Here is a 115,343-nt window from a genome sequence, read left to right as displayed (position 1 = left end):
GCGATGTGTCGATCCGCGAGAACGTCGAGGAACTGGCCCTGCGTGCCGGCATCGAGTTCGACGGACCCACCACGGTGCTCATCAACAACGCAGGCGTCGGAATCGGCGGAAAGCCCGTCGGCGACATCGGTTTCGAGGACTGGAACTGGGCCTTGGGAATCAACCTCTGGGGCGTGATCCACGGCTGCGAGGTGTTCACGCCTGGGCTTCGGGCCGCGGGTGAGGGCGGGATCATCAACGTCGCGTCCGCCGCCGGCTTTGCCGCTGCGCCGCTGATGGGTCCGTACAACGTCGGCAAGGCCGCAGTGATGAGCCTGTCGGAAACGATGGCGGCGGAATTCTCGGGTACCGGTGTGCGGGTGTCGGTTCTGTGTCCCACGTTCGTCAAGACCAACGTTGCCGTCGACGGCCGGATCACCGCGAGTTCGTCCCGGCTGGCCGAGTTTGCGATGCGCTGGACCGGACGGTCTCCCGACAAGATCGCTGCCCGAACGCTCGATGCATTCGACCGGGGCCGGCTCTACGTCGTGCCCCAGTTCGACGCCAAAGCCGTCTGGCGGTTCAAGAGATTGCTGCCCGCCGTGTACGTGCGTTTTCTCGGCTTGCTCAATCGTGTGCTGCCCGCCGAGCAGCAGCCGGCGAAGAACGAATCCCTCACCTCGACAACCACAGGAGCCTGACATGGCAATGGATTTCGATGACATGTTGACCAAGATCAAGGACCGTCAGTGGGCATTGGCGGACATCGACTGGGACGGCCCGGGAGCCGAGACCATCAGCCCCGAACTACACGCCAAACTGAAGCCCTTCATGTCCGATCTGATGTGGATCGAGAACGTGGGCGCTCGCGGCTTCGCGGCGATGGCGCTCAAGGCACCGAACGAGACTCTCGCAGAGATCTATCGCTACTTCCACGCGGAAGAGCAGAAGCACGCCAACGCCGAGCTCGCTCTCATGCGTCGGTGGGGCATGCTCGACGGTGACCGGATGCCCGAGCCGAACGTCAACGTCAAGCTCGTCATCGACTGGCTCGACAAGCATTCCGACGGGCTGTCTCTGACCGTGCTGGGCACCGTCATACCGATGCTCGAGGTGGCGCTGGACGGCGCGCTGGTGAAGTTCATCATGGACGAGATCGACGATCCGGTGTGTCAAGCCGTGTTCAAGAAGATCAACTCCGACGAATCTCGGCATCTGGCGGTCGATTTCGCGGTCATCGAATTGCTCGGGCATTCCCGGATGCGCAAGCTGGTGGTCGAGACCATCGGTGCTTGGATGAACCCGGCCCTCATCGTCGGATTGCTGCGCTACATCCCACTGCTGAACAAGATGCGCGACAACATCGTCGAGATGGGTGTCGACGAGGAGCGGCTCTACACCGCGATGAAGCGATTCCGCAGTGTGGGGGAGCGTAGCCCCGAGGCGCTCCGCGTGCCGATGTATCGATTTGTGCAGTGGCACAGCAGCATCGTCATCAACCGCAAGCATCCATACCACCGCGTTGCGGACGGACTGGTGAAGCTCACTCGCCGGTACCCGACCAAGACTCTCAATTCCGAGCCCACCTGGGCCAAGGAACTGACCTACGAGCCCGTCGCATGAGCGATTTCGATGTGCGCGAAGGTGTACTCGATGCCGTGATCGTCGGTGCGGGATTCGCCGGAATCGGTACCGCTATCCGACTGCGCAACAGTGGAATCGAGAATGTCGCGATCCTCGAACGCGGCAGCGCCGTCGGTGGAACCTGGCGCGACAACACTTACCCGGGCGCAGCCTGCGACATACCGTCGAGGCTGTATTCGTACAGTTTCGCGCCCAATCCCAACTGGTCGCACACCTATTCCGGTAGTGGTGAGATTCTCGATTACATCCACACAATGGTGCGTGAGTTCGACATCGGATCGCGTATTCGATTCGGACACAACGTAGTCGACATCATCTGGAACGAGGCGGCCGGGCATTGGCACGTGAGCATCGACGGGCACCCCGATGTTCGGGCGCGCACGGTGGTGATGGCGTCGGGGCCGCTCGCCAATGCCAGCCTGCCGAACATTCGAGGCATCGATACCTACGAGGGACACAAGATCCACAGTGCACGGTGGGATCACGACTACGACTTCGAGGGTAAGAAGGTCGCGGTCGTGGGAACCGGGGCGAGCGCGGTGCAGATCGTGCCCGAACTGGTGAAGATCGCCGATACGGTCAAGGTGTTCCAACGCACCCCGGGTTGGACGCTGCCCAGGATCAATCGAAAGGTGCAGGCAGGCACCAAGCGTCGATACGCCCGGTACCCGCAGACGCAGACCCTGGCGCGGTCGCTGTGGTTCTGGGGGCACGAGTCCGTTGCCGTCGGTGTCGTGTGGAAGACCCCGTTGACGCGTATCGTCGAACTGGTCGGGCGCGCGCATCTGCGTCAGCAGGTTCGCGATCCGTGGCTGCGGCGACAGCTGACACCTCGGTTCCGGGCCGGGTGCAAGCGATTGCTGATGACCAGCGACTACTACCCGGCCCTGCAGAAGCCGAACTGCACGTTGGTGACCTGGCCGATCGCGACGCTCTCACCCAAGGGCATTCGAACCGTGGAAGGCGTCGAGCATCAGTTCGACGCCATCGTCTTCGCTACCGGGTTCGACGTGTCCAACACCGGAACACCCATTCCGATCACCGGACGCGACAGCCGCGTGCTGGCCGACGAATGGAGCGCGGGAGCCAAGGCGTACAAGAGCATTGCGGTATCGGGGTACCCGAACATGTTCTTCACCTTCGGCCCGAACTCAGGCCCAGGACACAGCTCGGCATTGGTGTACATGGAGGCGCAGATCGACTACATCGTCGAGGCGATCTCTCTGGTACTCGAAGGAGATCTGCACAGCGCCGATGTACGCCAGGACGTCCAGGATGCCTACAACGAGGACCTGCAGCGCAAACTGGCGAAGACGACCTGGAATTCCGGTTGCAGCAGTTGGTATCTCACCGAGGACGGCTTCAACGCGACCATGTTCCCGGGTTTCGCCACCCAGTACGTCAACCAACTCAGAGGTGTCGAACAGGGCGATTTCACCACGGTTCCGCGCCGCGTCGACCTGCCGCAGGAACCGGCACAGGTCGTCGCCCACTCCTGAATCGCTCGAGAGCACGCTTGTCGTTTCGATGACGGTCGGATTCGGCTCTTCCTTCCGCTCCTTCCGCCGCGTGGTCGACGTATATCCTGAGGGTCGACGCGCGGCGGAGGTAGGGAGCTCGGTGGAGTATCGAATCGACGACTTGGCCCGAGAGGCCAAGACGACCACTCGCAACGTGCGGGCGTACCAGGAACGCGGGCTGCTGCCGCCGCCCACGCTCCGAGGACGAGTAGGTATTTACAACGACGATCACCTGACTCGATTGAAGGTGATCGACTCGCTGCTTCAGCGGGGGTTCACCTCGGCGCACATAGCCGATTTCCTGTCGGGCTGGGAGCAAGGCAAGGACCTGGAAGAAATCCTGGGCCTGCAGGAAATCGTGACTCGAAAGTGGTCGTCGGCCGAGACCACGGTCATCCCCGTCGAATTGATCGCTCAATTTCTCGGTGAGGACAACGATGCGATCGTGGCGCGCCTCATCGAGGCGAAACTGATCAGGATCGACGGGGATCAGGCCGAGATCCTCGACCCCACCTTGCTCGAGGTGTTCGTCGACCTGAGCCAGTACGGGTTCACCCTGGAACGACTGCTCGACCAGCACGAGCGGACCGCGTCGAAAATGAACGAAATCGCCGAGTCGATGGTCGGGAGCGTGACCGACCATCTGGCCGCGAAACACGGTCCAGGTTGGTTGCCCAAGTCCGGAGAGGTAGCCGAGACCACCGAGATGTTCGAGAAGATGCGCAGCCTTGCCATGAAATCGGCACAAGCAGAACTGGCCCGCGCCCTGGACCGGGTACAGGAACGCGCCCTCAACGATTATCTGTCGGAGACTCTGTCGAAGCGCACGTGACGTGGTTTGAAGCCTGCCACAATCGGACATACCTGCCCTTCGACAGCCGAACGGCGGCTGACCGCCTAAGGGGGCACCAATGAGGTTCGTAACGTTGATCGTTCTGGTTTGGCTGATCATCGGCGCATTCGCGTCGTACCAGCGCGGAGACTTCGAGAACGCGCCCGAGAACTGTGCAGGTGCGGGCACCATCGCCCTGACCGTCGTCGCAGGTCCGCTCAACTACTTCGGAATCAACCCCGAGGTCACGGACTGCAACGTCACCGTGCCGCAGCCCAGCGAGTGATATGAGTCGCTGACCGCGCGCTCGCGGAGCGCCTTCCCTAACCTGGTGAGGTGTTCCGCGGACGCTGGTTGCTGTTTCTCGCCCTGGCGATCCCAGTTGTCCTGGTGTCGTCGGTAGGTGTCGGCGGCTACCTCGCGTTCACGAAAGCTCGGGTGGATCCGCTCGTTGCCGCCGACGCCATCGTGGTGCTCGGCGGCGAACACGACGGACGTGAGGCCTACGGCATTTCGCTCGCCCAACAAGGCCTGGCCACGACAGTGGTGCTGTCCGATCCCTACGGATCCAGCGATCCGACGATGAGGAAGGCCTGCGCGGCGTCCACGTCGCAGTTCGAGGTGTTGTGCATTCCGCCGTCGCCCTCGACCACCCGTGGCGAAGCCATGTTCACCGAAACCCTTGCCCGCGAACGCGGCTGGAACCACGTCATCGTCGTGACGTGGCGATACCACCTCCCGCGGGCTCGCTACATCTTCGATCAGTGCTTCGACGGAACCGTCACGATGCGTCCGACGCCTCGCGCGTACGACTTCTCACTCGTCGAATGGGAGTTCACGTACCTGTACCAAATCGCAGGGTTCGTCAAGGCCGGAGTGCAGGGCTCCTGCCAGGATTCGGAAAGCGACTGACCGGATCCGGTCACAGAATCTTGTGATAGAGCGTCACACCGGACTTCCACGCCAGGAACCCGAACATCACCGCGGCAATTCCACCCACCACGTTCGCGCCGAAGAACAGTGCTGCCGAGCGATAGCGACGATCTCGCGCAAGCCCGATCGTCGCCAGCGTCGTCCCCGCCAACGGAGCCACCGACGCCAGAAACCCGACCGCGACCACGGAACGAACAGCGGCCGGCGGATCGAGAGCGAACACCAACCCCAGCGCGGCACACGCCACCAGATTCAGTGCCGTCGCCCGTCGCCGCGACCGCAGGGCGAACGAGAACACGAACTGGCCCAGAGCCGCGAGTCCGCCGCCGACCGCCACCAGAATCAGCGTCGTCACAGCGCCGGGCTCGTTCGTGCCGGTCTCGTGATCGCTGCCCCGACCGCCATCGCGATCAACGCGAGCACCGGCGTCGCCACCAGATAGATCACCGAATTCCACGCCCCGCGATGGGTGACCGCCTGAAACGCATACAGACCGAACGTCGTCAGACCGCACGCAAGACCGAACAGCCCGGCCCGAGTCACCGGAGCCCGACGACCGGACAGATACCCCAACGCAGCACCGACGAGCAGACAGCCGAACACATTCACACCGAACGTGGACAACAACTGCCACCGCGGCGTCGCCCGCCACGTCCACACCTCGTACCGAAACGCCGCACCGACCGCGCCGCCCACAACGACCGCGACGTACTGCCCGAGCGAGCGACGACGCAGACCGCGACCGTCCATGGAATGCAGGCCCTCGATCACCTGGACAAGCCTAATGCGATCGATACCCCTCGGCTGAGTGAGCCGACGGCGGCAAACCAACCCGAAGGCCACCCCCCGGGGGGGACTCAATGTCACGTTCGGTGGACTTTTCGGGGGTCAATGTCACGTTGAGTGGACCTGCGGGGGGGTCGATGTCACGTCGAGTGGACTTCGGCGGCGGTGGCGGGGCGGGGGAGCGAGGTAAAGTCTTCGTGTGACTGCGGACGAATCGGGGCTCGGACCCCAGCATTTCGATGTGATTGTTGAATGGCGTGATCAGGATGTCGTTCTGTCGGTGTCGGGTGAGTTGGATTTGGTGACGGCTCCTGATCTGTCCGAGTCCGTGGCTCTGGTGCTCGAGAAGTCGCCGTCGGCTGTGGTCATCGATCTCAGCGATGTGGGTTTCCTCGCATCGGCAGGCATGTCGCTGCTGGCTTCGACGCATCAGCAACTGGGCGGTAGTGCCGGGTTTGCCGTGGTGGCGGACGGTCCGGCGACGGGGCGTCCGTTGACTTTGGTCGGGCTCGACGAGGTGTTCGGCATCTATGCGACGGTCGACGAGGCGCTCGTTGCGATTCATGCGGGTAGATCCTGAAGTTTTGGGTAGACGGGATTCATGATGGCGACTCTCTTCGGAGGTGACGACTCACGTACCGACAGTTCGATCTCGACGGCAGGTGCGCGAATGGAAGAACTGCTGTTCACCGACGAGCCTGCCGATGCGGATCGAGCGTCGGAGCTTCGGCGTGAACTCGGTGACTGGTTGAACGAGTTGGGCGTCGACCCGGATCGCGCGTACGACGTCGTGTTGGCGACGTACGAGGCGATAGCGAACAGTGTCGAACATGCGTATCGCGATCACACCGACCGAGGAACCCTCGATATTCGAGTGTTGTGCGGTGCGCAGGGCCGGATCGATGTGAAGGTGACCGACCGCGGCGATTGGGCGACCCGCAATTCCGATCCCAACCGAGGTCGAGGCGTCCCACTGATGCGGGCTCTGGCCGATACGGCGGCGGTGACGTCGGACCAGAACGGCACCACGGTCCACATGATCTGGGACGCGATCGGTACCAGCTGATCGTTGCTGCACACTGACTACATGGTCGATGTGCAGATCGCGACAGCCGAGAAGAAGAAAATAACGGTACCCAACCTACGGGTGTTGTGGCAGTTCGTGCGGCCTCATCGGCGCACCCTGATCCTGGGCATGACGCTCGGCCTGATCGGTACCGGAACGGCGTTGGCTACGCCGATGGTCGCCAAGGGTGTGCTCGACGGACTCGGCACCGACGCGTCGCTGATCGTTCCCGTCGTCGTTCTGGTGGCCCTGTTGGTCGTCGGCTCGGCCGTTCTGTATCTGCAGTGGATCGTGCTCGGGGTGTTGGCCGAGCGGATCGTGCTCGACGCACGCAAGTCGATCGTGCGGAAGTATTTCGGTGCCACGGTCGGCAGCCTGAACACTCGGCCCACCGGTGAGTTGGTCACCCGCGTCACCTCGGACACCGTGCTGCTGCGTGAGGCGACATCGAATGCGCTGGTGGCCATAGTCAACAGCGTCGTGGGTCTGGTGGGCGCATTGATCCTGATGGCGGTTCTGGATCTGGTGTTGCTGGGCGCGATCGCGGTGGCCATCGTGGCGATTGCAGTGTTGTTCGCCAGGCTGATGCCTCCGATCGCCATCGCGCAGAGGCAATCACAGGAAGCGATCGGACGACTCGGCGGCATTCTCGACGGCACCCTGCGGGCCATCCGAACGGTCAAGTCCAGCAGAGCCGAGACTCGCGAATCCGAACGCGTCATCGCCGAGGCGCGGACCTCCGCTCGGCACAGCGTGCACGCCGTCAAGATCTCGGCACTGGCGTGGACCTTCGCGGGCGGCGGCGTCCAATTGGCCATCATCGGCATTCTCGGCCTCGGGGGCTACCGCGTCAGCACCGGGGATCTGGCGGTATCCAGCTTGATCGCGTTTCTGCTCTACGCATTTCAGGTCATGAGCCCGGTCTCCACCCTCGCCACCAACATCACCGCGCTGCAGGCGGGTATGGCTGCGGCGGCGCGGATACGTCAGATCGACGACCTCGTCGTCGAAGTGGGAGAGGAAGGTACCCCCGCGCCGACCCGATCCGTTTTCGACGCTGCTCCGGCGCTCGAATTCCGAAGTGTGACAGCACGTTACGGTCCGGGACGAGAGCCGGCCGTGCGAGGAATCGACCTGGACGTCCCCGCGCGTGGCCACACAGCGATCGTCGGTCCCTCCGGTGCAGGCAAGACCAGCGTGTTCTCTCTGATCCTGCGGTTCCTGACGCCCGAGAGCGGCGAGATACGGCTCGGCGGAACGCCGTACAGCGAGCTCACGATCGGCGAGGTGCGCTCTCGACTGTCCTACGTGGAGCAGGAGACGCCGGTGATCCCCGGTTCTGTGCGGGAGAACCTGTTGTTCAGTCACCCTGACGCCAGTGAGGGTGACATCTGGGCGGCGCTCGAGTCGGTGCACCTGGACTCGACCATCCGCGCTCTGGACGAGGGATTGGACACCGACCTGATCGGCTCGACGGTGTCCGGTGGGCAGCGGCAACGAATCGCGTTGGCGCGAGCCATCGTTCGACGCCCACAGATCCTGCTGCTCGACGAGGCGACGGCTCAGGTCGACGGACGCACCGAGGCGGCGATCCACGAGGTCATCCGTTCCATCGCCGAGGACGCTGCCGTCGTCACCATCGCGCATCGGTTGTCCACCGTGCTCGACGCCGACACAATCCTGGTGATGGACGATGGGGTGGTGCGCGCACGCGGAACGCATGCGGAGCTCATGGCGTCGGACGCGCTGTATCGAGAACTGGTGGCCGCGTTGAGAATCGGAGACAGCGCGCCCGATCTGACAGCGGGCCGTCCCTGAGATCTACCGGCCCGACTCGGTGGTCGTGGGCTCGTCGGTCGAGTCCTCGTCGGTGGTGGTCGTGGTAGTTCGGTCCGACCGCTTGGTGGTTGTTCGGGGCGTCCGCGTCGTCGTCTGAGGCCGCTCCGGCGTCGTTGTCGGCGGCTTGGCGGTGGTGGGCACCGCGACCTGCCAGGTGGGCGACGGCGGAACCACGACGATCGCGGACGTCAGTGACGCCTGGACCGAACTGAGGGAGTCCGACTTCAGCGCAGGCGGCCTGACATCCTGGCTCGAATCGTCGAACGCGCCGCCGAGGGCACCGATGACCAGACCCACGGTGACGGCTACTCCGGCACTCGCCACTGCTGCCAACGCGATGACCTTGTCGCGCATGAACAGACCCTAACGCCGTGGCCGCACCCGGGTGGTCGGCAATGATGCGAGAACGTTACCGCAGCGTGCGAATTCGTGGTGGGTCGAAGTTTACGGCTGCGCCAGTCGGAGAACATTCGGCAACGATGCCGCGATCAGCTCGCCGGCTTCCTCGTACACGGACGGGTCGCGGCGGTACGGGTCGCCGATATCCAGCGTCTCGACGCTGTGGACGGCCCGCGCGTCGGCGAGGGCGGCAACCGATCGTGCGCCCGACGCCGCGGCCAGGCTCGACGCCTCGAGCAAGGTGAAGGTGCGACGCATGTGCCTCGGCGACAGCGCGAGCACGGCGTCGCGATGCGACGCGGTCATCGTCAGAACGAGTTCGGCGTCGGCGGTGATCGCCGGAGTGAGGCGTCGAGCCACGAAGCCCTCGGGATCGCCGCCGAGTTGCGACAACACCAACGCTGCCGTCGGGTCCATCGCGTGCCCGGTCAGTCCCTGTGTCCCGGCACTGCTGGCGGTCAGCTCGAATCCGCCCTCACGGGCGAAGGCGACCGCAAGGCGCTCGGCAGTCGGAGATCGGCAGATGTTGCCGGTGCAGACGAACAGAACTCGCATGCCGCAACTGTAGTGGTGTGGCTGGGTGCCCCAGGGGGCACCTGAACGCACCACTGCGGCGCAGCCGCACCGACGCGCTACAGTGATCAATTGGGGGGATCGAGACTGGTTCGTGACATGAAGTCTCGGCGTGTGTTGACGGGGAAATCGACAAGAGGCAGGTAATGACCGAAGTTCTCGGTGTGTCGGTGGGGGCCAGCGCGGTGCGCATGGCTCGACCCGACCTGCGCCCTCAGGATTCGGGACGCCTCGACTTCCACCACGACACCGTCGACGCCTACTGGGACCGGGCCGAGGAACTGGCCGCTGAGTCCATCGGCGTGGTGCTCTCGCAACCGGGCAACGGCGGCCCAGTGCAGGCAACCGGCGTGGCGTATCGCGACCAGCAGCAGTTCGGTGAGATCCAGCAGGCCATGGCCGGTCAGCGGCTGTACAACTATCGACTGGTTCCCGAGGCTCGGGCTGCGCTGCAGTACCTCGAAGCGTCGGGCGAGCTGGGGCATCTCGGCACCATCGCGTTGTACGACCTGGGCAGTTCGGGTCTGACGATCAGCGTGATCGACCGCGGTACAGGCCAAGTTCTGCTGGCAGAACGCACCATCGACATCAGCGGCGACGACTTCGATCGCCTGATCGCCGACAACCAGTTGGCCAAGCAGGGCGTCGACATTGCCGACAACCAAGAACTGAGCGCGTTCACCGCGCGGTGCCGGGTCGCCAAGGAACAATTGTCGACCAGCGGCGCTGTGTGTCTTCCGGGCGACGGCGGCGTCATCCTGATCTCCCGCGAGGCCTTCGAATCACTGGTGACCGTCCCGATCGAGTACTCCGCTCGCCTGGTTCGAGACGTCATCGGGCGTTCTCCCAAGCATGTCGACGCGCTGTTCCTGATCGGCGGCGGCGCCCGAATACCGCTGGTCGGAGCCATACTCGATGCCTGGGTCGGGTTACCCGTCGTCACTCCGGCAGACCCCGAATCGGTTGCGGCCCGTGGAGCGGCACTGCTCGCCACACCGGTCGTCGAGGCACCGCACCAGCCGGTTCCCCAACCGAATGCGCAGTCCAACCCCCAGTCGAATCCGCAGTCGGGCGGGCGACAGCCCGCAGCCGACCCGGCGTCGCTGACCGGTGCACCCGATTGGTTGACTCCGGAACCCCACTCCGACAAGCCTGCGGATTCGAAGCGCAAGGTGCGCGGTGCCGTGCTGGTCGCGGGTGGTCTCGTCGCGGTCGCCGCCCTCGGCCTGTCCCTCGGATACGGGGGTGGGTCGCCGGCCCCGACCAGTGCACCGGCAGATTCACCGGTGCCGATCACCGCAGGTCCCACGACGACCCGGGTCACCCCGACGCCGACGACGCCACCGCCGACCACAACACCGCCGCCTACGTCCGAGCCCGTTCAGGCTCCGGCTCAGACGTATTCCGAGCCCGAGTACGTGCCGCCCGCGGCACCGGCTCCTGTGCCTGCCCCGGCACCGCTGATTCCCGGTCTGCCGCAGATCCAGCTCCCACAGATTCAGCTGCCGCCGCCTCCGGTCATTCAGCTTCCGCGCTTCTAGCCGGGGACGGTCACGGCAACTGCACCGTTGCGAGCACCGCCAGATGATCGCTCTCCGGGATCGGTAACGGCTGCACCGACCGCGCGCGGACGCTGTCACTGGTCACGACATGGTCCAACCGCGCCAACGGACGTTCGGACGGGAAGGTGCGGAACAGTCCTGCCCCCGCAGCGTCGGCCGCATCGGAGAACGGAGCCGATGCCAACATGCGGAATTGCCGGTGATCGTTGGTGGCATTGAAGTCGCCCGCGACGATGGCAGTGTTGTCGTAGGTATCCATGATGGCCCGCATCCTCGCCAGGTCTGCGTCCCACTGGGTGGTGTGGCGCGGCGTCGCGGGAGACATCGAATGGAACGAAACGAGGGTCAGCGTCGTGCCGTCGACGACGGTGTTCGCCTGCACCGGTACGAAGCCGAAGTCGTTCAGCCGGGTGCCGTCGGTCAAGGGTGTTCGGCTCCACAATCCGGTGCCGTCGGCCACAGGCAGTGCGGCGGTGAAGGAGAACGGCAGCAGGTCGTCCAGACCGGCACCCCTCAGGTCGGTCACTTCCTCGGGCGTGAGTTCCTGGACGGCGAGCACGTCGACGTCGTGATCACGGACCGCGTCGACGATTGCGCCGGCATCGGCGTCCCCGTGCGCCACGTTGACCGTCAACACGGACAGGTCCGGTCCGGAGTTGTCCGGTCCGTCGGCCAGGAACATCGGCACCTGGACGCCCACGACGGCGACGGTGACGACGGCTGCGACCGCCGATCCGATACGTGAGCGGGCGGCGGCGAAGAGCAGGAGCGCCGCGACGGTGGCGACTCCGAGGTACGGAGTTCCGACCACCAAAGCAACGAAAGTGATCTCGGTCACGCCGACCTGTCGGACGGCAAACATTCCGAGAGCTACGGCGACGAGACACCACCCCACGACCAGCGCTGCGCTGCGAACGAAACGGCGCATCGCGCTCGTGCCTCCTCGTGTCCGCCCGAGATGGGCATGAATGTTGCAGGTGTTGTCTACACTCGGCATGTGCCCAGCTCAGAGCGGATATGCAAGTGTCGACACGAACAAGCTGCGCATCAGCATTACCGCCGCGGAACCGACTGTTCGTTGTGTGATTGCCCGCGTTTTCGGGTTCCTGTCGTTCAGACGCTCAAACGGTGGATCAGTAAGTAGTAAGTGCGTCGAAAACAATCCTACCGCCGGATCGGAAGCGTAGAACAAACCGATTCGCTACGATGAGTGGCCTGGATGCAGGCAATATGGACAAATGCGGCTCGGGGACCGTCCGACATTGTTCCGGTAGGAGAGGCGCGTCATGTCGAACGATGCAGTGCTGGAGAGGCTCGGTACCGGCCTCCGGGTTCTCGAACTCGACCCCATCAGCTACCGGCCTCATCCCATCCACAACCACGACCGCATCTGGACCGAGACCAACTGCTACGTCGATCTGTGGATCGAGGTACTGCACTCACTCGGTGCCGATCCCACCCCGGCGCTCGCGTTCGTGCTCAGCGCCGGATGTGACGGACGGCAGTGGGACTTCGTGAAAATTCTGCCCGAGGATCTGCGCGCGCTCTACGGCATCGGCGTGGCCGAGATGAACGTATGGCGACCCGTTCTCGAGCACGTCGTCGAAGGGCTGCTCGACGGCACCCACGTCACGGTGGAGGTCGACGGCTTCTGGCTTCCCGACACCGCAGGCACCAGCTACCGGAATCAGCACACCAAGACCACCATCGTGCCGAATCTCGTCAACCGAGACGACAAGGTGATGGGCTACTTCCACAACCGGGGTTACTTCGAGCTGACCGGGGCGGACTTCGACGGGGTGTTCAATCTCGCGCCCGAGCCTCACGCCGAGGTGTTGCTGCCGTACGTCGAACAGGTTCGAGTCGACGCGGCAGTGCTCGACGCGCGGGTCGGTGACCGCGACCTCGACGTCGCCCGGGCACATCTGTCCAGAAGGGCACCGGGCAATCCCGTCGATGCCCTCGCTCGGCGCATCGTGGCCGACATCCCGCTCGTCCAGACGTCCGGGCCCGACGCCTTTCATCTGTGGTCGTTCGGATTGCTCCGGCAATTCGGTGCCACCGCGGAGCTTGCCGCCAACTACGTGCAGTACCTCGAGAGCCGCGGGATACGTGGAGCCGGCGACGCGGCGCAGCATTTCCTCGACGCAGCGTCCGGCGCGAAGGCCGTTCAGTTCCGGATGGCGCGAGCAGCGCGTGGCCGCGCCGTGGTGCTCGACGAACCGCTGAACGACATGAGCAAGAACTGGGCGACAGCGATGGATATCGTCGTGGGTGCATTGAGCGCGTGATCGATCTGCTCGACGGCGTGCCGTGGCGGCTGGCCCGAACCGACGCCGGATCCATCCTCGACCCTGCTGACCTGCCTGCCGACCTCGAGTGGCTCGACGCCGTCGTGCCCGGCACGGTGGCGAGCGCGCTCGGTGACACCGATTGTGCTCCGGACGAACACGATTGGTGGTACGCGACCACCGTCCCGACCGGCGATCACCCCGAGATGCGGCTGACCTTCGGCGGAATCGCGACTCGGGCCCAGATCTGGGTGGACGGTGTTCATCGGCGAACCGTCACGTCCATGTTCGTGCCCGAGACTGTCGATCTGACCGGTTGCGGACCGACCGTCACCATTGCAGTCCACGTCGAATCTCTTGCCGCACATCTGAAGACTCGACGGCCACGTGGTCGGTGGCGGTCCTCGATGATCGCTGCACAGGGTTTGCGGCACGAGCGTACGACGATGCTTGGCCGGGCACCGGTGTACGGGCCCGTGCCTGTTCCGGTGGGTCCGTGGCGGCCGGTGTCGATGGTGCCGATGTCGAGCCCTCGTGGCGTCGGTCTGTCGACGACGGTCCGCGGCACCGACGGTATCGTCACGGTGCACGCCGAGCTGGATTCCGCGTCGTCGACGCGAATCCTGATCGGGGACAGCGTGTTCGAGATCGGAACGGTCGATCGTATCGATACGACTCTGACGCTGCCGGACGTCGAGCTGTGGTGGCCGCACACGCACGGACAGCCCAGGACCTACCGCGTGGCGTTGGATGTGAACGGGGTGGAATACCCGGTGGGCGACATCGGCTTTCGCGCCGTCGTACTCGATCGCTCCGGAGGCGGCGCGCAGTTGGTGGTCAACGGTAGCCCGATCTTCTGTCGCGGTGGTACGTGGACTCCACTCGATCCGGTGCGACTGTGGTCGTCGGAGCAGGACCTGCACGTAGCGTTGGTGCAGCTGCAGTCGGCGGGCGTGAACATGGTGCGCGTGGTCGGCGCGCTGGTGTACGAGCAGGCCGAATTCTGGTCTCTGTGCGCGGAACTCGGCATCATGGTGTGGCAGGACGTCATGTTGGGAACCGTCGACCCGCCCACCGACGAGGTGTACACGGCGGCGGTCGCCCGAGAGCTGCACGCGTTCGCGGACCTCGTCTGCGCCAATCCGGCCCTGATGGTCGTCAGCGGCGGAAGCGAAACGCAGCAGCAACCGACGATGCTGGGTCTCGCGGCCGAGGATCAGCGAATGGACATGCTGGACAACATCGTTCCTGATTTCCTCGCCGATCGTCTGCCGGACGTCGCCTACGTGACGTCGTCTCCGTCCAGCTCGACCGGCGAATTGCACACCCACGTGGGCGACGGTATAGCCCATTACTTCGGGGTGGGTGGTTACCTGCGGCCACTGTCCGATATTCGTACCGCGGGTGTGCGATTCGCTGCGGAATGCCTGGCCTTCTCCGTTCCTCCCGAACGTGCGCAGGTCGACAGGTTCTTCGGATCTGCTGCGGTGGCCGGGCATCACCCCGAGTGGAAATCCGCGGTCCCTCGCGATCGCGGTTCGTCGTGGGATTTCGAGGACGTCCGCGATCACTACGTACGCACTGTCTTCGGTGTCGACCCGCACCTTATTCGGCGGGACGACGCCGAGCTCTACCTGGACTACGGCAGGGCGGTGCTCGTCGAGGCTTTCGAGGAAGCGTTCGGTCGGTGGCGGCGGGCGTCTTCCGGATGTGCGGGCGCGCTCGTGTTGACGTTACGAGACACCGTGCCCGGTGCCGGGTGGGGTATCACCGACGCCACCGGTGCACCGAAGGCACCGTTCTACGCGCTCGCGAGGGCCGGCGCACCGACCGCAGTGCTGTTGTGCGACAACGGTCTCGACGGCTATTCGGTGGAGCTCGTCAACGACGGTCCGGCCCGATCGGGCACACTGCGCGTGGCGCTGCACACCGCGCGCGGCGTGCAACAGTTCGAGCGGGCGGTATCGGTCGACTCGAACGGCTCGACCGAACTGACGGTGGACTCCATCGTGGGGTCGTTCACCGATGCCAATCACGCCTACCGTTTCGGGAGTCGGACGTACTCGGCGATCACAGTGGTGTTCGCGGGCGACGACGGAGTCGAGATAGCCCGGAACACCGCGCTCGTCGGCGCGCAGAGTCGGCAGAACACCGTGGGCCTGAGCGCGAGTGTCGTCGATACCGGAGCCGGGACGTGGGAGCTCACAGTGTCCTCGGAGTGGGCAGCGCAGTACGTCTGTGTCGATGTCGACGGCTTCGACGCGTCCGATTCGTGGTTCCATCTCGCGCCGAACGAACCGCGCACCATCGCACTCGTCAACCGAGGCACCGGTAAACCCAGGGGACACGTTCGGGCCCTGAATTCCGTGGAACGGGCGTCGGTGGCACCGAGGGTCGTGAGTGGAAGTTCGTAGTGGGCTACGAAGTTCCGTGCACGTGCCGCTAGCGGCTCACGCTGAATTTGCCTCGGACATAACCGACTCCCGCGGCCCCGACGCTGGCCACCACAGCCATCGCGCCCCACGCCCGCGCCGGGTTGCCGCGAGCAGCCGCGCTCGTCTCACGGCCGACAGCACGCGGCAGAACCTTGGCGGTGTACGCGCGCTCGGACGACAGTGCGTCGCCCGCACCGATCAGTCGGGCGATCGCTGCCTTGGACACGCCCTCGGCGTAGCTGCGGGTGATGAGGTAGCGGGGTCGCGTCCGATCGGCACTGACGGTGTGATCGACGACGATCGAGGGATCGAACACGATCTGCGCGTCGGGATGCGTCTGGCGCAGGCGAATACATAGTTCCGTCTCCTCGCACCCGAGCGGAACGCGTCCGATTCGGCCGATTCCGGAGACGAAGCCGCCGAGTTCGACGACCGGCGCGCGGCGGAAAGACATGTTCGCGCCCATGAGATTACGGACCTGAGCGGTTTCCGTCGGCTGCCCGCGGTAGGTGCACCCGACGACCCAATCGAGTTCGCCGGGTTCACCCACTACCTCGGCCGGTAAGAAGGCCGGACGCTTGTCCGGCCATACCGGGTATGCAGAGCCCCCAACGGCGTACACGGCATCATCCGAGTAATGGGACAGAATGGCGTCGAGCCATTCGGTCGTGCGTGGGGACGCGTCGTCGTCCAGGAAGACGACGATGTCACCTCTGGCGAGGTCGAGGGAGGTGTTCCGTGCCCCCGACAGTCCTCGTGGGTGGCTGTTCTCGACCACGTTCACGGTGTCGCTCAGCGGTAGGAATTCCGCTCGAGCGCGCTCGGCCAGCTGCTGATTGTGGTCGACGACGAGAATCAGCTCGTCGGCAGCGACGCTCTGATCGAGAACTGCACGCACGGCAGTGCACAGTTCGGACCATCGAGCCAACGTGTACGCGCAGATGACGACCGAGGAAGTCGGCAGACTCACGCCGTTCTCTCGCGGAGCTCGATGACCTCGCCGAACGACTCCATGACCTCGAACTCGAGGTCCATGTCGGTGCGGGCATCGATCGACTCACGCGACGGACGAGCGATGTGCTTGCGGGAGATTCTGCGGGCGCGCATGCGCTCGGTCATCAAGGTGCGCAGCACCCGGAAGCCGTCGGAGAAGGTGCGTAGGTTGCTCTGGCCGTAGATGCGCGCCAGCTCGACACTCGGCACTTCTTCGATCCGTACGGACGCCTCGGCGAAGCGGCAGTTGATGATGGTCTCGATCTCGAATCCGTCACCCCACAGCATCATTCCCTCGCTGCCCGGCTGATCGACCACGGGCAGATCCAGGACCGGCACCAGGTCTCGCCAGAAGGCGTTGTAGCCGTAGCACAGATCCGAGAAACGGGTGCCGAAGAGCGTGTTGGCCACCAGGTGCAGACCACCGTTGCCGGCGCGGCGCAGCGGCGTGATGTCGTGGCTGCCGCCGCCCTCGCAGAACCGGCTGCCCTTGGCGAAGTCGGCACCGGCGATCAGGGCATCGACGAACCGGGGGATCTCGGCCGCGTCGGCAGAGCCGTCCGCGTCGAACATGACGATGATGTCGCCGGTGGCAGCTTCGAAGCCGCAGGCGAGCGCGTTGCCCTTACCCTTACGGGTCTGTTGAATGACGCGGATGTCGCTGCGAATCTCGCGTGCGGCTTCGATGGTTCCGTCGGTGGATCCGCCGTCGACCAGTACGAGCTCGAATTCGTGGGACAGCAAGGGGAGGACATGGCGAAGGTTCGCGGCCTCGTTGAGAGTCGGGATGACGACACTGACGCGGGGATTCTGACGATTCAACATATCCATTCCAGATGTTCGAGTTCGGTGGGCACTAGCTGATCGAGCTACTGCAGCTGTATCTGACCGATGCGACACGACCCCCGCCGAGTTCGCACGTAGGTTTCGGCGGGATTGATCTACCCGTCGAACCCACTGTCTTTTCCTGACTAGAAGCTTAAAAGAAGCCATGAGATTGTCAAGCTGCGTATAAACGTACTCGAAGAATGTTTGCGGGGCCAGTTAACGAGAGTGATGTCGGTTACGCTCGTACGCTGTGCTCACGACCCGTCGCCTGCGACGTCGATTCGTCGCGCGGATCGAGAGCCGGCGCGGCATGCTCGGCACCAGCGCCGCCGGACAGGTCGCCGATCCACCTGATCAGGGGCACCAACAGAACCACGGCGCCGAAGGCTTCGGCCGCCAGATAAGACCAGCCGATGCCCGCGATGCCCAAGCTCGGTGACAACGTCAACGACCCGGTGACGATGATGATGGTGGCCGCGATCTGGACGAGCACTGCAAGCCGCATACGACGTCGGACCCTGGCCAGACCGTCATACAGGGCCCCGACGACGGACAGCGGGATGGTCACGGCAGCGAGATGGACGATGATGGTCCCGTTCTCGCGGTAGTCGGGGCCGACGATGCCCAGTCCGAACGGTGCGACGACCGCCAGAAAGAACGATCCGCCCACGGCGACGATGCACAGCAGGCCGATGAAGCGTTTGGCGAGCTTGGAGAATTGTTCGGGATGTGCAGCCGCCTCCGCCACGAAGGGGCCGACCAGTACCCCGATCAACACGTAGATGGCGCTCACGATGGACCAGGTGAGCGAGAAGTAGGCATTCTGTTCGGCACCGAGCGTGCTCACCACGATGATCGGGATCATCAGGGGTGCCAAGGTTCCCAAGGCAGTGATGCCGTACGCCGACCCGAAGTACGACCACAGCTCTTTACGGGGCGGCAGGTTCGGTGTGAGCTGGTATCGCGGATCGGTGCCGAGCTTCTTCCCGAACGCGCGGAACAGCACTATCGCCGCGATGGCCGCTGGTACCGCCCACGCCGCGATGATGGTGAAACTACGGCCGGTTTCGTACGTGACGGCCAGCACCGCCAACTTCACGACCGCGTGGAAGACATTCTTGGCCGCCGCCCACCGCGCGAAGCCCAGCCCGGACGACGTCTGATCCTGCAGCGCGAACACGGCCAGTACGCCGACGAAAATCGGGAACGTCGCGATCTCGGTCGTGGTGGTGAACAACTCGTCCACCGGTGCCACGACCAAGAACGCGCATCCCAGGACCAGCGCCAGCGACAGCACGGCAGCGTAGCCGCGAAGCACATAGGACTTGGCCTTCACGCCCGCAGTCGGCAGGAACCGCTCGTACATCGAGCCGAGACTCAGGTTGGACAGCGTCGCGATCATCACCGCCGACGCGATCACCGCCGATGCACTGCCGACTTCTTCGACGGGGAACAGCCGGCCCGCCACGGCCCAGAAGGCCAGACCGAGCGCGCCGGTGGCAATGGTGGAGAACATCATCGCGAACGAGTTCAGTGCGAGATTGCGGCCGGCGGGCTTGGAGCCTGCAACCGCCGTGCCCGACGCCTCGGCCGCGGTGAACATCGGGTCCCCGTCGGGGATCGAATCGGCCGCAGACAGCTGTCCGGGGGTTTGCGACGGCGCGACCGCGAACTCGGGCGGCACCGCGTGAAAAGGCACGGTGCGGCTGTTGAAGCCCATGTCCCATCGAACCTGCTCGACGGGGTAGTAGGTGATCCTGTCGAGTCGGCCGTGATCGGGCGGGGGTACCCGGCGAGCGCGATGTTTCACAACGGAGTCCAGTTCACCTTCACAGGTGGGTCCTGCGGTTCGATGTGGACTCCGAGCGCAGCACCGATCGTCTGCAGCATCTCGGCCCTGACCGTGTCGCGAACATCGCGTCCGAAGAGGGTGTGATCTCCGTCCGTGAACGCCTTCACCACGGGTGGGTGCTCGGGCTCGGCCCGGCGGCGCAACCGATGCAGGCTCTCGGGGCCGCGGTTGTCGAGGAACCACTGCTTGTCGTCCGGGACGAGCAGCACGGACGCGTCGACTCCTTTGCGCTGCAGTTCTCCCAACGAGATTTCGGGAACCTGGATCCAGCCACGACGGCCGAGCGCGAGCCACAGTCGGTACGGCATCCGGGGTTGCGACCAGTTCTTGAAGCGAACGGCGGCCGTGTGTGCGCGGTCGAGTGCGATCGCGGTCAATCCCTGCTTCTGGGCGATCGTGGATCTCTTGGTGAAATCGACACGCCGCGTTGTCCATTCGCGCATATTGATCAGGATTGCGGTGTTCAGGCCCTCGCGGTGGGCGGCGTAACCGGCGTACCACGCACCCGAGCACAGACCTGCCGAGACGATCTTGTCGGGCGCTGTTCCCACGGATCGAACGGCGCACAGTGCGTCGTCGTCGCCGAGTTCGCTGTAGAGCGTGGGTGCGTCGTCGGCACCGACGTCTCCACTCTCTCCGGTACCGCGACGGTCGAAACGGACCGAGGTGATGCCCGCCGTCGCGAGGGTGCGGGCCAACTCGACCCACAGCCGTACCGGTCCGACCCGGTGCTCGTACGCGGTGCCGTACATGACCACAGCAGGACCGCCGGCCGTCGTGGCCACCGCGGTGGTGCGGATGGAGAACAGCTCGTCGTCACCGAGCCGCTCGATGGTTTCGACGACGTCGCCCCGGGGAGTCGAGACCACGGCGGAACGTCGAATCGGAACGGTGACCGGCGTGGTCGTCGACGCGAACGTGGCCTGTACCCAGCGCGCGATCACGTCGATGTCCGGACGCGGAATGACCACGTCCCAGGCGGGTGGTTCGAGGAATGCGTCGTGATTGCGGAGGGTGTGCTCGTCCGCCTGCTGCGCGGACACGAGTCTGCGAACAGGCGTGGCGTCGGCACGTTCACTGCGGGTGGCAACCAGTACCGGGCAGTCGAGCCGTTCCAGCTTCGAGGAATCCAGGGTCGAGAATTCGGCGGCCACTCCGGCATGCAGGACTGCGCCGACGATGGACACTCGCGGGTCCGACTCGTCGTCTCGCGCAACGGTCATCGAATACAGGGCGCGCTGTTCCCGAAGATACGAGCGGCCACTGACGACCGGATCCCAGAACACCATTCCCGTCAGAGGGCCGCACCGATCCGCCACGGATGCGGCGAGCAGCGAGCCGGCTCGCAGACCCACGACCGCAACATCGCGAACACCGCACTGCCGAACGAAATCGACCGCCGTGACGACGCTGCGTTGCCACTGCTCGACGATGCCGTCGTCGTCCTGTGCACCGGACGAGTCGCCCGTTCCCGGATAGTCGAAGCGCAGTACGAGCAGGCCTCGAGCGCAGAGGCGCTGAGCCAGGAGGACCAGACCGCGGTACGAGTCGACCTGCTCCTTGCCGAGCGGCGGTGCCAGTACGACGGCACCGCGGGCAACCGATCCCTCGGGAACGTGCACGGCACCGAGAAGCGGCGATGTTGCCGACCCGAACCAGGTGGACTGTCTGCCCGGTACGCCTGCCTCGGTGATCAGTAGCTGTTCCAGCTCGTCGGTACGGTTGTCGGCGGACTCGGATGTCGCCGTATTCGTGGTGTTCACAGCGCGCTCCGATCGCTGGTAGGGATATCGACGTCGGCTACCGACGTCACGAACGAAGCGACCTCGGCCACTTGTTGCGGTCGATACCGTGGGTCCGCAACAGCGCCAGCGCAATACGCTCCATGCCGAAGCCGACGCACGCACTGTGTGCAGGTTCGCCGTCGGCGGTGCTGATGTCGAAGGTGTGGCCGAAGTGATCGCGATGGCAGTTGCACGAGACCACGGCCGTGCCGTCGTCCAGGTCTCCGTACAGCCGCACGACCAACTCGGTCTTGAGGTTCTCGTTGCGTTGATTGGCCGCGAGCATGCGACCTGCCCGACCGAAGAACGGATCGTTGGCGATCACCGCTTCTGCCTCGAGACCCAGATCGGCCAGCACCTCCAGGCCGCGCTGCACCCACCTCTCCCGGTGGGCGACGGCGTCGTCCGGAGTGCCGACCCGCACGATCTCGTGCATGCGGAAGGCCTGCATGCGAGCAGGGTCGACGGCAGGCTCGTGCCGAAAGCAGTACCCGTAGATGTCGTACGTCGTCCCGCCGGACGGGAGTACGGACGGCAACATCGAGTACGACGGGTGACATGCCGCGGACACCAGCATCGTCCCGGCCGACTCGAGGTGGTGATCCCAGTCCTTGCCCTCGGACCGATCGGCGAGCAGCGCGGCATGGGCCTTGTTGTCGCCGTCGAACGTGTTGATGGCACCGGTGAGATTGGGGAACGACGCGATGTAGTCGGTCTTCTCGAATGCTTCCCGCGGGAAGACCGGTGGGAATCGGAACCTGGGCACAGCCGTTCCGTGTTCCGACGCGCTCGCGGCCACGACCCGACGGTCGATCGATTCGATGATGTCCTCGAACTCGCCGGACCGGCCGTACAGACCGAGCACCGACGACGGGATCAGCAAGCCGGCGTCGACGAGCTCGTGCCTGAATTCGCTTCGCGCCGAATCCAGTTGCGAGGTCTTGTCCTGTGTCTGGGTCATCATTTGCCTTTGTAGAGAAGCGCGAGTTGAGAGTTGTGCGCGAGGATGCGTTCGTTGCTGACCATGATCGCCGAGCCGTGCGCGTCGCGGAGGTGCCGACCGATGCTGAAGTCGCCGTCTTCTCGATACCCGGAGATGCCGCAGATCTGCATCGCCTTGCCGACGATGTCGATGACGAGAGTCGACGCTGTCACCTTGACGTTGTTGATCTTGACGGCGAAACCGATGGAACCGAGCTCCTCGGGGGAATCTGCGATGGCCTCGAACTTCGCCGCTGCGCCGAACACGGTATCGACGAGTTGTTCGTGGGCCACGAACAATTCGGCCAGCCGCAGGGCGGAGGGAGGAGTGACGCCGGGGCTCTTGCTCGCCGCCTTGCGGACGAACTTGCGTGACTTGGACACGGCTGCGTCGGCGATACCGAGCCAGGCCGAAGCCCACAGCACGTGGGCCACGGGAAGCATTGTCTGCGAGGAAATCTCGCCGTAGTTGTCGCGCAGAATGCTCGAGCGGTCGGCAACGGCGTCGAGCTGGAAACCCGGGCTGCAGGTGCCACGAAACCCGAGAGTGTCCCAGTTGCTGGTGCGTTCGAGGGTGACGTCGGGTTTCTGGCACACCACCAGAACCTGATCGCTCGGCGGGCTGTCCACCGTGCGCCGCGCCGTCGCGAGAACGATCTCGGCGTATTCGCCGTACGAGATCACCGGTGCGGTCTTGGCCAGGTGGATGCGGTCTCCGTCGTACTCGACCGCGCAGCTGCTCGAACGCACGTCGCCGCCGATGTTGATCTCCGTCGTCGCCGACGCGACGAGCGGTTGGTCGGCTGCGATCCGGCGCAGCAACGCGTCGGATGTGGGGGTGCCGCCGTGCCTGACGATGCTCAGGATCTGAGACTGGTGCATGACGAAAATCATTGCCGTCGAGGCACATTCGGCACCGAGATCGCGTGCGACCCGCGCGAGCTCGGTGAGGGACAGGCCACCGCCGCCGAGCGCCGTCGGTATCGCGGCGGCGAACAGATTTGCCGAGCGCAGAGCGTCGACGGACTCGGCGGGAAACCTGCCCTCGCGGTCGACCTCGGCCGCGAACGTGCGGAGGGTCTTGAGGACGTCGGTGAGGGGCAGTTGCGCGGGGCGACTGTCGGACGAGACCGTCATGGTCGTCAGCCTGCGAGTTGTGCGACAGCAGCTGCGATCGCGTCGATGCTCGCGAACGTGGACTTCTGCAGCATCGAGTCCGGAAATTCGATGTCGAATTCGTCCTCGAGGCCGATCATGACGTTGACACTCGCGTGCGAGGTCAACCCACTGTCGTAGAGGTCGGAAGCAGAGTCGATGTCCGACGCGGCGACCGGCATCTTGCCGAGCTTGTCCAGCACGTCCCGAATGCGTGCGTCGAACTGCGTACTGAGTGTTTCCATCGTGACGGACCTCCACCGATCGCTTGGGTGCGAGACCGGGCGGCCTCGCAAGTCGTACGGGCCGACGGAAAATATTTCGACCCGCAGTCTCCCCAGACCCGGGTAAACAATATCTCAGATTGTTTGAAGCCGATACCGCATACCGAGTGCAAGTTTCGTGACCTACGTCCCGCATGTCGGTTTTCGGCCCGTTTGCTCGTTTCGGCCACACCGAGCGTGCGTACGATAGGTTCCGATCGTCTGTTCATACGGCAAGCAATCGAAGGACAACACTCGATGGGACCAGTCTGCGGCGTGGCCGTGGAGTCGGACGCCCTGCGCATCGCCTACACCGATGGTGACCGCCGCGTCGTCGAGTCCGTCGATCTCGAGCTCACCGATCCGGACCGCGCGATGCACGACCTGTCCGACCGAATCGGAGCGCGCGGCCCCTTCGACTCCGTCGTCATCACCGGGCGCGAGGCTCGCACCCTGCGCTACACGGATTTCTCGACGTCGGCAGGCCTGGCTGCATCCGTCGAGACGGTCGACGAGCACTACGCGCTGCTCGCGTTCGTGCGTTCGCTCGACACCCTCGCCGACGCGACGACCGTGCTGGTGCTCGACCTGGGGAGACGCGGAACGTCGGCCTTGGTTCTGAACACCGCCGAAGAAACCGTCGAATGGCACGACCGAACGGAGTCGTTCGGCGGCGAACGCCTCGACGACGTGGTGCAGGGCCTGGTGATGACCAAGGGGATCCTGCCGGAACCGGAAGGGCCCGAGGGTGTCGCGTCCTATCGCACGTTCTTCCGAGAGCTTCGGGAGCTACTGACCACGTCGGCCGGTGTGCGCGCACCCAACAACGGCCCGATGATCCTCGAACGCGACGAGTTCGAGGCGGTCGCCACCCCACTGATCGACGACATGATCGAGTGGGTCGGTCCCCGGACCCCCGACGCGATCGTGTTGCTGGGAGGAGTGGCCAACAGCCCCCTCGTCCAGCGGCGGGTTCGCGCCACCTGGCCGGTGCCGCTCACCGTCCACGACTCGGTGTCGCCGGTTGCCGAGGGCGCGCTGATCCGGGCTGAAATCGGGTCGAAACAGGTCCCCGATCCGGTAGTGGAACCGTCGCCGGCAGTGGAGGTAGTGGAATCGGAGTCGTCGTCCGAGGTCGAGTCGACGACGCAACCCGAAGCGGAACCGGAACTCGCTCGGGAAGACCCATCGCCACACAAAGCCCGTGGTGTCGGTCGCCGCTGGGTCGCTGCGATTCCGTTGTCGTACCTGTCGACTCTGTCGGACCGCCAGTGGACTCGGCAGGCGGTACTCAAGATCGGCGCCGTGGCGGTGTCGGTGGGAGTGGTGGTTGTCGCGCTGATGTTCGCGGTCTTCGCCGATTTCGACAATGCGCCCAGATCCGTGATCAATACCGACCCCGGTTTCGAGGCGACTCTCGCCGAGATCGCACCCCCGGTCACCGACACACCTCCACCCGACCAACCGGCTGCGGCGGGACCGACCACTCTGACGTACGAGCAGCTCTACGTCGAGCAATATTCGTACACCGGTGAGATGTACCAGCCTCCCGGCGAGGCGTCCGACATCGGTTTCGGCTTCACCGACACCGAAGCCGAACAAGCAGGCCCCTAGGCACCCTTTAGTGCAGCTCGCCGCGAGACGGTACCGTGTGCGGGTGGACTCCCGATGGGGCGTTCACCGAAACCGCCGAACGAAGTGAGGCCGACGATCGTGACTGTGCTGCTTGGGGTGTCCATGGGGACCCGAGCCGTGCGCACGGCGCAGCCCAGAGCAGACCAGTTCGGAGCCTCCGGCGACACCTCGTCCGCCCTGGTCACCGACGCCGAGAGGCCACTGTTCTTTCGCAACGAACTGATCGACAGTGCCACCGGGGACCTCCCGCACCTGGCCGCCGAATCGATCGGTGCCGCTGCCGAGGTCGAACCCGAACTGTCCACCGGCATCGCCTACCGGGATGCGCGTCAGGCCGATGCGCTGCGCGCCGCCTTCGCCGGTGCTCACCTGAACAACTACCACCTGGTCCCCGAGGTCGAGGCCGTCATCGAATACCTCGCCGTCACCGGTGAGGCGCGAGGTGCCGGCTCTGTCGCCCTGTTCGACCTCGGTAGTTCGGGATTGACGGTCAGCGTCGTCGACCTGATAGCGCGCACGGTGACTGCATCCCAGCGCTCCGGCTCCTACAGCGGTGATCTGATCGACGCCTACGTGCGCAACAATCAGCTCCAGCGCCTCGGCAAGCCGGCGACCGACCCCGACATTGCGCTGTTCGAGAAGCGCTGCCGCATCGCCAAGGAACGCCTGTCCAGCCAGGACGCCGTGTGCCTGCCCGACGCGAGCGGGATGATCCTGCTGTCTCGGGAGAATTTCGAACTGCTGATCACAGACCTGCTCGACGAGGCGATCGAGTTCGCCCGCGAGGTCATGATCGGTGCCAACGTGCCGATCGACGCGGTCGTGTTGATCGGTGGTGGTGCCCGCATGCCCATCGTCCAGCAGCGCGTGGGCCCACTGCTCGAACTGCCCTCGATTGTCCCGACCGAGCCCGAGACGGTGGCCGCACGCGGAGCAGCATTGGCCGCGCGGCCGAATTCGCGCACCAGAACCGCTCCCGACCGTACTGCGCGCGACGTGCAGGCAAGCGTGCCGAGACGTCGACACACGGACAGCGCCGCTGTTGTCCCGCCGGCTCCGGTGGCACCGCCTGTGCCTGTGGTGCCACCTGCGCCCGAGCCGATGATGCCCGCGCGTTCGGAGTCGCAGCATGCCGCACCGCCGGTGGCGACGCCGAGCTCGACTCGTCCCGTGCCCGCACGTCCGTGGATCGCTGCCGCATCGATTACCGAATCTGCTTCTGCAGCAACCGGTTTCGAATCCTCGAAGTTCGCCGACGCGCCCGCCGATATTCCTGAGTCGTCCACCGTGGATGCTCAGCCTTCGCCGGAATCGACTGCGGTGCACGAGATTCCCGAGAACGGCGTGGCTGAAGTCTCTGCTGTCGCCGTGGAAGCGCCTGCAGTACAGCCGGTGTTGCATACGTCCGCCACAGATGCCGCCGCGGACACCGTCGAGGACGGGAAGCCCGTTCCGTTCCAGCTGAAGAACATTTACTGGCTCGACGCCGATTACGACGACGACGACGGTGAAGACGATCGCACTCGCGCACGGCGCAGGCTGCGGACCGGCGGAGTGCTCGCGTTCTGCGCGGCAGCGGTGGTCGCCGTGTCCGGCTTCATGTTCACCCACCAGAACTCTCCGCAGGTAGTGGACACCTCGGTCAGTCGCGACCAAACCGATACTCCGGTGGTCACGACGGTGCCGACGACGACGCCTGCTCCCGTTCTGTTGCCGCCACCGCCTGCGCCGGAACCGACCACCACTGTGGAGCCAACGACCGAGCAGCCGGAAACCACGTGGGAACAGCCGGTCACGACCACCGAGACCACGACGGTCGAGCCGCCGCCGGCACCGGTCGAGTCCGTTCCGCCCGTCACGACGCAGCAGCCGCCGCCGCTGATTCCGGGCTTCCCGGACTTCACGTTGCCGGGCTTCCCCCCGATCGTGCCGCCGGCACCCTGATCGGTTCTATTTGTCCGCGTTCGTGTTTCGCGGCCTGATGTGCTCGAAGATCAAGATGGTCTCGGTCGCTGCGACGGCAGGGTCGGCACTGAGATTCTCGACGACGAAATCGCGCAGGGTGGCCGTGTCGACCGTCGCCACATGCACCAGGAAGTCGTCGGCCCCGGCAATGAAGTAGATGTTCAGCGTCTCCTTTCGGGACGCGATCTTCGAACCGAATTCGCTGATCCGCCGTCGAGCATCCGCTTGCAGCCGAACCGAGATCATGGCCTGAATGCCCTGCCCGAGGGCCTCGGGGTCGATGTCGGCGTGGAAGCCGCGGATGACGCCGCGTTCGACGAGCGCCCGAACTCGGGTGAGGGCAGTGGACGGCGCGATCCCTGCTGCGGCCGCCAGCGCATTGTTCGGTGTGCGTGCGTCTCCACGCAGTTCGTCGAGCAGAATGTGGTCGATTCGGTCCAGGGCGACGGACCGAACATCATTCGATCGAGCCCCCTCATCGACCGGCTGAAATGAACTATCTGCATCCATGGCCCGACGATACAGAATTTCGTTCACATCCATTGCAGCAATTCCGCACATAATTCATAGTTGGCGTACCCACGGAGCGTCGCTTCGTTCACCGCCACTGCAGGAGGACGTCATGAAAATCGGAATTCCACGCGAGATCAAGAACCACGAATACCGGGTGGCCATCACCCCGGCAGGCGTGCACGAACTTGTCTCGCGAGGACACGAAGTGATCATCGAAACCGAAGCCGGCGCCGGTTCGTCGTTCACCGATACCGATTACAAAGCCGCAGGCGCGCAAATTTTCACCGACGCGGTTGCCGTCTGGGACGCGGCCGATCTCCTGCTCAAGGTCAAAGAACCCATCGCCGAGGAGTATTCACGCCTGCGCAAGGGTCAGGTGCTGTTCACCTACCTGCATCTTGCGGCGTCAAAGGCCTGCACCGACGCGTTGCTGGCGTCGGGCACCACGTCCATTGCCTACGAAACCGTCACGGCCGCAGACGGATCGCTGCCCCTGCTCGCGCCGATGAGCGAAGTTGCCGGCCGTTTGGCACCGCAGGCCGGTGCCTACCACCTGATGTCGAGTGAAGGTGGCCGCGGCGTACTGATGGGTGGCGTACCGGGAGTGCGTCCCGCCAACGTCGTCGTGATCGGAGCCGGCGTCTCCGGAAAGAACGCCACCGCAATCGCTTTCGGTATGCACGCCGACGTCACCGTACTGGATCTCGATGTCCGAGCGCTGCGCGCGATCGACGATCAGTACCGCGGTGCCGTCAAGACAGTGGTGTCGAACGCATACGAACTCGAACAGGCCGTGCTGGCTGCCGATCTGGTCATCGGAGCCGTACTCGTCCCCGGAGCGAAAGCGCCGAAGCTGGTGTCGAACAGCCTGGTTCAGCGCATGAAGCCGGGATCGGTTCTGGTCGACATCGCCATCGATCAGGGCGGCTGCTTCGAGGACTCGGTGGCCACCACCCACGCCGATCCCACCTACAAGGTGCACGAATCCGTTTTCTACTGCGTGGCCAACATGCCCGGAGCCGTGCCCCGTACCTCGACGTACGCGCTAACCAACGCCACCCTGCCCTACGTGGTTGCCCTGGCCGACAAGGGTTGGGAAGCCGCCTGCGCCGCGGACCCCGGTCTGAAAGCGGGCCTGAGCACCCATGAGGGTGAGCTGCTGTCCGCGACCGTTGCGGCTGCGTTCGCCTGACCGAGCGGCTTCGCCGCACGTGCACGAAAGATCGGTGTCTGCTACGAGTTTCCACTCACATGCGGCGAAGCCGCTCTACGCGCTGTGGCGGCCCGAGCCCCGCGATCGTGTGGGCTTGGCCTGCCGCGGCGACGAGCTCGTCCGCGACGAGGTGAGCGGCCGAGCCAGCAGGACGGCAATGGCAGTGGTGAGCGGTACCGACAGGGCCAGCGCGACGCCACCGACGGACGACCGCACGATTTCGATCGCCACCGCGTCGCCGGTCAACACGTCCTGGATCGACCGGTCGGCGACGCTGAAGAGCAGGAGCAGCGGCAGCGCACCACCGGCGTACGCGAGTACCAGGGTGTAGACGGTACTGGCGATGTGATCGCGCCCCACCCGCATCGCGGCGGTGAAGATCTCGCGACGCGACGCCGTCTCGTCCACCGATGCCAACTCGAAGGCCGCCGAGGCCTGGGTGATCGTCACGTCGTTGAGCACACCGAGCGAGCCGATGATGAAGCCGGCCAACAGCAGACCGGTGACGCTGACATTGCCGATGTACGTCTGCACCGCGGTGTTCTGTTCCTCCGACAACCCGGTGAGGTGCGTCATCCGAATCGCGACGTAGGACAGCACTGCGGCAACGCCCATCGAGGTCAGTGTGCCCAGGAGCGCCGAGCTGGTCCGGAGGTTGACGCCGTGCGCCAGATACAGCACGGCGTAGAGAATGATCGCGCCGGCGACCAGCGCGACCGGAATGGCCGGAGCGCCGTCGAGCAGAGCCGGCAGCATGAACACCACCAGCACGGCGAACGCGATGAGCAGGCCGACCAGCGCGCGGAATCCCCGCCAGCGGGCCACGACACAAATGACCACGGCGAACACACCGACGATCAACCCGAGCGGAAGCCCGCGGGAATAGTCGTTGAAGGAGTATCGGACTCCACCGGAGGGGTCTGTCTGCACAACCAGCCGGATGTCCTCACCGGCGCTCAGAGTCGGTTGGCCGGGACCCGGCGCGATCTCGAGTACCGTCCTTTTGCCTGCGTCCTCACCGGTGGTGATGTCGACGATGCTGCGCTGACATTCGTACGAGTCGTTGACCGCAGGGGTCGGGTTGCCGGTGAATGCTCGACCTGCGTCGGGACTCCCGCAGGGCCCGATGCTCTGCGAGGTGATGGTGCCCGCCTCGGTGGACACTGCACCGCCACCCGAGGTCTGGAACGGCAGCGGGATGTCGATGCTCTGTTTGCTGGGCCAGAGCGCGAAGGCCCCGGCGATGACGGCGATGGCAATAGCGATCAGCAATCCGACGACGACCTTGGCTGCCACCGGTCCCAACGGCACGGGGGAGTCGCTGTGGCCGTGACCGTGACCCACATGAGAAGAGGAGCCCGGCGAGATGCCGTCCGAGGGTTGCGTGCCGTGTGGTTCCACGGTGCAAGGCTAGTACGGGGCCGGATCGGTACCGGCCGGGTACTCGGCCGAGGCGAGGAGCTCGGTGGCGGGGAGCAGGGGGGCGTCCCCCGCCACCACCTGATCGACCCGGGGGGATGGGTACGAACAGGGCTCGCGGGCACCGAAGTGCCGTCCGCCAATGTACAGATGATTCGCGGCGGAGGCGGGATCACCCCGGTGTTTTGTCCATCACTTTCAACTACTTGTCGGTAACTTCGAGCCTCACTGTTTGTACGAGGACAGGAAGTTGCCGAACCTCTCGATCGCAACGGCCAGATCGCGCGCCCACGGGAGTGTCACGATCCGTACGTGGTCATGCCCGGGCCAGTTGAATCCGGTGCCCTGCACCACCAGGATCTTCTCCTGCAGCAGCAGGTCCTGTACGAGCTTCTCGTCGTCGTAGATCTCGTGCACCTCGGGATCGAGTCGCGGGAATGCGTACAGCGCACCGCGCGGCTTGACGCACGAGACCCCATGAATGGCGTTGAGCTTCTCCCACGCGACATCGCGCTGTTCGAGCAGCCGCCCGCCGGGCAGGATCAGATCCTCGATGCTCTGATATCCGCCCAGAGCAACCTGAATGGCGTGTTGGGCAGGCACATTGGGACACAGACGCGTCGACGCGAGCAGGTCGATACCCTCGATGAACCCCGCGGCGTGCTTCTTCGGGCCGGTGATCGCGAGCCATCCGGCACGGTAGCCGGCCACGCGATACGCCTTGGACAGACCGTTGTACGTCAGGCAAAGCAGATCCGGAGCCAGGCTCGCCAGCGAGGTGTGCTCGGCGTCGTCGTAGAGAATCCGGTCGTAGATCTCGTCGGCGAGCAACAGCAGCTGATGCTTGCGCGCCAGATCGACGATGCCCTGCAGGACCTCCTTGGAGTACACCGCACCCGTTGGATTGTTGGGATTGATCACCAGCAGCGCGACGGTCTTCGGAGTGATCTTCGACTCGATGTCGGCGAGATCGGGATTCCACCCGTTCTCCTCGTCGCACATGTAGTGCACCGCCTTGCCGCCGGACAGCGTCGTCATCGCCGTCCACAACGGGTAGTCCGGGGCCGGAATCAAGACCTCGTCGCCGTCGTCCAGCAGCGCCTGCATCGTCATCGTGATGAGCTCGGAGACGCCGTTACCGAGGTAGATGTCGTCGACGTCCAGATCGGGGAAGCCCGGTTCGAGTTCGTAGCGCGTCACGATGGCACGTCGAGCCGACAGGATGCCCTTCGACTCCGAGTAGCCCTGGGCCACCGGTAGCGCCGCGATCATGTCTCGCACGATCACGTCCGGAGCCTCGAAGCCGAACGGGGCCGGATTACCGATGTTCAGCTTCAGGATGCGATGGCCCTCTGCCTCGAGCCGGGCCGCATGCGCGTGTACCGGTCCGCGGATCTCGTACAGCACGTTCTGCAGCTTGGTCGACTGCTGCAACGTGCGATAACGCGGCTGTGGGTGGATCTGCGGAGTGCTCACCCGTCACATCGTGCCAGGTGAGTGCCGTGGGAATCCACGAGGTTGTTCAGTGCGCGAACGCGCGTCAACCGTGAGCCGGTTCGGGTCGGCCGGACCACCACGACGCGGCGGCGCAGGGATCGAGGCCGACCAGGCCGTTCAGCTCGTCGAACATCTCGAGTTCTCGCGCTTCGTCGTAGGACTCGTCCGAGGAGGCAGTTCGACGGTCGATCTCGACGTAGTCTCCGCGCGGTGCTGCCGCCCGCGCGAGGTCGGCCAAGTGTCGGCCCGAGACCTCGGGGGTGGAAATTCCGGGAAGCGGTCGCAGGGCCGGCATCACTCGTTTCCACACCAATTGGGCGACGGTTCCGCGATCCCTTGCGAGTTCGGTCCCCGGCATCATCCCGGGATCGAAGCAGATGGGGACCACTGATTTCGGTGCGCGTCGCGCAAGCTCGTGGGTGTGGTGAAGCAGCGCTAGCTTGCTGGTCGAATATGCGGTGCCTCCGCTGATCCCGCGAGTGGTCGCCAACTGCCGAGCCGATGCCCATCGCGGCGCAGGCACCATTGCGTAGGAGCGTCGAAATTGTCCGTAGTGAGTGCCGGATCCGACGTGCACGACGGTCGTGTCGTCCAACTGTTGCGACAGCAGCGCCAGAAGAAGATGTGGCGCAAGCACGTTGACGGCGAACGTGAGCTCGTAGCCATCCGAACTTCGAGCCGAGGTGTCCACGGTCTGGACGCCAGCAGCCAGGACGACCGCCTGTAGTGGCTCACTGATCTGCGTGGCCGCTGCGCGTACCGAGTTCAGGCTCGACTGGTCGCAGACGACGTACTTCTGCCCCGGGATCGTGTTTCTGAGTTCGGCCAGCCGTCGGTCCGAACGCGCTGTGAGAAGGAGGGGGTGGCGTTCGGCGAGGCGCAGTGCCGCCTGCATGCCGAGGCCTGAGGTTGCGCCGGTGACCAGAACTAGCTTGTCAGTGTCTGCCATATTGGCACTCTATGACAGAATTGCGCACAGTGTCGAGAGGTGTTGTACTCGAGCGGTGTCAGCGCCTGCATCCCGACGTCAACTCCGGACGCGAGATCGGCTGGCGTCCGTAGCGTTGCGGCTGTTTGCAGAGCAGGGCTACGACAACACCACCGTCGCGCAGATCGCAGACGGGGCGGACCTGTCCGCGCGTTCGTTCTTTCGATACTTCGCAGACAAAGATGCGGTGCTGTTCTCCGGAGAAACGGCCTTGCTCGATGCTGTGGCGGGGGTCGTCGAAGGTTACGCCGACGATCTTGGCGCACTGATGCACGATGCGCTACACGCCGCTGCCGACGCGCTCGACCTCGATAGGGACGGCTTCGCGGTGCGCCACCGAGTCATCTCTGCGAGCGACCGACTCAGGGGCCGTGAACAAGTGATTCAACTCGACATGCTGGTGGCGCTGACTGCTGGACTCGTCGCGGCCGGTGTCGAGCGCAACAAAGCCTCGCTGACGTCGAGAATGACGATGGCCCTGTGGAACGAGGCATGCGAGCGATGGGTTGAGTCGGGAATGCGTCTGGACGATCACCTCGACGCCGTCCTGGCAGAGTTCCGCAACCTGTAGTCCGTAGAGGTTGTCAGTGGTTGGTGGGACAATCTCGTTCCATGTGCGGACGGTATGCCAGTACCCGGAGTGACAGCGACCTGCAGGCGGTCTTCGACATCGCCGAGACAGTGGGCGACGAGGTGCCGCCGTCGTACAACGTCGCCCCGACCCAGACCATCAGAACGGTGCTCGAACGCGCGCCCAAGGACGAACCCGAGTCCGACGCCGTGCGCCAATTGCGTTCGGTGCGATGGGGATTGATTCCGTCGTGGGCGAAGGACGCGAAGATCGGGTCCCGGCTCATCAACGCCAGGTCCGAGACGATCACCGAGAAGCCGTCGTTCAAGAAGGCCGCAAGTCGTCGGCGCTGCATCATTCCGGCTGACGGGTACTACGAGTGGGAGAAGCGCGACGGTGCCAAAGTGCCGTACTTCCTGCACGAGCAGGGCGTGCTGGCGATGGCGGGTCTGTACGAACTGTGGCGAGACCCCACCAAGGCCGACGACGACGAGGACCGCTGGGTGTGGTCGGCCACCGTGCTCACCTCGCCTGCTGCGGATGCCCTCGGGCACATCCACGATCGCTCACCGGTTGTGCTGCCCCCGGAGCTGCGGGCGAGTTGGCTCGATCCGACGCTGACGGACCTGAACGAGGTGTCCGAGCTGCTGGCCGCGATACCGGAGCCACGGCTCGAGCCCTACGAGGTGAGTACCGCGGTGAACAGTGTGAAGAACAACAGCCCCGAGCTGTTGACTCCGGTCTAGCCCTGACCGTCGGTGCGGTGCCGGCAGATATCGAGCATCGCGGCTCGCTCGCTCGCAGTCAGGTCGTCGGCCACCGGGGATTCGAGGATGCGCTCGGGTCGCCGGAAGTAGGTGGACGCATCGACCCCGAACGCCACATAGATGTCCTCGGCACTGCCGCCGCCGTACCCATGCCAGGTACGACCGAACGTCAGAATCTCGTGGTCGACGGAGTGGGTGGTGGTCCGGCGCATGATCTCTCCCTCGTGCTGCGTCCCACCATCATCTGTGTCGCGGTTGAAGGTGCGATGAACAGCGCGTTACGTGCGTGTGGAGTTCACTAGGGTGGAGCAGGTGACCGCTCTCGCGTACGGATCCTGGCCCTCGCCCATCACCGCAGCCGACCTGTCGTCGGCCGGCCACCCCGTCGAAGGTGGACGATTCGTCGGACACGAGATCTGGTGGTCCGAGGTGCGGCCCACCGAACAGGGCCGAACCGCGATCTGCCGCCACGTCGACGGACAGGTCGAGGCAATCCTGCCGGCACCGTTCAATGCCCGCACCCGCGTTCACGAATACGGCGGCGGCGCATGGACGGCAACGCCGAACGGCGATCTGGTATTCGCCGAATTCTCCGATCAACGCATCTACCGACTCACCCCCGGCGACGCACCACTACCGCTCACCCCGGCCCCGGCTGTGGCGTCGAGCATTCGGTACGGGGAGCTGTCGGTGGTCGGTACCGACGTGATCGCCGTCCGCGAGACGCACGACGCCGGAGCTGTCACCCGAGACATCGTCGCGATCGACCTCGGCGGCGGCGGAGTGCGCTCACTGGTCTCGGGATCGAATTTCCTTGCCTACCCCAGGCTTTCACCCGACGGCAGCCGCATCGCGTGGATCGCCTGGAACCATCCGCAGATGCCCTGGGACGGAACAGAACTGCGGGTCGCATCGCTGGCGGATCCGTCGTCGTGGACTGTGTTGGCGGGTTCGACCGAGGAATCGGTGTTGCAGCCGGAATGGATCGACGACGAGTCACTGTACGTCATCAGCGACCGAAGTGGTTGGTGGAACCTGTATTCGGTCACGCTGGACGGCGCAGCGACGCCGGTGTCTACCCTCGATGCAGACTTCGGTGCCCCGCTCTGGCAACTCGGAGCCCGCTGGTACGACGTTCTCGACGACGGCACGCTGCTGACCGTTCGCACCGTCGGGACCGATACGCTCGCCGTTCTCGACCCCGCCACCGGCACCCTCGAAGACATCGAACTCGACGGAGTGACATCGGTGGGGCTCGGGGGACGGCTCGGATCGACGGTTCTGCTCCGGGGCGGCGGTGCGCAGGTGCCGTCGGGACTGTTCGCAGTCGACCTGGCCACCCGCGAATTACGCAGTGTGCGTTCGAGTTTCGAGTCGATACCGGATGTCGAATACCTGCCCCCGGGGCGTCAGGTCACTTTCCAGGGACCGGATCGCGAAGTGCATGCCATCGCGTACGCACCACGTAACCCGTCCTACGAGGGGCTCGACGGCGAACTACCGCCGTATGTCGCGTTCGTGCACGGCGGTCCTACGGCACACGTGGCGCCGGCGTTGAACCCGGTGTTCGCATACTTCACCAGCCGCGGCATCGGCGTCGTCGATGTGAACTACGGCGGATCCAGTGGGTACGGGCGCGAATACCGTAACCGGTTGCGTGGGCAGTGGGGCGTGGTCGACGTCGAAGACACCATCGCCGCGGTCCGTGGATTGGCTGACGCCGGCCTCGCCGACCCGAACCGGCTGGCCATCGAAGGTGGTTCGGCAGGTGGCTGGACGGTATTGGCCGCGCTCACATCGTCCGACGTATTCGCTTGCGGTGCTTCGTACTTCGGCGTCGCCGAACTGGAGATGTTCGTCGCCGAGACGCACGATTTCGAGTCCCGCTACATCGACGGGCTCATCGGGCCGCTGCCCGAGGCCATCGACCTGTATCGCACTCGCGCGCCGGTGAACAACGTCGACGGACTCTCGTGCCCGGTACTGCTGCTGCAGGGTCTCGACGATCCCATCGTGCCGCCCTCGCAGGCCGAGCGATTCCGAGACGCCATGGTGGAGAAGGGAATACCGCACGCCTACCTCACGTACGCCGGTGAGTCCCACGGATTCCGCAAACTCGAAACACAGGTGAACGCCCGAGAATCGGAGCTGTCGTTCTACGGTCAGGTCATGGGATTCACCCCACCAGGAATCCCCGAACTGGAGCTGTGGCGACCGTCTAGCTGAGTGGTGGGTGTGCGCGCTTCGCCTCGAGAAATTCGAGCAGCGCGCTGGGGATCGCGCAGTACTTGCTGTTGCCGACGGACAGTTTGCTGCCCGCCTCGAACGCCGCCTTCGACGGGCCGTTGTGCTCGATCACCAATGCACAGAGGCGCTCGTCGGTGCGGCCGGACTCGCAGCACTTCTCGACATGCGCTCGATCGTCGGGCGACAGCGCCGTCCACCACTCGTCGTAGCGGCGAAAGAGCTTGTCCGCGTCGTCGGTCATGCCTGCTCCTACTTCTTCGGGTATGCAGTTCGGTTCCGACCATACTCACGATGTCCGATTCGTCCACCGCCGCGGGGGTCCAGCAGGGACTTCACACCCCTACCGACGACTGCGCGCCCCTGCTCTGAAGTGAGCAGGGGCGCGCAGTCGGTAAAAGGGGTGTGAGGTTACTTCCGGCGACCCGGAACCTTTGCACCCGGAGCGAATCCGAGTCCACCGGCCTTCGGCTTGGGCGGGGTGCGATCACCCGAACCGTTGGATGTGGTCTCGGCCGCAGTGTCCGACGCTTCTGCCTTCGGAGCCTCTGTTTCCGGTACCTCGGCCTCTGGCGCTTCGGTGACCGGTGCTTCGGTGATCGGTGCCTCAGCTTCCGGTGTCGGCTCGGCCTTTTCGGGCTCTGCTGCAGCCGGCTCGGCTGGTGTCGCCGCAGGTGCAGCGGCGGCCGCACCCGGTGTCCGCGCGCCCGGCTTCTTGAATCCGGACTTCACGGCCAGACCCTTGGGCTGGACGGTCGGCTTGGATTCTGCTGCTACGGATTCGGTTGCAGCAGGCTCCGTTGCAGCAGCCTCGGTGGCGGATGCCTCGGACGCCGTGGCCTCGGTAGCCGGTGCCTCAGCAGTAGGAGCCTCGGACGCAGGGGCTTCGGTAGCAGGCTTGCCCGGTGCCTTGGCTCCCGGCTTCTTGAATCCGGACTTCACGGCCAGACCCTTGGGCTGAACGGTCGGCTTGGATTCTGTGGCTACGGATTCAGTTGCAGCAGAGGGTGATTCCGCTGCATCATCGGCCGCTTCCGGGGCGGGTGTCGACGCCCCAGGAGCAGCGTCGGCGGGCTTGCCGGGTGCCTTCGCGCCGGGCTTCTTGAATCCGGACTTCACGGCCAGGCCCTTGGGCTTGACGGTCGGAGTCGACTCGGAGGCCTCTGCGGGAGCAGGTGCTTCGGTTGCCGCGGGAGCGTCGGCCGGTGCCGGGGCAGCCGCCTTCGCGCCGGGTGCCTTGCCCTTCATCTGCAGACCCTTGCCGCCGGGTGCCTTGCCACCGGCCAAACCGAGGCCCTTGGGCTTCGATGCGTCCGCGGCGGTATCGGCCGAGTGCCCCGACGTCTTGTCGGCTTCGGCGTTGGTGGGCGCAGAACTGGGTGCCTTGGCTCCGGGAGCTTTCGCAAGTCCCTTCATCTTCAGGCCACCAGCAGCCTTGGTCGGCTGCGCCTTCTTCGTCTCGGCTTCGGGATCGCCGCCTTCGGCTGCGACCTCGATCTCTTCGACGCGCCCCTTCTCCTCGACGGCTGCGACCTTTTCGGTGGCCAGCCTCTCTTCGGGAGTCTGCTCGCGGGGGATGACCTTGATGTTCTCGGCCAGTACCGAGGACTCGACGCGGGTGATCGATTCGAGCATCAGCTGCGCGACGTCGACAACCTCGACGCCCTCGTGTGCGCCGCCTTCCTGCCGTGCGGTGACACCGTCGGTGAGCATGACGCGGCAGAACGGGCAGCCCGTGGCGATCTTCTTCGGGTTGGTCGCTAGCGCCTCGTCGACCCGGTCGATGTTGATGCGCTTGCCGATGTTCTCTTCCATCCACATACGAGCGCCACCGGCACCACAGCACATGGACCGCTCACCGTGACGCGGCATCTCCTTGAGGTTGGAGCCCGACGCAGCCATGAGCTCACGCGGGGCGTCGTACACCTTGTTGTGACGGCCGAGGTAGCACGGATCGTGGTAGGTGATGTCCTGGCTGACCGAGGCCACCGGGATCAGCTTCTTCTGCCGCACGAGTCGGTTGAGCAGCTGCGTGTGGTGGACCACCTCGTAGTCACCGCCGACCTGCGGGTATTCGTTGCCGAGCGCGTTGAAGCAGTGGGCGCAGGTGACGACGATCTTGCGCTTGCTCTGCTCGACGCCGTCGAACACGTTGTTCAGTGTTTCGATGTTCTGCATCGCGAGCTGCTGGAACAGGAACTCGTTGCCTGCGCGGCGAGCGGAGTCGCCGGTGCAGGTCTCGTCCGCGCCCAGCACCATGAACTTCACGCCTGCGGTGGCGAGCAGTTCGGCGACGGCCTTGGTGGTCTTCTTGGCGCGGTCCTCGTAGGCTCCGGCGCAGCCGACCCAGAAGAGGTACTCGTAGTCCTGGAACGAATCGGCGTCCTGGCCGAAGACCGGGATGTCGAAGTCCATCTCGTTGATCCAGTTGAGGCGGTCCTTGGAGTTCTGGCCCCACGGGTTGCCCTTGTTCTCCAGGTTCTTGAACAAGCCGGCGAGCTCGGACGGGAACTCGGACTCGATCAGTACCTGGTAGCGACGCATGTCGATGATGTGGTCGACGTGTTCGATGTCCACCGGGCACTGCTCGACGCACGCACCGCAGGTGGTGCAGCTCCACAGCACCTCGGGATCGATGATGCCGCCTTCGATGGCGTCGGCGACGAGCTTGCGATCGGCTTCGTCGCGAGCATTCTGCGGAATGGCGTCGAGCGCCTTCTGGTCGACGTTGCCCTCGGCATCGACGAGTCCGACCTCGTCGCCCGCCATGTCCTTCTTGCCGCCGGCCAGCAGGTACGGGGCCTTGGCGTGGCTGTGATCGCGCAGCGACATGATCAGCAGCTTGGGGGAGAGGGGCTTGCCGGTGTTCCAGGCAGGGCACTGCGACTGGCAGCGGCCGCACTCGGTGCACGTGGTGAAGTCGAGCCAGCCCTTCCAGCTGAAGTCTTCGATCTTGCCTGCACCGAACGCGTCGACGTCGGGATCGGCCTCTTCCATCTCGAGGACCTTGCCGCCGGACATCATCGGCTTGGCGGCACCGAGGGCGACGGTGCCGTCGTCCATACGCTTGAAGTAGATGTTCGGGAACGCGGTGAAGCGGTGCCACGCGACGCCCCAGTTGATGCGGGTGCCCACGATGTAGAGCCAGATCATGCCGGACATCAGCTTGATCAGAGCAAAGATCGACACCATGTTGGAGTTGGCGGGCAACAGCTCGGCGAGGCGCATCGTGAAGAAGTCGGTGTAGGGGTTCGCGTGTCCGTAGGTGGCGATCTTGCCCGCCTTGACGAACACCATGCCCAGGCCCTCGATGAGGACAACGGCCTCGACGAAGTAGGCGGCCTTGAACCCGGAGCCGGCGAAGCGTGACTGACGCTCGGGCTTACGCGGGTGGTTGAGCTGGCGAATGATGATCAGCGTGGTGATGCCGATGACGGTGCCGAGCCCGAGAATCTCGTCCATCAGGTGGTAGACGGCGGTGTCGCCGACGATGGGCCAGTGGAACTCGGGGTTGAACGTCTGTCCGTAGGCCTCGAACCAGAACACGGACCCGACCATGAAGCCGATCATTACCAGCCAGTGCGCCCAGCCGACGGTGCGGAACTTGACCATCTTGGTGTGCGCGGCGAACTCGATGATCATCTGCTTGAAGCGGGGGACGATCGGTCGCCAACGGTCGGGTGCCGGCTGACCCAGCCTCACGATGTTGAACATGCGCAGGGCGCCACGAATGAAGGCGTACCAACACACGAGGCTGAGCAGAGCACCGACTGTGCCCAACGTGATCGTCAGGGCGTTCATGTCGCGGCCTTTCGTTCAGTGGCAGCTGGAGCAGCTACCGCGGGTCCAGCCCGTCGAGAGGAATACAGCGATGTTACCTGCCAGTAGATCGCGAAATCTACCGACGGGTAACTTAGGTCAGAATCGCCTGGAGCGACGCTGGTGGTTGCGCGCACGGGACCGTCCGACGGGTGGGCTGAACTCGTCAGTAGGTTGTCGCCCGCATCACGTTAGGCGTACGGGCTTGTGACTCCTGCGAGAAGGCAGACCTAACCCGGCCGAATCGGCCCGATGTCCGAGGTTTACCGACGGCTGCGGCGTGGAAGAAAAAGGCCGGTTAAACCGAACGAAAGTGCGATCTTTCTGTCCGATTCGGGCGTTGTGATTGTTCATAACTTTTCGGACACGGTAAAGGGTCGGTAGCACAACGACCGGTCTGATTGATGGTTTACACTGCCTGTGGACCAGAGGTGCGAGGACGTCATTCGGGGTGATGTCGCGTTCGACGGTTTGCCGCCAAAAGCACTGCAGCACATGCACAGAAACGGAACACAACACCACATGAAACTCAGCAAACTGGTCGTCACCTCGGCTCTCGTAGCAGTTGCTACGGGTCTGGCCAGCGGAACCGCCTACGCGCAGCCCGACACCAGCGCCACGACCCCCGACACGAACTACTCCGTCGAGCTCGAAGACCGCACCATCGTCACCACCATCGATGCGGGCGTCTTCAAGGTTGCCGACGACGGCAAGACCGTCGACGTCCTCGACGCCGCCGACAACACACTCGTCACCCTCCCGCTGTCGTTCAACCTCGGCGGACTGAACTTCCCGTACGAGCAGAACGTCGACGAGAACGGCAAGACCCTGCGTCTGGTGCCGCAGCTCGACTTGACGAAGGCCTCGGCCAACTCGCGCAGCATCGGCGCGACGACGGTCGCCTCGCCCGAAGAGAACTACAAGGCCCAGCAGAACTTCTCGTCGCAGCTCGGAATCGCGACCGCAGTCGGCGGATTGACCGGAACCATCATTGGTGCGGGCGTCGGCTTCTTGCTTGGTCTCCCGTTGGCTGGCGTCGGCGGGGTCGTCACTGTTCCCATCGCTGCTGCTGTCGGAGGCTTGGTCGGCACCATCTCCGCCGGCGGTCCGACCCTCGTCGTTGCCGGCATGGATCTGCTCAACACGTTGAACGCTGCTCCCGGAACGTCGGTCTGGGCCAAGTAGTCACAGCGCATTCTTCGAAAGAACCCACGATCTCGTCGAGGTCGTGGGTTCTTTTGTGTTGTCAGGCAGCAGGATTCGTGGCGACGGCTGCGGTCGATGCGTCGGCTTCGAGGAATGCGATGGGCGTCGAGCAGGCGGCGCGTAGTGCCCGTCGGATGGTGTCGGCATCGACGACGTGCGAGTGGAACGACGCGGCGACGCGAATGGAGTCGTGTAGTCGCGCGGTCGTCAGGGTGATGTGTCCGTGGCTCGCGGGTGCCACCATGACTCGGTACGAGCCCTGTGTCTCGCCGACGAAGGCGATGTCGTTCAATCGGGCATGCCGGCCCATGTCGGACAAGGCCAGACGGATGGTGTCGGGTGCGGTGGGCGGCAGGGTGTCGGTCGCGCGGGCGGAGCGCAACCTGGCCAGTTTCGAGCGAAGTGCGACCAGCATCAGGTTTGCGATCGGGTGCCCGCAGTCGATGATTCGTCGCCATTGGCGGGACAGGAGAACGGTGTCGGTCGTGTCGGGGAGGTAGACGTCGATACCGGCTGACAGGTTCGCAAGGGTGGTCAGCTCGGGTGGTAGGTACCGGCGGACGTCGAACAGTACTTTGGCGACATCGTCGACGGCCAGTCCTTCGGCGCGCAGTGCGGCATCGAGGGCGGCGAAGAACAGGATCGAGATCGACTGTCCGGGTCGGTGATCGTCTCGCCACCTCGCGAGTTCTCGGGTGCACTCGATCGTGGCGGCCGCGGCCACCACCTCGACGGGTGAGCCTGCGGCGGTCGACGCCGCCTGTGTAGATGCCGTCTGTGTGGACCCGTGACCGGCCGACCCGCCACCTGCATGCTTGCGGCCGCACACGCCGATGCCCGGCCGAACGCGCGAGCGCAGTAGCTGCGCAACTCGCCTGGGATCGGTTCCGAAACAGCGCATCGCTGCTACGGCGAGCGGGTGACGCGTGCGCGCTGCCGTTGCCCAGCGGGGCACGATGCCGTTGCGAGCGTCGGCATCAGCGAGTGTGTGGGAGAGGTTGATGATCATCTGGCCGTCGCCGAGCCCGTGATCCATGTAGAACACCACGTGGTCGCCGCGCACCGTGATGGACAGTGGCTCGGCGGGGTCGTGCGTGGCCAGTAGCTGCGACATCGCGGTGTCGTAGTCGTCCTCGGTGATCGCGGAGTCTTCCCGGACGGCGTGCAGTGGGGCGCCGGGATCGTATCGCCAGCGACGGGTGCCGGAATCTGGACGCAGGCCCACTCGCGCGGCCGGGCCGACGCTCATTGTCGTGCGTAGCGCCCGGCGGATCCCGTCGACGCCACCATGATCGACAGGACCGAAAGCCACCACGGTCCAGTTACCCGCAAGCGCGACATCGGTCTCGTGAACCGTGACGTGCGAGGGAAAGACCACGTTCATCGCGTAGGTCCCTTCCGATAGACGGCTTTACTTCTTGTTTATGAAAGCCTCAGAAGCAGTATGAACTCAAATGGGCATTCCAGCCAACTCTGAGTACGATGTAATGGAGTCAAACAAACTATTGGACAGGAAACCGGAGTCGTGGACGGAGTCAGCGAAGTGCAAGTACTCGCGGTCTCGCTGTCGACATCGGTGGGCGGAACCGATCACAGTCTGCGAAACGTGGCGCTGGCATTGCGTCCCCTGGGCGTGACCGTCACTCTGGGTGCGCCCGGTGGCAGCGACACCGAACAGTGGTGGCGAGCCGCCGGCCTGCCGTTCTTGCCGCTGGACCTGCCGCAACGCATCGGAATCCATCGTCAGGGCGAGAATTCTCTGCATCCCATCGGCGGGCTCGCGGCGCAGGTACCGAAGAGCGCACGCACGGTGTCGAAACTTCGGCGAGCTGCCCGCGACTTCGACGTCGTACATTCCAACCATCTGCTGCTGCATCCCGACGCGGTGCTCGCGTCCCGACTCGCACGCACCCCGGTCGTCGTCGAATTTCACGACATCGTCCCCGCCGGACCGGGGCGCACACTGCTCGCCGCGATCGCGGCGACGGCAACCCACACGGTGGCCGTCAGCACAGCTGCAGCACAGCAACTCCCGACGCGTGCGCGTGGACGGGTGAGCGTGGTGCACCAGGGAATCGACACCACGGCCTTCGCGCCGGGTGCCGGTGACCCGGCTCTGCGGGCCGACATGACCGCCGACCCCGATGCTCCACTGATCGCAGCCGTCGGCCGGATCGATCGCGAGAAGAAGCTCGACGTACTGATCGACGCCGTGGCGCGGGTGCGTCGGTCCGGAGTCGACGCGCATCTGGCGATCGTCGGCGCGCCCAGCGAGGACGACGGTGGCTACCTCGTCGAGTTGCAGCAGGCCGCGGAACGGTTGCTGCCCGGTGCGCATCGTTTCCTCGGCCGCACAGACGCGGTGGCGTCGACGTTGCGTGCCGTGGATGTGTTGGCCTGCCCGTCACAGGACGAGCCCTTCGGGCTCATCGCCCTCGAGGCACAGGCCTGTGCGGTGCCGGTCGTGGTGAGCGACACCGGGGGCCTGGTCGACTTCGTCTCGCACGAGCACACCGGCCTCGTTGCCCGAACCGGCGACGTCGACTCGCTGGCCACGCAGTTGTGCAGGATGCTGACCGATCGCGGCCTGGCCGCCACCCTCGCCGAGGCCGCGCGAGGGCAAGCAGTCGCGCGATTCGATTCCCAACATCGCGCGAAGCATTTCGCCGACATCTACAGTTCAGCAATCGGGAAGAAGCGCATCACATGACGTGACGCATCGGCTCTGCAGCGGAGCCGACGACGCAACCCAGCCGTGCGGATGTCGGGGCATCCGCACGCACACGCTCGTACCGAATCGGAGTTCTTGATGCTCGACCACATGGCCCCCGGCGTCCCGCGCCGCCGCACCCCGCAGCGGGTCGGCGTTGCCGTTCTGGCCGCGACTGCGACCGCGACCCTGGCCGGGGCCGGCTGGGTCCTCGCACCCAGACGGTCGCCGGAACCCCTGCGCGCGGCAGAGCCGTTCGTCGACGGCGACCTCATCACCGTCGTCGTGGGAACCGTGGGCAGGCTGTCGCTGTCGGGCACGGTCGAGGCCGTGCTCGCGCAGTCCTACCCGGCCGTGGAGATCGTGGTGGTGGACAACGCACCCACGTCGGGACGGGTGGACGACGCGTTGAGGTCGATCGACGATCCCCGCTGCATCGTCGTCCGTGAGCCGCGCCGCGGGGTCTCGCGAGCCAGAAACACCGGTGCCCGGCACGCGTCGGGCCGCGTGATCGCCTTCACCGACGACGACGCCGAACCGGATTCTCAGTGGCTCGCCGCCGTGGCGCAGGTGTACGCGGCAGACCGAGACGGTGTGGTGGCCGGGGTGACCGGGCGGGTCGTCGGACTGGCTGTCGAGACCGATCAGCAGCGGTGGTTCGAGGAATCGGGGCTGTTCGAGAAGGGATCGACGCGCACGGTCTGGACCCTCGCGCCGACCGGGTCGATCGACGAAGAACTGGGTGCACGCGGCACCGCAGCGCTGTTCCCCTATACGGCCGGGGAGATGGGCAGCGGCAACAACATGTCGTTCCGAAAGACTGCCTTCGACTCGCTCGCGGGATTCGACGAGAGGATCGGCCCGGGCACGCCCACCAAAGGCGGTGAGGACCTCGAGCTGTTCCGACGTGCAGTGCTGCGCGGGGGAACGATCGTCTACGACCCGACGGCCGTCGTCGGCCATCATCATCGAGCCGATCACGAAGCGTTGCGCGAGCAGATGTTCGGGTACGGAAGCGGAATGGCCGCCATCGTCACCAAACTCTTCCTCGACGGCGGAGCTCCGGCCCGCGCACTGCTCGGCCGGCTCCCGACCGCATTCCGCATGCTTCTCGCACCCGAGGAGAACCGCTTCGCGGACGGGGCTCCGCCGATGCCTCGCGACCTCAAGCTCACCGAGCTCTACGGCTACCTGTGCGGGCCGTTCCTGTACGTCAAGGCCATCACGGTCCGCGGCTCCGGGATCAATTCATGACGGTCACCGACACCGCCGACGCACCCGAGGACACGGTAGGTCGAGCCGATCCGACGCGCCCCGACTCGAGCTATCGCGGGGCACAAGCGCTGCTGTTCGCTGCCGCAGCGGTCGCCATCGCGTCGACGCTGCTGGCCATCCTTGCCGGATCCGATCACGCGGGTGCGGTACCCAACGGGCTCCGAGTCGCCGTGGTCGTCGCCGCCGTGACGCTGTTGCCCGGGGCACCCATCGCGGTGCTGCTGCGCCTCCGACAGCCGGCACTGGTCGGTTCGGTGACTGTCTCGATTTCGTTCGCGACGATGCTGATCATCGCGCAGGCCGAGGTCGTCACCGGGAATCTGCGTCCGGTGACGGTGCAGCTTTACATCTGTGCGGTGTCCGCCGCGCTCATTCTGTGGGCGTCGCGAACGTTGGTGCCGGCGGTGCCTCGACCGCGCCCGGACCGGACTGCGGTGGTGACCCGGTACGCACTGCTCGGCGCGGTGGCCGTCGCCGTCGTGCTGTTCGCTCACGCGACGAAGGTGCTCAGGCCGCAGGCGTCCGGGGCGTTGGGCGTCATCACCCACATCGGCTTCAGCTACCTCGTCGCGCTGGCGATCGTGGCGGCCGTGATCGCCGTGGCGCTCTCGCGGGCCCGACTCGACCCGGTGGTACTCGGCGCGGCCGGTCTCGCTCTGATCATGTTCACCACGATGTACGTGTCGTTGGCCGACGGCGTCACGTCGATCCCGACGGCGTACACCCATCGCGGGCTGATCGACATCATCGCGTCTCTGCAAGGTCTGCCACCACCGTCGGACGCGCGATTCAGTTGGGCCGGATTCTTCTCTGCCGGAGCTCATATGTCGGGTGCCGGCGCGTTGTCGGACCTGTCTCCGATGCTGCTGTGGGCTCCGCTCTTCTACGGCGGCGTGACCATGTTGCCGCTGTACTCGATCGCGCTGTCGCTGACCGGGCGCAGGCGCGTCGCGTGGATCGCGGTGATCCTCTACCTGTCGTTCAACTGGTACCAGCAGGACTACTTCGCGCCGCAGCCGACGGCGACCATGCTGTACCTGACCATCTGCGCCTTGCTGCTGTGGCAGTTACGCAGTGCGCCCCTGCCGTCGGCCCCGCGGTCGTGGCGTCGGTGGATCGTCACGGTGCCGCGGCGAACTCTGGGCACGGTCCCCGGTGTCGGTGCCGGCCGCACCCTTGCGATCGAGGCGCTGATGATCGTCCTGATCGCGGCGATCGTCATCACTCACCAGCTCACGCCCATCGTGTTGATCGCGGCGCTGTTCCTGTTCTCGCTCACCGGAACCACGCGGTACCGACTGCTGTGGCTGTTCGCGGTCGCGCTGTTCGTGGCCTGGTTCAGTTACGGAGCCGTCGACTACTGGAAGGGCCACCTCGCGTACGTGCTCGGCGATGTGGGACAGGTGTCGGGCGCGGTACAGGGCGGCGTCAGCGACCGGATCGGTGCCGATCCGCTCTACCAGAAGATGCAGTATCTGCGGTTGGCGGCGTCGGGCGCGCTGCTGATGTTCGCGTTCGCCGGTTGGCTGACCTACCGCCGACGCAAGACGTGGCTCATCGGCGGATTGCTCTGCATGGTGCCCTTCGGTTTGGTGCTGGTGCAGAGCTACGGCGGTGAGGTGGTGATCCGGTGCTTCGTGCTGGCGTCGCCGTTCATCGCGCCCTACGCCGCGGACGCGTTGGTGCGCACCTTCGCGGTCATTCGACGGTTCACGGGTCGATCGGCCCAGCCTCGGCACTGGTCGCGCACCGTCGCCGCGACCGCGGCAATCCTCGGAATTGCCTTGATACTGACGGCAACTCGTGGGTTGAACACCTCGTTCGAGCACACCGACGAGGATCAGATCCGATACGGAGACGCATTGATGCGGTCGGTTCCGCAGGGCTCGGAAATCATGGTCATCGGAACGGCGGCCGGGCTGGTGTCCGCACGCTACTTCGACGACGTCAGAGTGGCGACCATGGAATCGTTCGAGTGCCTCGACGATCTCAGCGGGTGCGTTCGAAAGGAGAACCCCGACTTCGTGTTCACCACTCGACAATCGTCGGCGCAGATCTACCTGCAGTACGGATATTCGCAATCGGTCGTCGACCAACAGCTGGGCATGTTGGTCGGATCCGACGAGTATCGCGTGGTTGTCGAAACCGCCGACCTGACCATTCTGCAGAATGCGTCCACCCCACCGGTGGTGCTCAAATGACCGATCTGTGGCTCGGCTTCCTCGCATTCGGTGCCCTGTTCGCGGCGCTGATCGTCGCGTCGGTACTACGCGAACGCGAGGTGCCCTCCGACGGTGCGATCGGGCGCGGCGGCAGCGGACGCATCAACCGCGCAGTGGTGCTCTCCGCGACACTGATCGTGCTGTTGCTCCTGGCCGCAGTCGTCGTGATCGTGCGGTTCCAACAGATCGCGATCTGGGAGTGAGAATCTTTCGCGGCCTGTCGGTGGCCCTGCTGGTCGTGGCGACGACGGTGTCCTGTGCGCAGTCGACCGGACCCCAACCCGAGTTGGTCAGCAGCGAACGGTGCGACCCCATGGCGGACGACGTCATGTCGGGTGAAGCTGTGCCCCGGGAGGACCTACCGGGGTGGCGGCAGACCTTCGTCGACGATTTCGACCGGTGCGATCTCGGTGACGACTGGGGTGCGTACTACGGCCAACCCGGAGGCGACCCGGCCAGTTGGTGGGAGTACGAACAGGCCTCGGTCACCGGTGGCGCACTCCGGCTGCGCGCCGAGCAGAAGGACGGCCGCTGGGTGACCGGCGGCGTCTCGAATTCGCCTGTGTCGCAGAGGTACGGCAAGTGGGACGTACGGCTGCGTGCGGACCGCTCCGACGAGATCAGCTACCACATTCTGCTGTGGCCCGCCGACGAGGTGTGGCCGCCGGAGATCGACATCGCCGAGAGCGCCGACGGGACCAGACAGACGATGTCGTCGTTCCTGCACTGGAGCGGTGCAGAAGGAGACCGTCACTTCTCACAGGCGAATCTGCAGTTGGACACCAACGACTGGCAGACCGTCGGAGTGGAATGGGACCCCGAGCAGATCAGGTATCTGGTCAACGGAAAGGTCTGGGCGCGAACACCACTGGGAGCATCCATCCCGGACAAGCCGATGTGGTTGGGCATCCAGGCCCAAGCGGGTGCCTGCACCAAGCTCGAATCCTGGGGTGTCGGAGAATGCGGCCGGGCGGGAACACCCGACGTCGCGAACGTGGATGTGGACTGGGTGTCGGTGTACGAATCGGACGGGACACCGTCCGCCGTGGAGGACACGGCGTCGGGATCGGTTCTGCTGGAACAACAGAACTGACCCGGAGCCGACCTACGACGTACGAACCGTCAGGCCCGGGTTCTCGGCGAGAATGTCGTTGATCGGCGTCGCGAACAGTTCCGGGCGCTGACCCTGCAGCATGCTGACGACGGTCGCGATCTCGCACGAGGGTTGATCGCCCACGTTCGACGCGTTCGCGATGCCCACGGCGAGCGTGCCACTGACGATGGGGCCACCGCTGTCGCCGCGCAGCGCGCAGATCGACGTGGAGAAGCTGCGGTCCAGGACATTGCCGCCCATGGTGACGTGCTGGCCCGTCGACAGGATTGTGCCGCAACTGAATCCGGTGGTGGCTCCGGATTTGCAGACCGGCGCGCCGACGACCGGATCCACCGTGCCGGTGATCAACAATGGGCCGGATCCGGGAACTCGCATCGCGTTGCTCTCGAATTCCCCGGTGTTGCCGTCGTCGATGTCGATGAGCGCATAGTCGTTGTGCGCCCGGCTGGTTCGATAGAACGAGCCGAACTTGGAGCCGACGAGGCTGCCGTACATGGGGTACGCGCCCGTCGTGACGGCGGACCCTGTGCTCGACTCGCCCGGATCGCAGTGTCCTGCAGTGATGTTGACGGCACCACGCGTCCGGTCGACGGCATTGAAGCCCAACGAGCAACGCAGACCGGCCCCGGCTGGGGTGCCGGCGAGAAAGCTGTCGCCGCCGAGGTACGAACTGGCGCGAATGGGCCCTGCGGTGAGCGAGGGATCGAACGGCACCCGGTCGAGGAGCGGACCGAAGGCATCGAGGACGGGGGCCGGGATGTCGAATACAGCCCGGTCGATCACGAATCCGGCGGCCGTCGCCGCGTCGACCACATCCGCGTGGAACGGTCCGTCGGCGACCGCGACGACCGGCAGCCCGGCCGCGTCGAGATGCCCACGGACCGCCGGGCCGACGGCGGCGGTGAACTCGGCCAACCGGCGCGCTGTGTCGGCGCGGTCGAGAAACTGCTGAGGGCTGAGCCCGAGATCGCGTGCCACAGCGTCGGCCAGTGACGCCGGTTCGGGCGGTGCCGCAACGGCAGTGGGTGTGGACACCACCGTCATGAAGAGCAACGAGACAGCAGTAACCGATAGTGCACACGCGCGGCGACGCATAACGACCTTCCCCCCCGGGCATCGAACGATGTGATGCCGTTCACTTCGCACACGAACTATAGGGGGTCGGCGGCCTCGGGCGTGCCGGTTTACCCGGTTCGGACGGTAGCTCCGGTCGCGCTCGTGACCTGATCGATGGGAATGCCCAGGCTGGCGGTGCCGCCGAACTGCGCCAGCGCGAGGTTCGCCTCGGTGCAGTCGGGTGCTCCGCCGCTGTTGGATCCGCTGGTGATGCCGAGTGCCAGCGTGCCGGTGACGATGGCCCCGCCGCTGTCTCCGGCCAATGTGCATGCGGTGCTGGCGAAGCCGCGCACGGTGCGCGACGTGCCGTCCTCCATGAAGAGCTGCGTCTCGACGCGGTCGGCGGCCACCACTCCGCACGTGAACGACGACGACTGCCCGGATTTGCAGACGGGTGCGCCGATGACGGGGGATGCCGTTCCGGTGACGGTGACGGTGCTGCCGTTGGCCCCGCGAACGGTGGGACGGTCCAGCCCGGCCTTCTGTCCGGCGGCGTCGAGGCCGATGACCGACCAGTCGAGGCCGTCCGGTGCTCCCAGGCTCGAGCGATCGAACGAGCCGATCTGGGAGCTGCGCGCGATGTCGGCCGGATCGGGCAGGTACACCGGTGCTCCGCCGGCGCCCGTGGCCTTGTTCGGATTGCAGTGTCCCGCAGTCAGATTGACGGCGCTGCCGTCGGCGTCGACGGCATTGAAGCCGAACGAGCAGATGCTGATCTCGGTCGGCGGTGCGTCGGCGATCGGCCCGGCGGTGGTGACGTACGTGTCGCCGCCCATCGGTGCCGGGTCGGCCGGCTTGTTGCCGCCGGGGGAGAGCATCACCTTGATGTTGGCCAGCAGGGTCGGCAGGTTCAGGGCCTTGCCGATCGGACTGTTCGCCACATTCAGCACGATCTGGTTGTCGATGAAGTCGATGGCTGTGCCGTTGATCTGCTCGGAGATCTCACGCGGGAGGCCGGCGATCCACGTGTTCAGATCTGCCAGCGACTTCTCCAGCCCGTCCGCGGACACCGGCGACTGCGCGGTGGCATAGCCGTCCTTGGCGACGGCCTGCGCGGCTGCGGGAGAGGTGACGGCGACGACGGCATTACCGTCGGGCCCGATCCAGGCACCGGCGAAATCGACGGGTCGGCTCGCCCGGAAGTCCGAGGCGTAGGCCGACAGCTCCTGTGCACGCGCCGCACGATCGAGGTATTCCTGCGGGGAGATCTTCAGATCTCGCTGCACGGCTTCGACGAGCTCTCGTGGAAGCTGATCGGCGGGCGACTGAACCACAGGTTCGGCTGCCGCTGTTCCGGAGAACGAAGCAAGAAGTACGAAAGCCGTCGAGCACAGCACTGCAGTACGCAGAGCCCCGGTGTTACGCATGAAATCCCTTCATCGGGTGCTTGGCATCAGCGCCCCACCCTAGGGCATGCGCTACCGGACCAATGTTTTCCCTGCTCAGGGCTCCGGGTTCGTTGCTGAGGTGGTCGTCGTGGTCGTCGTAGTGACCGGAGTCGTCGTTTCCGCCGGCGTCGTGGTTTCCGGAGGGGTGGTCACCGCGACGGGCGGTGTCGTGACCACCGGAGGCGGTGCCGGTGTCGGTTCCGGAGCAGGCGGCGGCGCAGGCAGGGGCGCGGGCTGAGGCGGGGTGTACTCCTCGGCCGTCGGCTCCTGCACCACCTCGGGAGCAGCCGCGGGCACCGTCGTCGTGGTCGGTGCGGTAGACGGCACCCGCGCGGAGGTGGTGACCGGTGATCCGGCGTCGGTGACGGTGGGCGGTGTCGTGGCGGGTCCGCTGCTGAACACCCCACTCAGGGCTGCGATGACGAGAACGATGACCACGCCCGCACCAGCACCGGCGATGATCGTGGTGACGGTGCGCGAGCGCTCGCTGCGTTCCTTCTTGTTCTCGGTCGCCGCACCGGCGAACGCGGTTGCGGCGTACTGCTGGGTCGCCGTGTCGGGACCGTCGGGATCTCCGGCCGGAACGATGGGCTCCGAGCGCAGCTGGGACGGGCCGAACACCGGTGCCACCGCCGGTATCGCCTCGGAGAACGCGAGGGGCGGCGGCGGAGCGACCACCGGGATCGCGTCGGTGTCGAGCGAGTCCGTGCCGTCGTTGCGAGTGACCACCGGCGCTGCGCCGGTCACCAACGAGTTGCCGTCGACGTCCTCGATCTCGGCGATGTTCAGTGCGCCGCGAGCCGCAGCGAGCGGCTCGACGAGCAGCGCGCCTGCGGTGCGCTCGCCGATGTCGGCGACCACCGAAGGTAGGGCGGCACTGCCGCCGGTGAGCACGACCGTGCCGGTCGACGGCACGTCGAGCAAGCCCAACGTCGGCGCGATCAGGTCTGCGAACTCGGCGCGGGTGACCGTCGTCGTATCCGAGACGCCGGGCAGCTCCACCGCGATCGTGGCCACGTCCGCGGTGCTCAACGTGTGTTTCGCCTGCTCGCAGGACGCGACGACACCGGTGAGAGAAGCCAGAACTGCGGAGTCGGACAGGTCGAGGTGTTCGCGATCGGTCACGACGTGATCGAACAGGGCATCGGTGAACACGTCGCCGCCGACAGCGGTGCTGCGCTCGGTGCCGCCGCCCGGATACGTCGAGATGTCGGTGCCGGTGGCCCCGATGTCGATCACCGTGACGGCAGCCCCCGGGCTCGGCTGAGCGAACGCGCTCGCGGCCTTGGCCTCGGGAACCAGCGCGACGTCGGTGAGGCCGGTGTGGTCGAGGGCGTCGCGCAGTAGAGCGATGTTCTCGCGGGGCCATCGCGTCGGATACGTCATCGTCGTGACGGGCGTGGACGCCGATTCGGACGTCTCGGAGAACATGCTCACGAGGCAGTTCGCGGCGTTGGCCATCAGATCCTCGGCGCGATACGCGTCGGCATCGGGTTCGAGATCTTCTTGCTTGCCGACCAGATCGACGAAGCGAGTGAACGGCGCGGTGTCGACGGACTCTCCGAGATGGGCTCGGCCGTCATCGTCGAACCGCAGTGTCGTCGGTAGTACGACGACGGTGGGTTCGAACGCGGTCGAGTCGCGATACACCGCAACGGACCTGGTGTTGCCGATCGTGATTCCGAGATGCCCGGCACCGCTCATGGAGTGCCGCCCGTCGTGGCTCCGGCCGGAGCTCGGTCCTGCGGAGCGAGACGTCCGGCCTGGGTGTTGTCGTCGGCGTTCTCGTCGGGGGTGGGCTTCGGCGGGTCCTCGGCGGGTTCGTCGTCGGGCAGCTCGGGTTCGACTGGTTCGTCGTCGGTCGGCGGCGTCGTGGTGGGGTCCTCGGTCTCGGTGGCCTCCGGAAGGTCGACGGCGGGTCGCGTGTCGACCTCGGCCGCGTCGCGTTCGGAGCGTCGCTCTCGGGTCGGATCCGTAGCCGTGGTGGTGGTCTCCGGCGTGATGATCGGTGCGGGCGAGACGGCGGGGACGAGTTCGGCTGCCGGTTCGACGACGGCAGTGGGGAAGTCGATCGGCCCACCCGGCCGGATTCCCGACGTCGTCGTCGGGGGTGCGACCTGAGCGTTCTCGATGGTGGGCACCGGGGTGTCGGCCGACGTGCCGAGCTGCAATGCGATCACACCGGCACCGACCGTCAGCGCCGCTGCGAACGCCGCGGCGGCGAACAGTGGGGCGGTGAACAGGGGACGACGGTCGGCGCGGGTCGGTGCGCCGACGACGGCGAGGCGTTCGGTGACGGCGTCGACCGGGTACCGGGCAGCCAGAAGCGCTGCACCACGAGCCGCGGCGACGGCGGTGTCCTTCTTCTCCATGGTTGCTCGCATCGACGAGTTCCAGGCGTCCAGCGCCTCCTCTTCCGATACGAGCGCAACGTGCGCCAACCCGTGCCCGTTCATGGCCGCACGCAGGGCGAACACCTGCTCGGCGGTCCAGCGGGCCGGGTAGGTGGCGGCCGCAGCGAGATCGCCGGGGCGCAGATCGATCGACGACGCCACCTCGGTGAGCAGGCACAGCAGTGCCATCGACGTCAGCTGTTCGGCGGGGAAGACGGTGCCCCGGCTACCGGTGACACCGCCACCGAGCGCGTCGAGGAAGTGCGTGTACGCCTCGGAGTCGTTGTCTGTGGCGTCACCGAGTGAGACGGTGCCGTCGGGGTGAGTGTTGAGCACGGTCGAGTGCAGGGACGCCAGATGCAGGGAGGGGCCGGGCGCGATGGGGTGCGACACGGCCGCGACGGCCTGCTCGTCGTCCAGATAGAGGCCGACGTCCGGTGCGCCGATACTCGCCCCGCCGGGCTGCTCGGTCATGCGGGCTGCTCGGTCATGGGGATATCTACCTGTCCTGGGCTCGGAGTCGATGTTCGGTCGTTATGTCGCTTCGGATCCTCACACAGTTACACCCGCAGTAGGGGGCATCAGCGTGCCGAGGTCAGGTGGTCGATGTTCCGTAGCCCATCGCCCGCAGCATCGAGATCAGTTCCGAGCGCGACCCGGCTCCGAGCCTGCGGCGAATGCGAGCCACATGATGTTCGACGGTTTTCGGGGAGATGTAGAGCCGGCTGCCCACCTCGCGGTACGTGACGCCGAGAACCAGTAGTTCGGCCACCTCGGCCTCGCGTTCGCTCAGAGATCCCGACGGCTGCGGCGTCGTCCCGTCGGTCTCCCGCTGATGCGAGCTGGGCTGACGCAACGACCGGGCGATGTGCAGTAACGAGGTGGCCGTAGCGGTGTCGGCGACGGTCAGTGCGGCTTCGCTCGCCAACCGGGCACCGTCCCACGGCAGGCCGAACGCGGTGAGGGTGCGCGCCGAGAGTTCCACCTCGGCGGCGTCGGGCCTGCCCTGTAGAACACCGAGCCACGCCCGCCCCGCCGCAGCGAGTGCGGAGCTGTACGGGTGCGTCGGAGCGGCGGACGCGAGGGCCTTCGCGTGCGGCACCAGGGCTTCGGGCGTCTGCGCCACGATGGCGGCCTGCACCTGATACCAATGCAGCGCCGAGGCCCAGACCGGCGGATCGCCCAACGCGGCGAGCAGCGTCGTGGCCTGCGACACGAGGTGCTCGACGCGATCGAACTGGCCCACTCGTGTTGCGGCCAGCACCAATTCGCCGAGGGGCAAGAGCGAGAACAGGTCGATCGAGTACGCGGCGACGACGTTCTGCGCCTGGGTCCACGCCGTGACGAGAGATCCGGCGTCCCCGGACCTGCGGGCCAACCCCACTCGAATGCCGTGCAGGAACAGGTGATTGCGCACGTGCGAGTCGGGGATCTCGAGCGGGTCGACCAGGTGGCAGGCCTGCGCGGCGTCTCCTCGCAGCATGGCCGCCCAGCCGCCGATGAGCACGAGCCGCGTGTGGGCCTCGGATCCCGGCCGCAGCTCGGGTAGTGCACGAGCGATGACGGAGTCGACGCGGGCGAGATCACCGCAGTGCACCGCGTGCAGGGCGGCCACCGCGGCTGCCGAATCCGGAGCGCACCAACGATCGGACGGTGCGGCCGTCAACGTGACCGCGCGCATCAGCGCGTTCGTCGCCGCACTCGACGCGGCAGCGCTGCGTGAGTCGATCGAACCGAGGACCCCGTCGACGAGCAACGCGCCCGACGCCGTGCTCGACGTCGGTGCCAGCGACGCCACGACACTCAGTGCGCGGTCGGCAGCCGGGCGGTCGCCTGCGGCAGCGGCCGACAAGGCAGCCCACACCGCATCGGTCCCGAGTCGATCCGTCCCGAGCCAGGCGAACAATTGCGCACTGCGCGAGACCATTCCGCGCTGCGCGGCGACCGACGCCGAGACCCTGACCGCAGTGCGTAGATCGACCTGCGTGTGATCGGTGGCCGCATCGAGAATCTCGTCGGCACGACGGCCTGCCTCGTCGAGGTGTCCGGTCGCGGCGGCCACCTCTGCCCGCCGGGCCGCGAGCGCAGATGGGTCGAATCCCGCCGCTGCTGCCGCGTCGTACAGCTGGCCAGCGGACTCTATGGAAGTCGAATCACCTTGTCCAGCAAGGAAATCAGCGAGGTCTGCGCGTACGACCCCGTGCGCCGCCAACGCTCGCGCGGCCGAGGCGTCGAGCAGACCGGATTTCGCCGCAACCTCGGTGATGCGGTCGAGCAGCACCCGGCATCGACGCTCCCCGATCATCTCGGTCAGGGGACCTTCGGCGGACGGAATCAACGCGCCCGTGGCGTCGAGAAGACCGGAGCTGCAGGCGATATCGACGACTGTCTCCGCGTCGGCCGGCCGCGTCACGAGCTGCGCCGCCGTAGCCGGGTCCGGGACGACGCCGAAGCGAGCGGCGAGCAGCACGGCGCGGGTGTCGTCGGTGGTGTCGACGAGGATTCGGCGATGCTGCTCGGCAACGGATTCGGTGACCGCACGTAGCGGAGTCGGATCGGACCGTTCGCCCCCGAGCGCGGCCAGTGCCGCGTCGACGGCGACGAGAAGCCCTCCGGTGGACTTTGCGATCGCGCTCGCCAGTGACGCGGAGATCGGCCGAGCGACTGCGGCTGCCCGCGTTGCGATCGACGTCTTGTCCAGCGGTACCAGCGTCAGGCGAGCGGCACCTGCGGACGCAACGAGCTTCTCGATCCGGGAATCGTATCGGCGCGGGGCCGTGGCGAGAACCAGCGTGATGTCCGAACGGGTTGCCGCAGCGGCGATCTCGTCCACGCGGTGATCCGGCAACAGATGGGCGTCGTCGACCAGAACCGTCGCACCCGACGGCGCGTCGGTGACACTGCCCGCATGCACCGTCGTCGCGGCGGCCGCGACCGCACCGAGCACCGCGGATCGACCGGAGCCGTTCACCCCGACGACAACATGCACACCGGTGCTCGACGACGCGTCACGAACGAATCGATCGGCGCGCTCGACGCCGACGAGAGCGGATGGGCTGTTGGCCACGGTCGGTCTATCGACCGGTCAGGCCGCCGACGACCCCGCCGAGTCCGTCACCCAGGCCCTGACCCACACCTCCGACGACACCGCCGAGGCCCTGCCCGACGTCGCCGAGCGTCGGACCCTGGTACGTCGGTAGCGGTTGTGGCGTGAACTGCGGTGCTTGCGGGACCTGCACGGCCGGGGGCTGGTATTTGGGCACCGTCGGTGCGGCGATCGACGGGATGGTCGGCACGGTGGCGGCCCCGTTCTGGCCGGGGACCGCGGCCGGCGCTCCGGCGACGGGTGCCCCGGCAACAGGAGCCCCGGTGGCCGGATCGATCTGGGTGACACTGCCGTCGGCGTTGACCACCGTCGTGGGTGCACCCGTGGAACCGACTGCTGCAGAACCGGTCGGCCCGGTCGTGGTCCCGACTTCTGCCACGGCGGCCGTGCTGCCGGGAGTCTCGGTGCTCGAGATCTCGGCGTTGGATTCGGCCGGAGTGGTGTTGTCCGAGGTGAGGGCCGTTCCGACCGACAGTCCGCCGCCCGCGAGAAGGGCGAGCACGACGACGGATCCGGCGACCAGGCCTGCCTTCTTGCGTCCGGACATTCCCGATTCCGACGCCACTGCCGTCGGGGTCGGGGCGGGACGCGGGGTGGGACGGGGCATCGGCGCGGCAACGGCGGTCGCGGCGGGAACCGCAGCCAATGCTGCTGCGTCGTCCGCGGCGGTGGCGTCGGCGATGTCGCTGCCGAGGATTGCGGCTCCGATCGCGACGGTCAGTTCGGGGCGCGGCCCGGCCACGACCGGTACTCGCAGCTCGGTCGAGACGAGCTCGGCGACGAGCGGGATGGCCGAGCTGCCGCCGGTCAGCACCACCTGATCGATGTCGGTGACCTCGAGGCCCGCGGCCGCGACCGCGTCACGCACGACGCCGATGGAGGCCAGCAGCGATGCGCGAACGAGGTCTTCGATCTCCGAGCGCACCAGTCGTACTTCGGTGTGCAGCCCCGGCAGGTCCACCGTCAGCGACGTGGAGGTGTCGTAGGACAACTGTTCTTTGGCCTCGCCGCAGCGGGCGCGCAATTCGACCAAAGCACCGACGGTGTCGGGATCGAAGGGATCGAACTCGAACGACTGACTGCCCGAGACGGTGTCGAGTACGTACTGCATGATCTCGTGGTCGAACTGAGCGCCACCGAACTCCTGCGAATGAACGCCGGTTCCGACGACGCCTGCGTCGGACCCGGTCCGCATCAACGTGACGTCGAGAGCCGTCGCGCCGAGGTCGTAGACGACCGCGAGACCGTCGGACTGGGTTCCACGGGTGACTTCGAGCCAGCGCATCGTGGCGACCGACTCGGGAACGAGCGTGACGTCGGTCAGGCCTGCGCGATCGAGCGCTTCGCCGAGCACCTCGACGGTGTAGGCGGTCCAGCGTGTGGGGTGGGTGACCACCACGGAGGGGGAGGAGTCGACACCGGCGGAGACGTCGGCGACGAGGGCACGAGTGGCGGTGGCGTACAGGTCCTCGGCGCGGTGACTGCGGCCGTCGTCGTCGATCAGTTCGACGGGGTCACCGACGCGATCGGCGAACCCACTGATGAGATGGCGCGTCGAGCGGTCCCACAGGTCGGCGAGACCGGGGGCCGCACCGGGACGAAGATCGAGGGCCGAACGCTTGACCACCGAGGTCACCGGGTCGGTATCCAGGGCGGCGACAGCCGTCACAGTTCCGATCCGTATGCCGAGCCCTGCGTTCATCTGCCGCCACCTTCTTGTCGCACTGCCCTGGTTCCCACCGCCGTTACCCGCACTGTCGGCTCGGTGCCCCGATTCGTTACGTCTCACAGCAGGTTAGAGCGTGCAACGAGGTAAATCCCCTAAAGCGCTCAGATCCCCTAATGCAAGTCCCCTGGCGACCCCCGGGGGAGTAGGGGGATCGTCCCCGTTGGGCGGGGGCTCTGCGGACCATAGCTTTGTGATCAACCACGAAGCATCACTCGTCAAGGAGACTCACATGGCTACCAACGCCGTACTCGATTTCATTCTCGGCCTGCTGCGCGACGACAACGCCGCTGCTGCCTACTGCGCCAACCCCGAGACGACGTTGGCCGCTGCCGGCCTCGGCGGCGTCACCCACGCAGACATCGTCGCGGTGGCCCCGTTGGTCGCCGAGTCGGGACTGTTCGCCGGTGCGGGCAGCCAGCTCTCCGCCATCCTGGGTGCAGGCGGATCCGCAGGCCTCGACGGCGCACTCGCCGGAGGCGCGAGCCTCGGCGGCGGACTGTCGGCCGGACTCGGCATTGCCGCAGGAGCGGTAGCCGGCGGCGGGCTCGCCGCAGGTGGCGCGCTGACCGGTGGAATCGACGTGGCGGGCGAGATCGAAGCGTCGCTCCAGGCAGCTCTCGCTGCAGCTCTGGCCGTGGGTGGCCAGATCGGCCTCGAACTCGGCACCGCATTCGGTGGCGCTCTCGACGCACTCATCGGTGCCGGTGCGGGCATCGGCGGCGGACTCGGTGGCGGAATCGATCTGGACCTCGACGGCCTTCTCGGCGGCACGGTCGGACTCGGCGCTGCGCTCACCGGACTCATCGGAGCAGGCGCAGACATCGGCGGCGAGATCAGCGCCGACCTGGCAGCGCAGCTGCAGGCAGCCCTCGACGCCGCGATCGGTGCCACCGGCGCAGTCGACCTCGCCGCGCTGGCCGACATCCAGGGCGGACTGTCCGGCGCGCTCGGTGCCCTCTTCGCAGTCGGCGGAACCGTCGGAGCCGAACTGGGCGCTGCCGTCGGTGGCGTCTTCGAATCCGTGCTCGACGCCGGAGCCGGACTGGACATCGTCGGCGGCCTCGGCACCGCGCTGACCGCAGGCATCGGCGGCGCTCTCGCCGGACTCGGAACGGTCGGTGCCGACCTCACCGCAGACATCTCGTCAGCCCTGAGCGGATCCGCCGAAGCCGGAGCCGCGCTCGTCGGCGACATCGCCGGTGGCATCGGTGGCAGCCTCGGCGGACTCTTCGCCGTCGACGGCGCCATCGCAGGATCCATCGGAACAGCACTCGGTGCAGTACTCGACGCCGGTGCCCTCGCTGACGTCGACGTCGACGCACTCCTCGCAGCCGGCGGCAACATCGGCACGGTCGTCAGCGGCGCCCTGGGCGGCGTCCTCGATCTCGACGCCGGAGTCGTCGGAAACCTGGCCACGGCCATCGACACCGCCATCGAGGGAACCCTCGGCGCCGGTCTGGGCATCGGTGGCAGCATCACCGGCGAACTGGCGGGCGAGCTGACGGGTGAGCTGACCGGCGGAATCACCGGCGCGCTGACCGGCGGAGTCACGGGCAGCCTCGAAGGAATTCTCGGAACCGCGTTCGGTGTCGGCGGCGCTGCAGGCGCACAGCTCGGCACGGCCGTCGAAGCAATCGTCGACGCCGGAGCCACACTCGACCTCGGAGCAGCACTCGGCGCGAGTGCAGATCTCAGCGCTCAGCTGGCCGGTGCGGTCGACACGGCCGTGTCCGCAGGTGCCGATCTCACCGGCACCGTGGAAGGCACCCTCTCCGGACTCGGTGGCCTCGGCGGCGGCCTGACCGGCGGCCTCGCCGGACTCGGCAACGTCGGCGGAGACCTCACCGGCGGCCTGGCCGGACTCGGTAGCCTCGGCGGCGGCCTGACGGGCGGCCTCGCCGGAGTCGGCAGCGTCGGCGCAGGTATCACCGGTGGCCTCGCGGCCGTCGGCAGCGCAGGAGCAGATGTGACCGGCGGCCTCGCGGCGGTCGGCAACGTCGGCGGCGACGTGGCCGGTGGACTGAACGGGCTCGTCGACGCGGGCACGAGCCTGACCGGCGGACTGGCCGGACTCGGCAGCCTCGGCGGCGGAATCGCAGGCGGTGTCGCAGGTGGAGTCGAAGGCGGTGTCTCGACCGGCATCGACGCAGCCGCGCAGGCCGGTGCAGGACTGGAAGGCACCGTCACCGGTGCCGTCGACGGCGGAATCGACGCGGCAGCACAGGCCGGTGCAGGACTGGAAGGCACTCTGACCGGCGCTGTGAACGGCGGAATCGACGCGGCAGCGCAGGCCGGCGCAGGACTGGAAGGCACTCTGACCGGCGCTGTGAACGGCGGAATCGACGCCGGTACGCAGGTCGGTGCAGGACTCGAATCGGCAGGTGACCTCGCCGGTTCCGCCGCGGGTGACCTGGCCGGAAACGTCACCGGAGGACTCGAGGGCACCGTGGGCGGCGTCGTCGACGCGGGAACCTCGGTGGGCGGCGAGATCGCGTCGAACATCGGCGGCGGACTGGATGCCGGCGGCTCGATCGGCGGCGGACTGGCCTCCACGGTGAGCGGGGGTTTGGATGCTGGTGCGGACGCTGCGGGTTCCGTGGCCGGCGGGTTTGACTCTGCCGCGCAGCTCGGTGGCCAGGTCACCGGTGCAGTGCAGTCCGGAGCCGAGGGATCTTTCGAGTCCGCGAGCTCCTTCGATTCCAGCGCGAACGCATCGGGCACGGGCTGGTCGAGCGTCGACTCCGACGTCTTCGGACAGAGCGAGAGCAGCACGGACCTGTTCGGCGAGACCGGCGGCAACCTGCACGGATCGGTCGATTCGGCAGCAGATTCACTGGGCCACTCGCTGACCGTCGACCACGACATCGACCCGCTGAACCCCTGATCGAGTTGCCTGTGATCAGGTGACGAAGTGACGAGTCGGCCCCGAGTGTTCAACGACACTCGGGGCCGAGTCGTCGCTAGAGTTTGGGAATGCGGCCTGCGGGACGAGTGGGGTTCGCGGGAGTCGACGAGATGGGTTGTGGAGACACAGGTATGGACGGGCAATCTACGGAACTGGCCGAGCTGCTCGATCGCACCGCGGAGGTAGCGACATCGGCGGGACGATCCGATCTGGTCGATCGAGTCGAGGCAGCGAAGTCGCGTGTGCTCGACCCTCGTCGTCGCATCATCGTGGTCGGACCCCTCAAACAGGGCAAGAGCCAGTTCGTGAATTCGCTGCTGAATCTGACGGTGTGCTCGGTGGGCGACGACGAGACCACCGCGATTCCGACGGTGGTGTCCAACGCGGACAGCTTCTCCGCGCAGCTCGTGCTCGCGAATCCCGGTGACGAACCGATTCGGGTCGACGTACCGCTCGAAGAGATCACCACGGTGACTCCGGCGAGTCCCCAGGCTCAGGGCCGGGAGGTGCTGCGGCTGGACATCGCGGTACCGAGCCCACTGCTCGCCGACGGCCTGGTGCTGGTCGACACGCCGGGAGTCGGTGGCCACGGAAACCCGCATGCGGCAGGGACATTGGGTCTGATTCCGTCGGCCGATGCCGTGCTCGTCGTGTCCGATGCCTCTCGTGAATTCACCGAGCCGGAATTGGCGTTCCTGCGGCAGGTGCAGGGTCTGTGCCCGGCTGTGGCGGTGCTGATCACCAAGATCGATCTGTATCCCCATTGGCGGCAGATCGTCGAGGCCAACCGTGCGCACCTGGACCGTGCAGGCATCACCGTGCAGATGCTGCCGGTGTCGTCGTTGTTGCGTTCGCACGCAGTGCGTTTGAACGACGAGGAACTCAATGCCGAATCCGGCTTCCAGCAGCTGTACGCGTTTCTGCGCGACGACGTGGTGGCACGGGCCGACGTGCTGGCTCGCGCATCGGTATCCCTCGATGTCCGCTCGGTGACCGAGCACCTGACACTGTCGTTCGGCAGTGAGCTTGCGGCGCTGAAGGATCCGGAGCGCGCGGCCGCCGCAGTCGCCGGGCTCCAGCGCGCCAAGTCCGCCGCCGAGGAACTGCACAAGCGGTCCTCGCAGTGGCAACAGACGCTCGGTGACGGAATCGCAGATCTCGCGTCGGACATCGATCACGACCTGCGCGACCGACTGCGACGCGTCACCCGGGAGGCCGAGGAAACCGTCGACGAGGGGGATCCGGGGAAGGACTGGCCGCAACTGGGCGAATGGCTCGAAGAGCAGATCGCTGCGTCGGTGGGCGACAATTTCGTGTGGGCGCACGAGCGGGCTCTGTGGTTGTCGGAGTTGGTGGCCGAGCACTTCGCGTCGTCCGGCGCGGCGGCCCTGCCCGATCTCGATCTCGGCGATCTCGACAATGTGCTCGAGCCCGTGACGTCCCTGGCCGATCTGGAGTCGGGTCGGGTGGGTATCACGCAGAAAGTGCTCGTGGGAATGCGTGGATCCTACGGCGGCGTATTGATGTTCGGTCTGATCACCACGTTCGTCGGTCTGAGTCTGCTCAATCCGATCTCGATCGGAGCGGGCGTACTGCTCGGCACCAAGGCGTACAAGGAAGACAAGGAGAATCGCGTCAAGGCGCGTCGTTCCGAGGCCAAGATGGCGATTCGCCGCTTCACCGACGACGTCAGCTTCCAGGTGGGCAAGGAGTCGAAGGATCGGCTGCGTCAGATTCAGCGGGTGCTGCGAGATCACTTCACCTCGATCGCCGAGCAGACATTGCGTTCGCTCAACGAGTCGTTGCGCTCGGCGCAGGAAGCCGCTGCCGCCGACAACACCGATCGCACCGCCCGGATCGCGAGGCTGGAGAACGACATGCGGCTTGTCTCTGAATTGAATGCTCGCGCAACGCGTCTGGTGAAGGACGTCGCGGTATGAGCGTGACGGCACTGGCCCGAGCGCGCGATCTGATCTCGGCAGCGCGGTCGACGTACGCCGGCGACGCGGAGGCGTCCTGGATGCTCGACGAATGTCTCTACCGTTTGGACGAGCCGCTCCGGGTCGCGCTTGCGGGATCGCTCAAGGCCGGCAAGTCCACTCTGCTCAATTCGCTTGTTGGGCAAGATATTGCGCCGACCGACGCCACCGAATGCACCAAGGTCGTCACGTGGTATCGCAACGGCGTCTCACCCAGTGTGACGGCCTGGTACGACGGCGATCGCGCGGCGAACGTTCCGGTGCAACGACGTGACGGGCGGCTGACGTTCGATCTCGGTGCGTTGACGGCGGCGCAGGTCGATCGCCTCGACGTCGAATGGCCGGCAAGTACTTTGGCGCAGACGACGATCATCGACACACCCGGCACCTCGTCGCTCTCTCGCGATGTCTCGGCGCGCACGTTGGCGATGCTGACCCCCGAGAATTCGTCGTCGGGGGCCGACGCGGTGGTCTACCTGCTGCGCACCCTCAATGCCACGGACGTCTCGTTTCTTGGGCAGATCGGGGCACACGTCGGAGGTGATTCCGGGCCACTGGGGGTAATCGGGGTGGTCTCCCGGGCGGACGAGGTCGGCTCGGGCCGCATGGACGCGATGATGTCGGCCAAGGAGGTCGCGGCCCGGTTCGCGTCCGAGCTCGAAGCCACCGGACTGTGCCAGGCCGTCGTCCCGGTGGCAGGGCTGTTGGCGTTGGGAGCAGAGACGTTGCGGCAGAGCGAGTTCGCCGCATTCCAGATGCTCGCGACGGTACCGACCGAGGATCTGCAGCTGGCGATGCTTTCGGCCGATCGGTTCGTGCGGGCGGAGAGCACTCTGCCCGTCGATGCCGCCCTGCGCGCCAGCATTGTCGACCGCTTCGGCTTGTTCGGGATTCGGATGGCCGTGACGCTGATTCGGCTCGGTGTGCGTGATTCGCCGACACTGGCGGCCGACCTGGTCGAGCGCAGTGGACTGTCCGAACTTCGCTCGGTCATCGACGTGCAATTCGGCCAGCGTGCGGATCAGCTGAAGCTGCACTCGGCTCTGGTTGCGCTACAACGAATTCTGGAGTTCCGGCCGGAGTCGCATGCGCTGCGTACCGAAGCCGGCAGGATGCTCGCCGACGTACACGGGTTTGCCGAACTACGGTTGCTCGGCCGATTGCGTTCGGTCACACCGACATTGCCCGACGGAGGACTGCTCGATCTGCAGCGAATCATCGGCGGCTTCGGTATCGCCGCCACCGAGCGTCTCGATCTGCCGCCCGATGCGGGGCACACTCAGCAGCGCGACACGGCACTGGCTGCGGTGCGTAAGTGGCGATCCCTCTCGGAGCATCCGCTTCTGGACCGGTTCACGTCGAATTCGTGTGCCCTCGCCGCGCGCAGTGCCGAAGGGATTCTCGCCTCACTGACGTGAGGGGCGTCGAGGTAGCAGCGCGACGACCGTGGCGGCTGCGGCAGCGCCTGCCACGACGAACGGACCCCATTGCAGCACGCCGCCGAGCAGGGCCGAGGCGTCGGAGACGAAGGTCGAGAACGTGACGGCCGCCCCGATGGTCAGAATTCCTACCGCGCCCATCAATATTTTGGACGACGTGGCTGCGCCGCGGAGCAGGTTCAACGAGACGAACCCGAGTAGTACCAGCACGGCGGCGGCAGCACCGCTCGAGATGAGGGTGGCCGACGCCGTGTTCCGGACGTCTGCGGCGCTTGCCGTCGAATCCTGCTGAGCCACGGCGGTTTCGACGCCCGACAGAACGACGTTCCAGTTCAGCGCAATGACGGCGGCCAGCGCCAGGATCAGTGCGGCGGTCGCCGCCCACAGCCCGGTCGCGATCTTCGGCAGACGGGAGTCTGCGGTGGATTCATGTCGTGGCCGAAGAGGTTCGACGGACAGCTCCGGCCGCGGTGGTTGCGGTCGGGCAGGCCGAGGCCTGTGCGCTGTCGGATCGTTCGGTTCTTCGGCCACGGTGCAGGAGTCTATCCGTCAGCGGTGCTGCGACGTCTCTTTCACCGCAGCACCACCGCGACGCCCTCGTACGGACCGAGGTTCATCGGGAAACTGTGCAGTTCGTCGACCGTCGCGATCTCGTTGTCGTCGAACACATCGATGGCGCAGGTGCCGGGCACCAGGTGCTTGGACTGAATGGTTGCGCTGATCTCGTCGGACGAGAAGTTCAGCACCGTGGCCTGGATGGTGCCCTGGCCGAGTTCGTGCACCATCACCAACAGGCTCTTGTGCGAGACCGTCGGAATGTCGATCTGCTGCGCCGTGGCAATTCCGTACTTGTTGCGCAGCTCGATGATTCGAGCCAGCTGCCGAGCGAACGACTGCGGGTCGGCCAACTGTTCCGGTAGTGACCCGTACAGGCTGCGTCCACGGGGAATGCCCGATTCCGAGCGCACGGCGTCGGGGAAATACCCCATCAGGTCGTGTGCGCCGCGGTTGAGCCAGCGAGTGTCGCCCTCCTTGATGAGATCCTCGACCTCGTCGGCGGCGATCGGAAGAATGCCCAGCAAGTCCCAGCCGGACAGCGCGAACACGCCGGGCTGCAGTGCGTTGTACATGGCGAGCAGCAGGTGCGCTCGTTTGACGGTCTCGATGTCCTGCTCGTCCATCCGATCGAGATCGCGGATGCCGAGCGACGCGGTGATCACACTGGCTGTGGTGCAGGCGATTCCGTTGGTGGTGAACGTTCGGTTGTACGGTGCCCAGCGGCCGGTGAGGCGATCGGTGAGTTCACCGCGAATGCGATCGCCCAGATCGCAGCCCTTGACCGACTCGCCGCCGTATGCGAACTCGTCTTCTGCGTGCAGTGTCGCGAAGTGGATGAGCTCGAACGTCATCTCGTCGTGGTTCTGCAGCGCGTGCACCAACGATGCCGTGTCGACGCCATGATCACGCGCCAAAGTCATGGTGAGTCTGAGGAATTCGGTGTTCCCCATGACCAACGCATGCTGGTAGGCCGGACGGTTGATGAAGTCGTACGACAGGTCGGCACCGTTGGTGCCCATGGCCTTGATGTCGTCGATCGTCAGGTTCAACTCCTGGAAGGTGAACCCGCCCATCTTGCGCACCACACTGGCGATCAGGTGATTCGCGGCCTCCGAGAGTGGGTGTCCCTCGGACCAACCCGGACCCTCTGCACGACGTTCGACGCCGAGGAAACCGTTGGCGTCCAGGCGCAACGCGCCGGCACCGAGATCGGCGATGGAATGACAGGCGTCGCCGATGACGAGACGCATTCCCGCGAACGATGGGTCGAGCCAGTTGATGGACGGCTGACCGGCCTTGAAGTAGTGCAGGTACACCCAACGCCGCTCGACGCCGTCGATGCCGACGACGGGAGGTGTTGCGCTCCAGTTGGTTTCCTTGACGCCGAGCTCGTAGAAGATCACTCGCTGCAGCTGACCGATGATGTAGCCGGCGCGAGCGAGATTGGCCTCGGCCTCGGCGTCGATGTTCTGCGAGTCGGCACCGGCGCGCACACGCGGCAGCAGGTGCCAGTCCTGCGGCTCGATCTCGACCATGTGGTAAATGCCGGGGTAATCGGCGACGGCCATCTCGGCCAGCCGGAAATCCGCACCCTTACCGGTGTGGCCGGGAACGATGTCGTCGATGACGATGCCGTCGTACGCGGCGGCCACGACGCACAGGCGTCGGAACTCTTCTTCCGAGCCGAAGGCGGGGTCTATCTGCATACCGATGCGGTCGAAGTGGCCGTCGACGGACGGGGTGGGACGCCACCCGTGGATGCCGCCCGCCACCTTCACCGGTCCGGTGTGCACGGCGGTGACGCCGATTTCGGAGAACGCCTGCCACAACTTCTCGTCACCGAGGGTGCTCAGGAAGCTGGTCTGCGGAGCGTTGATCACCGAGATGGGGTAGGCGGTGAACCAGACGGGTGCTCGCTCGACGGCAGCACGCGGGTCGGGATCGGCATACGGGTTCTGCCACATGCTGCCCTTGCCCGACAGCTGTTCGGCAATGAGCTTGGCATCTCGCAGCATCGACTGTTCGGTGAGCCAGTCCACGTACTCGGGATTGGACGCGACCGGCTCGCTGTCCGGTGTGGGACCACTACTTCGGTTCGCACGGCGCACGGACGGACGAAGCGGTTTCGGCCGAGCCGGGTAGAACTTCTCGTCGTAGGTGATCTCGCTCGGTTCGTGCTGCACTTCGGGATCCATGTGCCTCCGTAGCCTCGCTTTTCCTCAACCCTACGTAGGGCGCGGCCGATCCGCAGGGTTGTGGTTCCCCTCTTCTTCGGCCAGCGAAACCTAGCGTGTGGGCGCGCCGGGCCCGGCCGGTCGATCGGTGAGAGTCGGCCGAATCACACGAATGTCATTCGGCCCGACCGGTTTTGTTCGATATGCGAACGTCATCGAATCGAGACCGCCTGGTGTGGAATGTCTGAATCGGATAGGCCATAGTGAGGAAGTACCAACTGTCCCTTCAGTCACATCAGACTCACGGGTCACATCCCCTCAGCCACAGGAGTTGTCCATGCGACGTCTTGCCCGCACATCGATCCTGGCCTCGACGGCCGCCCTGGCCGCCGGCATCGGTGCGGTCGTCCTCGTACCCATGGCCTCGGCCGAGCCCGAGACCGAGCCCGCAATGCCACTCGGCTCCGCAGTTCTGGAAAGCCCCGACCTGGTGGTCTCGATGGCCACTGTCTGCGACACCGGAGTCGAGAAGGCCCCCGAGGGCGGCGTCGTCGCACTGCAGGTCAAGGTCGAGAACAAGGGTGCCGACGACGCGTCGAACGTCAACGTCAACTACGGCGCACTGCCGGGTCTGCAGGGTCAGAACACCGAGAAGACCATCAAGGCAGGCGAGGCAATGACGTACACCGTGCCGTCGGCCGATCGCGAATGGGTCGCTCGCCCCGCCGGCGCAGCTGCCTTCGCCAGCGCACTCGATGCCGACTTCATGAACAACATCACCGGTGGACTGCTCAGCTACAGCTGCATCCCCGCACCCGCCGAGGACCCTGCCGAGTAATTCTCGTTCTGCACTTCTCTCCCGCTGCGCCGCGACGATCCCCGCTGATCGTCGCGGCGTACTGCTGTGGAGGGGCTTCGCCCCATGTGCGCGGAACTTCGTAGCAGGGGTCGAGTTTCCACTCACCTGGGTCGTTCCGCAGGCTCCACTCCTACTCACATGCGGCGCAGCCGCTCCCTCGGGAACAAATTCGCCACACCCTCCGTTGTGCAGGTCAGCAGCCTTGAGTGGATGAGGCTCAAGTTGGAAGTTGACGCGATAGATCGCGTTGTGCAAACTTGAGCGGAGTTCGCTCACCCAGGGACTGGAACCCACGCAACAACAGGAGGAAACATTATGGCTCGTGCGGTCGGTATCGACCTCGGGACCACCAACTCGGTCGTGTCCGTCCTCGAGGGCGGCGAACCGGTTGTCGTCGCCAACTCCGAGGGATCACGCACCACCCCGTCGATCGTCGCTTTCGCCAAGAACGGTGAAGTGCTGGTCGGCCAGCCCGCGAAGAACCAGGCGGTCACCAACGTCGACCGCACGATTCGTTCCGTGAAGCGCCACGTCGGCACGGACTGGACTGTGGAGATCGACGGCAAGAAGTACACCCCTCAGGAAATCTCCGCGCGCACGCTGCAGAAGCTCAAGCGCGACGCCGAGGCCTACCTGGGTGAGGAAATCACCGACGCGGTCATCACCGTTCCCGCGTACTTCGAGGACGCACAGCGTCAGGCCACGAAGGAAGCCGGCCAGATCGCCGGCCTCAACGTCCTGCGCATCGTCAACGAGCCCACCGCGGCAGCTCTCGCATACGGCCTGGACAAGGGCGACAGCGAGCAGACCATTCTCGTGTTCGACCTCGGTGGCGGCACGTTCGACGTCTCGCTGCTCGAAATCGGCGACGGCGTCGTCGAGGTGCGCGCGACGTCCGGCGACAACCACCTCGGTGGCGACGACTGGGACGAGCGCATCGTGACCTGGCTCGTCGACAAGTTCAAGGCTCAGAACGGCATCGATCTGACCAAGGACAAGATGGCCCTGCAGCGTCTGCGTGAGGCTGCCGAGAAGGCGAAGATCGAGCTGTCCTCCGGGCAGAGCACCTCGATCAACCTTCCGTACATCACGGTCGACGCGGACAAGAACCCGCTCTTCCTCGACGAGCAGCTCAGCCGCTCGGAGTTCCAGAAGATCACCTCCGACCTGCTCGACCGCACTCGTGCGCCGTTCCAGGCAGTGGTCAAGGACTCCGGCATCGCCGTCAAGGACATCGACCACGTCGTGCTCGTCGGTGGTTCGACGCGTATGCCCGCGGTCTCCGAGCTGGTCAAGGAACTCTCCGGTGGACGCGAGCCCAACAAGGGCGTCAACCCGGACGAGGTCGTGGCCGTCGGTGCTGCACTGCAGGCCGGTGTGCTCAAGGGTGAGGTCAAGGACGTTCTGCTCCTCGACGTCACGCCGCTGTCCCTCGGTATCGAAACCAAGGGTGGCGTCATGACCAAGCTCATCGAGCGCAACACCACCATCCCGACGAAGCGATCCGAGACCTTCACCACCGCTGACGACAATCAGCCCTCGGTGCAGATCCAGGTCTTCCAGGGTGAGCGCGAGATCGCCTCGCACAACAAGCTCCTCGGCTCGTTCGAGTTGACGGATCTGCCCCCGGCTCCGCGCGGCGTCCCCCAGATCGAGGTCACCTTCGACATCGACGCCAACGGCATCGTGCACGTCACGGCCAAGGACAAGGGCACCGGCAAGGAGAACACGATCAAGATCCAGGACGGCTCCGGTCTGTCCAAGGAAGAGATCGACCGCATGGTCGCCGACGCCGAAGCTCACGCAGACGAGGACAAGGCTCGTCGCGAAGAGGCCGAGGTCCGCAACCAGGCCGAGTCCCTCGTCCACCAGACGGAGAAGTTCGTCAAGGACAACGAGGACAAGGTCGACGCCGAGCTCAAGGGCCGCGTCGAAACCGCCATCGCCGACGCCAAGACGGCACTCGCGGGCAGCGACATCTCGGCAGTGAAGACCGCCGTGGAGAAGCTGTCGAGCGAGTCGCAGGCTCTCGGCACCGCCATCTACGAGGCTCAGGCCAAGGAGCAGGGCGGCGCAGAGGGTGGCGCGCAGGCCGCTGACGACGGTGTAGTCGACGCAGAGGTTGTCGACGAGCCCGCCGACGACACGGACAAGAAGTGACGTCGGGTAACTCCGAGCAAGAACCGGTCACTTTCGTGGACAAGCGGAAGATCGATCCCGAGACCGGTGAAGTACGGGAAGGTGACGCAGTTCCGGAGCCCCTCGCGGGCACCGGTACTGCGCCCCAGCCCGGCTCGGTGGACGAAGGGACAGGCGAGATCGTGGTCGAGGCGGAGGACACAGAAGATCCGCGCGACACTCAGGTCGCCGAACTCACTGCCGATTTGCAGCGCGTGTCGGCCGAGTACGCCAACTACCGTCGCCGCACGGATCGGGAGAAGCAGACGGGAGCGGAGAACGCGAAAGCGTCCGTCGTGTCCCAGCTGCTCCCCGTCCTCGACGATCTGGAGCGAGCTCGCCAGCACGGCGATCTCGAAACCGGACCGCTCAAGTCCGTGGCGGACAAGTTGGCGGGGGTGTTCTCGAACATCGGTCTGAGCACCTTCGGGGCCGAGGGCGACGCCTTCGACCCGGCCATCCACGAGGCCGTCTCCCATGAGGGCGACGGCAGCAATCCGGTCGTTGGCACGCTGATGCGTCCGGGCTACAAGCTCGGCGAGCGCGTGCTGCGTACCGCGATGGTCGGTGTGGTCGACAGTGCTTCCGAGGGCATGGCAACAGAAGAATCGGACGCACCCGCGTCCGACGAGCAGTAAAAAGAAATAGCGCGAGAGGAGGAAACGCCCGGTGAGCCAGCGGGAGTGGATCGAGAAGGACTTCTACAAGGAGCTGGGCGTTTCCTCCAGCGCTACTGCAGAAGAGATCAAGAAGGCGTACCGAAAGTTGGCGCGGGACAACCATCCCGACGCCAATCCCGGCAACGCCGCGGCCGAGAACAAGTTCAAGGCGGTCAGCGAGGCGCATGCCGTACTCGCCGACCCGGCCAAACGCAAGGAATACGACGAGGCCAGGCGGCTGTTCGCGTCCGGTGGCTTCGGTAGCCGCGGTGGAGGCGGATTCTCGCCCGGTGCAGGCGGATTCGGTGGCGGTGGCCAGACCTTCGACGTGGGCGACATCTTCGGCCAGGGCGGTGGCGGCGACGGCGGCATCGGCGATCTGTTCGGAGGTCTGTTCAATCGCGGCGCAGCCCAGCGCCCGCAGAGCAACCGTCCCCGACGCGGCAGCGATGTCGAGACCGAGACCTCGCTGCAATTCCGTGAAGCAGCGCAGGGTGTGACGGTCCCGTTGCGGTTGACCAGTCCGTCCTCGTGCACCACGTGTCACGGCAGCGGTGCGAAGCCCGGAACGAGCCCGCGGGTCTGCCCCAAGTGCAACGGCCAGGGCGTCGTCAATCGAAACCAAGGCGCGTTCGGCTTCAGTGAGCCCTGTGACGACTGCCGCGGTACCGGATCCATCATCGACGACCCGTGCGTCGATTGCCGCGGCACCGGAGTGCAGAACCGCACCCGCACCATCACTGTGCGAGTACCCGCAGGCATCAGCGACGGCCAGAAAGTACGACTCGCAGGCCAGGGCGAGGCCGGACTTCGTGGAGCACCGTCCGGCGACCTGTTCGTCACCGTTCGAGTGAAGCCCGACAAGGTCTTCGGCCGCACCGGCGACGACCTCACGGTGACCGTGCCGGTCAGCTACGGCGAACTGGTCCTCGGCACCACACTGTCGGTGCCCACCCTCGAAGGACGTGTCGGCGTCAAGGTGCCACCGGGCACCGTCGACGGCCGGGTGCTGCGGGTGCGTGGACGCGGCATCCCGAAGAAGTCCGGTGCAGGCGACCTGATGGTGACCGTCAAAGTTGCCGTCCCGCAGAAACTCGACGATGCTGCTACCGACGCTCTGAAGACCTATCTGGAAGCCGAAAAGGCCAGCGGATTCGACCCGCGGGCCGGGTGGGCAGGTGTGTGATGTCGGTCCCTCCCGAGGGCGGTTCCGCGAAAGCCGGTGGGGCACAAGGTGATCCCGACGCGCAGATCTTCGTGATCTCCGTCGCGGCTCAGCTGGCCGGCATGCATGCGCAGACGCTGCGCACCTACGACCGACTGGGCCTGGTCATCCCCCACCGCACCACCGGCGGAGGTCGACGCTACACACCGCGCGACGTCGCACTGCTCCGTGAGGTGCAGCGACTCTCGCAGGACGAGGGCGTCAACCTCGCCGGTATCAAGCGCATCATCGAGCTCACCAACCAGGTCGAGGCCCTGCAGGCCCGGGTCTCGGAACTGGCGCAGGAGGTAGCGAACGTGCACGCGAGCTATCGCCGCGACCTGGTGCCGATCCAACGCAACGCCCTGGTGGTCTGGAAGCCGAAGCACCAGCGCTAGGTTCGCCGCCTTCCCCGCAAACGCGCGCGCATTTGTCAGGTGCGCGCAGATTCGCCAGTGATTCGGTCACTATTCCGCGCGCCTTCCCCGCAAACGCGCGCGCGTTTGTCAGGTGCGCGCAGACTTGCCAGTGATTCGGTCACTATTCCGCGCGCGTTCAGCAAACGCGCGCGCGTTTGCGGCATCGGCAGTGGCGAACCCCGCGCGCGTTTGCGAGACACCCGGCATCGACCCCTATCCTGGTCCGCATGCAGGCGTGGAATTCGACAGTCGTTCAGTACCATCGCCTTCGGAACGACCTCGCGGTCATCAGGCTCGAGGGCGACGCCATTCCCTTCAGAGCCGGGCAGTCCGTGTCCGTGACAGTTCCTCAGAACACTGCTCTGACTCGGCGATATTCGCCCGCCCTGCCGCCGTCGCTGGACGGCAAGCTCGAATTCCATGTGCGCGCGGTACCCGCGGGGTGGGTGAGCGGGTCGATCGTCAACGAGACGCGGCCCGGTCATGTCTGGCAGATCAGTGATCCGCAGGGCGGTCTGCACGTCGACGATTCCGGGCGTGACGTCGTCATGATCGCGGGCGGTACCGGTCTCGCTCCGTTGCGCGCGATTCTGCTCGATCTCACCCGCTGGGAGCGGCCGCCGAATGTGACGCTGTTCTTCGGCGGCAAGTCGCCGCGCGATCTCTATGCAAGCGACATGCTGTGGTTGATGGCGGCCGAGTTGCCGTGGCTGACCGTCGTTCCCGTCGTCGATCAGCTGCACGAGCCGTGGGCCTCGGACCGCTGGAACGATCGCATTCACGAGGAAATAGGTTCCACCACATCGTTTTTCGAGCCGGAGCACTGCTGGGAGGGTGCTATCGCCGACGTCGTCGCGGTGCAGGGGCCGTTCCCCGACCGTCAGATCCTGGTGTGTGGTTCACCCGGCATGGAGGCCGCCACCGTGCGCGCCCTCGTCGAGATCGGAACCCCGCTCGCAGACATTCGCCGCTGAAGCCGAAGCAGAAGACGAAGCAGAAGCGCCGCCCCACCACATCAGGGCAGTCGCAGTATTCGACGCAGATGCGCCAGGTCCTCCGGCGGTAGTGCCGTGAATTCCGGCGGCGGGGCGTCGGCGATCGTGCGGGCTTTCTCGGCGAGGCGGCGTCCGGTATCGGTGAGTCCGATGATGCGTCGTCGACGATCGTGGGGGTCTTCTGTGCGCACCACCAGGTCTCGCTGTTCGAGTTCGCGCACGTTCAGAGATACGTAGGGCACGTCGGAGGCGAGCAGATCGGCGAGTTCGGTGACCGACCGATCGCCGCTCAACAGCTTGATCAGCAGTTTCGCTCGCAGGAAGCTCATCCCGGTGGCCTCGGCGACGGCCCGTCGAGTGTCGTGTACCTCGAGCATCAGCGCTCGCATCTCGCGCCAGATCTGCGCTGCTTCGCTCGTCATACGAGCACCGGCTGGTCGATACGTTCGGCGGTCGATCGTGCCCACCGGCCGGTGGTGACCAGCGCGAGCACGGTCACGACCACGCCTGCACCGGCGATGACGAACCAGGCGGGCACGGCGGCGGCAGTGAAGCCGTCGGAGATTTCTCCGACGATGCTCGCGGTGACGATCGATCCCATGACGGCCACACCGAGCGACTGACCCACCTGCCTGCTGGTCGACGCGATAGCCGAGGCCACGCCGGCTTGGCTGCGCGGCATCCCGGACACTGCGGTGTTGGTGATCGGGGCGTTGACCATGCCGAAGGAGATTCCGAAGATCACGTATGCCGTCGCCAACCAGGTGAAGGATGTCGTCGGCGTCGTTCTGGTGAGCATCAGCGCCGAGACCACGAAGCCGAGGCCGGCCACGAGCAGGGGGATGCGAGCCCCGAAGCTGCCGACGATGCGTCCCGATATCGGCGCGAAAATCAGCGTCATCAGTGCCATCGGCAGAGTGTAGAGACCAGCGTGCAGAGGTGAGTAGCCGCGAACGTCCTGCAGGTACAGCGTGTTGAGGAACAGGAACCCGCCGAGGGACGCGAACGCACACACGGCGATCACCGTAGCGCCACTGAACGGTGCGCTGCGGAAGAACTTCAGCTGGATCAGCGGTTCCTCGATTCGCGATTCGACCACCAGCAGCCCGAGGAGAGAGCCGATCGCGACGGCACCGGTGAACACGATCAGCGGTGATCCCCAGCCCTTCGCGGGACCTTCGATGATGGTGAAGACCAGGGACGCGAGGAACGCGAAGATGAGGAACTGACCTACCGGATCGAACTTCCTCGCGTGCTCGGCCTTGGATTCCGGGACGAACTTCAGTGTCATCGCCAAAGCGAAGATCCCGACGGGGACGTTGATCCAGAAGATGGACTGCCAGCCGGCGCTGGTGACGAGCACGCCGCCGAGTGCCGGTCCCGCGGACATCGAGATTCCGACGACGGCACCCCACATGCCGATCGCGCCGGCGCGCTCTTTGGGGTCGGTGAAGGTGTTGGTGATGATCGACATCGCGACGGGATTCATCATCGAGCCGCCGATGGCCTGCAGCATCCGGAAGGCGATGAGCCAGCCCAGCGACGGTGCGACGCTGCACAGCAGCGAGCCGAGCACGAACGTTCCGGTGCCGATCAGGAAGAAGCGTTTGCGGCCGTACTTGTCGGCCATCGAGCCACCGAGCATCAGCAGAGATGCCACGACCAGCGTGTAGGCATCGATGATCCATTGCAGACCCGATACCGATGCATTCAGATCTGCGCGCATCGACGGCAGCGCGACGTTGACGATCGTGTTGTCGGTGCTGACGAGAAACAGGCTGAGGCAGCAGATCCCGAGCACGAGATATCGGTGTCGTCGAGTCAGCTCGGCCACGTGCACCTCCGCATATTTGCTTGTACATCTACAACTATTACATGAGTACTCCTAACTTGTTCGACGAGCAAGTGGCGTCGGGCTGGTCGGCGCCCGATAGGGTGTGTGTCACAGACTTGCTCGACCCCCGTTACCTGCTCGGTGAATGGAGAACAACAGTGGCTTCCGAGATCGCACCAGGCGACCTGGTTCAGGCGTCCGGGCATGCAGGCCCGTGGAAGGTGCTCGAGATTCGTCAAGGGTTGGCGTTGCTCGAGCATCACGACGGGCATCGGCTGTCGGTCCGTACGACGACGGTCGAGGTGGTGCGCAAGGCGTCGCCGCGCGAGGGCTCGGCTCCGCTGGAAGAGGCGGAGTCCGAGAGCCCCTCGCTGTTCGACGAGAGCTGACCTAGCGCCGCCCACCGTCGGCTGCGTACTTCTGCCGTAGCGACTTGGTCATCTGCTTGTATTCCCTCAACTTCTCGCTGCGCGCCCGCGCGTCGTAGCGTGACGTGGTCCAGGCGTTCTCCCGCACCAGCTTTCGGTAGTTACTCAGCCGGCGTTCGGTGAGTTCGCCTGCCTCGACGGCGGCGAGAACGGCGCAACCGGGCTCGTGTGCGTGCGCGCAGTCGCCGAAACGGCACAGTGCGGCCAGCTCGTCGATATCCGAAAAAGCGTTCGCCACTGCGTCTTCCGATCCTTGTACGCCCACCGACCTCAATCCGGGAGTATCGAGCAGGGTCAGTCCCAGCCGTGGTACCGGAATCAATTCCCGACGCACCGTCGTGTGTCTGCCCTTGGCGTCCGCCTCGCGAGTGGTGCCGGTGGTGAACGCGGTGCTCCCGATCAGAGCGTTGCCGAGAGTCGATTTACCCGATCCCGACGGCCCGATGAGCGCGACCGTGCCGTGCAGATGCGCTGTCAGCGAGTCGATTCCATCGGCCGACACCGCGCTGGTGCTACAGACGGTGACACCCGGCGCGGCGGCCAGTACCGACTCTTCGGTGACGCATCCGCTGTCGGTCTTCGTGATCGCGACGACGGGTACGCCGCCGCTGCCCCACGCCAGCGTGAGGTAGCGCTCGACGCGGCCGAGGTCGAGGGCCGTGTCCGACGCGACAGTGACCACGACGGTATCGACGTTGGCTCCGAGAACCTGTGCGGCCGAGGTCGATCCGGCACTGGCTCGAACTATGGCCGTTCGGCGGGGCAGGATGTGGATCAGCCGGAACGATTCCGCGGCCAGTGCCACCCAATCCCCGGTGCAGAGGCCGCCAGGAGTGGAGCCTGCGGAACGACCGCTGACACTGCCGGTGCCGCGCGCGATTCCGTGCTCGGTGATCGCGTCGAATTCACCGCGGTCGACGCGAACCACGCGGGCGAGAACTGCGCTGTGAGAATGCTGTTCGAACTCGTCACGCCAGTGCTGGTCGAGTCCGTATTCGAGTAGAGAAGACATGCGAGAAGTCCTTCGTGGAGGAGGTATGAGGGCTCGGGTGTGTTCTCGTCCAGGTGGCCACGATGCCCACCTCCTCACTTCTCGCATGCACAAAACCGACGACGGCAAACTAACAGCCGTCGACGGTGGGGGTAAAGCGATTTATCGACCGAGGTTGGTGCCCTCGGCCGGTTGTGCCAGAGCGGACAGGAACGAGCGAGCCCAGCGGTCGACATCATGGGCGAGAACCTGCCGGCGCATGGCTCGCATGTGACGCTTGCCTGCCTCGGGTTCCTGTTCGAGCGCTCCGGTGATGGCGTCCTTCACACTGTCCAGATCATGGGGGTTGCACAGGTACGCCTGGCGCAATTCTGCAGCAGCACCGGTGAATTCGCTGAGAACCAGCGCGCCACCGAGGTCGCTGCGGCAGGCCACGTACTCCTTGGCGACGAGGTTCATGCCGTCGCGTAGGGGAGTGACCAGCATGACGTCGGCAGCGACGAAGTAGGCGAGCAGGTCCTCGCGGGGAATGGGACGGTGCAGATAGTGGACCACCGGGTGGCCCACCTGGCCGTACTCACCGTTGATGCGTCCCACCTGCTGCTCGATCTCGCCGCGCATGGCGACATAGCTCTCGACGCGTTCACGGCTGGGCGTCGCCAATTGCACGATGACGTTCTCGGCCGGATCGACTCGGCCTTCTTCGAGCAACTCTCGAAATGCGTTGAGCCGAACGTCGATTCCCTTGGTGTAATCCAGTCGGTCGACGCCGAGCATGATCCGTTTCGGATTGCCCAGGTCCTTGCGCAGTTGCTTGGCGCGGTCCCGGACGGCCTTCGTGCGCGACTTGGTGTCGAGGTCACCGGAGTCGATGGAGATCGGGAACGCTCCGACGCGTACGGTCCGGAACCCCACCTGGACGACGCCGAGCTTGGACCGCACACCGACGGTTCCGCGTGAGGTGGTTCCCCCGGCGAGGCGTCGGGCAAGGTAGAGGAAGTTCTGCGCACCGCCGGACAGATGGAAACCGATCAGGTCGGCTCCGAGCAGTCCTTCGACGATCTCGGTGCGCCACGGCATCTGCATGAACAGCTCGATCGGCGGGAACGGGATGTGCAGAAAGAAGCCGATGGTGAGATCGGGCCGCAGCATCCGCAGCATCTTGGGCACCAGCTGAAGCTGATAGTCCTGAATCCACACCGTCGCACCCTGCGCGGCTGCCTCGGACGTCTTCTCCGCGAAGCGGCGGTTGACTTCGACGTAGGCGTTCCACCAGTCACGGTCGTACTCGGGCTTGACGATGACATCGTGGTACAGCGGCCACAGCGTGGCGTTGGAGAAGCCCTCGTAGTACTGGGTGTATTCCTTCTCGCTGATCGGCACCGGACGCAGGTGCAGGTCGTCCTCGACGAACGGCTCCACGTCGACGTCGGATACGCCGACCCATCCCACCCAGGCACCCTTGTTGGCGCGCAGGATGGGCTCGAGCGCAGTGACCAGCCCGCCGGGGCTGCGCTTCCATCGTGTGCTGCCGTCGGGAAGTGTCTCCAGATCGACCGGCAACCTGTTGGCTACGACGACGAAATCCGAACCCTGCGAGGCGTCAGCCACAACTGTCCAATCCGCTTGTTGATCCCTGGGTAATCAGCCCTGCGAAAACCTGTCAGTCGGTCTTCGCTACGGGGTCTATACCCAGCATCGACAACAACATGCGGCACTCGTCTGCATCGGTCGCATAGGCGGCGACGACGCGCTGGGCCTGACTGGCGGTCTCGTACTCGAGTGGGACGATGTCTTCGTCGGCGATGTCGTTGTCGGTCGATGTCTTGGCAGGCATGGTGATCTCCGTACTCTCTGCTGGACTTACTCGGTGTTCGCTGGTGCCAACTCTATGTAAATGTGACACCCCATCGCCACTTCCCGATGCCATAGGCTGCAGCGAATGACCGATTCTGTCTCGCTTCACCATGCTCGAAACGTGGTGGAGGCACCTTTCCCGACCACCGGTGGCGCGATTCTGCGCCGCACCGTACGACGTCGTCGCACCCGCTTGATCGTCTCGTCCCTGCTGTTCGGGGTGCATCAACTGTGCGAAACGATGGTTCCGGTCGCGATCGGTCTGATCGTGTCGCGGGCGATCGACACCGGCGACGTGACGGCGATGATCGTCTCACTGGTCGGTCTCGCGGCTCTGTTCGTCACACTGTCCTACGCCTGGCGCATCGGTGCCCGCATCATCGTCGTCGCCATCGAGCGTGAGGCCCACGATGTGCGGGTGGAGGTCGCCGGCCGCGTTCTCGACCCACGCGGACTGCGCACCGATCTATCGGCCGGGGAATTGCTGACGGTCTCGACGTCCGATGCCGAGAAGGAATCGTGGATTCTCGACCTGATCGCGCGAGTCTTCGCGTCTGCAGTGGCGGTGGTCGCGTCCGCGGTGGCATTGCTGATCATCGACATTCCTCTCGGCCTGGCCGTCGTGATCGGCACTCCGGTGATTTTGATCGCGCTCCAGCGTCTCGCCCCGTTGCTCACCCGCGCGGCCACCGCACAGCAGGCCGAGATCGCCGGGGTCTCGGGAATGGCCACCGATCTGGTCAGTGGAGTGCGTCCGCTGCGCGGAATCGGAGCCGAGGACGCCGCGACCCAGCGGTTCGTGACGTCGAGCCGAACGGCACTGGCGGCCACGCTGAGGTTGACCCGCGCCAACAACGTCTATCAGGGCCTGGCGGCGGCGGTCAACGCGTTGCTCGCCGTCGGAATCGCCGGTACCGCAGGCTGGTTCGCGTTGCAGGGTCGCATCTCGGTCGGCGAGCTGATCACCGTCATCGGGCTCTCGCAATTCGTCATCGAACCGCTGACCGGGTTGTCCAAGGTCCCCGGCGTGGTGGCGATGGTGCGTGGCTCTGCCGATCGGCTCGCACTCGTACTCGGTGCCGACCACGTTCTGCCGAAATCGGATTCCGCTGTGCCCTCGGGTACCGAACTCGCCGTCGACGAGGTCGGGTTCCGTTCGCTCGACGGCCTCACCTTCTCGGCCGCACCCGGCGAGATGCTCGGAATCGTCGCCTACCGGCCGCAGGACGGGGAGGCACTCGCCCAGGTGCTCTCCGGTCAGATCTCCGAGTCCGACTACACCGGAACGGTACGGATCGGCGGCATCGCAACAGGGGACATCGATCTCCGACGCGCCCGCGAGACCGTGCTCGTCGAGCCGCACATCACCGACCTGTTCGCCGGTACCGTCCGCAGCAACGTCACCGCAGGTCGCGCGCAGCCCGACGCCGAACTCGACCGCGTGCTCGAGGCCTCCGCGGCCACCGACGTCGTCGAACTGCACGAAGCCGGACTCGACCACGCCGTCACCGACCGCGGTGCCAGCCTCTCCGGCGGCCAACGTCAACGGGTCGCGTTGGCGCGGGCCCTGTCGGTCGACGCCCCGGTGCTGGTGCTGCACGACCCCACCACCGCGGTCGACGCCGTCACCGAGCACACGATCGCGCGCGGCATCGCCGAGCTGCGACACACCGGCAGCGCTGCGCAGACCACGATCCTGATCACCACCAGCCCTGCGCTGCTGTCGGTGACGCATCGCGTACTCGTGGTCGACGACGGCCGCGTCGTCGCCGAAGGAACCCACCACGATCTCGCGTCCTCGGACGCGCAGTACAAGGAGACGGTGCTGCGATGACCGCCCCCGAACTTCTTCCCATCGCCACCGGTGCCCGGTCGGGCCGATGGCTGTTGGAACAGCTGCGCCTGCGCAAACTCCGTACCGCGGTGACGCTGCTCCTCGGCGCGGTGGCCGCGGCGATGTCACTTGTGCCGGTCTACGTGCTCGGCGTCTTGGTCGACCGCGTCCGCGACGGGGCCGACTCGTCGACCATCGTGGGGGTCGTCGTCGTGATTGCGGTGGCGGCGGTCATCGGCGGTGTCGTCACCGGTTTCAGCGGCTACCTGATCAGTACCCTCGGTGAGGGCATCCTGGCGTCCTTACGGGAGGCCGTCGTCCGACGCGCTCTCCGCCTGCCGGTGGCCACGCTGGAGCGAGTGGGCAAGGGCGACTTGCTCTCCCGCGTCGGCGACGACGTCGCAGTGATGGCCAAGTCGATCGGCGAAGTGATTCCCCAGCTCGTCGGAGCATTCCTGCTGGTGTGCCTGAGCATGATCACGATGCTCGGAATCGACTGGCGTCTGGGGCTTGCCGGTCTGGTGGCATTGCCGATGTACGTGCTCGCGCTGCGCTGGTATCTGCCCCGATCGGCTCCGCTGTACGCGGCCGAACGAGTCGCTATGGGCGAGCGAGCCCAGTCCTTCGTCAGCAGCATGCAGGGCGCAAAGACGGTGCGGGCCTACGGACTCGAAGCCGAGCACCTCGGTGAGGTGGATCGAGCGTCGGCGAAAGCCCGCGACATCGGCGTCGACGTCTTCCGACTGTTCACCCGTTTCGGCTCACGCAGTAACCGCGCCGAATGTGTCGGTCTGTCGGTGATCCTGCTGGCCGGATTCCTGCTCGTACGAGGCGATTACGTGACCGTCGGTGAGACCACGGCCGCGGCGCTGCTGTTCCATCGCCTGTTCAATCCGATCGGCACCCTGCTCTTCACGTTCGACGACATCCAGTCTGCCGGAGCTTCTCTGGCCCGACTGGTCGGTGTCGTCGACATTGCCGACGAGCGGCCGGTGGGCGACGGTTCCGTGCCTGCCGACGCCACCCTCGATGTCGTCGACCTGCGCCACTCGTACGACGGGGGTCACGAAGTACTGCACGGGGTCGACCTGCGTGTCGACGCAGGTGAGACGGTCGCGCTCGTGGGATCCACCGGTGCCGGGAAGTCGACGATCGCGGCCATTGCGGCCGGGTCCATGGCGTCGACGTCGGGCACGGTCCGTGTCGGCGGCGCGTCCCTGGACTCGTTGGGCCACCAGGGTTTACGCCGGCATGTCGCGATCGTCAGCCAGGAAGTGCACGTCTTCGCCGGCCCTTTGATCGACGACGTGTTGCTCGCGGCACCGGACGCCGGCCGCGACGACGTGGAAGCCGCACTGCGGACCGTCGGTGCCTGGGGATGGGTCGAGGCGCTCGAGAACGGCCTCGACACCGCCGTCGGCGAGGGCGGTCACCAGTTGACCGCGGCGCAATCGCAGCAATTGGCTCTGGCGCGGCTGGTTCTCGCCGATCCGGCTGTCGCGGTGTTGGACGAGGCCACCGCCGAGGCCGGCAGCTCCGGTGCCCGTGAGCTCGAACTGGCTGCGGAGGCGGCGACGAGAGGCCGCAGCACATTGGTCGTGGCGCATCGCCTCACCCAGGCCGCTGCAGCGGACCGCGTCGTTGTGCTCGAGCACGGGAAAATCGTGGAGCAAGGTCCGCACGACGAGTTGGTCGCTGCCGGTGGGCGTTACGCAGAGCTGTGGGAGGCGTGGCAGGGTCGCTGATTGCTGTAGCAATTTGCCTATAGCTATTAGTTTTGGCTACGGTGTCCTCGGAAGATGGAGGAGGCCGACATGGCACGCGCAGGATTGACCGCGCAGCGCATCGTGGCAGCAGGAGCGGATCTGGCCGACGAGGTCGGCTTCGATCGCGTGACTGCCAGTGAGTTGGCGCGACGCTTCGACGTCAAAGTGGCGAGTCTGTATTCGCATCTGAAGAGCGCGCATCAGCTCAATGTCGGCATCGCTCTGCTGGCGTTGGAAGAACTGGCCGACCGGGTGGCAGAAGCGTTGGCGGGCAGGGCAGGCAAGGACGCGTTGGTCGCAGTGGCCGACGCGTACCTGGTCTATTCGCGCGAACATCCCGGCCGGTACGCGGCCACTCAATTTCCTCTCGACCACGAGACGGCGATCAACAGTGCCGGGGTGCGGCACTCGGCGATGATGAAGGCAATTCTTCGTGGGTATCACCTGAACGAGGCCGATCAGGTGCACGCTGTTCGATTGTTGGGCAGTGTCTTTCACGGTTTCGCCAGCCTCGAAGCGGCCGGCTCGTTCGCTCACAGTGCACCCGACTCACAAGAGTCGTGGGCCCGAATCCTCGACGGAATCGACACACTCCTACGGCAATGGAGGCAGGAACCATGAAGCCGATCTCCGAACGCGACATCAGATCGTCGTTCGTCAACTCGTCCAAGGGTGACGCCACTCGGCTTTCCCTCCCCGATATGTTCGACGAAACGCCGTGGGAGGATCTCGATTTCCTCGGTTGGGGCGACCCGAAGCTGGCTGGACGAAGCTACATCGTCGTACCGCAGGAAGATCGACTCCGTGCAATTGCGTTGCGATACAGGGCAGGTGGACCGCGGACTGCGCAGATGTGCAGCATCTGTCTCACCACCCACGCCAACGGCGGTGTGTCGCTGATGGCCGCTGCGAAGGCAGGGGAGTCCGGGCGACGCGGCAACACCGTCGGCACCTACATCTGCTCGGATCTCGCATGTTCTCTGTACGCACGCAAGAAGAAAACACCGGCCCTGGGACGACAGTTCAAGGAGGACTTCGACGTCGACACCCGCACGGCAACAGTCAAAGACAATATCGACGCATTCCTCGCTCGCATCGTCAGCTGATCGTCGCTCCGCTCCCGTCGTGCGCGTTGTGCGCCCTCAGAGGTACGCACAACGCGCACGACCTAGCTCTTTTTGCTGGACCGCTGTGGCCGCAAAGCTGTGAAAAGCCAGGCCGCTGCCGCGACAATTGCAAGTCCCCAGCCCGCAATGCCGGCCCCGGGGAAGTCCAGTCTTGGGACGGCGAGAACGCCGAAGATCACCAGAGTGGCGAACAGCGGCGAGAGTCTGCGCCGGGCGCGGTTAGGTGGATTGGACTCGGGTCCCGTTTGTCGCATGCGCATCTACCCGCCTCGTCGATGTGTTCGGCGAACCTAGAGTAAACCGGGCAGTCGGGCTTCGCTGGTGCGCCCCGGTCGATGCTCTCAGAGTGTGGCACCCAACGGTTGCAGCGCGCACCAGCCCCGCACCGAGAACACGGTGCGGGGCTGGAAGAGGTTGTTGCTGAGCTCGATTCGAGAGAATCGGGCTGTCAATCCTTGTTCTTCTCCGCGATGAACAGCTTCTCGATGCGCTCTGCCTCGTCCTTCTTGGCGTCGGCTTCCTCGGATCGCTTTGCGGCCTCGGCCAATTCGGCCTCGGACGGTGCTGCAGCCAACTTCTCCTGCTTGTCGACCTGAGCCTGCTGAGTCTTCTTGCGGTCCTCGGCTGCCTTGGCCGCCGCGGCAGCTTGCTCGTCGGCCTTTTTCTTCTTTGCAGCCGCTTCGCGTTCGGCTTCCTGGGCGGCCTCGCGCTTGCGCTGCTCGGCTTCCTGTCGCGCGTCGCGGGCGGCTTCCTGGGCTGCGGCGTCGGCGGCCCGCCGGTCCTGCTCGGCGGTCTCACGAGCCGTCTTCAGGTCGGCGTCCGCAGCAGTCTTCTTCGCACGTGCCTCGGCGTCCAGGCGTGCTGCTTCGGCGCGGTTCTCGGTGCTGTCGACCAGCGTCTCGCCGCGATCGGCAAGACTCCTGTCTCCCAACAGGTTTCCGACAGCACGATCGAGGGATCCGAGCGTGTGCTCGTAGGCGAGCCGCGCCGGTGATTCCGCATCCATCTTCACGACGACGTTGGTCTCGATGAGCTGCAACGGAATTCGTGCGATCTTGTACTGAATTCTCAGGATGGTCAGTGGTAGGGCCAAAACACTCATATAGTCGAACTCCTAGATCAGCAGTGGTGGGTCAAGCCTGGTTGCGAAGCTCTTCGGCTTTCTTGCGGTCGGCCTCGGCCTGCAGCAACGCTTCCTGGTGCTTTTGCGCAGCCACCATTTCGTCCGCATCTGCCGCGGCCTGCTCGGCTTTGCGCTCCTCGGTCGCTTCGATCTGTTCGGCCGTGGCGTCGACCTCGGCTGCCGCTCGTTCCTGCGCCACGGTCTCACGCTTGTTCTGCTCGGCCGCGGCCACCTGGGTCTGTCGAACGCGATCTGCGTTCGCCTCGGCAACTGCTGCGTTCTCCTCCGCGGCCTCGCGTCGACTGTCTGCCGCAGTCCGCACGTCGGCCAGCTCCTCGGCGGCGTCGGTGGCCTGTGCATCGGCGACGCGTTCGGTGGCCTGCGCCTCCTTGCGTTCGCGAGCCTGAGCGGCCTGCAACTGGCCCTCGGCCGTCAACGAGTCGTTGCCGGTGACAGCGCCGACGACCTCTTTGGCTTTGCCCTTGATCTCGTCGAGCATTCCTTTGCGTGCTTCGCCCGCTACGTTCTCGTCAGTCATGTAACTGCAGGTACCCACTGGCTGTTCGAGTAACCCCACGTCGACCTCGGACGATACGATCGCCGACGAAAGCATCAGCAGTGAGGAGACGTATGCCTATCGCGAAGATCAACGGCATCGACGTGAACTACCAGGTCAAGGGCAGTGGAGACCTGGTAGTTCTGATAATGGGCACCGGCAGTCCCGGCCGAGTGTGGGAACTGCATCAGGTACCGGCCCTCCTGGCGGCCGGCTACCGGGTGTGCACCTTCGACAACCGCGGTATCGCGCCGTCGTCGGAAAGTGCGACCGGTATCACCATCGACGCCATGGTCGCCGACACCGAGGGCTTGATCGAACTGATCCGCGACGGTGCCGAGAAGGCCTTCGTCGTCGGAACGTCGATGGGCTCTCGCGTCGCACAGGAGTTGGCTCTGAAGCGTCCCGATCTGGTTCGCAAGGCTGCGTTCCTCGCCGGGCACGCGCGGGTCGACGAGTTCCAGAAGACGCTCGCCCAGGGTGAACGGGCGCTGTACGACAAGCGCGTCGAGCTGCCGGGCACGTACTCGGCCGCGGTGACGGCGGTGATGAACCTGTCGCCCGCCACGTTGCGCGATGCGCGAACGGCTCGCGATTGGCTCGACCTGTTCGAGTTCTCGGCATCCTCACCATCCGCCGGGGTGCGCGCGCAGCTGGGTATGGACGACGATTTCGACCGCACCAACGCCTACCGGGCAGTGTCGGTGCCCTGTCTGTCGGTCGGGTTCGCCGACGATCGGATGATCCCTGCCTACCTGGGCAAGGAGCTCGCCGACGCGATTCCGGGGGCTCGATACGTGGAGATCGCGGACGCCGGCCACTACGGATATCTCGAGCGTCCCGAGGCCGTCAATGCGCACTTGCTCGACTTCTTCAAGGCCTGACGCCACCTGAGCACGACCTGCGTTGCTAGGGTCGTGTGGCACCTCACGGTGCAGACTTACCAATCAAACGTTCGCGACGAGTGAGGCGAGATGAGTACCAACCCGTTCGATGACGAAGACGGACGCTTCTTCGTGCTGGTCAACGACGAAGATCAGCATTCGCTGTGGCCGACGTTCTCCGAGGTCCCTCAGGGGTGGCGTGTCGTCTTCGGTGAAGACACCCGCGCTGCGTGCCTGGAGTACGTCGAGAAGAACTGGACCGACATGCGTCCGCGCAGCCTGCGTGAGGCCATGGAGGCCGACGCAGCTGCCCGCGCAGGTGCTGAGGGAACCCCCAGCACCGAGGCCTGAGTTCCGCCTTCTACGAAGGACTCGTACCGCGCCGCCGACGAACCGTCGGTCGGCGCGGTTCTTCTCTGCGGCGAAGCGTCGGGCGCAGTAGTTCCTCGGTGCGTGCCAGGATCCGGGGTCGACGCAATGTTCGCGCACCCCACTCACCCAATGTGACGCCCGCAGCCAGGCCACAGCCGATGCCGAACGCCGCGAAGAGCGAGCTGATACCGAGCAGCAGTTGGTCGTTGAGAATCGCGTACAGACCCCGGTAGAGCGAGAGACCGGGCAGCAACGGAGTGATGCCGGCGACTGCAACGATGAGCGGCGGAATGAGCGCTCGACGTGCGAGGAGACCACCGGCGAATCCGACGACCGTGGCCGCGATGGCAGACGCGATGATCGGACCCACAGCCAACGTCTGCGACATCAAGTAGACGAGTGCGCCCGCGAAGCCGCCCATGAACGCTGCCGTCAGTGCGCGCCGCTCGGCGTAGCAGGCGAGCGCGTAGAACAGAGACGCGGCCGCGCCGGCCAGGACCTTGGTGGGCACCTGTGTGATGTCCGGGGGAGGCAGGTTGCTGATCTGCGGCAGATCACTCCCGATCAAGGCCGCCAACCGCAGCGACGTGGCGACGCCGGCAATGATGCCGCCCGTCATCATCAACACCTCGAAGAATCTGGCCGACGCGGTGATCGGTGCCCCGGTGATCGCGTCCTGTACCGAGCCGACGAGCGAAAGCCCCGACAACAGCACCGTGACCCCGGCACCGATGATCACCGACGGGGATATGTCGATATTGAGCTGATCCTGAAAGTTGTACAGAGTGATCGCCGGGGTGGCAGCGACGAATCCGCCGACCACCTGCTGAAAGAAGAAGGGCAGTCCGGCGCGGTTGAGGATGCGGCCGATTCGGTCGATCACCATCGTCGTCAGGAAGCTGACGACCGCCACCAACGCGCCGCCGCCGAGCAACACACCGATCGCCGCCGCCATGCCCGCCCACGCGAAGGTCGCGATCCACCGGTTGTACGGGTGAGGGGCCGAGGTGATCTCGTCGAGGCGATCACGCGCGATGCTCGCCGGGACCACCTTGACGCGCACCGAGCGAATAAGTCGGTCGACCGCGGCCAGCCGTGTGAAGTCCATCGAGCGGTAGTGAACGATGCGCATCGTCGACGCCGGCGGCCGCGTCGGACCGCGATGTGCGCTCAGCGTGATCGAGTTGTACGTGACGTCGACATCGCATCGCGCGAGGCCGTACGTCGCGGCGATGAACTGAACCTGCGTCGCCGTATCCACAGCAGACGTGCCCGACGCCAACAACACCTCGCCGACACGAACGGCCAGCTCGAGGACCTCGGCGACCGTCGCGTCGTCCGTCAGATCGATAGGGCGAAGAGGTGACGGCGCGGCGGTCGGTGTATCGATGGTGGCCCGACGCTCACCGGTGAGACGGCTCAGCGAAGCCGTCAGGTCTTGCAGGAAAGTCATGACCGTCTTTACGTTGCTGGGGTGATCCACCGACAAGGTACCTGTTGTCGCTGAGCGTCCGTTGAACGGTATGCTTGGCTCGCTTCACTGCCTCCTTAGCTCAGCGGTAGAGCACTCGCCTTGTAAGCGAGCGGTCAACGGTTCAATCCCGTTAGGAGGCTCTCTTGGCTCCGATTCCGTCCCTGGGATCGGAGTTTTTGCGTTTTCGTCTCGGATCGGCTCCTCGGTTTCGGATACCCGACGCCGATCGGAGTCGGATATCCGAAACGGGGGAGCTGATTGAGTCGACGGGGCGGATCGACGCCCCTAGCTGGAATCTACGCCCGGTGTGCGGGGTGTAGATTCCGACGAGGGGCGTGGATTCGAGGCTCCAGCGTCACAGCCACGGCCGATATCGGGGCAGCGGCACGGCGGCGATGACGTCGTGGCGACGGGTGTCATCGAGTACCGGCCGCACTGGTGCTACCGCGGGCCTCGGTGTCGGCTGTGCCGAAGCGGCACGATCCACTTCGGTCGGCAGATCGTCAGCCGGTCATTCGAGCGCAAGGTGGCACCTCTTAGATCGGAGCGCGTATACGCCCAAGGGGGTCCGGTGTTGATCGGAACCGTGGCGCAGACGGTCGAGCGTCCGGTCGTCGGTGACGCCGCCGACGGTCCGCCCCGCAGTGCTCGGTCTTCGAGCCGATCACGGCGCCGAATGGCGGGGGGCGAAACCAGCGTCACCGGGCGTTCGCTTCCCGGGTGAACGTGGTCCTACGACCAACCCGTGACTGGACAGCGGTTCGCGATCCGTCGAGGTAGTGCCGCAGATACCTGACCCGCGTACAGCGGTCAGGTATCAGTGCGGTTGGGTAGTTCAGTCCGCTTCTTCGCCGATCCACTTCGCCAACAAGTGGTGGATGTGACGAATTTTCACTTCTTGATAGCGAGCCAACGGCAACGTCTTCGACTGCGCAGACTTGAGGCCCTTGTGCACCTTGGGCATGTTGTAAGCGTCTTGGTCGAACACCCGCGCCGAGCTACCGAGAACCGTTGCTTCCAACCAGGATTGCTCGGGACGGAGCCACTGGGTCTTGGCCGGTTTCGGCCGTTCGCCCTTGAACGGCGCGAGCAGGTAGACGTCCATGATCGAGGTTTCGTGGTTGTCACCGTTCGGGCGGAACCGGTAGACGATGCGCTGGTATGCACCCCACGGATGAAAATTCGGGAAAACGGTGTAGTACACGCTGTCGAGCGACTCAGCGTCGGACATGTTGTCGGCCTTGACATCTCCGATGATGTCGCGCAGTCCTTCACGAGCCAGCATGCCCGACATCTCCCGGGCGGACACGCCTTCGGGCAGCGTCACCATCGGGTCCTCGTCGATACGGGCGTCGACCATGGAGTCGAACATCTCCTGCTCGGTCGGTACGAAGTTGATGTGCGGGCTGGGTACGCCGTTGGCGGTGATGCCGCGGTTGAAGTTGCCCCAACTGTCGTACTGACTGTTGGAGTCGCCGGTGCCGACGACGCGTTGCGGATGCGTGGTGATGACGTGGAACGCCTCGGAGAACGCTTCCTGCGCAATCTTCCAGTTCGCCTGGATCACCTGTGCGACGTGGGCCTGGATGTAGCGATCCTCCAATGGCCATGCCTCGAAGTGTTTTCCGAGGTCACCGAGAAAGCTGTCCAGCGACTCGGACGTGGGATCCATGTTGATGAAGACGAAGCCGCCCCAGGTATCCACCTTGACCTGCGGAAGGTCCATCTTGCCTTTGTCCACCTGCGGGAAATCCCAGGCACACGTCATCGACTTCAGTGATCCATCGAAGTTCCACGCGAAACCGTGGAAGGGGCAACGTAATTCGTTGCCCGCCGGGCCGTCCTCCTCACGGAGGGTGCGTCCGCGGTGCAGGCAGGAGTTGTAGAAGGCACGAATTCCCATGTCCTTGCCGCGCACGAGAAGAATGGACTTCTCGCAGATCTCGTAGACCAGTGTGTCGCCCGGCTCGGGGATCTCCTCCTCGCGGCACGCCATCTGCCATACCTTGTACCAGACTCGGTCCCGCTCGAGTTCGTGATACTTGCGGCTGATGTAGCGCGAGATCGGGATGAAGTTCTGGTCCTCGTACATCTCGTGCGACTCGATGCGCAGAATGTCGGGTACGGGATGGGTGTCGGTGTCTAGGAGTCGTTGGTAGCCAACGCCGTTCTCGATGAACCCGGCGTCCCCGGCGGGCCGTTCTTCGGTGTTGGTCACAGTTTGCCTCCCTGTTCGAGCGTGATGGCGCGGGCCTCTTCAGCCAATCTGTCGGACTGCATCTTCTCGAGCAGTTTCGCCGCACCCATGAATCGCCGGTTCTGTGTGATCGGCACTGGCTCGCGGGGGCCGAGTCCGACCCACCGGGCCAGCTCGGGGTCGACCGCTTTCACCTCGCCGTGGAGGTAGCGGCCCTCCGGGTCGAACGTTCCGGTCTTGCCGTGGCGGTCCGTGACCAGAACGTTGAAGTCGTCATCGAATTCGTAGATAGCGTGGCTCATCGGATGCTTGATCTGTCGCATCGCAATCTCCTTGGAACGGGGCAACGCCCTTACTTGGTGCCGAATGCACTAACTGTAACAGCGAAGAGTGATAGCGGGCACACTTTTCTTTAGGCTGACTCCAAAAACTCCGGTCATGAGCGCGCTGCCCACCGTAGAGCCCCCGAAACGAGTCGGCGGTAGACGGGATCGGAAAGGGTGGGCGACTTGTCGCCGGGCTGCAGATACGCCAGCCGACTGCGGCCGTTGGTTTTCGTCCACCCGACCAGCTGCGAGCCCGGTCGGTGGCTCCAGCCCTCGCGTTCGTCGCGGCGGCCCGCCATGGCCAGTGCCGTCGACCAGTGCACGGCGTCGGTCATCTCCGCGTCGGTGCGCAGCAGGGGAGTGACGTCGTCCTCGAAGACTTGGCACAGGTAGGTCTCGTCGACGAGGTCGAACGAGTCGGGGATGCCGAGGGTGATGGGGTGCGAACGATCGGTGACGGTGATGGTCTGCGGAACTGCATGTCGGTAGCCGGAGTCCGGGCAGTCGACGCCGCGCACGACGCTCGGCCGGTAAAGGTATCGGCCACCCACGAACTCGGCCCACTCGTCCCAGTTCGCCCACGAGGCGATGGCGTGATGCAGCACTACGTACCCGTGTCCGCTGATCGGAGCCGCGGCTACTGCTGCGCGCACGGCCTCCGGTGGATCGGCCGGTGTGGGCAGTGTGCCGGGCATGTCGTAGTGCAACGAGACGTCGAACCGGGCCAGGTCGTCCGGGCCGAGATCCGCGTCAGGGTGCTCGTGCCACGAGACGTCACCGTGCAACGAGTCCAGGAAGTCGGCGAAGGCATCGCGATCGAACGAATGCCCACCGGTGAATGCCGCAATACGCATGAGCGGGTGTCCCATCGATGAAATTCAACTGGTGATGCAGTCAAGTTACTCGACGAGAGTGCTAGTTCAGCGCCCTTCGATCATCTTCGAGCAGACCTCGGTGGTCGCCGCCCGCAGTCGAGGTACCGAAATGCCGGCCAGCGGCCCTCCCTCGATGCGCAGCGGCTGGATGGCGATGGTCGTGGCGATCATCGTCCGGACCCGCAACGACCGTGCGGCCTGTTGCGCCGCCGCGGACCGCTTGTTGGCCGGTGTCTCCGCAACCGGGAAGTAATCGAATGCACGCCGGATGTGCCGGTCCTCGTACTCCTTCGTCAGGAGGCGAGTTCCGGGTGTCGCGCCGCCGGCCATTTGCAGAAACAGCATCCGCGCCGCGTTCGGGTGCTCGGCCGTCCAGTCCCATACTGCGTCGATCACGCTCTTGAACGTGTCTGCGTCGGCCTCGGCGTCGTCCGGTCGGGCATGTTGAGCGGCGGCGGAACTGGCGTCCATCGCATATCCGAGGGCGCTCTCGAACAGTTCTTCCTTACTGGCGAAGTGGTAGTAGACCGCGGTGGGCACCATGCCCGCGGCCTCTGCGATCTCCTGTATCGACGTTTCTGCGAAGCCTTTTCGGGAGAAGACGCGAACGGCTGCTTTGACGATGAGGTGTCGGCGCGACGGCCGGTGAGCAGAACCCTTCGACGCAGCGGGCGTGTCGACGGTGTTCTCGTCGTCTGCGTCGGCAGGACCGGACGAGCCGGCGACTACGGGATCGTCGTCGGCGGCGGGCGATGAATCCCAGCCGGTCGGCGTCTCATCTGCGTGACCGTCTTCGTGGTCGATGCTTCGTCGTCGTGGCACCGGCCCCAATTTACTCGCTGGTGTACGTCGCGACACCCCGATCGGGTCGTGGGTGCCATGATCTACTGCATGGCAGGCAAGGGAGTGGCACCGAAGCGGACTGCGGCGGCTCCGACGAGCAAGGGCGCGAAGCGGGCGGCGCATCGGCCGTCGCGGCGTGAGGTTGTTGTCGACGCCGCGATGCACCTGTACTCGGTTCGGTCCATCGAGGACGTGACGGTCGCCGATATTGCCGCGGAGGCTCAGATGACTTCCGCCGCCGTCTACTACCACTACCCGTCGAAAGACGAGGTTCTGCTCGGCGGGCTGCGGCTCTATGCGGACGGTTTGCTCGACCAACTTCGTGCCGAGGTCGAGAACGACCCGGACGCCTCTCTGGGCGACATCATCGTTGGCTTGCTGGAATGGACGGACCAGCATCGGGCCGCGTCGCTCGTGTACTTCGTGCGCTCGCCGGGATGGAGCCTGTCGATCGAGTCGCTTCGCCGGGAAGTGCGTCTGACGATGCTGAACATCTTCACCGCCGAGTTGCGCAGCCGCAGCGGAGTCACGACGCGAGCGAAACAGGCAGCCGCCGCGACGGCGCTGTCGAGTTTGCTCGAAGTCTCGGTGTCGTCCTGGCTTACCGAGGACACGGTTCTTGCCAACCTCGGACGTCGGAGATTTTCCGACGAGGTTCGTGAACTGGCCGCCGACATCTCCAGTCTGTGACGTTACTGCTGGAGTCGAACACAACTAAGTCCCCATGCGAAGGTCATCGACCCGCGACTTTCCGGAAGTATCTTTAGACCGACGACAGTTTATGGTTGACTTGGCACCATGCTCAGTCAGTCACGTGCCCGATCCATCGATCTCGACAACCCATTCGCGCCGCTGACCGGATTGTGCGAACTGGTCCTGGTACGTCACGGCGAGCAGGTGCTGAGCAAAGAACTCAGCGCCGGTGAGACGGTCGATCCGCCGCTGTCCGACCTCGGCGAACGCCAGGTGCGGGCCGTGGCGCAGAGGTTGGCCACGGCTCGGGTCGATGCCGTCTACAGCTCTCCGCTTCGAAGAGCATTTCGTACCGGAACCGAGATCGCCGATCGACACGGACTCGTCCCCGTGGTGCGGGACGACCTCACCGAGTACGAGCCCTGGCAAAAGTTTCCTGCCGACCGCAGTCCCTTCGACACCCTGCCGCACGACGAGATCGCCACGATCTTTCGTGAGCACATCAGAACGCGTCGCTACGACGCGTTCCCCTACGCCGAGGATGGGGCAGAGTTCCGCGCCCGTGTACTCGGCCAGATCTCCACTATCGTCGACTCCCATCCCGGTGAGCGGGTGGTGGTGACCTGCCACGGCGGTGTCATCAACGCGGTCCTTGCCGATGCTCTGGGAAGCGGTCTGGACATGCCGGTTCGAGTCCACCACACCTCGATCAGCGTGGTTCGAGGTGCTGACACGCGCCGAGCGGTCCAGTCGGTCAACGATTTCTCTCATGTACTCGACTTTCAGACATCCGTCGGAGCCATGAATCTCTAAGGCCTGCAGTTGAACACCGATCAAGGAGTCATCAGATGGATCTCGATCTCAAAGGCAAGCGCGCCATCGTCAGCGGTGCCAGTCGCGGCATCGGCCTCGCTATAGCCCGCACGCTGCTAGCCGAAGGCGCATCGGTCGGTGTGTGCGCGCGCGGCGAAGAACACCTGAACGAGGTGTCCGCCGAATTATCTGAGCTCGGAACGGTTTTCCACAAAGCAGTCGACGTGGGTGACGCCGACGCCGTGAAATCGTTCGTCGACGATGCGGCCGAGGCGCTCGGTGGCATCGACATCGTTGTGGTCAACGCCTCCGCTGCCACCGGCAAGGGCCCGCAGGCGTGGGTCGACAGTTTCAACGTCGACCTCATGAGCCTGGTCAATTTCATCGAATCGGCCGCGCCCCATCTCGAAGCCAGCACCTCGGCGTCGGTGGTCACCATCAGCACCACGTCGGCGCTCGAAGCCGGTCCGATCACCACCGCCAACAGCTACGGTGCGCTGAAAGCTGCCGTACTGCAGCACTCGTCGGCACAGGCGCGTGCCCTAGGACCCAAAGGTATTCGCGTGAACGCAGTGTCGCCGGGACCCATCTTCTTCGAGGGGGGTGCCTGGGAGACCATCCAGACGAGTCGTCCCGCTCTGTACGAGGCTGCACTCGAGTCGGCGTCGCTGGGCAAACTGGGTGCAGCACAGGACGTCGCGAACGCCGTGACTTTTTTGGCGTCACCCGCCGCGGGACACGTCACCGGAATCAACATGGTGGTCGACGGCGGCTTCACCAACCGCTTCGATTTCTGAGTCCCGACATGTCATCTGATGTGACCAGCACAGCCGACTTGGTGATCCTCGGCGGCGGGTCCGGTGGGTACGCCTGCGCGTTGCGGGCTGCCCAACTGGGCATGTCGGTGATCTTGATCGAAGCCGACAAACTCGGTGGTACCTGTCTGCACAACGGATGCATTCCGACCAAGGCACTACTGCATGCGGCCGAGGTCGCCGATTCCGTCCGTGAGGCCTCGAGCTTCGGCATCAAGGCGACCCTCGAGGGTATCGACATGAGTGCGGTGAACAGTTATAAGGACGACGTGATCGCCGGCCTGTACCGCGGGTTGCAAGGCCTGGTCGCTTCCCGCGACATCGAGCTTGTCGCCGGACGGGGCCGTCTCGTCGGTGACCGCACTGTCGAGGTCGAACTCGCCGACGGTGGCGTCGCCACCTATCGCGGCGAAGCGCTGATCCTCGCGACCGGCTCGCATTCGAAGTCGTTGCCGGGCTTGGACATCGGTGGTTCGGTCGTGACCAGCGACCGTGCTCTGGAACTCGACACCGTCCCGGACAGTGTCGTCGTCCTCGGCGGCGGAGTGATCGGGTGCGAGTTCGCCAGCGTCTGGTCGTCGCTCGGTACGCAGGTGACGATCGTCGAGGCGGCGCCCACTCTGCTGCCGACCGAAGACCCGTGGACGTCGAAACAGGTCGAGCGGGCGTTCCGCAAACGCGGGATGGTGTTGAAGACGAACACGTCGTTCAGCGCCGTCTCCGCTCGAACAGACGGAGGCGTGCACGTCGAGCTCGCCGACGGATCCACCATCGATGCCGACCTCGTGCTCGTGGCCGTCGGTCGCGGTCCACGCACCGCGGACATGGGCTTCGCCGAAGCGGGTGTCGATCTCGATCGCGGGTTCGTGGTCACCGACGAGTGGTTGCAAACGTCGGTACCTGGAGTGTTCGCCATCGGCGACATCGTGGCGGGGCCACAGCTGGCCCACCGCGGTTTCGCACAGGGCATCCTGGTGGCCGAGCAACTGGCCGGTCTGGACTGCATGCCCGTCGCGGACAGGGGAATTCCGCGAGTCACGTACTCCAACCCCGAGGTCGCTTCGGTCGGCTTGACCGAAAGCGAAGCGGCCGCGGAGTACGGAGAGGTCGAGACCGTCGTCTACGACCTCGGTGGCAACGGCAAGAGCCGCATCCTCCGTACGGCAGGCGGCGTGAAGCTGGTGCAGGCCGGCCCGGGCGGACCGGTGGTGGGCATCCACCTCGTCGGCGCACGCGTCGGAGAGCTCATCGGGGAAGCGCAGCTCATCTACAACTGGGAAGCGACCGCGGGGGACGTGGCCCAACACGTGCACGCGCACCCTACTCAGGCGGAAGCATTGGGCGAGGCGCATCTTGCCCTGGCCGGCAAAGCGCTGCACGCGCACGGCTGATCACCGAAAGAGACCGATCGCTGAAAAGAGGATTGGATGGCGGGACCTGCAGGCCGGCTCGACGCGGTCTTGGTGTGCGGTGGGCAGTGGCACGACTTCGATTATGCGAGGCTGCAACTGCTGTCGGCGCTGAGCCAGTACGAGCAGGTCCGCACCCGGGTCTTCGAGGACTACGACTGCCTCGATGCTCTGGCTTCGGCCGATCTGCTGGTCACCTACACGTGCAATCGGGTCCCGACCGAGGTGCAGCAGAAAGCGTTGGAGGCGTTCGTCTCTCGCGGTGGCCGCTGGTTGGCCCTGCATGGCACGAACTCCGCGATCGACCGGACGCCGAACGGATCGCCGAGCAAGTACGTGACACCGCGGACCCTGGGTGACCTGGCGAATGTGCTGGGGAGTCAATTCCTTGGGCACCCGCCGATCGCGCCGTACACGGTGGAGTTCACCGAACCCGCGCACCCGTTCGTCGCTGGAATCAACCCGTTCGAGGTCACCGACGAGCTCTACGTCAGTGAGCTTCATCCACCGATTCGCGTCCTCGCCCACACTCGATTCGTCGGTGAGTCGACGGGATTTGCCGAGGGGCACACCACCGAGGACGAGCCCCGGCCCGTCCTGTACCTGAAGGACCACGGCGACGGGACGGTCTGTTACTTCACGTTGGGGCACTGCCGGGGACGGTTCGACGTCCAGGACCTCGGAATCGACGACCTGGGCCGGGTCGACCGAGGGAGTTGGACAGTCCCCGAGTTCCGAACGGTCTTCCAGCGGTGCCTGTCGTGGGCCGTCACCGGAGAGGCGACGGCCCACCACTGAGCTCGGTCAGATGATGTCCACCGTGTCGAGAACCCTTTCGGCGTATGCCGAGTCGCCGTCGACCGTCACATGGTTGCGCCACGGGCTGCGGGTGGTGCCCCACAGGACGAAATCGGTAGCGGCCGAGATGATCATGGTGTCGGCGGCCGTTGCGCCGGGTTCGACGGTGAGCAGCTTCGAACCCGGCCGCAGAGTCCACTCGCCACCGCCGGGACCGGTGAGTCGCACCCCCAGCGGGCGGTTGAGTACCCCACTCACCGGAGTGCACATCTGCGGCAGCCCGGTCCACATCCACTCGACGGCGGTGCGCACCAGATCGTCTTCCGGGTCGGGTACCTCGCGGGTGACCGGTCCCTCGGATCCGAGTAGATCGACGTACATGTGACACCACATGTCGAAGGCGAACGCATCCGAAAGCTGATGCGTGCGATAGGTTCCCAGATCGGTCAGTGTCATCGGGGCGGACGCCGTCTCGGTCTGCTGCATTGCTTCGAGAACCGCCATCGCGCCGTCGATGTTGTCCAGGAACTCGTCGGCGACCTGCGAGTTGGACCACTCCCGGCGTGCGTCGACCAACTGGTTCTGCAGTTCTTCGGCGGTGTTGGGCGTAGGCGCGTCCGGATCGGCCGGCGGTGGATCGGCCATGACCGCAAAATTCGAACCGGTATGCGCCACAAGATCTTTCACCGACCAACCCGCGCATCGGCTGGGAGCCGACCACTCGTCGGCGGTGAGGCTGCGGACCACGGACCCGTATCGGTCGGCAAGTACTCGACTGGCCGATAGTCCTGCCTGGCTCATGATCTGCTCACCCTACCGGCGTCGATGAAGTATTCGGAAGCGGTGACGTCCATCGAGATTCTCTCCTTGTAGTGGTCGACCGTGGAGCTTTGAGTCAGTAGTTCGCGGTGCCGCCGTCAACGCTGAGAATGGCACCGGTGATGCCGGCTCCGGCGTCGGAGGCGAGGAGCATCGCCATGGCGGCAACCTCCTCGATCGTGTTGGGACGCTTGAGCGCCGACTCCTCGGCGAACAGCGCGACCATCTCGTCGAAGGACATTCCCATGGCCTTGGCGGTGGCAGGGCCGTTGTCCTTGATGATGTCGGTGATCACCAGGCCGGGGCAGATGGAGTTGACTGTGATGCCTTCGGTGCCGACCTCACGGGCGATGGACTTGGTCATGCCGTTGATGGCGTGCTTCGCGGCCACGTAGGCGGTGAACACGGGCTTGCCGTGCTTGCCTTCCACCGACGAAATGTTGATGATGCGGCCGGACTTGTTGGGCAGCATGTGTTGGAGGGCTCGGCGGGTGGCCCAGAAGTTCGAGTTCAGATTCCAGTTCATCACCAGAGTCCATTCCTCGTCGCTGAGGTTGGCCGTGGGTTGGAGGTCCTTGGCCCCGCCGGCGTTGTTGACCAGAACGTCGATGCGTCCGAACGTGGCGACCGTCTGCTCGATGAAGTCCTCCACATCGGACTGCACGGTGACGTCTCCGGGGAAGAAGGCAGCGCTGTCACCGGCCCCGAACTGTGCAAGAGCTTTCTCGCCCTTGTCCTTCGAGCGTCCGTTGAGAGACACCTTCGCCCCTTCGGCCAGCGCCGCTGCAGCGATACCACGACCGATGCCCTGTGTTCCGCCCGTGACGGCAACAACCCTGTCTTGCAGTTTCATCGATTTTCTCCCATGCCTGTTCGAGCAAGATTCAGAGACAAGTAACTTGTCATCGTCTACAGTCTGGCATGTAGAGTGGCTCATGTCACAGTATTTCTGGAGACGGAATCAAAAAACTACCCGCGAGGTGCAGTCGCCGATGTCAGAGACGAGAAGTGAAATGTCCGATCAGCGGTGGTTGGTCGACACCGACCCGAGCCCCCGTCTGCCCGTGTACACGCGTCTGAACGCGAGCGACGTGCTGTCGGACCCGATCACGCCCCTCGGCGCGGATCTGGGCTGGATCCAGAACATTTTGCCGGGGTGGAACTTCGGGTACGCCAGCCTCGGTAGCTATTCGCTCGCGGAGAGGCCCGATGTGGCGGCCTCGTCCGGCATCTTCTACGGGCACCTCTACATCAACCTGTCGATGTCTCGCCTCGTCGGCATCCGCGGCGGTCTTCCGGTGGAACTCGTAGATCAGCTCTTCTACGGTGGAGATCCGAACATCCCGGCGTACGTCGGCCATCCCGACGACGAGAACGCAGAGGCCGGCCGGCGTTTGGAGGCCCGCAACGCGTGGGCGCTGTCGACCGAGACTTTCCCGGAACTCGAAGAAGACCGAACTCTCGCCGACCGCTTGAGGACCGAACGTCCCGACCTGTCCGCACTGACACCGGCGGCGCTCGTCGCGCGAGCCCGGTCGGTGATGCCACTCGAGCGCGTCGCGTGGCGCGGGGAAGTGATCGCCACGAACTGCGCCGCGGTGGGTCCCGCCGTGCTGGGCCAATTGCTGGGTGCGGAGAACCAAGACCTCATCGTCACCCTGGTCGGTGCGGCCGGTGACGTGGACTCGGCGATGCCGTCGTACGCGTTGTGGGAGCTCGGCCGCCTGGTGCGAGCCGACGACAGACTGATGGCGGCATTCGATTCCGGCGTTGCCGGTGTCGGTGATCGTATTGTCGGAATCGACCCGAAGTTCGACGCCACCCTCGACCAATTCCTTCTCGATTACGGATACCGCGGGCCCAACGAATGGGATCTGGGGTCCGTGTCGTGGGAGACCCGGCCCGAGCTCGTTCTCGGCCTCATCGACCGGCTGCGGCTCCAAGACGACTCGGCCGCGCCGGACGCACGTCTGTCCGACCACGCGTCGGCCGGAGCCGACGCGTGGACCCGAGCGAGAGAGATCGTCGGTGACGACGAGGCGGGACAAGCGACGCTCGCGGCGGCGTTGGCGTCCGCCCGCAGATTCGCTGCATGGCGTGAGCGCGCCAAGACCAACTGCATCAAGGTGCTGCACGAGGCCCGCGTGCCGCTCGTGGAACTCGGTCGCCGGCTGTATGCCGACGGTCACCTCGACTCGGCCGACCACGTGTTCATGGCGGTCGACGACGAACTCGACGCGCTGGCAAGTGCCCCCGAATCGATGAGAACTACTCTGGCGCAGCGACACCGCGACTGGCGGGAGCTGTTCGGCCTGGAGTTGCCCACCTTCCTCGACACCCGTGAACCGATCCCCGCCCTGTCGACACTGGGCCGCACGGGTCAGTCGGCCGTCGCCCCTGTGAAGGTCGGCGACGTTCTCCAGGGTTCCGGAGCCTCGCCTGGGATCACGCAGGGCCGCACCCGCGTGATCACGTCGATGGCCGAACTGGACACGTTCGAGGTCGGCGACATTCTCGTCGCACCGCAGACCGATCCGTCCTGGACACCGTTGTTCATGGTCTCCGGCGGTGCCATCACCGACGTCGGTGCCATGGGGTCGCACGCGATGATCGTCAGTCGAGAACTCGGAATCGCCTGCGCAGCCGGTGTTCAGGCCGCGACCCGTCGCATACCCAACCGGACGCTCGTCGAGATCGACGGTGCCAAAGGCACGGTCACGATCCTGGAACTGCCGTGACCACCGGGGTCGTGACCAGCACGCGGGCCGTCTTCCTGTCGGAGCGTCCGAGTGGTGACCCCGGACCGCAGAATTTCGAGATCCGTGACCTCCCTCTCGCCGAACGCACCGCCGACCAGGTGCTCGTGCGCAACCTGTTCATGAGTGTCGACCCATCGATGCGGGGACGGCTGGCGACGTCGGAGATGCACTACACCACCAACTTTCAGGTGGGCGCGCCGCTCGACGGGTCCGCACTCGGTGTGGTGGTCGACGGTACCGAAGACGTGCCCGCAGGTTCCTACGTGCGGCATCGCCTGGGCTGGCGCGAGCACGCGGTGGTCGACATCGCTGCGGCCACGGTGATCGAACCGCGGGGGATCGACCTGCACCACTGGCTCGGAGTGCTCGGCCAGACGGGCTTCACCGCCTACGTCGGACTCGTGCGTGCGGGCGCATTGCGCACCGGTGACACCGTGTTCGTCTCCGCAGCAGCCGGGGCAGTCGGCAGTGCAGCTGGCCAGTTCGCGAAACTTCTCGGTGCGTCGAGAGTCCTCGGTAGCGCAGGCGGGCCGGACAAGGCGGCACTGCTCACGGACCGATTCGGTTTCGACGAAGGTATCGACTACCGCGAGCGGCCGATCGGTGACGCGCTGCGCGCAGTCGCACCGGACGGCATCGACCTCTACTTCGACAACGTCGGTGGCGACCATCTGGTTGCGGCATTGGCGTCCATGAATCAGCGTGGTCGGGCAGCGCTGTGCGGCATGATATCCAACGGGGGTCCGGACAGCCCGCCCATGGATCACCTGATGAACGCCATCCTGAAACGAATTACTCTGCAGGGCTTCATCGTCCGCGACCACGAGGACCTACGGCCGGAGTTCGAGGATCAGGTCGCGGAGTGGCTGGCATCCGGACGGTTGATCGCCGAGTCCACCATCCACGACGGGCTCGACAACGCGGTCGACGCGTTCCTGTCCATGCTCGGCGGCGGGAACGTCGGCAAGATGCTGGTCCGATTGTCCTGACGGCTCAGCGGAGATGACCCGTATCGTTGACCGATTCGATGACGAAGCGCTCCGAGCGCAGCACCGCGATGCGGCTCATCGACGTGTATCCGGGGTTGAAGAAGAACGGTGACGGCGCCTGCAGGATGTCGGACAACAGCGTGTTGATGGCACCGCCGTGCGAGGCCACCACGGTCAGCTGACCCGGTGCCCGCCGCGTCGCGTCGAGGACCGCAGCGCGCATTCGCTGCGCGACTTCGGCTTTGTCGTACTTCGGAACGAAATCCTCGAACCGGCCTTCGGCGAATGCTCGACCCTGAGGTGTGTCGGCGATGGCCTCCGGGGTGGCGTAACTGGTGCGGTCGCTGTCCCATTCCCGGAACCGCTCGTCGACGAGAACGTCGAGTCCGTGTGGTTCCGCCGCCAATAACGCCGTCTGGTGGGCGCGCTTGTAGTGACTCGACACCACCTGCGCCACCGGTTCCCCGCGCAGCCAGGCACCGAGGCGCTGGGCCTGGCCGTTTCCGGCGTCCCCGAGTCCGGGATCGGCCGCGCCCTCCTCTCCAGGAAGACCGTGCCGCACCAGAATCACCCGGCTCGCCGTGGCGAGCGTGTCCTGCGTCATGCGGTCACCGTGCCGCGCAGATGTGCGGTGTCGTTGAGGGAATCGACAACGATCACGCCGGAGTCCAACTTCTGCACGCGCGCGATCGAGGTGTATGCGGGGTTGTGCCAGAACGTCTTCGGCATCTCGAGGATGTCGGCGACGACGGCATTGATGATGCCGCCGTGCGCCACCACCACGACCCGCCCGGAGGGATACCGGTCGAAGACCTGATCGAGAGCCGACCGAGCGCGGGCGCGAAATTTCGGCAGATCGAGGGCAGGAACGTACTCCTCGAACCGGCCGTCGGCTACCGCGCGCAGTCGAGCATCGTCGGGCGCCATGTCCTCGACGGCCATGTAGTCCTCGGGGCTGATGTCGTCGTCCCACTCGCGTAGGTCCTCGATCACCAGATCGAGCTCCCGATCCAGGCCTGCCGCAAGCTCTTCCGCCGTCTGCCGGGCCCGAACCAGGGGACTGGCAACGATCGCGTCGATCTTCTCGTGTCGCAGCCACGTCGCGAGCTTGCGGGCATCCGCGATGCCTTCGGGGGACAACTCGGGATTGCGCACCCGCGATACGGGTCGGCCGTGTCGGACCAGAAGAACCTCGATCATGACTACCTTTCAGCGGAGCGGACTTCGGGAGTACCGGCGTCAGCCGGCGATCGTGCGTTCGGTGCTCCAATACGGAGCTCGCATGGCTTTCTTGTCGAGCTTGCCCATGGCGTTGCGGCTCAGTTCGTCGACCACGACGTAGTTCTTCGGGCATTTGTAGGAGGCCATCGAGTTTCTCGCGAAGCGGGCGAGTTCGTCCACGTCCAGCGAGGTGCCGGGCCGCGCCACCACAAGGGCCAGCAAGGCTTCGCCCAGGTCGTCGTTCGGCACGCCGATCACTGCGACTTCCTCGACGGCGGGGTACGTCGACAGAACTCGCTCGCTTTCTGCGGGATATAGGTTCACGCCACCGGAGACCACCATGTCGGCCACTCGATCGGTGATGAACACGTACCCGTCGTCGTCCACGTAACCTACGTCGCCGAGGGTTGCGACGCCCGGCAAAATGTAAGCAGCTGCTGTCTTTTCGGGATCGGCGTGGAAGACGACGCCGCGCTCGGGCGGGGTTCGGAACCCGAGCACCCCCACCTCTCCGCGGCCCAGCTCGACTCCGTCGGATCCGACGACGACGGCTTCGAACGGCGGGACCGCTCGGCCCACCGACCGTGGGTGCTCGAGCCACTCCATCGAGTCGATCTTGCACACCGACCCGATTTCGCTACCGCCGTACGACTCGACGAGTACCGGACCGAACCAGTCGATCATCGAACGCTTCACGTCCTGAGGGCACGCCGAACCCGTGTGCGCGACGTACTCCAGTGAGGAGACGTCGTGGCGCGAGCGGACGCGATCGTCGAGTCCCAGCAGACGCTGGAAGTGCGTGGGAACCATCAGTGTCGACGTGACCCGGTGACGGTCGATCAGCTCCAACGTGCGTTCGGCGTCGAAGCGGCCCATCACCACCACGGGCCGGCCGGAGAGCAGATGGCGTATCGCGGTCAACGGGCCGTTGTGCTGCAGCGGTCCGACGACGAGGTGGACGCCGGCGGGATAGCCGGACCGGGCGGACACCGCGTCGACGAAGTCCGCGGCGGTCTCGGCGGGAGCGGGCAACCAGCGCACCTGCGTACCCCGGGCGCGGCCGGTGGTGCCGGAGGTGTAGACCAGCGGTGGTCGGGCCGGGCGTTCGGGTGCAGGTGCCGACGCGGGCACGTCTACACTCGGCGCGACGAACTCGGACCAGTCGACGCCGCCGAAGGCGTCGGCATTGTGGATGATCACTGCCCGAAGTCCTACCTCGAGGCCCGCTTCGAGGGACGACATCAGACCGAGTGGCCCCGTCACCACCGCCACGGACCCGGAGTCCAGCAGCTGGTCGGCCATTTCATCGGGCTTGAGCTGTCGGGAGACGGCTACCGTACCGACACCGCGCCGGATCCCGGCTACGTGCGCCAGCAGAGTCTCGACGGTGTTCTCTCCGATCACCGCGACGCGTTCGTCCGAGTTCGGTGCGATGGCGATCAGTCTCTCGCCCAGGGCATCGACGGTGGTGGCGACGTCTATCCAGGTCATCGCTCTACGGTCGTCCACCAGAGCCAGGCCGTGCGGGTCGGCCGTCGCTCGGTCCCTGATCAGGTCGAGCATGGCTCACTCCTTCAACGGTCCGGTCCTCGGATGTGCAATAGTAACTTTATAGTGATTCTACTTACATTCGGCTACTGTTGCAGCCATACTGTAGAAGACGTAAACAAAGTCCCCGCCGTAATGCTCGTTGCATCGTTCGGACCAGAGAAGAGGTGTACGTGGTGACTTCGACCGCGACCGACCCAACCCGTGAGGCCGTCGAGCCCATCGGATCCAACGATCCGACACCGAGCCGGGAGATCCTGCTGGATTTGCACCGGCGCATGGTTCGGATCAGGCAATTCGAGACCGAGGCCGGCCGACTGATGGAAGGCGGCAAGCTGCCCGGGTTCCTGCACCTCTACGTCGGCCAGGAAGCCGTCGCAGCCGGTGCGATGAGCAACCTTCGGGACACCGATCAAATCTCCTCGACACACCGCGGACACGGTCACGCCGTCGCGAAGGGTGCACAGTTCCGCGAGATGTTCGCCGAACTCTTCGGCCGCGTCGACGGATATTGCAAGGGTCGTGGTGGCTCGATGCACATCAACGACCTGTCCATCGGAATGCTCGGCGCGAACGGCATCGTCGGCGGCGGTATCCCGATCGCCGTCGGGGCCGCGTTCGCCGCCAAGTACCGCGGCGAGGACTCCGTCGCCATCCCGTTCTTCGGTGACGGGGCCAGCAACATCGGCGCGTTCCACGAGGCCGCGAACATGGCCGGCATCCTCGAACTCCCGGTCGTATTCGTCTGCGAGAACAACGGATACGCGGAATTCACCGCACTGCGGGATCACATGAAGCTCGAGAACGTCGCCGATCGCGCACCGGCCTACGGATTTCCCAGCGAAATCTGCGACGGCATGGATGCGATCGCGGTGCGTGCCGCCGTCGGGCGTGCGGTCGAACGGGCCCGCAACGGCGGTGGACCCACTCTGGTGGAGGCCAAGACCTACCGCTACTACGACCACCAGGGCGTGAAGGGACTTCGCAAGACCTACCGCACTCAGGAAGAGGTCGAGGCGTGGAAGGAACGCGACGCCATCAAACTCCTCGAAGCCCGGGCCGTCTCGGAAGGCCTGGTGACCGAATCCGAGTTCGCCACCGTCTGGGCTGAAGTGGACGCGGACATCGCAGAATCCGTGAGCTTCGCCGAGGCCAGTCCATTCCCGGACGTGGCCGACTTCGCCCTCAACGTCTACAGCGACTGAAGAACCGAAAAGGCTGAAACGATGTCCACTGCAACAGAAACATCTCCGAACACGACCACTCCGGCCGAGTCCTCGACGGCTCGCGTCACCACTTATGTCAAGGCGTACAACGAGGCTGTCGCGCAAACCATGCGTGAGAACGAGGACGTCTTCGTCATCGGCGAGGACGTGGCCGGGTACGGCGGCGTCTTCCACATGTACGACGGGCTTCTCGACGAGTTCGGGCCGCGGCGCATGGTCGACACGCCGATCGCCGAGATGGGTCTCATCGGTCTCGGCGTCGGTGCGGCGGCGCGAGGGCTGCGTCCCGTCGTCGATATCATGTTCATGGACTTCCTGGCCGTCGCCCTCGACCAGGTGGTGAACCAGGCCGCCAAAGTGAAGTTCATGTACGGCGGCGAGGTCAAGGTCCCGATGGTCATCGCGGTCGCCTACGGCGCAGGCGTGAGCGCGGGTGCGCAGCATTCGCAGTCGCTCGAAGCCTGGCTGGCCCACACCCCGGGACTGAAGGTGTTGATGCCGTCCAACGCGTACGACGCCAAGGGCCTGATGGTCTCCGCCGTACGCGACGACAATCCTGTCGTGTTCATGCTGAACAAGGTGCTCCTCGGAGCGCGCGCCGAGGTGCCGGAGGAGATCTACTCGATCCCCATCGGTCAGGCCGCGATTCCGCGTGAGGGTGACGACATCACCGTCGTCGCCTTCGGTCGCATGGTTACCGAGGCACTGAAGGCCGCTGACATTCTCGCCGAATCCGGAGTCTCGGTCGAGGTCGTGGACCCGCGATCGGTGCAGCCTCTCGACACCGCCACTATCGTGAAATCGGCCTCGAAGACCAACCGCATCCTCGTGGTACACGAGGCCGTCACGTTCGGTGGCATCGGTGCCGAAGTGGCCGCGCAGATCCAGGAAGAAGCGTTCGACTACCTCGACGCACCGGTCCTGCGTGTCGGCGCGCCGTTCACCCCCGTGCCGTTCAGCACCCCGCTCGAAAAGGCCTACGTGCCCGACGCCGACCGCATAGTCGCCGGAGCCCGCCGCCTGCTCGAAAGGAACTGAGAAGTGGCTCAGCAGATTGTGCTTCCGAAGCTGGGTCTCACCATGCAGGAAGGCGTCATCGGGGAATGGGTGGCCGAGGCGGGCCAGCGCATCGGCCTCGGTGACGTGCTCCTGCGTCTCGAGACCGACAAGGTCGATGTCGACGTGGAAGCCGAAGCCGAAGGTATTCTCGCCACCACCGCGAAGGCCGGCGACGTCCTTCCGGTCGGCGCGGTGATCGGCTGGCTCCTCGGTGAAGGAGAGCAGGCACCGAACGGGGCCGCCCCCGCGACGGACGCCGCCGCCGTCGACGACACCACATCGGCCGTGGCTCCCGCGGCAGCACCGGTTCCGGCCGACGGCACTCGACTCAAGTCGTCGCCGAACGCCCGTCGCGTCGCTGCGGCGTCGAACGTCGACCTCGCTGCCGTACGGGGCACCGGCCCCGGTGGGCGCATCGTTTCCGAAGACGTCGAGGAGTTCCTCGCCGCATCCCCGGCTCCCGCATCTGAGCTACCCGCATCTCCGGCACCCGCATCTCCGGCACCCCTGAGCGTGGCATCCGAGCCGACGATCATGTCCGAGTCCAGCGTCTCCGAGCCGAACAGTGCGGCCGAACAGTTCGTCGGCCCGCTGGTACGTCGCCGGGCCGCCGAGCTCGGTGTCGACCTGACCCAGCTCGTCGGCACCGGGGTCGGTGGCCGCGTCACCACAGCCGACGTGGATAACACGGTTGCGCCACAGCATGTTTCGACTTCCTCAGCGCCGATGCCCGCTCGTGTCTCCGGCCCGCAGCCCGGTGACGTCATCCCGCTTTCGGGTATGCGCGGCGCGATCGCCCGCAACATGGTCGACAGCCTCCACACGATGGCGCAGCTCACCCACGGTTACGAGGTGGACGTGACTGCGCTCGTTGCCGTTCGCGCACAACTCAAGACCGAGAGCGCGCAGACCGGCTCGAAACCGCCCAGTTTGAACGACTTCGTCGTCAAAGCGGCCGCCCTGGCGTTGCAGCAGCATCCGATACTGAACGCCGGGATCGCCGACGACAAGGTGACACTGTTCGAGGAGATCAACATCGGGATCGCGGTCGCAGTCGACGGAGGACTCGTGGTTCCGGTTGTCCGCAACGCCGACGCGCTGACGCTCGCCGCGATCACCCGCCGAACCGGTGCGGTTGCCACCGCCGCCCGGACGGGGAAGCTGGCGCTGACGGATATGGAGGGTGCGACGTTCTCGGTCAGCACACTCGGTGCCTACGGTGTCGACTTCTTCACTCCGGTGGTCAATCCGGGCAACGTCGCCATCCTCGGTGTCGGCCGGGTCAAGGACGGATTCCGTTGGGAAGGAGACACTCCGGTGAAGACGCAGGTAATGACGCTGAGCCTGACGTTCGATCATCGAGCGGTGGACGGCGCTCCCGCAGCCGAGTATCTCCGCACGCTCGGTGAGATCCTCGCCCGACCACTCACCTTGCTCGCCGGGTAGCGCAGAATGACGTCGACCGGCCTCGGCCTTCCCGCATGATTCCGGTTCACGACAGGTTGTTCGTGCACCTCGATCCACCTGTGCTGGCCGGAAGTGCGTGCGACGACTGCGAGGTCGTCGCGTTTCCGTCGGCGGCACGGTGCCCGGGGTGCGCCGGTACCGCGGTGTCGCGGCGCGCGCTTCCGACACGAGGGACGGTCTGGACCTGGACCACCCAGGCATTCGCGCCGAAGCCCCCGTTCGAGGAGCCGCCGTCGGGGTTCGAACCGTTCGTCGTCGGTTACGTGGATCTCGGCGGCGTGCTGGTGGAGTCCCGCATCATCGGCGCTGTCGCGATAGGTGACCAGGTCGAATTGCGGTTGCTTTCGGTGAGCGACACCGAGGTCACGTTCGCCTTCGAGAAGGTCGAGCGATGAGCGACGACGGTATCTACATCATCGGGGCCGGCATGCACGCCTTCGGTCGGCACGACGGGGTCTCGGGCCTGGACATGGGTGAGTACGCGCTGCGCGCCGGCCTGGCCGACGCCGGACTCGAGTGGTCCGACGTCGACGCCGCCGTCGGGGGCAGCAACGTCTCTGGAAAGCCGGACTCGCTGGTCTCCCGTCTCGGGCTGACCGGAATCCCGTTCACCACTGTCAAGAACGGTTGTGCCACAGGGGGAGTGGCGCTGGCAACCGCCACCGACATGCTGACCGCACGCCGCGCGAACGTGGTGGCGGTGGTCGGCTTCGACAAACACCCGCGCGGTGCGTTCGCGTCGGACCCGGCCGCCTACGGTCTCGACCCCTGGTACGCCCGGACCGGCATGATGGTCACCACTCAGTACTTCGCGATGAAGACTCGCCGGTATTTCCACGAGCACGGGCTGGACGAGTCCGCGCTGGCAGCAGTGTCCGAGCGCGCCTTCGCCAACGGGGCGGCACATCCCATGGCGTGGCGGCGACAAGAACTCACCGCCGAGCAGGTCCGCGCATCCGCCATGGTCAACGACCCGCTCACGCGATACATGTTCTGTTCGCCGGGTGAGGGCGGTGTGGCACTCGTTCTCGCACGCGGCGACCGAGCACACGACCTGTGCGACAGACCGATTCGGCTTGCTGCGGTGGAGGTGCGCACCCGGCGGTCCGGATCGTTCGAGGTGTTCTCGCCATGGCTCTCTCCCCGTCCGATACACAGCCCGAGCATCGATGCGGCCGCGGCGGCGTTCGCCGCTGCCGGCCTCGAACCCGGCGACGTCCACGTGGCGCAGTTGCAGGACACGGACTCCGGCTCCGAGATCATTCACATGGCGGAGACAGGTCTGTGCGAGCACGGGGAGCAGGCGAAGTTGCTCGACTCCGGTGCCACACACCACGACGGCTCCATGCCGATCAATACCGACGGCGGGTGCTTGGCGGGCGGCGAGCCGATAGGCGCGTCGGGGCTGCGTCAGGTACACGAGGTCGTTCGACAATTGCAGGGCCGGGCAGAGGGCAATCAGGTGCCGGGCCGTCCGACGGTCGGCTTCACCCACGTCTACGGCGCACCCGGGTTGTCGGCGTGCACCGTCCTGACTGCGGAATGACGAAAGGTCAATTGTGACAACGGGTTTCGATAGCAACTTCGAACTGACCGACTTTCAGGCGGACGTGCGCTCGTGGCTGGGCTCGATCCTTCCGCCTCGACCGGCGCCGTCACCGCAGGACCGGCCCGACCTCGCCGTCTTCCGCAACTTGTCCGACGAGGACGAAATTTCGTTGCTCGACGCCGCCCGGCAGTACCGCAGACAACGGTTCGACGCCGGCTACGGCGCGGTTACCCTGTCCGTCGAGCACGGCGGTCGCGGACTGCCCGCGTCCTACGCCTCGGCCATAGCGCAGGCAGAGCGTGAATTCGACGTACCGCCGTCCACTGAACTGATCAGCGTCACAACGGGTCTCGTCGGACCTGCGGTGGCGATGTTCGGAAGTGACGATCAGCGGCGTGCCTACGCAAACCCGTTGCTCCGCACCGACCTCCTCGCGTGCCAGTTGTTCAGCGAGCCCGGCGCCGGATCGGACTTGGCGGCACTGGGGTGTCGCGGCGTCCGCCGCGGCGACGACTGGGTGTTCGACGGGCAGAAGGTGTGGTCTTCCGGAGCGCGCTTCGCCGATCTCGGGATGCTCCTGGCCCGCACCGATCCGGATGCACCGAAACACAAGGGCATCACGGCGTTTCTGGTTCCCCTCGACCTCGCGGGCGTCGAAATTCGCCCGATTCGACAAATGAGTGGAGGATCCTCGTTCAACGAGGTGTTCCTCCACGAGGTTCGGGTGCCGGACAGCATGCGTCTCGGTGAGGTGGGTCAAGGGTGGAAGGTAGCCAATGCCACGCTGGCCTTCGAACGCACTGCCTCCGGATCGGTGACGCGCAAGAAGGGTGGCTCGGTGGCCGAATTGATCTCGCTGGCAAAATCTCTCGGGGCCGCGAACGATCCGTTGGTACGGCAGAACCTCGCGGACGTGTACATCCGATCGGAACTGCGGGCGGCCACCGCAGATCGGGTTGCCCGCGCCGCTGCGGCGGGTGTTTCTCCCGGGCCGGCAGCATCGGTCGGCAAACTGATGGCGTCGGACGTTCTGGGCAAGATCGGCGAGATCGCGGCGGACCTGCTGGGTACCGAGATCACCGCTGCAGTCGACGACGACCGCTTCGCGTGGACCGAACACTTACTGGGAAGCCCGGGTTACCGGCTCGCAGGTGGTACCGATCAGATCCAGCGCAACGTCATCGGCGAGCGGGTTCTCGGGTTGCCCCCGGAGCCGCGGGAGAACCGCGACCAGCCGTGGTCCCAGCGCGACAAGCGCTGAACGCTGTCACCAGGCGAGAGAAGTGGCGAGCCGTTCCCGATGGAACGCGGCCCCGCCGAAGAGCTGAGCGTCGGCGCGGGCTCGCCGAAAATACAGATGGCAGTGGTGTTCCCACGTGAAGCCGACACCTCCGTGCAGTTGTACGGCTTCGGCGGTCACGGTCCGGTAGGCGTCCGAACACCACGCCTGCGCCACCGCGCCTGCCTCGGTGAGGTTGGTGGCCTCGACCGCGCGAACCACTGCCGATCGGCAGGACTCCACGAGAATCAGCATGTCGGCGAGCGTGTGCTTGACGGCTTGGAAGCTGCCGATGGCCCGCCCGAACTGGCGTCGTTCCTTTGCGTAAGCGGCGGTGCGATCGAGGCTCACCTGAGCGCCACCGAGTTGCTCGGCGGCCAGCACGATGCAGGCCACGTCCAGCGCGGGGCCGACGGCAGCCGAGGCGCTTCCCCCGATTGTCAGCCGCCGGGCCGGTGTACTCGAAAGGGTCAGTGCGGCCTGCGCTCGCGACAGGTCGAGAGTTCGCAGCGGTATGACCGCGGGTTTCGTTGCGGCAGTGTCCACGACGAAGACGTCGGGACCGTCCGACGTGTGGGCTACGGCCACGAGCCACCGAGCTCCGGCGGCACCGAGGACAGCCGGTGCGTGGCCGGACAGAGACCACCCGGCACCAGTCTCGGTGGCGGTGAAAGTCTCGTGGCCGGGCGACCACCAGCCACGCCTGTCGAGTCCCGCGAACGCCGCCGGTCGGCCCTCGGCGATGTCCGTGATCACGTCGTCGGCACCGGCGGCGTGGACGAGCACCTGTCCGGCGAGGATCGTCGACAGTAACGGGATCGGAAGCAGTCCGGCACCGATTTCTTCGGCGGCCACGGCGAGTTCGGCCAGACCGCCGAGGCCGCCGCAGGATTCGGGCAGTCCCAAGCCGGCGACCCCGATCTGACCCGCCATGACCGACCATGCGTCGGCATCCCAACCCGGGCCCGCGGAATCGAGCGAGCGGCACAGATCGGGTCCACCGAGATCGGCCGCCGCACCACGCACAGCGGCGCGCAGGTCGTCGAGTTCGGTACTCACGCCGGCTGTGCTCACTTACCGTCGAGAGCTGCGTGCGCAGCCGCCAATCGGGCCACGGGAACACGCCTGGGGGAACACGAGACGTAATGCAGCCCGACCGAATCGAGGAACGCGATGGACTCCGGGTCGCCTCCGTGCTCACCGCAGACGCCCAACTTGACGTCGGGGCGCACGGAGCGCGCATTGTCTGCGGCCAGGGAGACCAGGGCACCGACCCCGTCACGGTCGAGTACCGCGAACGGACTGTCGGTCAGCAGTCCGTGCTCGAGGTAGTGCGCGAGCATCGTCTTCTCGACATCGTCTCGCGAGAATCCGTACGTCAGCTGGGTCAGATCGTTGGTGCCGAACGAGAGAAATTGCGCCTCGGCGGCCAATGGTGCCGCGAGCAGCGCAGCCCGCGGAGTCTCGATCATGCTGCCGACGAGATAGGGAACCGTGACCCCGGTGTCCGCGGCGACCGTCTCGGCGGCGCGGTGCACCTGTGCGATGGCCTCGGTCAGCTCCCCTGGCAGAGACACCAGCGGGATCATGACTTCGAGTGCAGGCGTGAGTCCCTCGGCATTCACCGTGACCCATGCGCGGAACAATGCTTCCGCCTGTGCGGGGTAGAGGCGGGTCTGCACCATGGCGAAGCGCACCCCGCGTAAACCGAGCATCGGGTTCGACTCGTGTGTGGCAGCAGCTCGTTCGGCCTGGGCATCGTCTCGGTAGTGCCCGTCCGACGGCAGAAATTCGTGCAGCGGTGCATCGAGGAGCCGGACGGTGATGGGCCTGTCGCCCACGACGCGCAGCAGTTCGGTGAAGTCCGATTGCTGAGCCGCCGTCAGAGCAGCGATCGCCTCGATCTCCTCGGCTTCGCTCTCGGCGAGAACGAGCCGCTGCACCAGCGGCAGTTGATCACCCAGGAATTGATGTTCGGTGCGGCACAGCCCGATTCCCTCGGCACCGAGACGGAACGCGGTCGCGGCGTCTTCGGCGTTGTCGGCGTTGGTGCGCACACCCAGTTCACGGATCTCGTCCGCCCACCCGAGTAACACCTCGAGCTCCGGCGATGGTTCCGCGGGCCGGATCGGCACGGCACCTGCGTAGACGTCGCCGGTTCGGCCGTTGACGGACACTGTGTCACCCTCGGACAGGGTGATGCCGTCGGACGTCACGGTGGCGGCACCGAGGTCGATGCGTAGTGTCGTCGCCCCGCACACGGCCGGACGGCCTGCGCCGCGCGCGACGACAGCCGCATGCGACGCCAATCCACCGTTGGACGTGATCACCGCGGTCGCGGCGAGCAGGGCGGGGACATCTGCCGGGCTGGTCTCCGACGCGACCAGGATGACGTTCTTGCCTTCGGCGGCGAGCCGGAGGGCCCGCTCGCTCGACAGGGCGATCTCGCCGATCGCTGCGCCCGGCGACGCGGGAAGACCATGGGCGAGTAGTTGTTCCCGGCCGCTGAGCGTGAGCTGGGCGTGGAGGAGGTCCTGCATCAGATCGGGTTCGAGCATGCGGACGGCCTCGCTGCGTCCGATCGACTGACCGGTGGCGAGATCGACGGCAAGATTGGTGACCGCACGTGGGCCCGGGTGTTCCAGCGCGCCGGCGCTGAGCAGTGCGAGTTGGCGGTCGCGGACCTCGAACTCCACTTCGGCGACCGCGCGGAGATGCGGCTCGAGCGTGGCGAAGATCTGGTCGAGAATCTGCACGCCACCGGGAGTGTGGGTGAGCGGTGCGCCCGGACCGGGGTTGGGGTCGGCCCGGCGAACTCCGAGATGAAAGACGCCGTGAGGCGCGTATTTTCCGCTCTCCAGGTCGCGACTGATCGCCGACCCGTATCCGGACTCGTCCCAGGAACCGAGCCGTAGGGCGCGAACGTGGAGAGCGATTCCCAGGTCGCCCGGCAAAGACAGGGCTTTGCGCGCCCGCTGTCCGCGTGGAGAGGCCCAGCGGGCGAGCATGGCTTTCGCGGCGAGGCCGAGCTGTTCGGCAGGATCCGTGGGAAACGCTGCACCGGTGGACTTCTCGATCAACTCGAGAAGAGCCGGTACGCGAGCGCGGCTGTCGGGGTGGTCGTCGTCGAGGTCATCGAGATCGTCGGTGTCGATCTCCAACGCGCCCTCGGCGACGAACCGAAGGTTGGCAGCCCAGGAGTCGTAGATGTCGCGCTCTCGTCCGATCACCTCGACGAGTGCGTCGATGTTGCGGCTCGACAGGCCGATGACCGAGATGGCGGGCGGCAGCGCGGACACTGCCACCGGAGCACTGCAGCGCAGATGCATCAACATGGGCCTGCGTTCGGTACGAACCTCGGGCCAGATTCCGCGGACTGCCAGCTTTTCGAGCAGATCGATTGCAGTGGAGGCGGTCTCGCGGTTCTCGAGTCCGGTACCGGACCCGATCGGCACGGTCAGCCCCGGCACCACCGGCAACCCGAGCGCCACGAGATTGTCCATCTCCACACCGTGAACACCCAGTACGTCGGCACCGAGTCCCCGGGCCCGGCCCTGACCGTATGGCACAGCCGCTCGTGTCGAAGCATGAATGACGTTGTCGGACACGGTCATTCTGGGCTACCGGATACAAGCTTCTCTTCGAGGGCCTCGTCCTCGGCCCGGGTCATGCCCAGCATCATGAGAACGTGCTGATGCAGCCACATCCACACGGTGTGGTAACCGTCGGTCAGAGGCGACGTAAGAGACGCGGTGTCGCCGTTGTCGAAGCGCTCGAGCGCCACGACGAGTCGCTCGCGGTAGTCCAGGAGCGGGGGACACTGCTTGGCCGACCGGCGGAGCATCTTGGCCACGTCGGTGTGAATGTCTTCGAGCTGATCGCGGATCTTCGCGTCGTACTGCGCGTCCGAATGGTCGTTTGCGGAGCCGTCGGGGCGGCACTGCCATGCGGTGCACAGTTCGCGCAGGCGACGGTTGACCGGAAGGAAGACATGGAGCAGGTCGGTGACGGCCCTGGCCTCGTCGCTGCCCTCGGGGAGGCGAACCTGCGCTCCCGCGTGGGCGATACCGGCCTGTGTCGGCATGACGACGGGTCCCTTCGCGACGGCATCTCCGGCGTCGACCACTGCCTGCAGTTCGGGCGTGATCGGGCCGCGGACCATGCCCTTGACCACCAGATCGACCAACTCGCTCGTGACGACGGTCGGTGCGGACGTGTTGATCGCGAGGTCGTTCATGGTGTTCCTCGTTCTTCTCCGGTCCCTGTCGGGACGGTCATCGGCGAGTGATCTGGCACTCGCTGTCAGGGGACTGTGACGGTGCTCATAACCTACCCAATTAGTAGTGGATGTCAAGAAACAACAGCTAACTATGTACAGACTTGGCTCGACGTAGTTACTTGACAACAAGTCGTCTAACATCGATAGGGTGATTGTGAT

The 115,343-nt window shown here is 65.5% G+C and carries 101 protein-coding genes and 1 tRNA gene (1 of these 102 running past the window's edge); 54 read left to right on the top strand and 48 right to left on the bottom strand.

Annotated elements, in window-relative coordinates:
- The 6 genes from CH266_RS16770 to CH266_RS16745 all read left to right on the top strand — a co-directional run.
- On the top strand, nucleotides 1-680 hold the 3' portion of the coding sequence (locus tag CH266_RS16770; RefSeq protein ID WP_094715747.1) for an SDR family NAD(P)-dependent oxidoreductase. It extends 199 nt beyond the left edge of the window; 680 of the gene's 879 nt are visible here — the last part of the coding sequence; its start codon lies off the left edge, out of view; it ends in the stop codon at nucleotides 678-680.
- Between the two features lies 1 nt (nucleotide 681).
- Complete coding sequence (locus CH266_RS16765) at nucleotides 682-1,602, top strand: hypothetical protein (protein ID WP_032374990.1); 921 nt, start codon at nucleotides 682-684, stop codon at nucleotides 1,600-1,602.
- Nucleotides 1,599-3,122 (top strand): flavin-containing monooxygenase, encoded by a 1,524-nt coding sequence (locus CH266_RS16760; RefSeq protein WP_094715746.1) that lies wholly within the window; start codon nucleotides 1,599-1,601, stop codon nucleotides 3,120-3,122. The genes CH266_RS16765 and CH266_RS16760 overlap by 4 nt, the downstream gene beginning before the upstream one ends.
- Nucleotides 3,123-3,243: 121 nt before the next feature.
- Nucleotides 3,244-3,975: a MerR family transcriptional regulator gene (locus CH266_RS16755; protein ID WP_094715745.1), complete on the top strand. Its 732-nt coding sequence runs from the start codon at nucleotides 3,244-3,246 to the stop codon at nucleotides 3,973-3,975.
- 79 nt (nucleotides 3,976-4,054) lie between these two features.
- Nucleotides 4,055-4,261, top strand: coding sequence for a hypothetical protein (locus CH266_RS16750; protein WP_027495611.1), 207 nt, complete (start codon nucleotides 4,055-4,057; stop codon nucleotides 4,259-4,261).
- 50 nt (nucleotides 4,262-4,311) lie between these two features.
- Nucleotides 4,312-4,887, top strand: coding sequence for a YdcF family protein (locus CH266_RS16745; protein WP_094715744.1), 576 nt, complete (start codon nucleotides 4,312-4,314; stop codon nucleotides 4,885-4,887).
- Nucleotides 4,888-4,897: 10 nt separating this feature from the next.
- Here CH266_RS16745 and CH266_RS16740 read toward each other — a convergent pair whose 3' ends face one another.
- Both CH266_RS16740 and CH266_RS16735 read right to left on the bottom strand, forming a co-directional pair.
- Nucleotides 4,898-5,263 (bottom strand): CrcB family protein, encoded by a 366-nt coding sequence (locus tag CH266_RS16740; protein WP_094715743.1) that lies wholly within the window; start codon nucleotides 5,261-5,263, stop codon nucleotides 4,898-4,900.
- Nucleotides 5,260-5,679 carry a FluC/FEX family fluoride channel gene (locus tag CH266_RS16735; protein WP_255175940.1) on the bottom strand — a complete coding sequence of 140 codons (420 nt, stop codon included), beginning with the start codon at nucleotides 5,677-5,679 and terminating at the stop codon, nucleotides 5,260-5,262. The genes CH266_RS16740 and CH266_RS16735 overlap by 4 nt, the downstream gene beginning before the upstream one ends.
- A 259-nt stretch (nucleotides 5,680-5,938) precedes the next feature.
- Here CH266_RS16735 and CH266_RS16730 point away from each other — a divergent pair, with 259 nt between their 5' ends.
- From CH266_RS16730 to CH266_RS16720, 3 genes are read left to right on the top strand one after another with little or no spacing between them, the layout of a single operon-like run.
- Nucleotides 5,939-6,274 (top strand): STAS domain-containing protein, encoded by a 336-nt coding sequence (locus tag CH266_RS16730; RefSeq protein ID WP_032372037.1) that lies wholly within the window; start codon nucleotides 5,939-5,941, stop codon nucleotides 6,272-6,274.
- A gap of 21 nt (nucleotides 6,275-6,295) precedes the next feature.
- Nucleotides 6,296-6,760 carry an ATP-binding protein gene (locus CH266_RS16725; RefSeq protein WP_027495616.1) on the top strand — a complete coding sequence of 155 codons (465 nt, stop codon included), beginning with the start codon at nucleotides 6,296-6,298 and terminating at the stop codon, nucleotides 6,758-6,760.
- Between the two features lie 21 nt (nucleotides 6,761-6,781).
- Nucleotides 6,782-8,578, top strand: a complete 1,797-nt coding sequence (locus CH266_RS16720) for an ABC transporter ATP-binding protein (protein ID WP_094715742.1) — start codon at nucleotides 6,782-6,784, stop codon at nucleotides 8,576-8,578.
- A 3-nt stretch (nucleotides 8,579-8,581) separates the two neighbouring features.
- On the opposite strand, the gene CH266_RS16715 is transcribed toward CH266_RS16720, so the two are convergent.
- Together CH266_RS16715 and CH266_RS16710 are read right to left on the bottom strand one after the other, a co-directional pair.
- Complete coding sequence (locus tag CH266_RS16715) at nucleotides 8,582-8,953, bottom strand: hypothetical protein (RefSeq protein ID WP_094715741.1); 372 nt, start codon at nucleotides 8,951-8,953, stop codon at nucleotides 8,582-8,584.
- A gap of 90 nt (nucleotides 8,954-9,043) precedes the next feature.
- A complete protein-coding gene (locus tag CH266_RS16710) occupies nucleotides 9,044-9,553 on the bottom strand; it encodes an arsenate reductase/protein-tyrosine-phosphatase family protein (RefSeq protein WP_032366897.1) in 510 nt (169 codons plus the stop codon).
- Nucleotides 9,554-9,717: 164 nt separating this feature from the next.
- On the opposite strand from CH266_RS16710, the gene CH266_RS16705 reads away from it, so the two are divergent.
- Nucleotides 9,718-11,112 carry an Hsp70 family protein gene (locus CH266_RS16705; RefSeq protein WP_094715740.1) on the top strand — a complete coding sequence of 465 codons (1,395 nt, stop codon included), beginning with the start codon at nucleotides 9,718-9,720 and terminating at the stop codon, nucleotides 11,110-11,112.
- 10 nt (nucleotides 11,113-11,122) lie between these two features.
- Here the strand turns inward: CH266_RS16705 and CH266_RS16700 are convergent, their stop codons facing one another.
- Nucleotides 11,123-12,061 (bottom strand): endonuclease/exonuclease/phosphatase family protein, encoded by a 939-nt coding sequence (locus CH266_RS16700; RefSeq protein ID WP_094715803.1) that lies wholly within the window; start codon nucleotides 12,059-12,061, stop codon nucleotides 11,123-11,125.
- Between the two features lie 358 nt (nucleotides 12,062-12,419).
- Here CH266_RS16700 and CH266_RS16695 point away from each other — a divergent pair, with 358 nt between their 5' ends.
- Together CH266_RS16695 and CH266_RS16690 are read left to right on the top strand one after the other, a co-directional pair.
- Nucleotides 12,420-13,424, top strand: coding sequence for a DUF1839 family protein (locus tag CH266_RS16695; protein ID WP_094715739.1), 1,005 nt, complete (start codon nucleotides 12,420-12,422; stop codon nucleotides 13,422-13,424).
- Nucleotides 13,421-15,838 (top strand): glycosyl hydrolase 2 galactose-binding domain-containing protein, encoded by a 2,418-nt coding sequence (locus CH266_RS16690; protein ID WP_094715738.1) that lies wholly within the window; start codon nucleotides 13,421-13,423, stop codon nucleotides 15,836-15,838. Before CH266_RS16695 ends, CH266_RS16690 begins: the two co-directional genes overlap by 4 nt.
- Nucleotides 15,839-15,866: 28 nt before the next feature.
- Here the strand turns inward: CH266_RS16690 and CH266_RS16685 are convergent, their stop codons facing one another.
- The 7 genes from CH266_RS16685 to CH266_RS16655 all read right to left on the bottom strand — a co-directional run bounded on the left by CH266_RS16685 (nucleotide 15,867) and on the right by CH266_RS16655 (nucleotide 23,697).
- Nucleotides 15,867-16,829, bottom strand: coding sequence for a glycosyltransferase family 2 protein (locus tag CH266_RS16685; protein WP_032381440.1), 963 nt, complete (start codon nucleotides 16,827-16,829; stop codon nucleotides 15,867-15,869).
- Nucleotides 16,826-17,677, bottom strand: coding sequence for a glycosyltransferase family 2 protein (locus tag CH266_RS16680; protein ID WP_032372043.1), 852 nt, complete (start codon nucleotides 17,675-17,677; stop codon nucleotides 16,826-16,828). Before CH266_RS16680 ends, CH266_RS16685 begins: the two co-directional genes overlap by 4 nt.
- 238 nt (nucleotides 17,678-17,915) lie before the next feature.
- Complete coding sequence (locus tag CH266_RS16675) at nucleotides 17,916-19,490, bottom strand: lipopolysaccharide biosynthesis protein (RefSeq protein ID WP_094715737.1); 1,575 nt, start codon at nucleotides 19,488-19,490, stop codon at nucleotides 17,916-17,918.
- Nucleotides 19,487-21,295: an alpha/beta hydrolase gene (locus tag CH266_RS16670; protein WP_052063120.1), complete on the bottom strand. Its 1,809-nt coding sequence runs from the start codon at nucleotides 21,293-21,295 to the stop codon at nucleotides 19,487-19,489. The genes CH266_RS16675 and CH266_RS16670 overlap by 4 nt, the downstream gene beginning before the upstream one ends.
- Before the next feature lie 46 nt (nucleotides 21,296-21,341).
- Nucleotides 21,342-22,280, bottom strand: coding sequence for an amino acid--[acyl-carrier-protein] ligase (locus CH266_RS16665; RefSeq protein WP_094715736.1), 939 nt, complete (start codon nucleotides 22,278-22,280; stop codon nucleotides 21,342-21,344).
- Nucleotides 22,277-23,434: an acyl-CoA dehydrogenase family protein gene (locus tag CH266_RS16660; protein WP_027495628.1), complete on the bottom strand. Its 1,158-nt coding sequence runs from the start codon at nucleotides 23,432-23,434 to the stop codon at nucleotides 22,277-22,279. Before CH266_RS16660 ends, CH266_RS16665 begins: the two co-directional genes overlap by 4 nt.
- Before the next feature lie 5 nt (nucleotides 23,435-23,439).
- Nucleotides 23,440-23,697 carry an acyl carrier protein gene (locus CH266_RS16655; protein ID WP_027495629.1) on the bottom strand — a complete coding sequence of 86 codons (258 nt, stop codon included), beginning with the start codon at nucleotides 23,695-23,697 and terminating at the stop codon, nucleotides 23,440-23,442.
- Between the two features lie 276 nt (nucleotides 23,698-23,973).
- Here CH266_RS16655 and CH266_RS16650 point away from each other — a divergent pair, with 276 nt between their 5' ends.
- Nucleotides 23,974-25,329 (top strand): hypothetical protein, encoded by a 1,356-nt coding sequence (locus tag CH266_RS16650; RefSeq protein ID WP_141214543.1) that lies wholly within the window; start codon nucleotides 23,974-23,976, stop codon nucleotides 25,327-25,329.
- A gap of 99 nt (nucleotides 25,330-25,428) precedes the next feature.
- Complete coding sequence (locus CH266_RS16645) at nucleotides 25,429-27,294, top strand: Hsp70 family protein (RefSeq protein ID WP_094715802.1); 1,866 nt, start codon at nucleotides 25,429-25,431, stop codon at nucleotides 27,292-27,294.
- A 6-nt stretch (nucleotides 27,295-27,300) separates the two neighbouring features.
- On the opposite strand, the gene CH266_RS16640 is transcribed toward CH266_RS16645, so the two are convergent.
- On the bottom strand, nucleotides 27,301-27,825 hold the full coding sequence (locus CH266_RS16640) for an Lrp/AsnC family transcriptional regulator (RefSeq protein ID WP_176457118.1): 525 nt from the start codon (nucleotides 27,823-27,825) through the stop codon (nucleotides 27,301-27,303).
- 112 nt (nucleotides 27,826-27,937) lie between these two features.
- Here CH266_RS16640 and ald point away from each other — a divergent pair, with 112 nt between their 5' ends.
- Nucleotides 27,938-29,020 (top strand): alanine dehydrogenase, encoded by a 1,083-nt coding sequence (gene ald / locus CH266_RS16635; RefSeq protein WP_027495633.1) that lies wholly within the window; start codon nucleotides 27,938-27,940, stop codon nucleotides 29,018-29,020.
- Nucleotides 29,021-29,095: 75 nt separating this feature from the next.
- Here ald and CH266_RS16630 read toward each other — a convergent pair whose 3' ends face one another.
- The 3 genes from CH266_RS16630 to CH266_RS16620 all read right to left on the bottom strand — a co-directional run bounded on the left by CH266_RS16630 (nucleotide 29,096) and on the right by CH266_RS16620 (nucleotide 32,906).
- Nucleotides 29,096-30,442: a YibE/F family protein gene (locus CH266_RS16630; RefSeq protein WP_176457117.1), complete on the bottom strand. Its 1,347-nt coding sequence runs from the start codon at nucleotides 30,440-30,442 to the stop codon at nucleotides 29,096-29,098.
- 243 nt (nucleotides 30,443-30,685) lie between these two features.
- Complete coding sequence (locus tag CH266_RS16625) at nucleotides 30,686-31,936, bottom strand: pyridoxal phosphate-dependent aminotransferase (RefSeq protein ID WP_027495635.1); 1,251 nt, start codon at nucleotides 31,934-31,936, stop codon at nucleotides 30,686-30,688.
- Nucleotides 31,937-32,000: 64 nt separating this feature from the next.
- Complete coding sequence (locus CH266_RS16620; RefSeq protein ID WP_052069020.1) at nucleotides 32,001-32,906, bottom strand: SDR family NAD(P)-dependent oxidoreductase; 906 nt, start codon at nucleotides 32,904-32,906, stop codon at nucleotides 32,001-32,003.
- A 55-nt stretch (nucleotides 32,907-32,961) separates the two neighbouring features.
- Here CH266_RS16620 and CH266_RS16615 point away from each other — a divergent pair, with 55 nt between their 5' ends.
- Together CH266_RS16615 and CH266_RS16610 are read left to right on the top strand one after the other, a co-directional pair.
- Nucleotides 32,962-33,516: a TetR/AcrR family transcriptional regulator gene (locus tag CH266_RS16615; protein WP_230593079.1), complete on the top strand. Its 555-nt coding sequence runs from the start codon at nucleotides 32,962-32,964 to the stop codon at nucleotides 33,514-33,516.
- Nucleotides 33,517-33,557: 41 nt separating this feature from the next.
- Nucleotides 33,558-34,262 carry an SOS response-associated peptidase gene (locus CH266_RS16610; protein ID WP_032371866.1) on the top strand — a complete coding sequence of 235 codons (705 nt, stop codon included), beginning with the start codon at nucleotides 33,558-33,560 and terminating at the stop codon, nucleotides 34,260-34,262.
- On the opposite strand, the gene CH266_RS16605 is transcribed toward CH266_RS16610, so the two are convergent.
- On the bottom strand, nucleotides 34,259-34,495 hold the full coding sequence (locus tag CH266_RS16605) for a hypothetical protein (RefSeq protein ID WP_094715733.1): 237 nt from the start codon (nucleotides 34,493-34,495) through the stop codon (nucleotides 34,259-34,261). The genes CH266_RS16610 and CH266_RS16605 overlap by 4 nt on opposite strands.
- 100 nt (nucleotides 34,496-34,595) lie before the next feature.
- Here CH266_RS16605 and CH266_RS16600 point away from each other — a divergent pair, with 100 nt between their 5' ends.
- Entirely contained in the window at nucleotides 34,596-36,509 is a 1,914-nt protein-coding gene (locus tag CH266_RS16600; RefSeq protein WP_032372050.1) for a dipeptidyl-peptidase 5, read from the top strand.
- Here the strand turns inward: CH266_RS16600 and CH266_RS16595 are convergent.
- Nucleotides 36,502-36,771, bottom strand: coding sequence for a hypothetical protein (locus CH266_RS16595; protein ID WP_027495639.1), 270 nt, complete (start codon nucleotides 36,769-36,771; stop codon nucleotides 36,502-36,504). The two genes, CH266_RS16600 and CH266_RS16595, sit on opposite strands and share 8 nt — an antisense overlap.
- A gap of 167 nt (nucleotides 36,772-36,938) precedes the next feature.
- On the bottom strand, nucleotides 36,939-40,328 hold the full coding sequence (locus CH266_RS16590; RefSeq protein WP_094715732.1) for a (Fe-S)-binding protein: 3,390 nt from the start codon (nucleotides 40,326-40,328) through the stop codon (nucleotides 36,939-36,941).
- Nucleotides 40,329-40,868: 540 nt separating this feature from the next.
- Between CH266_RS16590 and CH266_RS16585 the strand changes: the two genes are divergently transcribed.
- Nucleotides 40,869-41,531, top strand: a complete 663-nt coding sequence (locus CH266_RS16585; RefSeq protein WP_094715800.1) for a hypothetical protein — start codon at nucleotides 40,869-40,871, stop codon at nucleotides 41,529-41,531.
- 61 nt (nucleotides 41,532-41,592) lie between these two features.
- Here CH266_RS16585 and CH266_RS16580 read toward each other — a convergent pair whose 3' ends face one another.
- The gene (locus tag CH266_RS16580; RefSeq protein WP_094715731.1) at nucleotides 41,593-42,936 is read right to left on the bottom strand and encodes a hypothetical protein; all 1,344 of its coding nucleotides are present in this window, start codon (nucleotides 42,934-42,936) and stop codon (nucleotides 41,593-41,595) included.
- Nucleotides 42,937-43,077: 141 nt separating this feature from the next.
- Here CH266_RS16580 and CH266_RS16575 point away from each other — a divergent pair, with 141 nt between their 5' ends.
- The 5 genes from CH266_RS16575 (at nucleotide 43,078) to CH266_RS16560 (ending at nucleotide 48,852) form a co-directional block, all read left to right on the top strand.
- A complete protein-coding gene (locus CH266_RS16575) occupies nucleotides 43,078-44,262 on the top strand; it encodes a glycosyltransferase family 4 protein (RefSeq protein ID WP_094715730.1) in 1,185 nt (394 codons plus the stop codon).
- A gap of 99 nt (nucleotides 44,263-44,361) precedes the next feature.
- Nucleotides 44,362-45,516 (top strand): glycosyltransferase family 2 protein, encoded by a 1,155-nt coding sequence (locus CH266_RS16570; protein WP_176457116.1) that lies wholly within the window; start codon nucleotides 44,362-44,364, stop codon nucleotides 45,514-45,516.
- Complete coding sequence (locus CH266_RS16565; RefSeq protein WP_094715728.1) at nucleotides 45,513-47,738, top strand: serine/threonine protein kinase; 2,226 nt, start codon at nucleotides 45,513-45,515, stop codon at nucleotides 47,736-47,738. The genes CH266_RS16570 and CH266_RS16565 overlap by 4 nt, the downstream gene beginning before the upstream one ends.
- Nucleotides 47,735-47,962: a hypothetical protein gene (locus CH266_RS25425; RefSeq protein ID WP_176457115.1), complete on the top strand. Its 228-nt coding sequence runs from the start codon at nucleotides 47,735-47,737 to the stop codon at nucleotides 47,960-47,962. The genes CH266_RS16565 and CH266_RS25425 overlap by 4 nt, the downstream gene beginning before the upstream one ends.
- On the top strand, nucleotides 47,959-48,852 hold the full coding sequence (locus CH266_RS16560; RefSeq protein WP_176457114.1) for a glycoside hydrolase family 16 protein: 894 nt from the start codon (nucleotides 47,959-47,961) through the stop codon (nucleotides 48,850-48,852). Before CH266_RS25425 ends, CH266_RS16560 begins: the two co-directional genes overlap by 4 nt.
- Nucleotides 48,853-48,864: 12 nt before the next feature.
- Here the strand turns inward: CH266_RS16560 and CH266_RS16555 are convergent, their stop codons facing one another.
- The 6 genes from CH266_RS16555 to CH266_RS16530 all read right to left on the bottom strand — a co-directional run bounded on the left by CH266_RS16555 (nucleotide 48,865) and on the right by CH266_RS16530 (nucleotide 58,578).
- Nucleotides 48,865-49,917, bottom strand: coding sequence for a S1 family peptidase (locus CH266_RS16555; RefSeq protein WP_094715726.1), 1,053 nt, complete (start codon nucleotides 49,915-49,917; stop codon nucleotides 48,865-48,867).
- A 140-nt stretch (nucleotides 49,918-50,057) separates the two neighbouring features.
- Nucleotides 50,058-51,356, bottom strand: coding sequence for a S1 family peptidase (locus CH266_RS16550; RefSeq protein ID WP_176457113.1), 1,299 nt, complete (start codon nucleotides 51,354-51,356; stop codon nucleotides 50,058-50,060).
- 75 nt (nucleotides 51,357-51,431) lie between these two features.
- On the bottom strand, nucleotides 51,432-53,081 hold the full coding sequence (locus CH266_RS16545) for an Hsp70 family protein (protein ID WP_094715725.1): 1,650 nt from the start codon (nucleotides 53,079-53,081) through the stop codon (nucleotides 51,432-51,434).
- A complete protein-coding gene (locus CH266_RS16540; protein WP_094715724.1) occupies nucleotides 53,078-54,244 on the bottom strand; it encodes a hypothetical protein in 1,167 nt (388 codons plus the stop codon). Before CH266_RS16540 ends, CH266_RS16545 begins: the two co-directional genes overlap by 4 nt.
- Before the next feature lie 121 nt (nucleotides 54,245-54,365).
- Nucleotides 54,366-56,837 (bottom strand): helix-turn-helix transcriptional regulator, encoded by a 2,472-nt coding sequence (locus CH266_RS16535; protein ID WP_255175939.1) that lies wholly within the window; start codon nucleotides 56,835-56,837, stop codon nucleotides 54,366-54,368.
- A gap of 7 nt (nucleotides 56,838-56,844) precedes the next feature.
- Nucleotides 56,845-58,578, bottom strand: coding sequence for an Hsp70 family protein (locus tag CH266_RS16530; RefSeq protein ID WP_094715723.1), 1,734 nt, complete (start codon nucleotides 58,576-58,578; stop codon nucleotides 56,845-56,847).
- A gap of 256 nt (nucleotides 58,579-58,834) precedes the next feature.
- On the opposite strand from CH266_RS16530, the gene CH266_RS16525 reads away from it, so the two are divergent.
- The 3 genes from CH266_RS16525 to CH266_RS16515 all read left to right on the top strand — a co-directional run bounded on the left by CH266_RS16525 (nucleotide 58,835) and on the right by CH266_RS16515 (nucleotide 64,907).
- Nucleotides 58,835-61,489: an IniB N-terminal domain-containing protein gene (locus CH266_RS16525; RefSeq protein ID WP_094715797.1), complete on the top strand. Its 2,655-nt coding sequence runs from the start codon at nucleotides 58,835-58,837 to the stop codon at nucleotides 61,487-61,489.
- Between the two features lie 152 nt (nucleotides 61,490-61,641).
- A complete protein-coding gene (locus CH266_RS16520; RefSeq protein ID WP_032371874.1) occupies nucleotides 61,642-63,450 on the top strand; it encodes a dynamin family protein in 1,809 nt (602 codons plus the stop codon).
- A complete protein-coding gene (locus CH266_RS16515) occupies nucleotides 63,447-64,907 on the top strand; it encodes a dynamin family protein (RefSeq protein WP_027495651.1) in 1,461 nt (486 codons plus the stop codon). Before CH266_RS16520 ends, CH266_RS16515 begins: the two co-directional genes overlap by 4 nt.
- On the opposite strand, the gene CH266_RS16510 is transcribed toward CH266_RS16515, so the two are convergent.
- The gene (locus tag CH266_RS16510; RefSeq protein ID WP_032366880.1) at nucleotides 64,896-65,459 is read right to left on the bottom strand and encodes a hypothetical protein; all 564 of its coding nucleotides are present in this window, start codon (nucleotides 65,457-65,459) and stop codon (nucleotides 64,896-64,898) included. The two genes, CH266_RS16515 and CH266_RS16510, sit on opposite strands and share 12 nt — an antisense overlap.
- A gap of 41 nt (nucleotides 65,460-65,500) precedes the next feature.
- Complete coding sequence (treS, locus tag CH266_RS16505; RefSeq protein WP_094621509.1) at nucleotides 65,501-67,681, bottom strand: maltose alpha-D-glucosyltransferase; 2,181 nt, start codon at nucleotides 67,679-67,681, stop codon at nucleotides 65,501-65,503.
- A 316-nt stretch (nucleotides 67,682-67,997) separates the two neighbouring features.
- Here treS and CH266_RS16500 point away from each other — a divergent pair, with 316 nt between their 5' ends.
- From CH266_RS16500 to CH266_RS16475, 6 genes are all read left to right on the top strand, one after another.
- Entirely contained in the window at nucleotides 67,998-68,498 is a 501-nt protein-coding gene (locus tag CH266_RS16500) for a hypothetical protein (protein WP_032371876.1), read from the top strand.
- Between the two features lie 336 nt (nucleotides 68,499-68,834).
- Nucleotides 68,835-70,679 carry a molecular chaperone DnaK gene (gene dnaK, locus CH266_RS16495; RefSeq protein ID WP_027495655.1) on the top strand — a complete coding sequence of 615 codons (1,845 nt, stop codon included), beginning with the start codon at nucleotides 68,835-68,837 and terminating at the stop codon, nucleotides 70,677-70,679.
- Nucleotides 70,676-71,335, top strand: coding sequence for a nucleotide exchange factor GrpE (gene grpE / locus CH266_RS16490; protein ID WP_094715722.1), 660 nt, complete (start codon nucleotides 70,676-70,678; stop codon nucleotides 71,333-71,335). Before dnaK ends, grpE begins: the two co-directional genes overlap by 4 nt.
- A gap of 31 nt (nucleotides 71,336-71,366) precedes the next feature.
- On the top strand, nucleotides 71,367-72,542 hold the full coding sequence (gene dnaJ / locus CH266_RS16485) for a molecular chaperone DnaJ (protein WP_027495657.1): 1,176 nt from the start codon (nucleotides 71,367-71,369) through the stop codon (nucleotides 72,540-72,542).
- Nucleotides 72,542-72,958 (top strand): heat shock protein transcriptional repressor HspR, encoded by a 417-nt coding sequence (locus CH266_RS16480; RefSeq protein ID WP_045841157.1) that lies wholly within the window; start codon nucleotides 72,542-72,544, stop codon nucleotides 72,956-72,958. Before dnaJ ends, CH266_RS16480 begins: the two co-directional genes overlap by 1 nt.
- A gap of 248 nt (nucleotides 72,959-73,206) precedes the next feature.
- The gene (locus CH266_RS16475; RefSeq protein WP_032381455.1) at nucleotides 73,207-73,953 is read left to right on the top strand and encodes an FAD-binding oxidoreductase; all 747 of its coding nucleotides are present in this window, start codon (nucleotides 73,207-73,209) and stop codon (nucleotides 73,951-73,953) included.
- A 41-nt stretch (nucleotides 73,954-73,994) separates the two neighbouring features.
- Here CH266_RS16475 and CH266_RS16470 read toward each other — a convergent pair whose 3' ends face one another.
- Nucleotides 73,995-74,396 (bottom strand): MarR family winged helix-turn-helix transcriptional regulator, encoded by a 402-nt coding sequence (locus tag CH266_RS16470; RefSeq protein WP_032389804.1) that lies wholly within the window; start codon nucleotides 74,394-74,396, stop codon nucleotides 73,995-73,997.
- Complete coding sequence (locus CH266_RS16465) at nucleotides 74,393-75,808, bottom strand: MFS transporter (protein ID WP_094715796.1); 1,416 nt, start codon at nucleotides 75,806-75,808, stop codon at nucleotides 74,393-74,395. Before CH266_RS16465 ends, CH266_RS16470 begins: the two co-directional genes overlap by 4 nt.
- A 158-nt stretch (nucleotides 75,809-75,966) precedes the next feature.
- Here CH266_RS16465 and CH266_RS16460 point away from each other — a divergent pair, with 158 nt between their 5' ends.
- Nucleotides 75,967-76,197 carry a hypothetical protein gene (locus CH266_RS16460; protein ID WP_027495662.1) on the top strand — a complete coding sequence of 77 codons (231 nt, stop codon included), beginning with the start codon at nucleotides 75,967-75,969 and terminating at the stop codon, nucleotides 76,195-76,197.
- 1 nt (nucleotide 76,198) lies between these two features.
- On the opposite strand, the gene rsgA is transcribed toward CH266_RS16460, so the two are convergent.
- The 3 genes from rsgA to CH266_RS25420 all read right to left on the bottom strand — a co-directional run bounded on the left by rsgA (nucleotide 76,199) and on the right by CH266_RS25420 (nucleotide 79,064).
- The gene (gene rsgA, locus CH266_RS16455) at nucleotides 76,199-77,248 is read right to left on the bottom strand and encodes a ribosome small subunit-dependent GTPase A (RefSeq protein ID WP_094715721.1); all 1,050 of its coding nucleotides are present in this window, start codon (nucleotides 77,246-77,248) and stop codon (nucleotides 76,199-76,201) included.
- A 141-nt stretch (nucleotides 77,249-77,389) separates the two neighbouring features.
- Entirely contained in the window at nucleotides 77,390-78,838 is a 1,449-nt protein-coding gene (locus tag CH266_RS16450) for an alpha,alpha-trehalose-phosphate synthase (UDP-forming) (protein WP_094715720.1), read from the bottom strand.
- Between the two features lie 52 nt (nucleotides 78,839-78,890).
- Entirely contained in the window at nucleotides 78,891-79,064 is a 174-nt protein-coding gene (locus CH266_RS25420; protein WP_008710019.1) for a hypothetical protein, read from the bottom strand.
- 105 nt (nucleotides 79,065-79,169) lie between these two features.
- On the opposite strand from CH266_RS25420, the gene CH266_RS16445 reads away from it, so the two are divergent.
- The 4 genes from CH266_RS16445 (at nucleotide 79,170) to CH266_RS16430 (ending at nucleotide 83,790) form a co-directional block, all read left to right on the top strand.
- Complete coding sequence (locus tag CH266_RS16445) at nucleotides 79,170-80,918, top strand: ABC transporter ATP-binding protein (RefSeq protein WP_176457112.1); 1,749 nt, start codon at nucleotides 79,170-79,172, stop codon at nucleotides 80,916-80,918.
- On the top strand, nucleotides 80,915-82,663 hold the full coding sequence (locus tag CH266_RS16440; protein ID WP_032371882.1) for an ABC transporter ATP-binding protein: 1,749 nt from the start codon (nucleotides 80,915-80,917) through the stop codon (nucleotides 82,661-82,663). The genes CH266_RS16445 and CH266_RS16440 overlap by 4 nt, the downstream gene beginning before the upstream one ends.
- A gap of 69 nt (nucleotides 82,664-82,732) precedes the next feature.
- On the top strand, nucleotides 82,733-83,305 hold the full coding sequence (locus CH266_RS16435; protein WP_094651188.1) for a TetR/AcrR family transcriptional regulator: 573 nt from the start codon (nucleotides 82,733-82,735) through the stop codon (nucleotides 83,303-83,305).
- A complete protein-coding gene (locus CH266_RS16430) occupies nucleotides 83,302-83,790 on the top strand; it encodes an FBP domain-containing protein (protein ID WP_094715794.1) in 489 nt (162 codons plus the stop codon). The genes CH266_RS16435 and CH266_RS16430 overlap by 4 nt, the downstream gene beginning before the upstream one ends.
- A gap of 469 nt (nucleotides 83,791-84,259) precedes the next feature.
- On the opposite strand, the gene CH266_RS16425 is transcribed toward CH266_RS16430, so the two are convergent.
- Both CH266_RS16425 and CH266_RS16420 read right to left on the bottom strand, forming a co-directional pair.
- Nucleotides 84,260-84,913 (bottom strand): hypothetical protein, encoded by a 654-nt coding sequence (locus CH266_RS16425; RefSeq protein WP_094715719.1) that lies wholly within the window; start codon nucleotides 84,911-84,913, stop codon nucleotides 84,260-84,262.
- A 31-nt stretch (nucleotides 84,914-84,944) separates the two neighbouring features.
- The gene (locus CH266_RS16420) at nucleotides 84,945-85,472 is read right to left on the bottom strand and encodes a general stress protein CsbD (protein ID WP_094715793.1); all 528 of its coding nucleotides are present in this window, start codon (nucleotides 85,470-85,472) and stop codon (nucleotides 84,945-84,947) included.
- Between the two features lie 92 nt (nucleotides 85,473-85,564).
- Here CH266_RS16420 and CH266_RS16415 point away from each other — a divergent pair, with 92 nt between their 5' ends.
- Nucleotides 85,565-86,374, top strand: coding sequence for an alpha/beta fold hydrolase (locus CH266_RS16415; RefSeq protein ID WP_032375016.1), 810 nt, complete (start codon nucleotides 85,565-85,567; stop codon nucleotides 86,372-86,374).
- A 90-nt stretch (nucleotides 86,375-86,464) separates the two neighbouring features.
- On the top strand, nucleotides 86,465-86,725 hold the full coding sequence (locus CH266_RS16410; RefSeq protein ID WP_027495672.1) for an MbtH family protein: 261 nt from the start codon (nucleotides 86,465-86,467) through the stop codon (nucleotides 86,723-86,725).
- A gap of 10 nt (nucleotides 86,726-86,735) precedes the next feature.
- Here CH266_RS16410 and CH266_RS16405 read toward each other — a convergent pair whose 3' ends face one another.
- A complete protein-coding gene (locus tag CH266_RS16405) occupies nucleotides 86,736-88,199 on the bottom strand; it encodes a threonine/serine ThrE exporter family protein (protein ID WP_027495673.1) in 1,464 nt (487 codons plus the stop codon).
- 89 nt (nucleotides 88,200-88,288) lie between these two features.
- Here CH266_RS16405 and CH266_RS16400 point away from each other — a divergent pair.
- Nucleotides 88,289-88,360: transfer RNA gene (locus CH266_RS16400), tRNA-Thr, on the top strand.
- A gap of 695 nt (nucleotides 88,361-89,055) precedes the next feature.
- Here CH266_RS16400 and CH266_RS16395 read toward each other — a convergent pair.
- The 4 genes from CH266_RS16395 to CH266_RS16380 form a co-directional block, all read right to left on the bottom strand.
- Nucleotides 89,056-90,438, bottom strand: coding sequence for an aromatic ring-hydroxylating oxygenase subunit alpha (locus tag CH266_RS16395; protein WP_094650839.1), 1,383 nt, complete (start codon nucleotides 90,436-90,438; stop codon nucleotides 89,056-89,058).
- Nucleotides 90,435-90,740, bottom strand: coding sequence for a hypothetical protein (locus CH266_RS16390; protein WP_032381558.1), 306 nt, complete (start codon nucleotides 90,738-90,740; stop codon nucleotides 90,435-90,437). The genes CH266_RS16395 and CH266_RS16390 overlap by 4 nt, the downstream gene beginning before the upstream one ends.
- Nucleotides 90,741-90,853: 113 nt before the next feature.
- On the bottom strand, nucleotides 90,854-91,612 hold the full coding sequence (locus CH266_RS16385; protein ID WP_255175938.1) for a ThuA domain-containing protein: 759 nt from the start codon (nucleotides 91,610-91,612) through the stop codon (nucleotides 90,854-90,856).
- Between the two features lie 51 nt (nucleotides 91,613-91,663).
- The gene (locus tag CH266_RS16380; RefSeq protein WP_052053439.1) at nucleotides 91,664-92,440 is read right to left on the bottom strand and encodes a TetR/AcrR family transcriptional regulator; all 777 of its coding nucleotides are present in this window, start codon (nucleotides 92,438-92,440) and stop codon (nucleotides 91,664-91,666) included.
- A gap of 69 nt (nucleotides 92,441-92,509) precedes the next feature.
- On the opposite strand from CH266_RS16380, the gene CH266_RS16375 reads away from it, so the two are divergent.
- The 5 genes from CH266_RS16375 (at nucleotide 92,510) to CH266_RS16355 (ending at nucleotide 96,989) form a co-directional block, all read left to right on the top strand.
- Nucleotides 92,510-93,151 carry a TetR/AcrR family transcriptional regulator gene (locus CH266_RS16375; protein ID WP_080729102.1) on the top strand — a complete coding sequence of 214 codons (642 nt, stop codon included), beginning with the start codon at nucleotides 92,510-92,512 and terminating at the stop codon, nucleotides 93,149-93,151.
- A 108-nt stretch (nucleotides 93,152-93,259) separates the two neighbouring features.
- Complete coding sequence (locus CH266_RS16370; protein ID WP_032369205.1) at nucleotides 93,260-93,967, top strand: histidine phosphatase family protein; 708 nt, start codon at nucleotides 93,260-93,262, stop codon at nucleotides 93,965-93,967.
- A 35-nt stretch (nucleotides 93,968-94,002) separates the two neighbouring features.
- The gene (locus tag CH266_RS16365; protein WP_032369204.1) at nucleotides 94,003-94,764 is read left to right on the top strand and encodes an SDR family NAD(P)-dependent oxidoreductase; all 762 of its coding nucleotides are present in this window, start codon (nucleotides 94,003-94,005) and stop codon (nucleotides 94,762-94,764) included.
- 8 nt (nucleotides 94,765-94,772) lie between these two features.
- Complete coding sequence (lpdA, locus tag CH266_RS16360) at nucleotides 94,773-96,173, top strand: dihydrolipoyl dehydrogenase (RefSeq protein ID WP_176457111.1); 1,401 nt, start codon at nucleotides 94,773-94,775, stop codon at nucleotides 96,171-96,173.
- A 36-nt stretch (nucleotides 96,174-96,209) separates the two neighbouring features.
- Nucleotides 96,210-96,989 carry a ThuA domain-containing protein gene (locus CH266_RS16355; protein ID WP_032369202.1) on the top strand — a complete coding sequence of 260 codons (780 nt, stop codon included), beginning with the start codon at nucleotides 96,210-96,212 and terminating at the stop codon, nucleotides 96,987-96,989.
- Between the two features lie 6 nt (nucleotides 96,990-96,995).
- Here CH266_RS16355 and CH266_RS16350 read toward each other — a convergent pair whose 3' ends face one another.
- Together CH266_RS16350 and CH266_RS16345 are read right to left on the bottom strand one after the other, a co-directional pair.
- Nucleotides 96,996-97,790, bottom strand: a complete 795-nt coding sequence (locus CH266_RS16350; RefSeq protein WP_032391844.1) for a maleylpyruvate isomerase family mycothiol-dependent enzyme — start codon at nucleotides 97,788-97,790, stop codon at nucleotides 96,996-96,998.
- A 94-nt stretch (nucleotides 97,791-97,884) separates the two neighbouring features.
- On the bottom strand, nucleotides 97,885-98,661 hold the full coding sequence (locus CH266_RS16345; protein WP_032369200.1) for an SDR family NAD(P)-dependent oxidoreductase: 777 nt from the start codon (nucleotides 98,659-98,661) through the stop codon (nucleotides 97,885-97,887).
- Between the two features lie 160 nt (nucleotides 98,662-98,821).
- On the opposite strand from CH266_RS16345, the gene CH266_RS16340 reads away from it, so the two are divergent.
- Complete coding sequence (locus tag CH266_RS16340) at nucleotides 98,822-100,546, top strand: PEP-utilizing enzyme (RefSeq protein ID WP_032391845.1); 1,725 nt, start codon at nucleotides 98,822-98,824, stop codon at nucleotides 100,544-100,546.
- Nucleotides 100,543-101,556 carry an NADP-dependent oxidoreductase gene (locus tag CH266_RS16335; protein ID WP_230591694.1) on the top strand — a complete coding sequence of 338 codons (1,014 nt, stop codon included), beginning with the start codon at nucleotides 100,543-100,545 and terminating at the stop codon, nucleotides 101,554-101,556. The genes CH266_RS16340 and CH266_RS16335 overlap by 4 nt, the downstream gene beginning before the upstream one ends.
- A 4-nt stretch (nucleotides 101,557-101,560) precedes the next feature.
- Here CH266_RS16335 and CH266_RS16330 read toward each other — a convergent pair whose 3' ends face one another.
- Genes CH266_RS16330 through CH266_RS16320 form a run of 3 tightly spaced genes read right to left on the bottom strand, consistent with a single transcriptional unit; the run spans nucleotide 101,561 to nucleotide 104,340 of the window.
- Nucleotides 101,561-102,160, bottom strand: a complete 600-nt coding sequence (locus tag CH266_RS16330; RefSeq protein WP_032369198.1) for a histidine phosphatase family protein — start codon at nucleotides 102,158-102,160, stop codon at nucleotides 101,561-101,563.
- A complete protein-coding gene (locus CH266_RS16325; RefSeq protein ID WP_032369197.1) occupies nucleotides 102,157-102,756 on the bottom strand; it encodes a histidine phosphatase family protein in 600 nt (199 codons plus the stop codon). The genes CH266_RS16330 and CH266_RS16325 overlap by 4 nt, the downstream gene beginning before the upstream one ends.
- Nucleotides 102,757-102,795: 39 nt before the next feature.
- The gene (locus CH266_RS16320; protein WP_052053440.1) at nucleotides 102,796-104,340 is read right to left on the bottom strand and encodes an AMP-binding protein; all 1,545 of its coding nucleotides are present in this window, start codon (nucleotides 104,338-104,340) and stop codon (nucleotides 102,796-102,798) included.
- Between the two features lie 161 nt (nucleotides 104,341-104,501).
- On the opposite strand from CH266_RS16320, the gene CH266_RS25650 reads away from it, so the two are divergent.
- The 6 genes from CH266_RS25650 to CH266_RS16295 are packed head-to-tail and all read left to right on the top strand — an operon-like array spanning nucleotide 104,502 to nucleotide 110,887.
- Nucleotides 104,502-105,530, top strand: coding sequence for a thiamine pyrophosphate-dependent dehydrogenase E1 component subunit alpha (locus tag CH266_RS25650; protein WP_230591693.1), 1,029 nt, complete (start codon nucleotides 104,502-104,504; stop codon nucleotides 105,528-105,530).
- Between the two features lie 21 nt (nucleotides 105,531-105,551).
- Nucleotides 105,552-106,589, top strand: a complete 1,038-nt coding sequence (locus CH266_RS25645) for an alpha-ketoacid dehydrogenase subunit beta (protein WP_217901005.1) — start codon at nucleotides 105,552-105,554, stop codon at nucleotides 106,587-106,589.
- Between the two features lie 3 nt (nucleotides 106,590-106,592).
- The gene (locus CH266_RS16310; RefSeq protein ID WP_094715716.1) at nucleotides 106,593-108,056 is read left to right on the top strand and encodes a 2-oxo acid dehydrogenase subunit E2; all 1,464 of its coding nucleotides are present in this window, start codon (nucleotides 106,593-106,595) and stop codon (nucleotides 108,054-108,056) included.
- A 35-nt stretch (nucleotides 108,057-108,091) separates the two neighbouring features.
- Nucleotides 108,092-108,472, top strand: coding sequence for a Zn-ribbon domain-containing OB-fold protein (locus CH266_RS16305; protein WP_032391848.1), 381 nt, complete (start codon nucleotides 108,092-108,094; stop codon nucleotides 108,470-108,472).
- A complete protein-coding gene (locus CH266_RS16300; RefSeq protein ID WP_094715715.1) occupies nucleotides 108,469-109,623 on the top strand; it encodes a thiolase family protein in 1,155 nt (384 codons plus the stop codon). Before CH266_RS16305 ends, CH266_RS16300 begins: the two co-directional genes overlap by 4 nt.
- Nucleotides 109,624-109,636: 13 nt before the next feature.
- Nucleotides 109,637-110,887, top strand: a complete 1,251-nt coding sequence (locus CH266_RS16295; RefSeq protein WP_032391849.1) for an acyl-CoA dehydrogenase family protein — start codon at nucleotides 109,637-109,639, stop codon at nucleotides 110,885-110,887.
- A 6-nt stretch (nucleotides 110,888-110,893) separates the two neighbouring features.
- On the opposite strand, the gene CH266_RS16290 is transcribed toward CH266_RS16295, so the two are convergent.
- The 3 genes from CH266_RS16290 to CH266_RS16280 are packed head-to-tail and all read right to left on the bottom strand — an operon-like array spanning nucleotide 110,894 to nucleotide 115,142.
- On the bottom strand, nucleotides 110,894-111,964 hold the full coding sequence (locus CH266_RS16290) for an acyl-CoA dehydrogenase family protein (protein ID WP_032381560.1): 1,071 nt from the start codon (nucleotides 111,962-111,964) through the stop codon (nucleotides 110,894-110,896).
- An 11-nt stretch (nucleotides 111,965-111,975) separates the two neighbouring features.
- Entirely contained in the window at nucleotides 111,976-114,474 is a 2,499-nt protein-coding gene (locus CH266_RS16285; RefSeq protein WP_230598285.1) for a putative PEP-binding protein, read from the bottom strand.
- Nucleotides 114,475-114,515: 41 nt separating this feature from the next.
- The gene (locus CH266_RS16280; RefSeq protein WP_032369190.1) at nucleotides 114,516-115,142 is read right to left on the bottom strand and encodes a hypothetical protein; all 627 of its coding nucleotides are present in this window, start codon (nucleotides 115,140-115,142) and stop codon (nucleotides 114,516-114,518) included.
- Nucleotides 115,143-115,343 lie beyond the last annotated feature (201 nt).

Origin of the sequence: Rhodococcus sp. 06-1474-1B (genome assembly GCF_002258885.1) — a bacterium.
GTDB classification, from domain to species: Bacteria; Actinomycetota; Actinomycetes; order Mycobacteriales; family Mycobacteriaceae; genus Rhodococcoides; species Rhodococcoides fascians.
This window is presented reverse-complemented; position numbering and strand designations above follow the sequence as displayed.

Bases quoted from the DNA above. Each gene is read 5' to 3' on its own strand.
- CH266_RS16420 (WP_094715793.1), bottom strand. From the start codon at position 85,472: ATGACTGACGAGAACGTAGCGGGCGAAGCACGCAAAGGAATGCTCGAC.
- CH266_RS16565 (WP_094715728.1), top strand. From the start codon at position 45,513: ATGACGGTCACCGACACCGCCGACGCACCCGAGGACACGGTAGGTCGA.
- lpdA (WP_176457111.1), top strand. From the start codon at position 94,773: ATGTCATCTGATGTGACCAGCACAGCCGACTTGGTGATCCTCGGCGGC.
- CH266_RS16545 (WP_094715725.1), bottom strand. From the start codon at position 53,081: ATGAGCGGTGCCGGGCATCTCGGAATCACGATCGGCAACACCAGGTCC.
- CH266_RS25425 (WP_176457115.1), top strand. From the start codon at position 47,735: ATGACCGATCTGTGGCTCGGCTTCCTCGCATTCGGTGCCCTGTTCGCG.
- CH266_RS16555 (WP_094715726.1), bottom strand. From the start codon at position 49,917: ATGACGGTGGTGTCCACACCCACTGCCGTTGCGGCACCGCCCGAACCG.
- CH266_RS16320 (WP_052053440.1), bottom strand. From the start codon at position 104,340: ATGCTCGACCTGATCAGGGACCGAGCGACGGCCGACCCGCACGGCCTG.
- CH266_RS16530 (WP_094715723.1), bottom strand. From the start codon at position 58,578: ATGAACGCAGGGCTCGGCATACGGATCGGAACTGTGACGGCTGTCGCC.
- CH266_RS16700 (WP_094715803.1), bottom strand. From the start codon at position 12,061: ATGCGCCGTTTCGTTCGCAGCGCAGCGCTGGTCGTGGGGTGGTGTCTC.
- CH266_RS16405 (WP_027495673.1), bottom strand. From the start codon at position 88,199: ATGACTTTCCTGCAAGACCTGACGGCTTCGCTGAGCCGTCTCACCGGT.
- CH266_RS16440 (WP_032371882.1), top strand. From the start codon at position 80,915: ATGACCGCCCCCGAACTTCTTCCCATCGCCACCGGTGCCCGGTCGGGC.
- CH266_RS16680 (WP_032372043.1), bottom strand. From the start codon at position 17,677: ATGTTGAATCGTCAGAATCCCCGCGTCAGTGTCGTCATCCCGACTCTC.
- treS (WP_094621509.1), bottom strand. From the start codon at position 67,681: ATGGATCCCGAAGTGCAGCACGAACCGAGCGAGATCACCTACGACGAG.
- CH266_RS16620 (WP_052069020.1), bottom strand. From the start codon at position 32,906: ATGGCAGACACTGACAAGCTAGTTCTGGTCACCGGCGCAACCTCAGGC.
- CH266_RS16695 (WP_094715739.1), top strand. From the start codon at position 12,420: ATGTCGAACGATGCAGTGCTGGAGAGGCTCGGTACCGGCCTCCGGGTT.
- CH266_RS16480 (WP_045841157.1), top strand. From the start codon at position 72,542: ATGTCGGTCCCTCCCGAGGGCGGTTCCGCGAAAGCCGGTGGGGCACAA.
- CH266_RS16570 (WP_176457116.1), top strand. From the start codon at position 44,362: ATGCTCGACCACATGGCCCCCGGCGTCCCGCGCCGCCGCACCCCGCAG.
- CH266_RS16390 (WP_032381558.1), bottom strand. From the start codon at position 90,740: ATGCGACAGATCAAGCATCCGATGAGCCACGCTATCTACGAATTCGAT.
- CH266_RS16720 (WP_094715742.1), top strand. From the start codon at position 6,782: ATGGTCGATGTGCAGATCGCGACAGCCGAGAAGAAGAAAATAACGGTA.
- CH266_RS16760 (WP_094715746.1), top strand. From the start codon at position 1,599: ATGAGCGATTTCGATGTGCGCGAAGGTGTACTCGATGCCGTGATCGTC.
- CH266_RS16515 (WP_027495651.1), top strand. From the start codon at position 63,447: ATGAGCGTGACGGCACTGGCCCGAGCGCGCGATCTGATCTCGGCAGCG.
- CH266_RS16705 (WP_094715740.1), top strand. From the start codon at position 9,718: ATGACCGAAGTTCTCGGTGTGTCGGTGGGGGCCAGCGCGGTGCGCATG.
- CH266_RS16665 (WP_094715736.1), bottom strand. From the start codon at position 22,280: ATGATGACCCAGACACAGGACAAGACCTCGCAACTGGATTCGGCGCGA.
- CH266_RS25645 (WP_217901005.1), top strand. From the start codon at position 105,552: ATGTCCACTGCAACAGAAACATCTCCGAACACGACCACTCCGGCCGAG.
- CH266_RS16340 (WP_032391845.1), top strand. From the start codon at position 98,822: ATGTCCGATCAGCGGTGGTTGGTCGACACCGACCCGAGCCCCCGTCTG.
- CH266_RS16585 (WP_094715800.1), top strand. From the start codon at position 40,869: ATGAAACTCAGCAAACTGGTCGTCACCTCGGCTCTCGTAGCAGTTGCT.
- CH266_RS16500 (WP_032371876.1), top strand. From the start codon at position 67,998: ATGCGACGTCTTGCCCGCACATCGATCCTGGCCTCGACGGCCGCCCTG.
- CH266_RS16425 (WP_094715719.1), bottom strand. From the start codon at position 84,913: ATGAGTGTTTTGGCCCTACCACTGACCATCCTGAGAATTCAGTACAAG.
- CH266_RS16750 (WP_027495611.1), top strand. From the start codon at position 4,055: ATGAGGTTCGTAACGTTGATCGTTCTGGTTTGGCTGATCATCGGCGCA.
- CH266_RS16710 (WP_032366897.1), bottom strand. From the start codon at position 9,553: ATGCGAGTTCTGTTCGTCTGCACCGGCAACATCTGCCGATCTCCGACT.
- CH266_RS16300 (WP_094715715.1), top strand. From the start codon at position 108,469: ATGAGCGACGACGGTATCTACATCATCGGGGCCGGCATGCACGCCTTC.
- CH266_RS16445 (WP_176457112.1), top strand. From the start codon at position 79,170: ATGACCGATTCTGTCTCGCTTCACCATGCTCGAAACGTGGTGGAGGCA.
- CH266_RS16725 (WP_027495616.1), top strand. From the start codon at position 6,296: ATGATGGCGACTCTCTTCGGAGGTGACGACTCACGTACCGACAGTTCG.
- CH266_RS16330 (WP_032369198.1), bottom strand. From the start codon at position 102,160: ATGACGCAGGACACGCTCGCCACGGCGAGCCGGGTGATTCTGGTGCGG.
- CH266_RS16520 (WP_032371874.1), top strand. From the start codon at position 61,642: ATGGACGGGCAATCTACGGAACTGGCCGAGCTGCTCGATCGCACCGCG.
- CH266_RS16715 (WP_094715741.1), bottom strand. From the start codon at position 8,953: ATGCGCGACAAGGTCATCGCGTTGGCAGCAGTGGCGAGTGCCGGAGTA.
- CH266_RS16410 (WP_027495672.1), top strand. From the start codon at position 86,465: ATGAGTACCAACCCGTTCGATGACGAAGACGGACGCTTCTTCGTGCTG.
- dnaK (WP_027495655.1), top strand. From the start codon at position 68,835: ATGGCTCGTGCGGTCGGTATCGACCTCGGGACCACCAACTCGGTCGTG.
- CH266_RS16595 (WP_027495639.1), bottom strand. From the start codon at position 36,771: ATGACCGACGACGCGGACAAGCTCTTTCGCCGCTACGACGAGTGGTGG.
- CH266_RS16590 (WP_094715732.1), bottom strand. From the start codon at position 40,328: ATGAACGCCCTGACGATCACGTTGGGCACAGTCGGTGCTCTGCTCAGC.
- CH266_RS16540 (WP_094715724.1), bottom strand. From the start codon at position 54,244: ATGACCGAGCAGCCCGGCGGGGCGAGTATCGGCGCACCGGACGTCGGC.
- CH266_RS16660 (WP_027495628.1), bottom strand. From the start codon at position 23,434: ATGACGGTCTCGTCCGACAGTCGCCCCGCGCAACTGCCCCTCACCGAC.
- CH266_RS16345 (WP_032369200.1), bottom strand. From the start codon at position 98,661: ATGAAACTGCAAGACAGGGTTGTTGCCGTCACGGGCGGAACACAGGGC.
- CH266_RS16610 (WP_032371866.1), top strand. From the start codon at position 33,558: ATGTGCGGACGGTATGCCAGTACCCGGAGTGACAGCGACCTGCAGGCG.
- CH266_RS16475 (WP_032381455.1), top strand. From the start codon at position 73,207: ATGCAGGCGTGGAATTCGACAGTCGTTCAGTACCATCGCCTTCGGAAC.
- CH266_RS16580 (WP_094715731.1), bottom strand. From the start codon at position 42,936: ATGAACGTGGTCTTTCCCTCGCACGTCACGGTTCACGAGACCGATGTC.
- ald (WP_027495633.1), top strand. From the start codon at position 27,938: ATGAAAATCGGAATTCCACGCGAGATCAAGAACCACGAATACCGGGTG.
- CH266_RS16605 (WP_094715733.1), bottom strand. From the start codon at position 34,495: ATGCGCCGGACCACCACCCACTCCGTCGACCACGAGATTCTGACGTTC.
- CH266_RS16375 (WP_080729102.1), top strand. From the start codon at position 92,510: ATGGCAGGCAAGGGAGTGGCACCGAAGCGGACTGCGGCGGCTCCGACG.
- CH266_RS16525 (WP_094715797.1), top strand. From the start codon at position 58,835: ATGGCTACCAACGCCGTACTCGATTTCATTCTCGGCCTGCTGCGCGAC.
- CH266_RS16355 (WP_032369202.1), top strand. From the start codon at position 96,210: ATGGCGGGACCTGCAGGCCGGCTCGACGCGGTCTTGGTGTGCGGTGGG.
- CH266_RS16650 (WP_141214543.1), top strand. From the start codon at position 23,974: ATGGGACCAGTCTGCGGCGTGGCCGTGGAGTCGGACGCCCTGCGCATC.
- CH266_RS16765 (WP_032374990.1), top strand. From the start codon at position 682: ATGGCAATGGATTTCGATGACATGTTGACCAAGATCAAGGACCGTCAG.
- CH266_RS16370 (WP_032369205.1), top strand. From the start codon at position 93,260: ATGCTCAGTCAGTCACGTGCCCGATCCATCGATCTCGACAACCCATTC.
- CH266_RS16550 (WP_176457113.1), bottom strand. From the start codon at position 51,356: ATGCGTAACACCGGGGCTCTGCGTACTGCAGTGCTGTGCTCGACGGCT.
- CH266_RS16640 (WP_176457118.1), bottom strand. From the start codon at position 27,825: ATGGATGCAGATAGTTCATTTCAGCCGGTCGATGAGGGGGCTCGATCG.
- CH266_RS16415 (WP_032375016.1), top strand. From the start codon at position 85,565: ATGCCTATCGCGAAGATCAACGGCATCGACGTGAACTACCAGGTCAAG.
- rsgA (WP_094715721.1), bottom strand. From the start codon at position 77,248: ATGTCTTCTCTACTCGAATACGGACTCGACCAGCACTGGCGTGACGAG.
- CH266_RS16350 (WP_032391844.1), bottom strand. From the start codon at position 97,790: ATGAGCCAGGCAGGACTATCGGCCAGTCGAGTACTTGCCGACCGATAC.
- CH266_RS16430 (WP_094715794.1), top strand. From the start codon at position 83,302: ATGAAGCCGATCTCCGAACGCGACATCAGATCGTCGTTCGTCAACTCG.
- CH266_RS16470 (WP_032389804.1), bottom strand. From the start codon at position 74,396: ATGACGAGCGAAGCAGCGCAGATCTGGCGCGAGATGCGAGCGCTGATG.
- CH266_RS16385 (WP_255175938.1), bottom strand. From the start codon at position 91,612: ATGGGACACCCGCTCATGCGTATTGCGGCATTCACCGGTGGGCATTCG.
- CH266_RS16325 (WP_032369197.1), bottom strand. From the start codon at position 102,756: ATGATCGAGGTTCTTCTGGTCCGACACGGCCGACCCGTATCGCGGGTG.
- CH266_RS16365 (WP_032369204.1), top strand. From the start codon at position 94,003: ATGGATCTCGATCTCAAAGGCAAGCGCGCCATCGTCAGCGGTGCCAGT.
- CH266_RS16655 (WP_027495629.1), bottom strand. From the start codon at position 23,697: ATGGAAACACTCAGTACGCAGTTCGACGCACGCATTCGGGACGTGCTG.
- CH266_RS16305 (WP_032391848.1), top strand. From the start codon at position 108,092: ATGATTCCGGTTCACGACAGGTTGTTCGTGCACCTCGATCCACCTGTG.
- CH266_RS16280 (WP_032369190.1), bottom strand. From the start codon at position 115,142: ATGAACGACCTCGCGATCAACACGTCCGCACCGACCGTCGTCACGAGC.
- CH266_RS16435 (WP_094651188.1), top strand. From the start codon at position 82,733: ATGGCACGCGCAGGATTGACCGCGCAGCGCATCGTGGCAGCAGGAGCG.
- CH266_RS25420 (WP_008710019.1), bottom strand. From the start codon at position 79,064: ATGCCTGCCAAGACATCGACCGACAACGACATCGCCGACGAAGACATC.